This window comes from Acinetobacter sp. Tol 5 (assembly GCF_019702905.1).
Taxonomy (GTDB): domain Bacteria; phylum Pseudomonadota; class Gammaproteobacteria; order Pseudomonadales; family Moraxellaceae; genus Acinetobacter; species Acinetobacter bereziniae.
Genome location: NZ_AP024708.1, coordinates 2,479,683 through 2,595,025 on the forward strand (window position 1 = coordinate 2,479,683; position 115,343 = coordinate 2,595,025).

General features: G+C 37.3%; 114 protein-coding genes and 2 pseudogenes (1 of these 116 only partly in view). 41 read left to right on the plus strand and 75 right to left on the minus strand.

Going from position 1 to position 115,343, the window contains the following annotated elements; all coding sequences use genetic code 11:
* Positions 1 to 269, plus strand: the final stretch of a protein-coding gene (locus TOL5_RS11625) for an alpha/beta hydrolase (protein ID WP_199995706.1). 658 nt of this gene lie to the left of the window's left edge; the window shows 269 of its 927 coding nt (coding positions 659-927); the start codon falls outside the window, past its left edge; it ends in the stop codon at positions 267 to 269.
* Between the two features lie 55 nt (positions 270 to 324).
* Here the strand turns inward: TOL5_RS11625 and clpA are convergent, their stop codons facing one another.
* The 5 genes from clpA to TOL5_RS11650 form a co-directional block, all read right to left on the minus strand.
* Positions 325 to 2,601 (minus strand): ATP-dependent Clp protease ATP-binding subunit ClpA, encoded by a 2,277-nt coding sequence (gene clpA / locus TOL5_RS11630; protein ID WP_004830949.1) that lies wholly within the window; start codon positions 2,599 to 2,601, stop codon positions 325 to 327.
* Between the two features lie 9 nt (positions 2,602 to 2,610).
* A complete protein-coding gene (clpS, locus tag TOL5_RS11635) occupies positions 2,611 to 3,027 on the minus strand; it encodes an ATP-dependent Clp protease adapter ClpS (RefSeq protein ID WP_151780760.1) in 417 nt (138 codons plus the stop codon).
* A 21-nt stretch (positions 3,028 to 3,048) separates the two neighbouring features.
* The gene (locus TOL5_RS11640) at positions 3,049 to 3,792 is read right to left on the minus strand and encodes a DUF6776 family protein (protein ID WP_151780761.1); all 744 of its coding nucleotides are present in this window, start codon (positions 3,790 to 3,792) and stop codon (positions 3,049 to 3,051) included.
* An 80-nt stretch (positions 3,793 to 3,872) separates the two neighbouring features.
* Positions 3,873 to 4,922, minus strand: coding sequence for an N-acetyl-gamma-glutamyl-phosphate reductase (argC, locus tag TOL5_RS11645; RefSeq protein ID WP_004830953.1), 1,050 nt, complete (start codon positions 4,920 to 4,922; stop codon positions 3,873 to 3,875).
* 140 nt (positions 4,923 to 5,062) lie between these two features.
* Entirely contained in the window at positions 5,063 to 6,145 is a 1,083-nt protein-coding gene (locus tag TOL5_RS11650; protein ID WP_221260721.1) for a sensor domain-containing diguanylate cyclase, read from the minus strand.
* A gap of 451 nt (positions 6,146 to 6,596) precedes the next feature.
* Between TOL5_RS11650 and TOL5_RS11655 the strand changes: the two genes are divergently transcribed.
* Positions 6,597 to 7,349 (plus strand): hypothetical protein, encoded by a 753-nt coding sequence (locus TOL5_RS11655; protein ID WP_151780762.1) that lies wholly within the window; start codon positions 6,597 to 6,599, stop codon positions 7,347 to 7,349.
* Positions 7,350 to 7,353: 4 nt separating this feature from the next.
* Positions 7,354 to 8,175 carry an alpha/beta fold hydrolase gene (locus TOL5_RS11660; protein WP_042087192.1) on the plus strand — a complete coding sequence of 274 codons (822 nt, stop codon included), beginning with the start codon at positions 7,354 to 7,356 and terminating at the stop codon, positions 8,173 to 8,175.
* Here the strand turns inward: TOL5_RS11660 and TOL5_RS11665 are convergent.
* The 5 genes from TOL5_RS11665 to rpiA all read right to left on the minus strand — a co-directional run bounded on the left by TOL5_RS11665 (position 8,165) and on the right by rpiA (position 10,927).
* Entirely contained in the window at positions 8,165 to 8,599 is a 435-nt protein-coding gene (locus tag TOL5_RS11665; RefSeq protein ID WP_228288679.1) for a GNAT family N-acetyltransferase, read from the minus strand. The two genes, TOL5_RS11660 and TOL5_RS11665, sit on opposite strands and share 11 nt — an antisense overlap.
* A gap of 42 nt (positions 8,600 to 8,641) precedes the next feature.
* Entirely contained in the window at positions 8,642 to 9,055 is a 414-nt protein-coding gene (locus tag TOL5_RS11670; RefSeq protein WP_151780763.1) for a bleomycin resistance protein, read from the minus strand.
* Positions 9,056 to 9,086: 31 nt separating this feature from the next.
* Positions 9,087 to 9,443 carry a glyoxalase superfamily protein gene (locus tag TOL5_RS11675; RefSeq protein WP_009586657.1) on the minus strand — a complete coding sequence of 119 codons (357 nt, stop codon included), beginning with the start codon at positions 9,441 to 9,443 and terminating at the stop codon, positions 9,087 to 9,089.
* A gap of 52 nt (positions 9,444 to 9,495) precedes the next feature.
* On the minus strand, positions 9,496 to 10,170 hold the full coding sequence (locus TOL5_RS11680; protein ID WP_151780764.1) for a M48 family metallopeptidase: 675 nt from the start codon (positions 10,168 to 10,170) through the stop codon (positions 9,496 to 9,498).
* 85 nt (positions 10,171 to 10,255) lie between these two features.
* A complete protein-coding gene (rpiA, locus tag TOL5_RS11685) occupies positions 10,256 to 10,927 on the minus strand; it encodes a ribose-5-phosphate isomerase RpiA (RefSeq protein ID WP_004830961.1) in 672 nt (223 codons plus the stop codon).
* Positions 10,928 to 11,042: 115 nt separating this feature from the next.
* Between rpiA and ilvA the strand changes: the two genes are divergently transcribed.
* Positions 11,043 to 12,581, plus strand: coding sequence for a threonine ammonia-lyase, biosynthetic (ilvA, locus tag TOL5_RS11690; protein WP_004830962.1), 1,539 nt, complete (start codon positions 11,043 to 11,045; stop codon positions 12,579 to 12,581).
* 271 nt (positions 12,582 to 12,852) lie between these two features.
* On the opposite strand, the gene TOL5_RS11695 is transcribed toward ilvA, so the two are convergent.
* Both TOL5_RS11695 and TOL5_RS11700 read right to left on the minus strand, forming a co-directional pair.
* Positions 12,853 to 13,350 carry a hypothetical protein gene (locus TOL5_RS11695; protein WP_151780765.1) on the minus strand — a complete coding sequence of 166 codons (498 nt, stop codon included), beginning with the start codon at positions 13,348 to 13,350 and terminating at the stop codon, positions 12,853 to 12,855.
* 51 nt (positions 13,351 to 13,401) lie between these two features.
* Positions 13,402 to 13,947 (minus strand): hypothetical protein, encoded by a 546-nt coding sequence (locus TOL5_RS11700; RefSeq protein WP_004830964.1) that lies wholly within the window; start codon positions 13,945 to 13,947, stop codon positions 13,402 to 13,404.
* A 234-nt stretch (positions 13,948 to 14,181) separates the two neighbouring features.
* Here TOL5_RS11700 and TOL5_RS11705 point away from each other — a divergent pair, with 234 nt between their 5' ends.
* Positions 14,182 to 14,832 carry a potassium channel family protein gene (locus TOL5_RS11705; protein ID WP_004830966.1) on the plus strand — a complete coding sequence of 217 codons (651 nt, stop codon included), beginning with the start codon at positions 14,182 to 14,184 and terminating at the stop codon, positions 14,830 to 14,832.
* A gap of 8 nt (positions 14,833 to 14,840) precedes the next feature.
* Complete coding sequence (locus tag TOL5_RS11710; RefSeq protein WP_004830967.1) at positions 14,841 to 16,193, plus strand: TrkH family potassium uptake protein; 1,353 nt, start codon at positions 14,841 to 14,843, stop codon at positions 16,191 to 16,193.
* A gap of 484 nt (positions 16,194 to 16,677) precedes the next feature.
* Here the strand turns inward: TOL5_RS11710 and zapE are convergent, their stop codons facing one another.
* Both zapE and TOL5_RS11720 read right to left on the minus strand, forming a co-directional pair.
* Positions 16,678 to 17,832, minus strand: coding sequence for a cell division protein ZapE (gene zapE / locus TOL5_RS11715; protein ID WP_009586656.1), 1,155 nt, complete (start codon positions 17,830 to 17,832; stop codon positions 16,678 to 16,680).
* Positions 17,833 to 17,940: 108 nt separating this feature from the next.
* Entirely contained in the window at positions 17,941 to 18,951 is a 1,011-nt protein-coding gene (locus tag TOL5_RS11720; protein WP_005029229.1) for a helix-turn-helix domain-containing protein, read from the minus strand.
* 154 nt (positions 18,952 to 19,105) lie between these two features.
* Here TOL5_RS11720 and TOL5_RS11725 point away from each other — a divergent pair, with 154 nt between their 5' ends.
* Positions 19,106 to 20,623, plus strand: coding sequence for a flavin-containing monooxygenase (locus tag TOL5_RS11725; protein WP_151780766.1), 1,518 nt, complete (start codon positions 19,106 to 19,108; stop codon positions 20,621 to 20,623).
* 86 nt (positions 20,624 to 20,709) lie between these two features.
* Positions 20,710 to 21,618: a lysine exporter LysO family protein gene (locus TOL5_RS11730; protein ID WP_221260347.1), complete on the plus strand. Its 909-nt coding sequence runs from the start codon at positions 20,710 to 20,712 to the stop codon at positions 21,616 to 21,618.
* A 105-nt stretch (positions 21,619 to 21,723) separates the two neighbouring features.
* Here TOL5_RS11730 and pyrF read toward each other — a convergent pair whose 3' ends face one another.
* Both pyrF and TOL5_RS11740 read right to left on the minus strand, forming a co-directional pair.
* Positions 21,724 to 22,404, minus strand: coding sequence for an orotidine-5'-phosphate decarboxylase (gene pyrF, locus TOL5_RS11735; protein ID WP_221260348.1), 681 nt, complete (start codon positions 22,402 to 22,404; stop codon positions 21,724 to 21,726).
* A 103-nt stretch (positions 22,405 to 22,507) separates the two neighbouring features.
* A complete protein-coding gene (locus TOL5_RS11740; protein WP_004830974.1) occupies positions 22,508 to 23,056 on the minus strand; it encodes a helix-turn-helix domain-containing protein in 549 nt (182 codons plus the stop codon).
* A 117-nt stretch (positions 23,057 to 23,173) separates the two neighbouring features.
* Between TOL5_RS11740 and TOL5_RS11745 the strand changes: the two genes are divergently transcribed.
* The gene (locus TOL5_RS11745; protein ID WP_058971303.1) at positions 23,174 to 23,836 is read left to right on the plus strand and encodes an AzlC family ABC transporter permease; all 663 of its coding nucleotides are present in this window, start codon (positions 23,174 to 23,176) and stop codon (positions 23,834 to 23,836) included.
* Between the two features lies 1 nt (position 23,837).
* On the plus strand, positions 23,838 to 24,155 hold the full coding sequence (locus tag TOL5_RS11750) for an AzlD domain-containing protein (RefSeq protein ID WP_151780768.1): 318 nt from the start codon (positions 23,838 to 23,840) through the stop codon (positions 24,153 to 24,155).
* A gap of 85 nt (positions 24,156 to 24,240) precedes the next feature.
* Here TOL5_RS11750 and TOL5_RS11755 read toward each other — a convergent pair whose 3' ends face one another.
* The 27 genes from TOL5_RS11755 to TOL5_RS11885 form a co-directional block, all read right to left on the minus strand.
* Positions 24,241 to 24,606, minus strand: coding sequence for a lipopolysaccharide assembly protein LapA domain-containing protein (locus TOL5_RS11755; protein ID WP_004830977.1), 366 nt, complete (start codon positions 24,604 to 24,606; stop codon positions 24,241 to 24,243).
* Between the two features lie 21 nt (positions 24,607 to 24,627).
* Positions 24,628 to 24,930 carry an integration host factor subunit beta gene (locus TOL5_RS11760; RefSeq protein WP_004720793.1) on the minus strand — a complete coding sequence of 101 codons (303 nt, stop codon included), beginning with the start codon at positions 24,928 to 24,930 and terminating at the stop codon, positions 24,628 to 24,630.
* 159 nt (positions 24,931 to 25,089) lie between these two features.
* Complete coding sequence (gene rpsA / locus TOL5_RS11765) at positions 25,090 to 26,766, minus strand: 30S ribosomal protein S1 (protein WP_004830978.1); 1,677 nt, start codon at positions 26,764 to 26,766, stop codon at positions 25,090 to 25,092.
* Positions 26,767 to 26,884: 118 nt separating this feature from the next.
* Complete coding sequence (cmk, locus tag TOL5_RS11770) at positions 26,885 to 27,574, minus strand: (d)CMP kinase (protein ID WP_004830979.1); 690 nt, start codon at positions 27,572 to 27,574, stop codon at positions 26,885 to 26,887.
* An 11-nt stretch (positions 27,575 to 27,585) separates the two neighbouring features.
* The gene (locus TOL5_RS11775) at positions 27,586 to 28,020 is read right to left on the minus strand and encodes an SRPBCC family protein (RefSeq protein ID WP_004830980.1); all 435 of its coding nucleotides are present in this window, start codon (positions 28,018 to 28,020) and stop codon (positions 27,586 to 27,588) included.
* Positions 28,021 to 28,106: 86 nt separating this feature from the next.
* Positions 28,107 to 28,631, minus strand: coding sequence for a tRNA adenosine(34) deaminase TadA (gene tadA, locus TOL5_RS11780; RefSeq protein ID WP_009586640.1), 525 nt, complete (start codon positions 28,629 to 28,631; stop codon positions 28,107 to 28,109).
* Between the two features lie 6 nt (positions 28,632 to 28,637).
* On the minus strand, positions 28,638 to 29,759 hold the full coding sequence (locus TOL5_RS11785) for an enoyl-CoA hydratase/isomerase family protein (protein ID WP_221260349.1): 1,122 nt from the start codon (positions 29,757 to 29,759) through the stop codon (positions 28,638 to 28,640).
* Positions 29,756 to 30,469: a uracil-DNA glycosylase gene (gene ung / locus TOL5_RS11790; RefSeq protein WP_004830983.1), complete on the minus strand. Its 714-nt coding sequence runs from the start codon at positions 30,467 to 30,469 to the stop codon at positions 29,756 to 29,758. Before ung ends, TOL5_RS11785 begins: the two co-directional genes overlap by 4 nt.
* Positions 30,470 to 30,543: 74 nt before the next feature.
* Positions 30,544 to 31,140, minus strand: coding sequence for a 6-pyruvoyl trahydropterin synthase family protein (locus TOL5_RS11795; protein WP_005029250.1), 597 nt, complete (start codon positions 31,138 to 31,140; stop codon positions 30,544 to 30,546).
* 225 nt (positions 31,141 to 31,365) lie between these two features.
* Complete coding sequence (gene gspK, locus TOL5_RS11800) at positions 31,366 to 32,337, minus strand: type II secretion system minor pseudopilin GspK (protein WP_004830985.1); 972 nt, start codon at positions 32,335 to 32,337, stop codon at positions 31,366 to 31,368.
* Positions 32,330 to 32,983 carry a type II secretion system minor pseudopilin GspJ gene (gene gspJ / locus TOL5_RS11805; protein ID WP_005029252.1) on the minus strand — a complete coding sequence of 218 codons (654 nt, stop codon included), beginning with the start codon at positions 32,981 to 32,983 and terminating at the stop codon, positions 32,330 to 32,332. Before gspJ ends, gspK begins: the two co-directional genes overlap by 8 nt.
* A gap of 2 nt (positions 32,984 to 32,985) precedes the next feature.
* Positions 32,986 to 33,369, minus strand: a complete 384-nt coding sequence (gspI, locus tag TOL5_RS11810) for a type II secretion system minor pseudopilin GspI (RefSeq protein ID WP_009586653.1) — start codon at positions 33,367 to 33,369, stop codon at positions 32,986 to 32,988.
* On the minus strand, positions 33,356 to 33,922 hold the full coding sequence (locus tag TOL5_RS11815; protein WP_009586651.1) for a prepilin-type N-terminal cleavage/methylation domain-containing protein: 567 nt from the start codon (positions 33,920 to 33,922) through the stop codon (positions 33,356 to 33,358). The genes gspI and TOL5_RS11815 overlap by 14 nt, the downstream gene beginning before the upstream one ends.
* A 5-nt stretch (positions 33,923 to 33,927) precedes the next feature.
* Positions 33,928 to 34,542, minus strand: coding sequence for a TetR/AcrR family transcriptional regulator (locus TOL5_RS11820; protein WP_004830990.1), 615 nt, complete (start codon positions 34,540 to 34,542; stop codon positions 33,928 to 33,930).
* An 84-nt stretch (positions 34,543 to 34,626) separates the two neighbouring features.
* Positions 34,627 to 35,400, minus strand: coding sequence for a TatD family hydrolase (locus TOL5_RS11825; RefSeq protein WP_049044701.1), 774 nt, complete (start codon positions 35,398 to 35,400; stop codon positions 34,627 to 34,629).
* Between the two features lie 27 nt (positions 35,401 to 35,427).
* A complete protein-coding gene (locus tag TOL5_RS11830; protein WP_004830992.1) occupies positions 35,428 to 35,769 on the minus strand; it encodes a PilZ domain-containing protein in 342 nt (113 codons plus the stop codon).
* 26 nt (positions 35,770 to 35,795) lie between these two features.
* Entirely contained in the window at positions 35,796 to 36,776 is a 981-nt protein-coding gene (locus TOL5_RS11835; protein ID WP_151780769.1) for a DNA polymerase III subunit delta', read from the minus strand.
* A 37-nt stretch (positions 36,777 to 36,813) separates the two neighbouring features.
* Positions 36,814 to 37,575 (minus strand): 3-deoxy-manno-octulosonate cytidylyltransferase, encoded by a 762-nt coding sequence (gene kdsB / locus TOL5_RS11840; RefSeq protein ID WP_121775060.1) that lies wholly within the window; start codon positions 37,573 to 37,575, stop codon positions 36,814 to 36,816.
* A 4-nt stretch (positions 37,576 to 37,579) separates the two neighbouring features.
* Complete coding sequence (lpxK, locus tag TOL5_RS11845; RefSeq protein ID WP_121775061.1) at positions 37,580 to 38,596, minus strand: tetraacyldisaccharide 4'-kinase; 1,017 nt, start codon at positions 38,594 to 38,596, stop codon at positions 37,580 to 37,582.
* Between the two features lie 3 nt (positions 38,597 to 38,599).
* Complete coding sequence (gene msbA, locus TOL5_RS11850; protein ID WP_004830996.1) at positions 38,600 to 40,330, minus strand: lipid A export permease/ATP-binding protein MsbA; 1,731 nt, start codon at positions 40,328 to 40,330, stop codon at positions 38,600 to 38,602.
* A gap of 3 nt (positions 40,331 to 40,333) precedes the next feature.
* Positions 40,334 to 40,756, minus strand: coding sequence for an ExbD/TolR family protein (locus TOL5_RS11855; protein ID WP_151780770.1), 423 nt, complete (start codon positions 40,754 to 40,756; stop codon positions 40,334 to 40,336).
* Between the two features lie 20 nt (positions 40,757 to 40,776).
* Positions 40,777 to 41,409, minus strand: a complete 633-nt coding sequence (locus tag TOL5_RS11860) for a MotA/TolQ/ExbB proton channel family protein (RefSeq protein WP_151780771.1) — start codon at positions 41,407 to 41,409, stop codon at positions 40,777 to 40,779.
* 34 nt (positions 41,410 to 41,443) lie between these two features.
* Complete coding sequence (locus TOL5_RS11865; RefSeq protein ID WP_004831000.1) at positions 41,444 to 42,334, minus strand: ParB/RepB/Spo0J family partition protein; 891 nt, start codon at positions 42,332 to 42,334, stop codon at positions 41,444 to 41,446.
* On the minus strand, positions 42,331 to 43,113 hold the full coding sequence (locus tag TOL5_RS11870; RefSeq protein ID WP_004831001.1) for a ParA family protein: 783 nt from the start codon (positions 43,111 to 43,113) through the stop codon (positions 42,331 to 42,333). The genes TOL5_RS11865 and TOL5_RS11870 overlap by 4 nt, the downstream gene beginning before the upstream one ends.
* 24 nt (positions 43,114 to 43,137) lie before the next feature.
* Positions 43,138 to 43,770 (minus strand): 16S rRNA (guanine(527)-N(7))-methyltransferase RsmG, encoded by a 633-nt coding sequence (gene rsmG / locus TOL5_RS11875; RefSeq protein ID WP_004831002.1) that lies wholly within the window; start codon positions 43,768 to 43,770, stop codon positions 43,138 to 43,140.
* Between the two features lie 86 nt (positions 43,771 to 43,856).
* Positions 43,857 to 44,546 (minus strand): N-acetylmuramate alpha-1-phosphate uridylyltransferase MurU, encoded by a 690-nt coding sequence (murU, locus tag TOL5_RS11880; RefSeq protein WP_151780772.1) that lies wholly within the window; start codon positions 44,544 to 44,546, stop codon positions 43,857 to 43,859.
* Positions 44,543 to 45,559: an aminoglycoside phosphotransferase family protein gene (locus tag TOL5_RS11885; RefSeq protein ID WP_009586646.1), complete on the minus strand. Its 1,017-nt coding sequence runs from the start codon at positions 45,557 to 45,559 to the stop codon at positions 44,543 to 44,545. Before TOL5_RS11885 ends, murU begins: the two co-directional genes overlap by 4 nt.
* Before the next feature lie 119 nt (positions 45,560 to 45,678).
* On the opposite strand from TOL5_RS11885, the gene TOL5_RS11890 reads away from it, so the two are divergent.
* Positions 45,679 to 48,144, plus strand: a complete 2,466-nt coding sequence (locus TOL5_RS11890) for an LPS-assembly protein LptD (RefSeq protein ID WP_151780773.1) — start codon at positions 45,679 to 45,681, stop codon at positions 48,142 to 48,144.
* The gene (locus TOL5_RS11895; protein ID WP_009586658.1) at positions 48,144 to 49,460 is read left to right on the plus strand and encodes a peptidylprolyl isomerase; all 1,317 of its coding nucleotides are present in this window, start codon (positions 48,144 to 48,146) and stop codon (positions 49,458 to 49,460) included. Before TOL5_RS11890 ends, TOL5_RS11895 begins: the two co-directional genes overlap by 1 nt.
* Before the next feature lie 245 nt (positions 49,461 to 49,705).
* On the opposite strand, the gene TOL5_RS11900 is transcribed toward TOL5_RS11895, so the two are convergent.
* The 11 genes from TOL5_RS11900 to tsaE all read right to left on the minus strand — a co-directional run bounded on the left by TOL5_RS11900 (position 49,706) and on the right by tsaE (position 62,465).
* Positions 49,706 to 50,521: a hypothetical protein gene (locus tag TOL5_RS11900; RefSeq protein ID WP_198114594.1), complete on the minus strand. Its 816-nt coding sequence runs from the start codon at positions 50,519 to 50,521 to the stop codon at positions 49,706 to 49,708.
* Positions 50,521 to 51,288 (minus strand): hypothetical protein, encoded by a 768-nt coding sequence (locus TOL5_RS11905; RefSeq protein WP_198114595.1) that lies wholly within the window; start codon positions 51,286 to 51,288, stop codon positions 50,521 to 50,523. The genes TOL5_RS11900 and TOL5_RS11905 overlap by 1 nt, the downstream gene beginning before the upstream one ends.
* A complete protein-coding gene (locus TOL5_RS11910) occupies positions 51,288 to 51,572 on the minus strand; it encodes a hypothetical protein (RefSeq protein WP_227560634.1) in 285 nt (94 codons plus the stop codon). Before TOL5_RS11910 ends, TOL5_RS11905 begins: the two co-directional genes overlap by 1 nt.
* Positions 51,573 to 51,823: 251 nt before the next feature.
* Positions 51,824 to 52,072: a hypothetical protein gene (locus tag TOL5_RS11915; protein WP_198114596.1), complete on the minus strand. Its 249-nt coding sequence runs from the start codon at positions 52,070 to 52,072 to the stop codon at positions 51,824 to 51,826.
* A gap of 500 nt (positions 52,073 to 52,572) precedes the next feature.
* A complete protein-coding gene (locus TOL5_RS11920; RefSeq protein ID WP_198114597.1) occupies positions 52,573 to 53,034 on the minus strand; it encodes a hypothetical protein in 462 nt (153 codons plus the stop codon).
* Positions 53,021 to 55,171 (minus strand): M23 family metallopeptidase, encoded by a 2,151-nt coding sequence (locus TOL5_RS11925; RefSeq protein ID WP_198114598.1) that lies wholly within the window; start codon positions 55,169 to 55,171, stop codon positions 53,021 to 53,023. Before TOL5_RS11925 ends, TOL5_RS11920 begins: the two co-directional genes overlap by 14 nt.
* Positions 55,172 to 55,179: 8 nt before the next feature.
* Positions 55,180 to 57,783 carry a type VI secretion system Vgr family protein gene (locus TOL5_RS11930; RefSeq protein WP_228740280.1) on the minus strand — a complete coding sequence of 868 codons (2,604 nt, stop codon included), beginning with the start codon at positions 57,781 to 57,783 and terminating at the stop codon, positions 55,180 to 55,182.
* 560 nt (positions 57,784 to 58,343) lie between these two features.
* Positions 58,344 to 58,856 carry an RNA chaperone Hfq gene (gene hfq, locus TOL5_RS11935; protein WP_005029289.1) on the minus strand — a complete coding sequence of 171 codons (513 nt, stop codon included), beginning with the start codon at positions 58,854 to 58,856 and terminating at the stop codon, positions 58,344 to 58,346.
* A gap of 92 nt (positions 58,857 to 58,948) precedes the next feature.
* The gene (miaA, locus tag TOL5_RS11940) at positions 58,949 to 59,893 is read right to left on the minus strand and encodes a tRNA (adenosine(37)-N6)-dimethylallyltransferase MiaA (RefSeq protein WP_042087241.1); all 945 of its coding nucleotides are present in this window, start codon (positions 59,891 to 59,893) and stop codon (positions 58,949 to 58,951) included.
* A gap of 6 nt (positions 59,894 to 59,899) precedes the next feature.
* The gene (mutL, locus tag TOL5_RS11945; RefSeq protein WP_151781645.1) at positions 59,900 to 61,936 is read right to left on the minus strand and encodes a DNA mismatch repair endonuclease MutL; all 2,037 of its coding nucleotides are present in this window, start codon (positions 61,934 to 61,936) and stop codon (positions 59,900 to 59,902) included.
* A 64-nt stretch (positions 61,937 to 62,000) separates the two neighbouring features.
* Positions 62,001 to 62,465, minus strand: coding sequence for a tRNA (adenosine(37)-N6)-threonylcarbamoyltransferase complex ATPase subunit type 1 TsaE (tsaE, locus tag TOL5_RS11950; protein ID WP_042087244.1), 465 nt, complete (start codon positions 62,463 to 62,465; stop codon positions 62,001 to 62,003).
* Between the two features lie 126 nt (positions 62,466 to 62,591).
* On the opposite strand from tsaE, the gene TOL5_RS11955 reads away from it, so the two are divergent.
* The 3 genes from TOL5_RS11955 (at position 62,592) to TOL5_RS11965 (ending at position 64,486) form a co-directional block, all read left to right on the plus strand.
* Positions 62,592 to 63,527 (plus strand): pseudouridine synthase, encoded by a 936-nt coding sequence (locus TOL5_RS11955; protein WP_373866507.1) that lies wholly within the window; start codon positions 62,592 to 62,594, stop codon positions 63,525 to 63,527.
* Positions 63,528 to 63,634: 107 nt separating this feature from the next.
* A complete protein-coding gene (locus TOL5_RS11960) occupies positions 63,635 to 63,946 on the plus strand; it encodes a type II toxin-antitoxin system RelB/DinJ family antitoxin (RefSeq protein WP_004831022.1) in 312 nt (103 codons plus the stop codon).
* Between the two features lie 96 nt (positions 63,947 to 64,042).
* Complete coding sequence (locus tag TOL5_RS11965; protein WP_004831023.1) at positions 64,043 to 64,486, plus strand: GNAT family N-acetyltransferase; 444 nt, start codon at positions 64,043 to 64,045, stop codon at positions 64,484 to 64,486.
* A gap of 425 nt (positions 64,487 to 64,911) precedes the next feature.
* On the opposite strand, the gene TOL5_RS11970 is transcribed toward TOL5_RS11965, so the two are convergent.
* Positions 64,912 to 65,634, minus strand: a complete 723-nt coding sequence (locus TOL5_RS11970; RefSeq protein ID WP_199995764.1) for a pseudouridine synthase — start codon at positions 65,632 to 65,634, stop codon at positions 64,912 to 64,914.
* Between the two features lie 104 nt (positions 65,635 to 65,738).
* Positions 65,739 to 66,647: an NAD(P)/FAD-dependent oxidoreductase gene (locus tag TOL5_RS11975; protein WP_151781643.1), complete on the minus strand. Its 909-nt coding sequence runs from the start codon at positions 66,645 to 66,647 to the stop codon at positions 65,739 to 65,741.
* Between the two features lie 104 nt (positions 66,648 to 66,751).
* Between TOL5_RS11975 and TOL5_RS11980 the strand changes: the two genes are divergently transcribed.
* The 3 genes from TOL5_RS11980 to TOL5_RS11990 all read left to right on the plus strand — a co-directional run bounded on the left by TOL5_RS11980 (position 66,752) and on the right by TOL5_RS11990 (position 69,168).
* Positions 66,752 to 67,210: an Rrf2 family transcriptional regulator gene (locus TOL5_RS11980; protein WP_139422530.1), complete on the plus strand. Its 459-nt coding sequence runs from the start codon at positions 66,752 to 66,754 to the stop codon at positions 67,208 to 67,210.
* 109 nt (positions 67,211 to 67,319) lie between these two features.
* Positions 67,320 to 67,778 (plus strand): DUF441 domain-containing protein, encoded by a 459-nt coding sequence (locus TOL5_RS11985; protein ID WP_004831027.1) that lies wholly within the window; start codon positions 67,320 to 67,322, stop codon positions 67,776 to 67,778.
* Positions 67,779 to 68,259: 481 nt separating this feature from the next.
* Complete coding sequence (locus tag TOL5_RS11990; protein ID WP_151781753.1) at positions 68,260 to 69,168, plus strand: alpha/beta fold hydrolase; 909 nt, start codon at positions 68,260 to 68,262, stop codon at positions 69,166 to 69,168.
* Between the two features lie 40 nt (positions 69,169 to 69,208).
* On the opposite strand, the gene TOL5_RS11995 is transcribed toward TOL5_RS11990, so the two are convergent.
* From TOL5_RS11995 to TOL5_RS12010, 4 genes are all read right to left on the minus strand, one after another.
* Entirely contained in the window at positions 69,209 to 70,222 is a 1,014-nt protein-coding gene (locus TOL5_RS11995) for a sensor domain-containing diguanylate cyclase (protein ID WP_009586550.1), read from the minus strand.
* Positions 70,223 to 70,684: 462 nt separating this feature from the next.
* Entirely contained in the window at positions 70,685 to 71,371 is a 687-nt protein-coding gene (locus TOL5_RS12000; RefSeq protein WP_227561080.1) for a tetratricopeptide repeat protein, read from the minus strand.
* A 535-nt stretch (positions 71,372 to 71,906) separates the two neighbouring features.
* Entirely contained in the window at positions 71,907 to 72,938 is a 1,032-nt protein-coding gene (locus TOL5_RS12005; protein WP_009586547.1) for a hypothetical protein, read from the minus strand.
* A 74-nt stretch (positions 72,939 to 73,012) separates the two neighbouring features.
* On the minus strand, positions 73,013 to 73,996 hold the full coding sequence (locus tag TOL5_RS12010; protein ID WP_004831032.1) for an ion transporter: 984 nt from the start codon (positions 73,994 to 73,996) through the stop codon (positions 73,013 to 73,015).
* 461 nt (positions 73,997 to 74,457) lie between these two features.
* Here TOL5_RS12010 and TOL5_RS12015 point away from each other — a divergent pair, with 461 nt between their 5' ends.
* Positions 74,458 to 74,943, plus strand: coding sequence for an Lrp/AsnC family transcriptional regulator (locus tag TOL5_RS12015; RefSeq protein ID WP_004831033.1), 486 nt, complete (start codon positions 74,458 to 74,460; stop codon positions 74,941 to 74,943).
* Between the two features lie 320 nt (positions 74,944 to 75,263).
* Positions 75,264 to 76,907 (plus strand): malate dehydrogenase (quinone), encoded by a 1,644-nt coding sequence (gene mqo / locus TOL5_RS12020; protein WP_151751944.1) that lies wholly within the window; start codon positions 75,264 to 75,266, stop codon positions 76,905 to 76,907.
* Between the two features lie 338 nt (positions 76,908 to 77,245).
* Here mqo and TOL5_RS12025 read toward each other — a convergent pair whose 3' ends face one another.
* Positions 77,246 to 77,581, minus strand: a complete 336-nt coding sequence (locus TOL5_RS12025; RefSeq protein WP_004831035.1) for a helix-turn-helix domain-containing protein — start codon at positions 77,579 to 77,581, stop codon at positions 77,246 to 77,248.
* 41 nt (positions 77,582 to 77,622) lie between these two features.
* On the opposite strand from TOL5_RS12025, the gene TOL5_RS12030 reads away from it, so the two are divergent.
* Complete coding sequence (locus tag TOL5_RS12030; protein WP_227560623.1) at positions 77,623 to 78,138, plus strand: hypothetical protein; 516 nt, start codon at positions 77,623 to 77,625, stop codon at positions 78,136 to 78,138.
* 103 nt (positions 78,139 to 78,241) lie between these two features.
* On the opposite strand, the gene TOL5_RS12035 is transcribed toward TOL5_RS12030, so the two are convergent.
* From TOL5_RS12035 to TOL5_RS12060, 6 genes are all read right to left on the minus strand, one after another.
* Complete coding sequence (locus TOL5_RS12035) at positions 78,242 to 78,760, minus strand: hypothetical protein (RefSeq protein WP_151751943.1); 519 nt, start codon at positions 78,758 to 78,760, stop codon at positions 78,242 to 78,244.
* 163 nt (positions 78,761 to 78,923) lie between these two features.
* Entirely contained in the window at positions 78,924 to 81,563 is a 2,640-nt protein-coding gene (locus TOL5_RS12040) for a bifunctional aconitate hydratase 2/2-methylisocitrate dehydratase (protein WP_121774702.1), read from the minus strand.
* Between the two features lie 357 nt (positions 81,564 to 81,920).
* The gene (locus TOL5_RS12045; protein WP_004831040.1) at positions 81,921 to 82,190 is read right to left on the minus strand and encodes a hypothetical protein; all 270 of its coding nucleotides are present in this window, start codon (positions 82,188 to 82,190) and stop codon (positions 81,921 to 81,923) included.
* A 167-nt stretch (positions 82,191 to 82,357) separates the two neighbouring features.
* Complete coding sequence (locus TOL5_RS12050) at positions 82,358 to 83,578, minus strand: tetratricopeptide repeat protein (RefSeq protein WP_227543993.1); 1,221 nt, start codon at positions 83,576 to 83,578, stop codon at positions 82,358 to 82,360.
* Positions 83,579 to 83,647: 69 nt separating this feature from the next.
* On the minus strand, positions 83,648 to 84,022 hold the full coding sequence (locus TOL5_RS12055; RefSeq protein ID WP_004831043.1) for a hypothetical protein: 375 nt from the start codon (positions 84,020 to 84,022) through the stop codon (positions 83,648 to 83,650).
* A 69-nt stretch (positions 84,023 to 84,091) separates the two neighbouring features.
* The gene (locus TOL5_RS12060; RefSeq protein WP_009586566.1) at positions 84,092 to 84,856 is read right to left on the minus strand and encodes a glutathione S-transferase family protein; all 765 of its coding nucleotides are present in this window, start codon (positions 84,854 to 84,856) and stop codon (positions 84,092 to 84,094) included.
* A gap of 397 nt (positions 84,857 to 85,253) precedes the next feature.
* On the opposite strand from TOL5_RS12060, the gene TOL5_RS12065 reads away from it, so the two are divergent.
* The 8 genes from TOL5_RS12065 (at position 85,254) to ychF (ending at position 94,015) form a co-directional block, all read left to right on the plus strand.
* Positions 85,254 to 86,459: an SfnB family sulfur acquisition oxidoreductase gene (locus TOL5_RS12065; protein WP_005029327.1), complete on the plus strand. Its 1,206-nt coding sequence runs from the start codon at positions 85,254 to 85,256 to the stop codon at positions 86,457 to 86,459.
* Between the two features lie 34 nt (positions 86,460 to 86,493).
* A complete protein-coding gene (locus TOL5_RS12070) occupies positions 86,494 to 87,726 on the plus strand; it encodes an SfnB family sulfur acquisition oxidoreductase (RefSeq protein ID WP_151781557.1) in 1,233 nt (410 codons plus the stop codon).
* Positions 87,726 to 89,159 (plus strand): LLM class flavin-dependent oxidoreductase, encoded by a 1,434-nt coding sequence (locus tag TOL5_RS12075; RefSeq protein ID WP_151751942.1) that lies wholly within the window; start codon positions 87,726 to 87,728, stop codon positions 89,157 to 89,159. The genes TOL5_RS12070 and TOL5_RS12075 overlap by 1 nt, the downstream gene beginning before the upstream one ends.
* A gap of 39 nt (positions 89,160 to 89,198) precedes the next feature.
* Positions 89,199 to 90,080 carry a MetQ/NlpA family ABC transporter substrate-binding protein gene (locus tag TOL5_RS12080; RefSeq protein ID WP_004831048.1) on the plus strand — a complete coding sequence of 294 codons (882 nt, stop codon included), beginning with the start codon at positions 89,199 to 89,201 and terminating at the stop codon, positions 90,078 to 90,080.
* Between the two features lie 10 nt (positions 90,081 to 90,090).
* A complete protein-coding gene (locus TOL5_RS12085; RefSeq protein WP_151751940.1) occupies positions 90,091 to 90,927 on the plus strand; it encodes a MetQ/NlpA family ABC transporter substrate-binding protein in 837 nt (278 codons plus the stop codon).
* A gap of 11 nt (positions 90,928 to 90,938) precedes the next feature.
* Complete coding sequence (locus tag TOL5_RS12090; RefSeq protein WP_151751939.1) at positions 90,939 to 92,009, plus strand: methionine ABC transporter ATP-binding protein; 1,071 nt, start codon at positions 90,939 to 90,941, stop codon at positions 92,007 to 92,009.
* Positions 91,990 to 92,649 carry a methionine ABC transporter permease gene (locus TOL5_RS12095; protein ID WP_004831051.1) on the plus strand — a complete coding sequence of 220 codons (660 nt, stop codon included), beginning with the start codon at positions 91,990 to 91,992 and terminating at the stop codon, positions 92,647 to 92,649. The genes TOL5_RS12090 and TOL5_RS12095 overlap by 20 nt, the downstream gene beginning before the upstream one ends.
* 274 nt (positions 92,650 to 92,923) lie before the next feature.
* Positions 92,924 to 94,015: a redox-regulated ATPase YchF gene (gene ychF, locus TOL5_RS12100; protein WP_004831052.1), complete on the plus strand. Its 1,092-nt coding sequence runs from the start codon at positions 92,924 to 92,926 to the stop codon at positions 94,013 to 94,015.
* Positions 94,016 to 94,165: 150 nt separating this feature from the next.
* On the opposite strand, the gene TOL5_RS12105 is transcribed toward ychF, so the two are convergent.
* The 4 genes from TOL5_RS12105 to TOL5_RS12120 form a co-directional block, all read right to left on the minus strand.
* Entirely contained in the window at positions 94,166 to 95,908 is a 1,743-nt protein-coding gene (locus TOL5_RS12105) for an esterase/lipase family protein (RefSeq protein ID WP_151781556.1), read from the minus strand.
* Positions 95,901 to 96,950: a T6SS immunity protein Tli4 family protein gene (locus tag TOL5_RS12110; RefSeq protein WP_042087286.1), complete on the minus strand. Its 1,050-nt coding sequence runs from the start codon at positions 96,948 to 96,950 to the stop codon at positions 95,901 to 95,903. The genes TOL5_RS12105 and TOL5_RS12110 overlap by 8 nt, the downstream gene beginning before the upstream one ends.
* Positions 96,951 to 96,958: 8 nt before the next feature.
* Entirely contained in the window at positions 96,959 to 99,688 is a 2,730-nt protein-coding gene (locus TOL5_RS12115) for a type VI secretion system Vgr family protein (RefSeq protein ID WP_198114554.1), read from the minus strand.
* 316 nt (positions 99,689 to 100,004) lie between these two features.
* Positions 100,005 to 101,243 carry a hypothetical protein gene (locus TOL5_RS12120; protein WP_151781567.1) on the minus strand — a complete coding sequence of 413 codons (1,239 nt, stop codon included), beginning with the start codon at positions 101,241 to 101,243 and terminating at the stop codon, positions 100,005 to 100,007.
* 280 nt (positions 101,244 to 101,523) lie between these two features.
* Here TOL5_RS12120 and TOL5_RS12125 point away from each other — a divergent pair, with 280 nt between their 5' ends.
* Complete coding sequence (locus TOL5_RS12125; RefSeq protein ID WP_046759814.1) at positions 101,524 to 102,135, plus strand: superoxide dismutase; 612 nt, start codon at positions 101,524 to 101,526, stop codon at positions 102,133 to 102,135.
* Between the two features lie 198 nt (positions 102,136 to 102,333).
* Here TOL5_RS12125 and TOL5_RS12130 read toward each other — a convergent pair whose 3' ends face one another.
* On the minus strand, positions 102,334 to 102,876 hold the full coding sequence (locus tag TOL5_RS12130) for a DUF962 domain-containing protein (protein WP_121775545.1): 543 nt from the start codon (positions 102,874 to 102,876) through the stop codon (positions 102,334 to 102,336).
* A 329-nt stretch (positions 102,877 to 103,205) separates the two neighbouring features.
* Between TOL5_RS12130 and TOL5_RS12135 the strand changes: the two genes are divergently transcribed.
* Both TOL5_RS12135 and TOL5_RS12140 read left to right on the plus strand, forming a co-directional pair.
* Complete coding sequence (locus tag TOL5_RS12135; RefSeq protein WP_046759812.1) at positions 103,206 to 103,913, plus strand: Crp/Fnr family transcriptional regulator; 708 nt, start codon at positions 103,206 to 103,208, stop codon at positions 103,911 to 103,913.
* Positions 103,914 to 104,076: 163 nt separating this feature from the next.
* Positions 104,077 to 104,475, plus strand: coding sequence for a hypothetical protein (locus TOL5_RS12140; protein WP_121775544.1), 399 nt, complete (start codon positions 104,077 to 104,079; stop codon positions 104,473 to 104,475).
* A gap of 67 nt (positions 104,476 to 104,542) precedes the next feature.
* Here the strand turns inward: TOL5_RS12140 and TOL5_RS12145 are convergent, their stop codons facing one another.
* Positions 104,543 to 105,025: a hypothetical protein gene (locus TOL5_RS12145; RefSeq protein WP_121775543.1), complete on the minus strand. Its 483-nt coding sequence runs from the start codon at positions 105,023 to 105,025 to the stop codon at positions 104,543 to 104,545.
* 103 nt (positions 105,026 to 105,128) lie between these two features.
* Here TOL5_RS12145 and TOL5_RS12150 point away from each other — a divergent pair, with 103 nt between their 5' ends.
* The 6 genes from TOL5_RS12150 to dapC all read left to right on the plus strand — a co-directional run bounded on the left by TOL5_RS12150 (position 105,129) and on the right by dapC (position 112,495).
* Positions 105,129 to 105,866, plus strand: a complete 738-nt coding sequence (locus TOL5_RS12150) for an AzlC family ABC transporter permease (protein ID WP_058971890.1) — start codon at positions 105,129 to 105,131, stop codon at positions 105,864 to 105,866.
* Position 105,867: 1 nt separating this feature from the next.
* Positions 105,868 to 106,203 (plus strand): L-valine transporter subunit YgaH, encoded by a 336-nt coding sequence (gene ygaH / locus TOL5_RS12155; protein WP_004831065.1) that lies wholly within the window; start codon positions 105,868 to 105,870, stop codon positions 106,201 to 106,203.
* A 514-nt stretch (positions 106,204 to 106,717) separates the two neighbouring features.
* The gene (locus TOL5_RS12160; protein ID WP_009586611.1) at positions 106,718 to 107,233 is read left to right on the plus strand and encodes a metal-dependent hydrolase; all 516 of its coding nucleotides are present in this window, start codon (positions 106,718 to 106,720) and stop codon (positions 107,231 to 107,233) included.
* 162 nt (positions 107,234 to 107,395) lie between these two features.
* Complete coding sequence (gene purT, locus TOL5_RS12165; RefSeq protein WP_042087302.1) at positions 107,396 to 108,604, plus strand: formate-dependent phosphoribosylglycinamide formyltransferase; 1,209 nt, start codon at positions 107,396 to 107,398, stop codon at positions 108,602 to 108,604.
* Positions 108,605 to 108,630: 26 nt separating this feature from the next.
* Complete coding sequence (glnD, locus tag TOL5_RS12170) at positions 108,631 to 111,297, plus strand: [protein-PII] uridylyltransferase (protein WP_004831069.1); 2,667 nt, start codon at positions 108,631 to 108,633, stop codon at positions 111,295 to 111,297.
* Between the two features lie 28 nt (positions 111,298 to 111,325).
* Positions 111,326 to 112,495 (plus strand): succinyldiaminopimelate transaminase, encoded by a 1,170-nt coding sequence (dapC, locus tag TOL5_RS12175; RefSeq protein WP_121775542.1) that lies wholly within the window; start codon positions 111,326 to 111,328, stop codon positions 112,493 to 112,495.
* Between the two features lie 46 nt (positions 112,496 to 112,541).
* Here dapC and TOL5_RS12180 read toward each other — a convergent pair.
* Positions 112,542 to 112,769, minus strand: a pseudogene (locus TOL5_RS12180) (TonB-dependent siderophore receptor); the annotation flags it as partial.
* Here TOL5_RS12180 and TOL5_RS12185 point away from each other — a divergent pair.
* Positions 112,764 to 112,912: pseudogene (locus tag TOL5_RS12185) on the plus strand (IS5/IS1182 family transposase); the annotation flags it as partial. The pseudogenes TOL5_RS12180 and TOL5_RS12185 overlap by 6 nt on opposite strands.
* Positions 112,913 to 112,992: 80 nt before the next feature.
* On the opposite strand, the gene TOL5_RS12190 reads toward TOL5_RS12185, so the two are convergent.
* Positions 112,993 to 113,628, minus strand: a complete 636-nt coding sequence (locus TOL5_RS12190) for a LysE family translocator (protein WP_121775541.1) — start codon at positions 113,626 to 113,628, stop codon at positions 112,993 to 112,995.
* A gap of 531 nt (positions 113,629 to 114,159) precedes the next feature.
* Between TOL5_RS12190 and TOL5_RS12195 the strand changes: the two genes are divergently transcribed.
* Together TOL5_RS12195 and TOL5_RS12200 are read left to right on the plus strand one after the other, a co-directional pair.
* Positions 114,160 to 114,744 carry a cold shock domain-containing protein gene (locus TOL5_RS12195; RefSeq protein ID WP_200026472.1) on the plus strand — a complete coding sequence of 195 codons (585 nt, stop codon included), beginning with the start codon at positions 114,160 to 114,162 and terminating at the stop codon, positions 114,742 to 114,744.
* Between the two features lie 92 nt (positions 114,745 to 114,836).
* Positions 114,837 to 115,316: a GNAT family N-acetyltransferase gene (locus TOL5_RS12200; protein WP_004831073.1), complete on the plus strand. Its 480-nt coding sequence runs from the start codon at positions 114,837 to 114,839 to the stop codon at positions 115,314 to 115,316.
* Positions 115,317 to 115,343: the final 27 nt, after the last annotated feature.

The following is a 115,343-nucleotide window of genomic DNA, read 5'->3' on the forward strand; positions in this document are numbered from 1 at the left end:
CAGTCAATTTACAGGTGAATCAACATACTCCTCCAATATTTTTAGCACATGCGCTTGATGATCGCATTGCACCTGTTCAACATAGTTTAGATATGCAAATGGCTTTAGATAAAAACAAAATCCCTTATGAATTACATTTATTTAAAAATGGTGGACATGGCTGGGGTTTAGGAAAGGCAAAGACAGAAACAACGCAATGGCCAACATTATTCTTAACATGGCTGAAAAATATGAATATTGTAGAAACTGATTATTCAAATAAAAAATAACCCGCAATCAATGCGGGTTATCTTCTAGATCAATAACGATAAACATCATCTATCATTATGCTGGTTCAGCAGTTTGGTCTTCAAAAACCTCAAGTGTTAAGCCAACAGCTTTGCCATTCTCTTTTTTCACAGACACTGCGACATTACCGCCATGATCTGCTAGCTCACCGAAGAGGATCATTTCAGCAAGCGGTTTCTTCAGATGTTCTTGAATTAAACGTTGCATCGGACGAGCGCCCATCAAACGGTCATAACCATTTTCAGCCATCCAATCACGCGCAGATTGATCAACTTCAAGTACAACTTTCTTGTCATCAAGCTGTGCTTGAAGCTCAGTTAAGAACTTATCTACTACAGATTCAATCACGGTTGTTGGTAAAGCTTTAAACTGAATCACGCCATCTAAACGATTTCGGAATTCTGGAGCAAATGCACGCTTCATTGCTTCCTGATTGTCATTACTGTTGTCTTGCTCTGTAAATCCAATACTGGTACGAGAAATACTTTCGGCTCCAATATTGGTGGTAAGCACAATAATCACATTGCGGAAATCAGACTTACGCCCATTATTATCAGTTAAGGCCCCATGATCCATGACTTGTAATAACAAATTGAATACATCTGGATGCGCTTTTTCAATTTCATCCAATAACAATACGCAATGCGGATTTTTATGGATGGCATCCGTCAGCAAACCACCTTGGTCATAACCCACATAACCAGGAGGCGCACCGATCAATCGAGATACCGCATGACGTTCCATATATTCAGACATGTCGAAACGCACAAGTTCAACACCGAGTAATTTTGCCAATTGTTTGGTGACTTCGGTTTTACCCACACCTGTAGGACCAGCAAACACAAAACTACCGACTGGTTTATCTGGTGCTTTTAAACCAGCACGTGACAATTTAATCGCAGATGCTAATGCACTAATCGCTTCATCTTGACCAAATACAACACGCTTAAGATCACGCTCCAAATATTCCAATACAGATTTATCATCTTTAGAAACAGTTTTAGGCGGGATACGTGCAATCTTAGAAATAATATCTTCGATATTTTCAACCGTGATCAATGTATCATCTTGTTCTGCTTTCAAACGGCGTTGCGCACCTGCTTCATCAATCACATCAATCGCTTTGTCAGGTAAGAAACGATCATTGATAAATTTAGCAGAAAGCTCAACCGCTGACACTAAAGCTGAATCTTCATATTTGACATGATGAAAATCTTCAAATTTGCTTTTCAACCCACGTAGAATATCGATTGTCTCTGAGATAGAAGGCTCATTCACATCAATTTTTTGGAAACGACGTGATAAAGCATGATCTTTTTCAAAAACTTGACGATATTCTTGGAAAGTCGTTGAACCAATGCAACGTAAAGTCCCATTTGCCAATGCAGGTTTGATCAAATTGGATGCATCCATCGTGCTGCCCATACTTGAGCCAGCGCCAATAATCATATGTATTTCGTCAATAAACAAAATCGCATCGGGTTTCTTTTTCAAAGCGTTCAGTAGTTGTTTTAAACGTTTCTCAAAGTCACCACGATATTTAGTACCTGCAACTAAAGCCCCTATGTCTAGACTAAACACTTCAGCATTGGCAAGTGGTTTAGGCGCTTTACCATTCACGATTAACCAAGCAAGACCTTCAGCAATTGAAGTTTTACCCACACCAGGGTCACCGACCAATAAAGGGTTATTTTTCCGACGACGGCAAAGGATTTGAGCAGCACGCTCAATTTCTTTTTCACGACCAATTAAAGGATCAGTTTTACCTTTTTGCGCTTCAATATTCAAATTTAAGGTATATAGCTCAAGTGGACCAGCATTTGCTGAAGCGCTTGATTCACCTTCAAGATCATCAGATTCTTCTTCAACCTGAATCTCTTCTTTACGCGCACCATGCGATAAATATTGAGTCAGCGTTAAACGATTGATTTGATGACGTTTGAGCAAATACACAGCAAAAGAGTCACGTTCAGAGTACATTGCAACCAAAACATCCGCACCTTCTACAGTACGATCACCACCACTCGATTGAACATGGAAAATTGCACGTTGCAATATACGATCAAAACTTTCAGTTGGATGAGGGGCTTGGTCGTTGTTTTCTCCGAGTTTAGGCGTATGTTGCTCAACATACTCCTCTAATTCTTTACGCAAACTGATAATTTCAGCACCACATGCTTTCAAAGCATTTACCGCTGAGTCGTTATCGAGTAAAGCTAATAATAAATGTTCAACCGTAAGAAACTCATGTCTCTTTTGACGAGCCATGCTAACAGCCAAACGGAGTGAAACTTCTAATTGACGACTGAGCATGAAACCCCCTTATTCTTTTGGCTCAATCTGACAAAGTAATGGATGACCTTGAGATCGAGCGTAGTTATTTACTTGGTTGGCTTTTGTTTCCGCAATATCTCTCGGATATACGCCAGCTTCACCTTTGCCTTCATAATGTACTGTTAACATTACTTGAGTGGCTTGGTCAAGATTCAAAGCAAAGTATTGTTGTAAAATTTCAATAACAAAGTCCATTGGCGTATAGTCATCGTTTAGTAAAACGACTGAATACATCGGTGGTCTTTTTACTTCAGGGGGCGCTGTTTGGACAGCAACATCCCCCTGTTCGTGATGAGGATCTTCAGATTGGCTTGCACGAATATTCAAATGCCAATCTACATATCCTGAATCACGGAACGATGATTTCACTTCATTTAAACTCATTTGACGCTTATTAGTTCGCATATTTTCCAAAATACTTATGATTTATTGAGAATTGGCTTCTGCTTGAGGTACCTCAGCAGCAAATGCGGCTGCACTGTCCACAGCCTTTCCGCGTGACCAACTGAATCGCTTAATGACTGGCGTAGCACCATTTAAACGCACTTCGATAAATTGTGGGTTGAAACCTTTCGGCATCGTCCAGCGACCTGTTAAACGCTCATAATCCGTAAAATTGTAGTTCGCATCACTCATTGGCACAGTCAACACTTCTGTACCACTAATTAAGCGAATTTCCACTGTACCTGTTGCACGTCTTGGACTCACTTGAATCAAATCAAGTTGATATTCATAAGCATTTTCAGGCAAAGGTTTAACCGCAAGATTTTGAATCGTTAAACTTAAACCACCGCGTTGTTTTAACACTTCACGGTAAATTGCACTCATCACGTCGACTTGTGATTTTTCTGCATTGGCTTTATTCAATGCTTCTAATAAATCATTGGCATTAGAAACAGCCACATCACGTTCTTGTACAGTCGCATTTAAGTTTTTATTTAACGTAGCCAGTGTCGTTTTTTGTTGTTTAACCACTTCTACCAATTGTTCTGCGTCTGCATCAAAACCAACAACCGTCAGTCCTTGGCGGTGTCCAACTGTATAGCCTAAAAGTACACTACCCGCACATAATACGACACCCCCGATCACCAACGGCATATTGCCTTTTAGAAAAGCTTTTTTTGGTGTTTGAGCTGGTTGTGACGCGGTATTTGTTTCTGTGTTCTGCATCGTCATCTCTAAAGTATTGATCGCATCAAAACACACATTTAACCGCAAAGTTAAATGTGTGTGAAGTTATAAAGCGTTTTTTATGGTAATAATCCGATACCTTGTAAACCAGCATCTTCAGCAAAACCAAACATTAAATTCATATTTTGTACTGCCTGACCTGCAGCCCCTTTAACTAAATTATCTTGCACCGATAATACAATCAACTTTTTCGGTTGAGGTTTGTACAACGCAATTCTTAATTGGTTTGCACCACGTACTGAACGTGTTTCTGGTGAACTGTTGGCTGGCATTACATCTACAAAGGCTTCATCAGCATAAAACTGCTCATAAAGTGTTTGTAAATCAGCCTGCTCACCTTCATCAGTCAGATCAATATAAATTGTACTGAGCATACCACGAATCATCGGCACCAGATGAGGTACAAAGAGGATGTGATCAAATACACCTTGTTGACCTGAAATATTTTCAAGTGCTTCGACAATCTCCGGATGATGTCGATGTCCTGCAACCCCATAAGCCTTGAAGTTATCGGCATTTTCAGAATAGATCATGCCTAGACTGGCTTTACGTCCCGCACCAGAAACACCCGATTTTGCATCAATAATAATACTTTCAGGTTTAACCAATGTTGCAGCTTGTTTGAACAAAGGCGCTAAACCCAGTTGTACAGTTGTAGGATAACAACCCGGATTCCCAACCACCTTGGCTTGTTTAATTTGTTCACGATTAAGCTCAGACAAACCGTATACTGAATCTTTTAAAATGTCGGGGCAAGCATGCTGCATACCGTACCATTTTTCAAATTGAGCTAAATTCTGCAAACGAAAATCAGCTGCTAAATCAATAACTTTGGTGTTTGATGCTAATAACTCTTTGGCATGTTGCATTGCAACACCATGCGGTGTCGCGAAAAATACTACATCACATTTTTTTAGTTCATCAATTTTTAAATCTGAATAGTGAAGTGTCGTATGTCCACGTAAACTAGGAAACATATCATCTACTCGACGACCATCTTCAGTACGCGATGTCAGTACATTCACTTGAACATTTGGATGTCGCAGTAAAAGACGCAACAATTCAACGCCTGTATAACCCGTTCCACCGACAATACCCACTGAAATCACGTTTTTTACCTCGATTTAAAAGTATCCATTCTGTTGGACAGTAGTATGACAGGAAGTTTATGCTTTCTAAACTGTTTTACTTGGTTTTTATCATTTTTAATATCATTGCAAATCTTAATTTCTAATTATCCGTGCATTCATTAGCCCTGGATAATACAATTACGACCAGCACGTTTGGCGGCATATAAGCATTTATCTGCAGATTCTATACCGAGTGCTAAATTTCGATACTGTAACTGAACCAGCCCGAAACTGGCTGTTAATAAGATATTTTTAGAAGAAAAAACCTCCTTTTCAATACTTATACGTATTTTCTCAGCAATTTTATAGGCAAGTTCAGTATCGGCAGCCTGTAATAGAACAATGAATTCTTCTCCTCCAAAACGCCCGACCAAGTCTTCTTCTCCAACATTTTGACTGACCAAATCACTGACTCTCTGTAAAATTTGATCACCAATCAAATGCCCATGGGTGTCATTAATTTTTTTAAAATGATCAACATCACACATCAATACAAAATATTGTGTTTGAGATAAATCAATTAAGCTTGTTTTTGCAGCATCATAGAACCCACGGCGATTAAGCAAATGTGTCAGTGGATCTCTTGAACGATCATCATTCAATTTTAAAATGATATCCCGAACCAGTGTTCCAACAACAATAATCGCAAACCATAAGCTCAACAGAATACTTGCAGCTAACATCATGAGCCACCAAGCAGAATCTACAAGCATATTCGATTGAATATTACGCAGACAAAAGTAAACAATAACGCTACGGGAAAAAGTATATAAAACAATGAAAAGATAAGAATAATCTACTAATTTATTAAGCCAGTCACGATGCTGATAATCTTTAAAAAGTGAGGGCAAAACCAAAGACTCAATCGTCGCAATGGCTAGATTTAAAATCAGCATTCTAATCCAAAGCTGTTCATCAACATATGAAAAGTAAATCATGAACGGCAGTGTTAAAGCAATTAAAGCAAATGCCAATAGATTGTGAGCGTTTCCATCTTTGCGTAATGCCATGGCATAAGCACTTGCCCAAGCTCCGAGTAAATAGAAACAGCCTAAAAGTGGTGCTGTTAATGTCAACTGTTGGTTGGTCATAAAACTTTGTGAAGCCAAAGAAAATGACGGCACAATATAACCAATCCCCAACCAAAATAAATATGTAGGCGCTTTAAAAAAGAAGTGGCAAATCAGAAGTAAACTACCCATTAATATCAGGCAGATGGGTACAATTAAAATAAAGTAATGAGTATCTGCAAAATTCACGTCTGATATCTTTATGATAAGAAATAGGAAATATCGGAAAGTCGACAAGTTTAGAGTATTTTTTTATACACGCCCAATTAATGCTTAAAAATAGTCATATTATTTTGTAATTTGATTTGTTTTTAAGAGTTTCATTTACTTCATGTGATGAAAACCTAAATTTTATACTCTTTTTATCGCGCCTTTGATTCAATCCTATCCTATTCTAATCAGACAACTCATCTATTTTATATCATCAGCTATATTCAAAAACCATTAGAAGTTGCTTATCCACGCGAGGAACAAAGCTCAGCTTCACTCACTATTGATTTAAAGCTTCTTGTATTCCTCAATAAATTCAGAGAGAATAAATTAGAGCAATTACTCTAATTATTAACAATAGGAATAACTTGTTATGATCGGATCCCGAAAATGGATGGAAATCAACCAAGGAAGTCTAAGCTTTAAAGAAAAAATCAACCTGCTCAAACAGACTTTACTTCCAACCACGTATAAGTACGCCAAAACCTTTATACAGTCTCATGTTAATCATACTCATTTTGCATTACACGATGTTCAAATCCCTGATACACCTATGGTTAAAGAGGCAATGGCTGAGCTAGAAAACACACAAGATCGAGTAATTTTCCACCATTCCTGGCGTAGCTTTTTTTGGGGAGTCGGTATAGCACATAGCAAAGACTGGCATTTTGACCAAGAGAGTTTTGTCATTGCCTGCTTAATGCACGATTTAGGTTTAGTTGAGCATTTGGATCAATATTCATGTAACTGCTTTACTTATCAAAGCGCCTTACGTTCGGAAAATTTATGTCTAAAACATCAGTATGATGCATCAAGAACAAAGATTATTTCTGAAGCTATTTGTCTACATATGAATGGGTATTTAGATGAATCTAATCAAGATTTACCGATAGAGGCTCTCTTGCTACAACAAGCGACTTCATGCGATGTGATTGGCACTGATTATGCACGATTCTCAAAAACATATGCTGAAGATGTGTTGATACAGCATCCTCGAACTCAATTTAATTCGCATTTCAAAAAACTTTTACATAAGGAATCGCTTAATCATCCTCAATCCCGCACAGCTTTGGTTTCTAGATTAGGATTGCCCTATATGATTCAGCTCAATATTTTTAAGGAATAATCAAATGTTGAATAACACCTTAACAAAAAAAACGATATATTTTCAACAACATCCTATCCTTGTTGAGCTTTATTTTCACCCACAAAATAAACACACCATTATTATATTGGCTGCTTTAGGCGTAGCTATAAATAAATACGAAAAGTTAATTTCTTTGCTCACAAATCATGGTTTTAATCTCGTTGTTGCAGATTATCCATATTGTGGACGCAACACACCTCATGTATCTGCTCAAATTGACTATGGTTATGCCGATCTTATTCGTGATTTTATTCCACAACTTGAACAGGTTGCCTTAGACGCAAATCTTCAATCACCTATTTTATTGGGTCATAGTTTAGGTGGGCATTTGGCGACATTGTATGCCCAAAGCCATGACAATACAGTTATTGGTATAGCAACAGGCAATATCGGGCTAAAAAACTGGGACTTAAAAGGCAAAATCAATATTTTAAAAGCGGTTAGTGTTATCAATGCCATGATTTTAAAAGATGGTTATTTTGCTGGGTATAAAATTGCCTTTGGCAATCGAGAAGCCAAATCTTTAATGCGAGATTGGTCAAAAGTTGTCTTTACAGGAAATTATAAACACATCATCACTCAGCAAAAGATTGTTGAAAATGCAGCCTTATTTATTGCTCTAAAGGATGATGACTTTGCACCAATGTCATCGATGTTGGGTTTAAGTCATTATTTCAAACAGCCAATTGTCGAAACTTTAGATCTCACCCAAACCATCAAGGGAAATCAACATAGTGCTTGGATTAAGCAACCCGAACAAATAGTCAATAAAATTAAACAATGGGTGAATAGGACTACTTTATAATTTTTTCTTTAGACATCAATACATAAGCGCCATCATCACTTTCACCTGTACTGACTACTTTCCAATCATGGTGTTTATAAAAAGCCAGCGCAGTTTTATTCTCAGATAAACATTTGAGATAGCCTGTGTCATTAAACAGTTTTTCTGCCGACGCTAACAAAGTGCTGCCTACGCCTTGATTTTGTACACTTGGAGCAACAAAGAGATGGTGTAAAAAATTATCTTGAAGATAAATAGAAGCAAAGCCCAAATATTGTTGATTATTTTCAGCAACGAGAACTATTTCATTTTGCGTAGATACCTCAAAATCTCCAAGTTGCCATTTCGAAGAATCCAGCCATGACCAACTCTTCTTTCGACTCTCTAAAAAAAGTTCACTCAATGGCAGCATATCTTGTGGTTGAAAATATCGGATCTTCATCATCGTTCCAAGCATCTTTTTTATGGCATTTCACTCTTTATCAAGTTAAATTGGTCTTTCCCCAAGCACCTCAACAATACGTAATAAATAGCCATCTGGATCTTGGACTAAAAATTGTTTTTGACCATGCTCTACATCATCTGCACGATACCAGCATTCTTCCAACTCACTGAACAGTGACCATTGAGCCAAAGTTAAACGACTTAAAATCTCATCAAGCTGTTCAACTTCGATTTGAAAGTTTATCCCTCGTCCCAATGGATAATCTAACTGTGCTGTAAGCCATTGCCCTTCCTGTTGTTGTTCCAGCATAAACTGTACACCATCCAGATCAAGATAGATAAATTGTTCTTCTTTTCGCTGATACATAACAGTAAAGCCCAAAAGTTCCACCCAAAACTGATAACTTTTATGCAAATCTTTTACGATTAGTTCTGGGACCAATTTGTTCCATTGCATTGAACACCTATCCTATTATCATTTTATAAATCTAAGATTCAATATGTTGCAATATATTGATGATTTTTCCAAATGGGTCTTTGACATAAAAACGCTTTACGCCCCATTCTTCCTGAGTCAACGCGTACGTGATGATCAAATTCAACTCCACTGCCTGCTGATACAGTTCATCGACATTATCTACCTCGATTGAAAAATCAGGTACAACTGTTGAGTTTCCACCTTGTGATGCAATGCTAATTTGAGGGTGCATCATTTCATAATTGGCATAGGTTTTGATCCACCCATGATCCATGACTAAATCCATGCCTAGAAAGTCAGCATAAAATGTTTGTGCCAAGGTCAGGTCAAAAGCCTGAATATTACTGACGATTCTTTTTATTGCCATGTTATTTTCCAACGCTATTTTTTTAAAATTTACACTTTATTTTACGATTGGATCAGCTCCACCACCAAGGTAAAGTTCCATTTTTTAAAATTTGACGATGTTGCTTATAATTCGGATCATATTTCGAAACTTCTGACCAAAATGTAGGGCTGTGATCAAAATATCGAGTATGCGCTAATTCGTGTATGCATACATAGCGTGTGATCTGTAAATCACACAATACCAATGCGCTATTCAACATAATGTCATGTCGAGAAGTACAACTTCCCCAACGGGTTTTAGGTTGTCTAATTGTACACTGTTTATACTTTAAACCTGTTTGTTCACTGATTTGTTGTAAGTACTTGGGCAAATGCTGTTGAGCATAATGAATTACAAATTTTTTTAAATAAACTTCAGCTTGATGATCACTGATCAAAATGGTAAGTGATTGCTCATCAAAAACATAGGCTTGCCTTTGCTTTTGATAAATAATCTTGAGTGGTTGTTGCAGATTAAATAGTTTCAATGTAGATGGTAAACTTCGGTCAACAAGCGAAATATGTTGTTGCTGTTTTTGCCATGTTTCGATCACCCATTGTTCTGACTGTTTTAAAAAATCATCAATTTGACGTTGAGTACAAAACTTGGGCACAGTTAATCGAATTTGAGATGGTTCAACACGTAAACGTAAACGTGTGGCACGTGCATGATGAGTAATTTTAATTTCAGGAAGTGTGGCTGTCATATAACTCTAAATTTAATTTACCCCAATGCCCTAGAAGAAAGAAAACCCTTCTCCAAGAAGGGTTTAACAGGAATAGAACTAATATTTAGATCGCTGTACGCTCTTCAATACCATTATTGGTTGCAACGATGGCAACATCAGCTTTATTGATTGCAAAAATCCCGTTGCATACAACACCTGGAATATCGTTGATGGTCTTTTCCAATTCAAGCGCATTTAAAATATTCAAATTAAAAACATCTAAAATCACATTACCGTTATCAGTAACAACACCCTCACGATAAGTCGGATCACCCCCTAAAGAGACGATTTTGCGTGCAACTGCTGAGCGTGCCATAGGAATCACTTCAATTGGTAACGGAAATTCACGTCCTAATTGCTCAACCCATTTTGAATCATCGACAATACATACAAACTTTTTTGCAATTGAAGCAACAATTTTCTCGCGTGTCAGTGCAGCACCACCACCTTTGATCATATGCATATGACGATCAATTTCATCCGCACCATCCACATAGGCATCTAAACCACCGACATGGTTCATATCAACCACCTCAATTCCTAACTTTTTAAGGCGTTGCGCAGTCGCCTCAGAACTTGCTACCGCAGCTTCAAGTTGAAGTTGAGGCAAAAGCTCAATCAAAAAATTGACTGTACTTCCAGTTCCCACACCCAAAATGCCCCCTTTTGGTAAGTGTTTTAAAGCGGCTTGGGCTGCAGCTTGTTTTTTCTCATCCTGGGTTGCATAAAGGCTCATGACATCTCTCAATTAAATTTCAATTTCCTGCACATTTTGCATAATTTTAAAACGCAAAGGTGCAACGGTTTGTTACAATGGATGCTCATTTTAAACTGTTAGATGGAAAATTAACATGCTGTCTCGTTTGGTTCGACAAATATTACAGGCAACGGTCTATGACGTTGCAATCGAAACCCCACTCGAAGCAGCGCCACGAATTAGTGAAAAACTAAACAATAACATTCGCTTCAAACGCGAAGACTTACAACCTGTCTTTTCTTTCAAGCTGCGCGGTGCTTATAACCGTATCAGCCAATTACCGAAATCTCAGTTGGAACGTGGCGTTATTACTGCTTCTGCGGGTAACCATGCACAAGGCGTGGCTTTATCTGGTCAAAAGTTAGGTATTCGCGCCATTATTGTGATGCCCAAAACCACACCCGATATTAAAGTACAAGCCGTTAAACGTTTGGGTGGTGAAGTGGTTCTCCACGGCGATTCTTTTGATGTTGCCAATAAATATGCAATTCAACGTGCAGCAGATGAAGGAATGACCTTTATTCCACCTTATGATGATGAACTGGTGATGGCTGGGCAAGGAACGATAGCCAATGAAATTTTACGTCAATGGCGCGATGTTGAATATGTATTCGTTGCGGTTGGTGGTGGTGGTCTTATTGCAGGTGTAGCAGCGTATCTGGGAGATGTCGCACCACATGTCAAAGTCATCCCTGTAGAATATGATGAATCTGCCTGTCTAAAAGCCGCTTTAGAAGCTAAAGAACGCGTGATTTTACCTTCTGTTGGTTTATTCGCTGATGGCACAGCTGTGGCTCAAATTGGTGAGAAACCATTTGAAGTGATTCAATTACAAAAATCTGATCTTTCAGGACCAATTGTTGAGCCAGAGGTTGTTTTAGTCAACACCGATGAAATCTGTACAGCGATTAAAGATACTTATGACGAATGTCGCAGTATCGTAGAACCTTCTGGTGCAATGGCTTTGGCAGGTATCAAAAAATATGTAGAAATGCATGGGCTTGAAGGTAAGAACATGGTGTCAATTGTTTGTGGTGCAAACATGAACTTTGACCGCTTACGCTATATTGCTGAAAGAACTGAATTAGGTGAACGTAAAGAAGCGATTTTTGCAGTTACGATCCCTGAAGAAAAAGGTTCTTTCCTTAACTTCTGTCGTGCTTTACAAGGTCGTAATATCACTGAATTTAACTATCGCGCAAGTGATGCTTCAGCAGCTCAGGTTTTTGTCGGTATTAGTTTGAAATTTGGTGAAAAAGAACGCCATGACATCTATGAAGCATTGAAAGTTCATTATGATGTTGATGATCTATCTGATGATGAAGTCGCAAAACTGCATATTCGTTATTTGATTGGTGGTCATGCAGATATTGCCAATGAACGTTTATTCCGAGTTGAATTCCCTGAACGCCCAGGCGCATTATTGACTTTCCTTGAACGTTTGGGTCCTACACATAACATCAGCTTATTCCATTATCGTAATCATGGTGCAGCTGAAGGTCGTGTTCTGGTTGGCTTGGATGCAGAAGATGCCGTACAAAACCCAGATGGTTTAATTGAGACTTTGGAAAATATCAATTATCCATACCAAGAAATTACCAATAATCTCGGTTATCAACGTTTCTTGAAATAAATTTAATGAAACCTATAAATAGCCCGTAATACTTTACGGGCTATTTATATCCATTTTATAAAAATAATAGACTTGCTTGATTCATCACTCTTTCCCGAACCGTCATTCAGCAAAAATAGTTACTCAATCTCCTTCTTTTGCAATGCAAGATAGAACTATCAATATCGCTATAATTTCACGCAGTTCACTTTTTAATAGTCGAAAGGGTTTTAAGAAGTTAAAACGTATAGATCAAATATTTAAAACAATCATACAATAAAGCGACCTATACTCAATATACGACCATATTTAAATCACCATCATCATTAAATGCCTCATTAAAAGCATCTGCAATTTGAATTAATTGATGTTCATCTTGCGTAGGTAGCAACATCCAATATGGATTCTCTCGATAAACCACTAATAATGATAACTGGTGTTGGTTGGCTACTTTTTTAATCGCATCAAAAATAATTTCCTCTGTACGTTCCATCACATCCATTTGGTCTTCAAATGAAACATCATCAGCATCTTCAAATTGTTCAAAGAGTTCCCCAACGGCACTTTCAATTTCATTTTGCAATTGTTCAGTGTCAACATTATGCTTTTTAAAATAAAAGTTATCTTCAATTCCATTATCATAATAATCTTTTAATTCAAAATAATGTAGGAAATCATGCTGTTCATTGATCCATTCATCAAAAGAATCGAATTCATTGTCTACAGGAATGGGTTGTGTCTTTAATTCAGCAACAGTTGCTTGAAGAAGTGGGTATATTTTATGTGGCATTATAATCTCTCATCATATTATTGTTAGCGTAGTGAAAAGCAAATTTAAACCTCAAGTCGATCTAGAACAATCAAATAATGCATAGTGCTCTATACTGACATCTTCATCATGAAATTGTTTATTAAAATGTTTACAGAATTTTTCAATTTTATGCTCATGGTTGGGAACAATTAACCAATAATAATCTTCAGCGTAGATCAGAAGCAACTCATGCTGATGTTGTTTTGCTTCGGTTAATATTTCTTCAAATACAATATCATAGACTTGATCTTGCACATTATAATAACGTCCAATAACATCTTTATGCAATTCATAATGATCAAATAAAGGTTGAGCTCTTTGACGAATGGTACTTTGAATACCTAGACCATCAACGGCATATTCATGAAATACCGCACTTCGCTCAATCTGATTTTCATGAAATTCCATGCGATCTATTTTCATCAAATACGCACGAAAACGACCGCCGAATTTTTCAGCAGCCATCCAATTCAGAAACTCTTCAAAACTTTTACGATACTTCTTTTTTGGTATATCCCTTTGCTTCAATTCAGGGAACCAATGTTGGAGTATTTTATAAATTTTTTTATCGTCCATTTTCTTATACTTACTTAAAGAACTAAATCTTGATGAAGATCAATTTTGTATACCTTGACTGAGCATAGCTAACTCATTTGAAGGTTTTATGACATAATTCAGGTTTTATTTACATATATCAGTTTATATTCAAGGTTTCGAGATTGGCGATTGAATACTTTAAATATAAAATATATAAAAATTGAAGATGATAATGCTCACACAATTTCAGTGCTGAGATAAGGATTTTGTAGAATGGCGCAGTTCGCTGTTATCGGTTTAGGTAGTTTTGGTGAAGCTGTTGCGCTTGAACTCACCAACTTAAACCATGATGTGATTGGTATTGATACATTAAAGAAAAATGTAGAAAACATTGCAGATAAAATCAGTCATGCCGTCATTGCAGATGCAACAGATGAACATGTTTTAGATGAACTCAATATCAAAAATTGCGATGCTGTTGTAGTTGCAATTGGAGAAGATATTGAAGCCAGTATTTTGTGCGTGCTCCATCTCAAAAACCTGGGTATTGAAAAGATTTTTGTCAAAGCCAAATCTAAATCCCACCACATGATTTTATCGCATTTGGGAATCAGTAAAATCATTCACCCTGAAGAAGATATGGGAATCCGTGTTGCCCAGTCTTTAAGTTATCCGATGGTCAGACGCTATATGGCGCTCAATAATGATCGTTATATCGTAAAAATTGAAATTGGTGCGAACTTACAAGGCGCTCAGTTTCAAACTGTCATGGAAAATACCCCAGAACTCACCACTTTATTGTTACAACGTGGATCTCATGTTCTCTATGATATTGCACCTGGCACAATTTTACAGGAAAAAGACATTTTAATTCTTGAAGGACCTGTAGAAATGCTCAGACAATTTTCGATTCGCTTCTTATAGTTATAACTATGCGTTTATCTAAAAAAGAACTGATCAATAAGCAACACAACAGTATCAATCTCAGCCCTCCAAGCTTACTCGCTTTAGGTTTTCTGAGTTTTATTATTATTGGAACAGTGTTGCTCAAACTTCCTTTTGCCCATCAAGGTGATTTGACTTGGGTGGATGCCCTCTTTACTGCGACATCCGCAGTAACGATCACAGGGCTGTCAGTCGTGAATATCGGTGAATCACTGACCACTTTCGGTCAAGTGGTGGTTATGATCTTGATTCAATGTGGTGGTCTGGGATTTATGACCTTCGCAATCCTCGCTGCACTAAGTCTATCGTCCAAGATTGGGCTCAAACAGCAAATTATGGCGCAAGAAACCATTGGGCAAACCAGTTTAGCAAGAGCAACTTTTACTGTTAAAGGTGTTTTTCTCTATTCATTATTTTTTGAAGCGATTGGTACGGGTATTCTGACCATGGCATGGTCGCATCATTACGACTTAGAACACGCTTTCTTCTATGCACTATTTTATAGTATTTCTGCTTTTAACAATGGTGGATTCTCACTATTCCCCAACAGCTTAATGAGTTTCTCAGATCAGTACATGGTGACCTTTACCATCAGTATGTTATATATCATTGGTGGTATTGGTTTTGTTGTATTGATGGACATTAAGAAAGCCAAACGCTGGAAGAAACTTTCAACCAACAGCAAACTAATTTTGTCGACCATTGCTGGGCTCAATCTGTTTGCGTTTATCGTGATTTGGGCGATTGAAGCATCTAATCCACTCACACTTGCACCTATGTCTTTTGGTGACCAAGCACTTAACGCATGGTTTCATGCAACTGTTCCTCGTTCATCAGGCTTTAACAGTTTGGAAGTCAGCAGTATGAGCAATGCTTCTACCTTAATCACCATGGTGCTAATGTTTATTGGTGGTGGGTCGCTCAGTACTGCGGGTGGGATTAAAGTGGGTACATTTATCATTATGATTTTAAGTGTCATCACTTTTTTAAAACGTTCAGATGAAATTACAGTTTTTGGTCATTCTGTTTCTCATCAAGCTACATTTAAAGCCCTTGCAGTCATAGCCATCACTTCTCTTTTGATTTTGATTGGTTTTTTTACTTTATTGATCCTTGAACCAGATAAAAAGTTTTTAGATTTACTATTTGAAGCGGTCTCCGCAGCATGCACTGTTGGTTTATCGCGAGGAATAACTGAAAATCTGCATGCAGGCAGTCAAATTGCCTTAATTTGTCTCATGTTTGCTGGACGTCTAGGTCCTCTTACATTAGCTTATTTGATTGCAACCCCGAATAAAAGTCGTGTGCGCCACCCTACTACAGAAATTCAAGTGGGCTAACTTCTATCTTTGCAGACGAAGTGTCTAAAGAATCATTCAATACATTCCCATCAGCTTATGCGGATGGGAATGTATTGAGCTTGAAGTTTTATTTATATAGTCAATCTGTTGAAAAATTCATACAGTAGAATATCATTTCTCTTGATCAATAAAATTAAAACGATCAATATATTGTTTAATGATATCAAGCTAACACTGCCACGCTTTAGCTCTAAAGTTTAAATTGTTTTGCGTAGGCGATACTTTACTTTTCAGAGATGAAAAGTAATAAAAATCTTCCGTTGAGCGAGGGGTACATCCTAATACCCCCGCTCAACATGGCGACATCCATGTCGCCTCGTGATAGCAATACTGTTTATGATTCAAAAGTACAAAATAAACGAATCATCCAAATCACTTGTATGAATAATCAGGCGGTTTGACTATAGCTTGCATAAAAAAGCGATCTTGTTGACCAAGATCGCTTTTTACATACATAAATCAATTATTCAACTTCTAATTCACTGTTGCCTTTAATCAGACGATGTTCAGACTGTAAATATTCATCAGACTGCATTTCTAGCAAACGCGAACGTGTACGCTCAATTTCAAAGGCAAGCTTTTCACCTTGATAAATTTCAATAATTGAATCTTCAGAAGTTAATAATAATTTTACTCCACGATCATAAAACTCATCGACCAAATAAATAAAACGACGTGTTCCTTCTGAAAGCAAATCAGTCAAATGCGGTACATTACTCACAAGAACAGTATTATAAATATTTGCAATTTCAATAAAGTCAGATGGGCTACGCGGCTTCATACATAGCTCTCTGAAATCACACCATAATACATCTTCAGTATGTCCCAGAGTTTCAACAATACGATTATTAATCGTAATAGGTTCTTCCGACACCGTCTGTGAAGCTGTCAAAGCACTAAAACGTTTTGCCATCCACACTTTATGATCATCGGTCAGCGGCGCTTTAAACAATTGTGCTTGTTTCAATACCCGTAAACGATAATCTACCCCAGCATCTACATTTAAAACGACGCAATGGGTTTTCACCATTTCAATGGTTGGGATAAAACGATCTCGATGGATACCATTTTTGTATAAGCCATCTGGCGCAATATTTGAGGTTGCTACTAAAGTAATGCCACGAGTGAACAATTTCTGGAACAAGTCACTCAAAATCATTGCATCAGTCACATTGGACACAAAAAATTCATCAAAGCAAATAACAACCGCTTCTTTGTAAATCTGATCTGCCACAATATCCAAAGGATTACGCTGCCCAGATAATTTATTAAGTTCTTTATGAACAAATTGCATAAAGTGATGAAAATGCATGCGTGTTTTACGACGAAATGGGATGGAATCGTAGAATTGATCCATTAACCATGTTTTTCCTCGTCCAACGCCACCCCACATGTAAACCCCTTTTGGCGCTGTTTGGCGACGGAAACGACGAAAAGCCTTTTTTGAAGCTTTATAACGATTAATCAGCTCTTGCCATACACGTTCCAGCTCATGTACTGCTTGTGCTTGAGCGTCATCTGGTAAAAATTGCCCAGAGGATAATGCTTTAGCATAACGCTCAGCAGGTGAAACGGGAGTAAATGCTGTTGAGGAAGTTCTATTCTGATCTAATAACATATCGTATTGTTACTTTTAAAGGCTAAAGGAAGTATATCGAAGATTCATTTTTGATAAATAAAACTTTGGCATAATTTCGATACTGTATTTCATTTTAACACCACCTGTTTATTTACCGTACTGTCGCGGGCTTTGTCCAAACCAACGCTTAAACGCATGATTAAATGCCGCGGGTTCTGAATAGCCTAACAATTCGGCAATCACTTCAATCGAATACTCTTTATATTCAATCAAACGTAAAGCTTTATGTTTAATTAACTGCTCTCGAATCTGTTTATAGCTGGTATTCAATTGTTGCAACTGATGGCGCAAGGTACGCTCAGGAACATTTAAAGCCTGTGCAACCTCAGCCATCGATGGAATAACACCTTGTTGTAATTCCAAATAATCATTGACACGTTGAATCAGCGGAGCAACTTTCTGTTCCTCAGCATTTAAACGCTCAATTTCAGCAATACATTTTGCCTCATACACCCGATGGGTAATGGGATCAGCTGAAGGTATGGGCAATTGCATCACATCTTCATTAATCCAAAATGCAGCGTTATCACAATTAAAGTGTAAATCTGAACCATAATAATCATGGTATTGTTTTAAAATACTGGGATCTTGAGGTTGCTGAAACGGTAATTCAATTCTGACACTTGGTGCAGTTAATCCCATCATTTTATAAATATCGTCAAGAAATTTATAGGTCCCTGAAATTTCACATTGCGCCCGAAGTAAACCCATTTCGGTTTCCAAATCCACTGGTTGATAAGTCAGTGCAATTTGATGATGACCTTTTTCAAGCCCAAGTACTCCATACAGATAGGTCAAACCTTGATAACGAATCCCATTTTGAATTGCATCACCGACATTACTGCAAGTCACCAATAGCATCAATAAAGGACCATATCCTGCTAGAGAATAATGCTGACCAATGAATAAACCTGTTTCAGGCTGTACACCTTGACCGATAATTTTCTGAATATCCCACTCTAAACTGGGATGAATAATTGAACTCGGATCAAGTGCATCAGCTTTAATCCCGACACTTGCAAGACGTGAGTCAACATCAATTCCCGCATTACGCATACCGTGAATTAAATACATTAAACCGAGAATCGATCGCTTCATTTCATCATCATTTCATTTTCACCCAAACTTTTTACTACAAAGTCAACTTTTTGGAAATTGCCGAATATATCAATTTTCATGTCAGTGCAATCATATTTCAAATTCTACAATTTCTATATTCTATGCAAAACTGGAAAACTCAGAGTAAAGAAAAATGAGTACAACATCTGCGGTTAAAGCAAAATCAACACAAGTTGCAATTATTGGAGCAGGTTTTGGGGGATTAGCCATGGCAATTCGCTTAATACAAGCCAATTGCCATGACTTCATTATCCTTGAAAAAGCCAATGATGTGGGCGGTACTTGGCGTGAAAACCAGTACCCTGGTGCTGCTTGTGATGTTCAATCGCACATGTACTCACTTTCATTCGCCCCCAAAACTGATTGGTCAAAACGTTATGCGGAAGCACCTGAGATTTTTGATTATATCCAAGATTTGATTCAAGAATATGATTTAAAAAAATATATTCAATTTAACCAAGAAGTGATTTCTGCACAATATGACGAAGATCAGTTTAATTGGCATTTAGCATTAAAAAATGGTCAGCAAATTGATGCACAATTTGTTATTTTTGCATCTGGTCCTCTGCATGTTCCACAAATTCCACAGATTAAAGGCATTGAAAAATTTAAAGGTGAAGTGTTTCACTCCTCTCAATGGAACCATAAATATAATCTGAATCAAAAGAATGTTGCCTCCATTGGGACTGGAGGAAGTGCAATTCAGTACATTCCTGAAATCGCTGCCAAAGTCAAAAATCTCTATGTATTACAACGGACACCTGCTTGGGTAATCCCACGTGATGAGCGTGCCTACAATACGCTTGATAAAAAGCTATTTCAGCGCTTTGAATGGTTTAGAAAACTACATCGTGCCCGTTTATATTGGTCGAATGAGTCGCGTGTAGTACCTATTGTTAAACCACAAATCATGAAATACGGTCAAAAACTTGCTGAAGCCTTCATTAAATTCCAAGTCAAAGATCAACAAACAGCGAAAAAACTCATTCCTGATTATGTTATGGGCTGTAAACGCATCCTTATTTCAAATAAATATTTTCCAACTTTCAATCGTGACAATGTTGAACTGATTACTGATGCTATTCAAGAAATAACGGAAGACAGCATCATCACGAAAGATGGTAAAGCACGCCAAATTGATTGTTTAATCTATGGTACTGGTTTTATTACTGATCCACGCATTTACTTAAAATCTTTTGATTGTTATGGGGAAAATGGTCTTGAATTAAAACAAGCTTGGAAAGATGGCGCAGAAAGCTACTATGGTGTCATTACCAAAGGCTTTCCAAATCTATTCCAATTACTTGGACCGAATACTGTATTAGGGCATAACTCTGTTATTTTCATGATCGAATCCCAAGTCAATTATATTTTACAATTGATTCAAATGGTGCAAAAAACCCAAACGCAAGCTGTTGTCGTTAAAGCAGAAATTCAAGATCAATTTAATGAAAAAGTTCAAAAGCAACTTGAAGGTACCGTTTGGCAGTCAGGTTGTGTGAGTTGGTATCAACAGGATGGCGGTAAAAACTTTGCGCTTTGGCCTACATATACCTGGAAGTTTTGGTTAGAAACACGCAAGCTTAATCCGAGTGATTTTAGACTGTTAGGAAACAAACAAAAACTTCAAGCCAAATCTCAAGCCGCATAATTTTTTGATAATCAGGACATAATATTGCAAGCAGCTTTTAAAAGCTTCGCTATAATAGATAGGTTTTCACTGCCTATCTATTTTTTATGCAATCGCTTTGGTTAATTTTTCAACTATTATTTTGCTTGTTTTTAGGATTTATTCTCGCTCGAAGAATTCCTCAAATTATTGAAAAAATCGCGTTCAAGATATTACCTTATTTCACTTATATTTTACTGATTGCGATTGCCATCGAATTTTCTCAGACCATTCACAATATTGCCAGTCCTGCACAAATATTAACCAGCGCCCTGACGATCGCATTAACCACATCATTGGGTGCTTTTATCTGTTGCTACATCGTGTTTAAAGCGATTGGATTTAAACCCGCCCAAGGTAAAGTCTCTGCTGAATTATTGCTCGGTTCGTTATTAAATATTAGTTATGCCTTTATCGCTTTGGCAATCGGTTATGCACTGGCTGAATTTGCACATGCTGCTGATTTACCTTTACATATCAGTACATGGAACCTACTTTTAGTTTATATGCTATTGATCGGTTTGGATCTAGCTTATTCACCACTGGATCGTTCTTGGTTAAATTGGAAAATCATGCTGGTTCCTTTGGCATGTGTAATCGGTTCACTCTTTGGTGCAATTGCTTCATTTTTCTTGATACAAGGCATCAGTATGAGAGATTTAATCATGTTATCGCAAGGTTATGGTTTCTATTCTATGACGGGGATTGTAGTAACAGAATTAAAGAACGCTCACTTAGGTAGTGTGGTTTTAATGAATGATTTATTTAGAGAAATATTTGCAATTTTATTTATGTATCTGATTGGATGGCGTTACCCACGATCTGCAATTTCTTCAGCTGGTGCAACAGCAATGGATGTCACATTACCCATGGTAAAACAAGCCTGCGGCAATGATTTTATTCCACATGCGATGGTCAGTGGTTTTGTCCTGTCTGTACTTGCCCCAATTGCGGTCAGCATATTGGCAGCACTTTAAACGATTTATAATTTCGAATGTTTTTCATACATCGTTAGATTAAAATGTTCTTTATAATGCAACCAAAAATAACCCTCTTTTCAATATTGAAAGAGGGTTTACTTTTTAAAGCGTTGAGAGAATATCTTGAAGTGTTTGGCTTGGATTTTCCGATTGAGTAATCGGTCGACCAATGACTAAATGTGTCGAACCATCAAGCATCGCTTGTTTAGGTGTAACGATACGTTTTTGATCGTCTGCATTTGCACCTGCTGGGCGAATCCCAGGTGTAACAAGCGCAAATTCTGCACCTAGATCTTGGCGTAACATTTTTGCTTCTTGTGCAGAACAGACTACACCATTCAAACCACTGTTTTGAGTGAGTTTGGCAAGACGCTTCACTTGCTCAAAAGGTTCGATATCTAAACCAATATCTCGTAGATCTTCACGCCCCATTGAGGTCAAAACAGTTACAGCGATCAGTTGTGTAGAATAATTGCCTGCTTTTAAACGCTCTACACAGGTCTCCATCATCTTACGACCACCAGAAGCGTGCACATTCACCATCCATACCCCTAAGTCAGCCGCAGCACATACTGCCTGGGCAGTCGTGTTTGGAATATCATGAAATTTCAAGTCCAAAAATACTTCAAAGCCTTTATCATGCAATGCTTTAACGACACTTGGACCTTCATGAGTAAATAGTTCTTTACCCACTTTTAAACGGCATAGTGATGGATCGAGCTGATCAGCAATTTTTAGGGCGTCATATTGGCTTTTTGCATCTAAGGCAACAATAATACTCACGGATCTTCATTCCATCACATAAAATTTGGCACATTATAAAGTGATTAGGAGAAGCAGAAAACCGACTTCACTAAAAAACCCAGTTTTAACATTGCAAAATGCACTATCTCTGTTCAGAAATTAGAATTGCGCGTGTATCTTGCTCGAGTGCTTCAAAGATATGCGCTTGATCTGCTGGATAAGACATATAATCACCAGCTTTTAGAACTTCATAAGCATTGACCAAACCTACTTTCGCTGATCCTTGCATGATAATAATATGCTCCACACTCCCCACAGGATGCGGTTGACTACAACGAGGTTCTCCTGGTTGAGTCGTTAAAATATATACATCCCGTCTTGCATTCGGTGGACATGTTGCTAACAAGACTGCTTGATAATTCGATATTTCAGAAGTTACAGAAGCACCTTCTCCATAGCGAATAACTTGCGATGATTGTGTTTGTACTTCTACCAGTTTAGCAAAAGGAATATTTAAAGCCACACATAATGCCCATAATGTTTCCAGACTAGGATTACCCTGCCCAGACTCAAGCTGAGAGAGTGTAGATTTCGCGATGCCTGCACGTCTTGCAACCTCTCCTAAGGACAAGGCTGCACTTTTTCGTTCTCTTTGTAAATTGGTTGCAATGATTTCAATAGGTATCGTCATTATTTCACTCAAAAAATACGATCGTTCGATTTGACGAACAATTACAATCAAACTATTATAACAAATGACTGTTCATTATATCGAACAATCCTACACTCTAAATTCAGGCTGACTCTGATGAAGTATAAAGAAATTAAAAGCTTACCTAAACCTCTTGTCAAATCTATTGTGATTATTTGTATAGCCACAGGATTAATTGGTGTTTCCTTAGGCTCACTTGCCGTCAACTATCACCTGCCAATCTGGATTCCATTGCTTCTATCAAGTTGCGTACTGGCAGGCGCTGCTGAATTTACATTTATTGGCATGATCGCTTCTGGGAGCAGTCCAATTACTGCTGCAATTGCTGGGCTTTTAATCAATCTTCGCCACCTCCCATTTGGTTTAGCTGTACACCATTTTATTGAAAATAATAAGTTTAAGTTTTTTGCAAGCCATATCATGAATGATGAGAGTGTATTATTCGGGCTTACACAATCATCAGACACTCTAAAACGTAGTGCATATTGGCTTTGTGGGATGGGAATTTTGCTGACTTGGCCCTTAGGCGTATTGATAGGTTATCTTATGGGAAGCCACCTAGAGTATACAAAACTTTTAGGAATCGATACAATTTTTCCTGTAGTGCTGTTTGCACTTACATTCAAGGCATTAAAGCGAAAATCAACACGAAAATCCGCAATCACAGGTGCAATAATAAGTTTAGCAACAGTTCCTTTTCTTCCAACTGGAATCCCAATACTCATGTCCTTGTTGGGTCTAATTGCAGGAAGAAAATAACATGAATCAACAAATGATTATTTTAATTGGTATTATGATTCTTGCAGGTGGCACATACCTAATTCGCTACTCAGGCTTGGCATTTAATCATTATTTTTTGATCAGTAAACAGCAAGAACAATTGTTTAATGATGCAGCAACCACGTTACTTTTTTCGATTGCAATCTTGAGTACTTTTTTTGAAGGCAACGAATCGACTGATTTTGCTAAAATTATCGGTGTCGCTGTCGGTTTGTATTTAATTTGGAAAAATTATTCGCTGATCAGTATTATTCTCGTATCTACGCTTATTACTACTGTGTTTCGCTTGATCAAGTAGTGCGATTTTAACTAAAACAAATGGAATCAATGAGAAAGCAAAAAGCGCTTTACCGGTGAAATAAAGCGCTTTTTTAGCATAATGATTAAAGAGGATTAGAATTCTTGTTTTCAGGTTGAATATCTAATACCGTCTTTTCATGACGAGCATTTGCAGCAGCTTCAGCAGCAGCCAATTGCGCAGTCTGAATTTGTTCCTTTCTGAGATGATCAATATCTTTACGAAGACGCTTAACTTCCCAAGCATTTTGGAATACACGGAAAACCTGTACACCAAGCAACAATCCAAGAACAATTCCGAGGACTAAAGTCAATAATAGTAATAGCCCTAAACGCATTGCTGGAACCTGTGTAAACAACAAGTCTACTGGTAGCTCAGCAGGGTTTTGTAGGACTAATGCTAAAGCATAACCAAATACCACCAACAGTAATGCAACTAAGAAATAGCGCATAATCACCCCATTCGAATTTTATTAGTTAGCAGATTCGTTTACTGCATCACGCAATGCTTTACCAGGCTTAAAGTGCGGCACTGCTTTCGCTGCAACTTCTACAGACTTACCTGTTTTAGGATTACGACCTACACGCGGCTCACGGTGGTGCAGTGCAAAGCTACCAAAACCACGAATTTCAATACGATCATCTGAAGACAATGATGCAATCATTTGATCAATCATAATTTTTACTGCTTCTTCAACCAATGGCTCTGCCAAATGTGGGTTCTTGAGAGCAATTCTTTCTATTAAGTCAGACTTATTAAGTGCTTCAGTTGTCATTTAAGACCTCATTAATTTTAATGCTATTTGACATACACTAGATAATATCCTTTTTAAATACAAAAAGGTAGCGCAGTCATCATATACTACGCTACCTTTTACAGTATTTGAATAAAAAATATTAATTAATTACATTAAATAATACTTCTTAACAATAACTTAGTGGTTCATTTGCGCTTTGATCAAATCACCAATAGTCTTAGGACCATTGTCTTGACCATTTGCAGCTGTCTTCAAGTTAGCTACTGCTTCTTTCTCTTCAGCTTCGTCTTTCGCTTTAATCGACAAGTTGATAGAACGTGATTTACGATCTACATTGATGATTTTAGCTTCAACTTCTTGACCAACTTCTAAGAATTTAGTTGCATCTTCAACGCGATCGCGGTTGATTTCAGATGCTTTCAAAGAAGCTTCAACTTCGTCAGCTAACTTAACAGTAGCGCCTTTAGCGTCAACTGCAGTTACTGTACCTTTAACCAACGCACCGCGTTCGTTAGCAGCTAAGAAGTCATTGAACGGATCGCTGTTCATTTGCTTGATACCAAGGCTGATACGGTTACCTTCTGCATCTACAGACAAGATAACAGCTTCAACTGTATCACCTTTCTTGTAACGACGGATGGCATCTTCGCCTTGTTCGTTCCAAGAAATATCAGACAAGTGAACTAGACCATCGATACCGCCTGGTAAACCGATGAAGATACCGAAGTCAGTGATTGACTTGATCGTACCTGAAACTTTTTCACCTTTGTCGTGTGACTTAGAGAATTCTTCCCATGGGTTCGCACGAGTTTGCTTGATACCCAATGAAATGCGACGACGCTCTTCATCAACTTCAAGAACCATAACATCAACTTCATCACCAATCTGAACAACTTTAGATGGGTGGATGTTTTTGTTGGTGTGATCCATTTCAGAAACGTGAACTAAACCTTCAACGCCTTCAGCGATTTCAGCGAAACAACCGTAATCAGTTAAGTTCGTTACACGCGCTTTAACGATAGAACCTTTAGGATAACGGTTCATGATCGCTAACCAAGGATCTTCGCCTAATTGCTTAAGACCTAAAGATACACGGTTACGTTCTTTGTCAAATTTAAGTACTTTAACAGTAACTTCTTGACCCACTTCAACAACTTCTGAAGGGTGTTTGATACGTTTCCAAGCCATATCTGTGATATGAAGAAGACCATCAATACCACCAAGGTCAACGAATGCACCGTAATCAGTAAGGTTTTTGATTGTACCTGTAACTGTTTGACCTTCTTCCAATTGAGAAAGAAGCGCTTCACGGTCAGCTGAAGATTCAGCTTCCATAACAGCACGACGAGATACAACAACGTTGTTACGTTTAGCATCAAGTTTGATTACTTTGAATTCTAACTCTTTACCTTCAAGGTGAGTTGTGTCACGGATAGGACGAGTGTCTACCAATGAACCAGGTAAGAATGCACGAACTGGACCGATGTCAACAGTGAAACCGCCTTTAACCTTACCAGAGATAACACCAGTAACGATTTCGCCGTCTTCAAAGATTTTTTCAAGTTTAGTCCAAGTTTCAGCACGTTTCGCTTTTTCACGTGATAAAACTGTTTGACCCATACCGTTGTCAAGCGCTTCAACAACAACATCAACTTCGTCGCCAACTTGAACTTCAAGTTCACGTTGTTCGTTTAAGAATTCTGAGCGTGCAACAACACCTTCAGATTTAAGGCCAGTGTCAACAGTAACCCAGTCAGAGTCGATGCTAACAACGATACCTTTAATAACGGCACCTTTGTCGATATTAAGAGTTGATTCGCTTTCTTCAAAGAGGGCTGCAAAAGATTCGGTCATGATATACCTAGAAAAGTCAGCGGTCTTGGATCAGACAAGGCCGGTTTAGTTAAGCATCTACATAGTCCATATGAAACTGATCAAGCTATGCTTTTGCTAATATTTAATTAAATATTCGTTACTTAGCTAAATGAGTATCGACATAATCAGTCATCAGTTTAAATACTTCATCAATGTTCAATTCCGAACTATCGATGATATAAGCATCTACTGCTGGCTTGAGTGGAGCGACTGCGCGTTCCATATCTCGCTTATCTCGAGCTTGTATATTAGCTAAAATGTCGCTTATTTTAACATCCAGCCCCATTCCCTGCAACTGTTTTACACGACGTGCTGCACGGGACTCAGCCGATGCGGTGAGATATATTTTAGCTTGCGCTTGTGGAAAGATCGAAGTCGCCATATCTCGACCATCTGCAACCAAACCAGGCATTTGAGCAAATGCATGCTGACGTTCAACCAAAGCCGCCCTAAGCGCTGGAATTGCAGCAACTTTTGAAGCAAATTCCCCCACCCGTTCAGTACGGATGGTTTGGGTCACATCTTCCCCGTCGAGTAAAATAGTTGTACCCGTTTCAGTCGTCTTAAACACAATATCCAAATGCATTGCAATTGTAACGCTTTGTTGAAGTGTATCCACATCATCCAAAGTATCCAACAATGCTTTTTGATGTAACGACAACCCAAGCAAACGATAGAGCGCTCCAGAATCCAAGAGATGAAATTGATAATGATCTGCGAGTTTTGCTGCCAGTGTTCCCTTACCAGAACCACTCGGTCCATCAATCGTGATAATTTGAATTGTCATTGTATTTCCAATTAAGCTACAGACTTTGCAAGTTTCTTAAAGCCAAGTGTAATCGCTAGTTTAAGCTGTGCAAGTATTAATTTACTCACAAAAGGTGCACGTGCTTGTAATTCGATCGTATAGTTAACACGGGTTTTATTTGGTGAAAGCTCTTCAAACTCAATAATTCCAATATGGTGTTTGATGAGTGGATTCTTAATCAACTTATATTCGATACGTTTATTGACATCTAGATACGTGATTTGCTCTTGAATTGGTTTAATCGGACCAAATCCCATACGACGAATCGACCCTAATCCATCTGGACGTTCAGGATCAGCCGCATCTTTTACACGTACCACTTGTACAGGCGCAAATGCCACATTGTAGGTTGCATGTTTCGACAGTAAGTCAAATACCTGTTCAACTGGTGCATCAAACTCTTGTTTTACTTGAATAGAATTCATTATTGTACCCTTTTATGCTGGTCATATATTTTGTCGCACTTATTTTTGACAATATCAATTGTCATTAAAAACACCCGTATTCTAGATCATTTTAATGTGTCATTTAAGGTCTTTTGTTGTTGCTTTAATTGTTTTTTTTGTTCACGACGCATTTTAAAAAAATTAGACAATTGAAGTGAACATTGTTGCTGCAAACATCCACCTTGATATTCAAATATATGATTGTAGTAACCCGTCTCCAACAACCTTCGGCTACTGATGAGTGAACCAGCTTTGGGTTCTTCTGCACCAAATACAACCCGATGTACCCTAGCATGTATTAACGCACCTACACACATTGTGCAAGGTTCAAGTGTTACATATAAAGTGGTATCTTCAGGAAGTCGGTAGTTTTGAATATTGAGACAAGCATGCCGGAGTGCTTGAATCTCGGCATGTGCAGTAGGATCATGTTGTGCAATCGGTTGGTTAAAGCCCATGCCAATTAATTGACCTTGACTCACCAAGACTGCACCTACAGGTATTTCACCAAGGGAAGCTGCGAATGCAGCTTGCTCTAAAGCAAGTTGCATCCATTTTTCATCAACATTTTGCTGCGGCAATTCAGTCATTTTAGACTAGATAATGCCATATTGAGTCAATAGTACATTCCAACTTTCAATAGTCGTTTTCGGCGGATTGTGTCCAAGAATGCCTTTTAACGTTCTTGATTCAACCTTTTCCCACTCTGGAGACAGATCTTTGTCAACTAAACGCGCACGTACACCTTCAACAAAATCTGGATGACGAATTTTCCAGTCAGAAATTTGCTTTTCCAATTCAAATACTTCAGCCCAAGAATGAACTTGGCGTCCCCATTGCCATGATAACCATGTAATTGCAGCAGTACTTGGAGAACCTTTTTGTAAGTTCTCACTGGCTTGGCGCAACCAGTCACTGCGTGCATCGCTTAAACCAATGATCGCTTCATAATCTTGTTCAAAGTTTACACCACGACAAACACTATGGATTACATCCAATGAGTTTTGTAGAGGACCCGGTGAAACCGGGCGATGTAAACTATTTAGCGTGTCATCCAAAGCACGGAAATCACCAGCAGGATAATGATCCCAATCAATATCGAGTAGTTTTTGCAACACTACATCACGTTGCGCATCACAAATGTGGGTTGCCCAACCGATTCCATAACCACCTGCAGCAGTCATGATGGATCCTGTTAAACCAGTAAATAATCCGATAGGACCACGATCTGCCAAGAATCGCGTCGCACCAACATCTGGATAAAGTCCAATATTCACTTCTGGCATCGCCAAACGAGAGTAAGGCGTCACCAAACGGAATGGTGCAGCCATAAATAAGCCTAAACCACCACCCATAACATAACCTTCACCCCAAACAACAATAGGTTTGGCATAGTTATGTAGCAATAAATCTAAAGCGTATTCAGTTTCAAAGAATTGATTGGCAGTTTCGACTTCATTGTTAATCACCAATTGACGAAGCTTACGCACATCACCACCGGCACAAAATGCCTTAGGTGTAGTTGAATCTAACCAAATTGCCTTGACTGCATCATCATCATGAAAATCTTCAAACAGCTTCAATAGTGCTGCAACGATGGATTCATCCAGCGCATGAAGCGATTTAGGGCGATTTAACCGAATAATGCGCCAACCATTTTGCGCTTCTTCGATAATCAAATCAGGGTGATAGTTATTTATTTCGGGAGAATTTGTCATGCGTCCAGCTGCCAGTCGATTGGCTCAATGCCATGTTGTTTCAGGTAATTATTTGTTTTAGAGAAAACCTTACAACCAAAAAAACCACCACGATTTGCTGCCAATGGAGATGGATGAGCAGCCTTTAATACGAGGTGTTTGTTCTGATCGATACGTTGTCCTTTTTTCTGAGCATATGCACCCCATAGGATAAACACAATATGCTCTCTTCGCTCATTGAGTACATCAATGACATGATCGGTAAAATTTTCCCAACCACGTTTCTGATGTGATGTAGGTTGCCCAGCCTCTACGGTCAATACACTATTAAGCAGTAATACGCCTTGTTGCGCCCATTTACTCAAATCACCATGTCGTGAGACTGGAACACCTAAATCGGTATTCAGTTCATGAAAAATATTGCGTAAAGACGGAGGTAATGCGACCCCTTTTTGTACAGAAAAACTCAAGCCATGCGCTTGATCAGGACCATGATAAGGGTCTTGTCCAAGAATCACCACTTTTACATTTGGAAGAGGCGTCGTGTCTAAGGCATTGAAAATGAGCGAGCTTGGTGGATAAATGGTTTTGTTTGCATTTTTTTCAGCCACTAAAAAAGAACGCAAATCATCCATTTGCTGACTTAATAGGAAATCAGCCAAGCCTTCTTTCCAACTTTGATCTAACCGAACTTGATTTAGTTTTGTTTGTTCGAGTTCAGACAATTGCATCAACTTTCATCCTAAATTTTAATTTCCTAAAAACGTATCTATATCTCAATGGATTTCTTGATTGAAACCGCAATTTATATTTTAACCTGTAAATCCACTTCAGGGTTTTGAAATTGAACACCTTGTTTCAATTTTTCATACATTTCAGGGTCTGTCCACTCAACTTGAACTTGTTCAGAAAAAATAATTTTATCCAAACTTAGCAGTCCCATTTGTGTGTTTTCAATATCTTCCTGAAAGCTTTGCGCATATCCTGTATCTGTTTCATGCACGATAACAGAATAAACCTCAACATCACCTTCACCATTCTGGGTAATGGTTGATTTTAGAACCTGTTGCGCAAGAAAGAAAAATACACGTGAAAACTGCTCAGCTGAAGGTGAAACAGGTAATGCCACCCAACGCGCACTAAATGTTTTACACGCTTGAATATACTCAGGACTATCTTCTTGCCAAAAACAAATCGCATGATCAAAGCTATCAAAAATTTCTTTGATTATTCCTTTCAGCAATCCAAAATCATATACCATTTGACCATGATCAAGTTTTGAAGCTTTCAGTAATAACTCAACTTTATAGCTATGCCCATGTATAGATCGCTTACAACGATCTGATGTGCAATTACGCACAATATGTGCATTTTCAAACTTAAATAACTTACGAATTAACATGAGCCAAATTTTATAAACAAAGCGGTTAAGAAACTCGATTATAAAGCAAAACTCGAACCCTGAGCATTAATTTTCTCGTTCATTACAATTAGCTAAAAGGATAATCCCCTTTTTTGGCTTGGATTGAGCTTATCCAATTCAATAAAATATCTCAACCAACCTTTTTACAACCTTAAAAATCCTTTTAGAATAATAAACTTACAGATAATTCTTTTAATCTTTTAATTAAAAAGGTGCCAAACTTCGTGAGTATACAAACACTTGCGACTGATCATTTCGTAACAAATGACTGGTAAATTGACGCTTACGGTTGCTTAATAAGACTTCGATTTTTGCTTTAAAATAATTCGATCTCACGCCAAAAATTTTGTCTGCTTCTGTTTTTTCCGTTGCATCCAAACTATCAAAGGGTGATATTTTCATCAAATCACCCACATTGGCAAAATACTCAAGTTTTTCTTGGCGTGCATTTAATGCAGTTTGTATGCTATTGACATCTAATTTTTCATTGATTGCTGCCAAAACCATGGCAGGTGCTGTATTGACATTAATTCGCGTATTGATGTCTGGTAAAGCTGATATGTAAGGCGCAATCAAATCATATTTGGTACCTTCAAAACCACGCACCAACTTTAACTCTTCAATACTGGCAAATTTACGATTTGCAGCAGAATAAGGTTTAGGGAGACCTTGATAGTAGCTTGTTTCTGCTCCCATTGCGCCGATCGTTTCATTATCAGGATCTTGCCAATCAATAACCGCCTGAACGTTATCCGCGGGTAAACCAACACGCACCAACAATTTAGAGAAATATTTCTGTGCTGCCTCATTCGGCTTAGCTTCAGTGTTTAATAAACTATTGAGATTGAATTTACCCGATTCATCTTCCAAAACACCTGAGACATAACCATCTTCCACTGGAAAGGCTGGCATGGGTTTTGCCCATGTTTCTTGAAGGTAGTCAGCCTCTTTCCCATTCTCACTATCCTGAACCAATATCTCAGAATAAAAAGCTTCTGCACTTTTGGCATAGAACAAGGCTTGGCTTTGACGTTTTAAAAAGCCTGTGCTTTCATTGGTATAGCTTTGATGTTTTGCAATTGATGCAGCAATAATAGTTGCCAAAGCCACCATTACTAAAATAGTAATTAAGGCAATCCCTTGCTGTGGTTTGAATTGTATAAATGATTTATCCATTTTGATTATTCTTTATCAAAAAATCAGTATTCAATAAACTAAAAATCCACTCATATTCTACTTCATGAATCGTGATTTTCATTTTAATTCCACGCGGTAATTGGCTATCATTTTTAGTTAAGTCATTTGGCCAACGATCTGACTCATTTGGATTGAGTATTTCAATTTGATAGGCATCTACATCCGTCAGCATGACACTCGACAATGGTTGTTCCGAGCTATTTCTATTCAGATTGGAATACTTTAATCGATATAGTTTCTTCTCTTGCTGGTCATAACCGTATTCTATTCGCTCATAAGGTGAGAGACCTTGCTTTAAAGGATCTGTAACACCAGCTTTACTAAATGATAGTTTTTGTCGATCTAAGCGCAATGCAGGTTCAACTTGTTCACCACTTCGGGCTGAAATTGGCACGATTTGCAATGTATCACGCTGAATTTGTTGATATGCACCTTGGAGTTGCCCTAAATTCTCTTCGTGCATCACATTACGATCTTTGACCTTAATCAAATAATCAAATATCTTCCAACCCAAGGCAGAAAGCACCGCAAAAATAGCAATTGCGACAAGTAACTCAATCAAAGTAAAACCTGATCTCTTCTGCATTTTGACAGTATTATTGTTTTTATTTTGGACGACGTTCATGACTATTTTTCTTTGATTGGATAATTATAAAACACCATATTGGTGATTCCTGCTTCCACTTTACCTGTATCAGTATTAAATAAACTGACCTGCACATCGATTTTTTGCACATCAGGACTCAGTGTAGACTCTGCTTTTTTATCCACTTGCCATGTTTCACCTTGAGCCGTGATCTGTTTTGAAGCTGTTCCAGTTAACCACTCTCGGTTAATCATCATCATTGAAATTTCATTTTGTGCAACAAATTGTGCTTTGGTCCGTAAAATGGCATTGGCTGTAGATTGGGTATATTGCATCGCAACTTTAGTCAAAGCTATTGCTGCAACAGCAAAGATCGCCAATGCCACGACCACTTCGATAAGGGTAAAGCCTTTATTTTTCTTCATCGACTTTACCTAAATAGTCTACGCGAATCACACCACCTACAGGTTTTTGTTGATAATACATTTGAATCATGACAGGTTTTGCTTCTCCATTGCCAAACCAAATCAATTTAGGTGCATTATTTCCCAGTAAATCCGCATTATTGGCATCTCGAAACTGATGCTCTTGAGGCTGAATTGAAAATGAAACCTGATCTGGCAAATTTCGGCGGGTAAAATCTGTAACATCTTTCCAAGGTTTGTTATCAATCACACGTACACGCTGTACTGGATCTTGCTGCATGGGAATATATTCGACCAATCCATATTGTGCGGTAGCGACATCGGTTGCAGCATGAAAATCCAAAGCATAAATACGGGATTGATCATTGGCTTCACGATTGATTTGCTTTAAATCAAGCAATAGCATCTCACGTGCTTGCATCGCCTTACGCTGATCAACACCGTCAATATTTAAAACAATCAATGAAGCGATAATGCTGATAATCACAATGACAACCATCACCTCAATCAAGGTAAAACCTTTATTGTTGAGAGATGTAGGCATACGCTTCATAACCGTTAAGCCACTTGTTCTGAAGCTTGTGGGTGTTTGGGAATCGCTAATGCTTGATCAATCAAAGCCACACGCAAAGTATCTCGACAACCCAAATAACGTTGATAAAAACTTGAATTCAGTATTGCAGCACCGCCATGTGTTATTGACCAAATCGAAGCCAAATAATCACGTACTGACATCAAACTATGTATGGACTCCAAATAACTTTCCGTCATCCGAATAATCAGACGAAGGCGTTGTTTGCGAACCTGATAAAGCTCATTAAACAAGTGATAAATCCCTTGTCCTGTAGTCGATAAACGTTCTTCAATTTGATGAAATAACACCGCTCTTTCAGGATGATGTAAATGGTGCAGCATAAAAAAAGCCAAATGCTCAGGAAAAGCTTTTTCAGTGTCTCGCACCATCTCTAATAACATGCGTTCATTACGAATAATCAGCAGCATGTAAAGTTCATCTTTACTCTGAAAATGTTTATAAAGTGTTCCCTTCGCTAGATCTAGTTCCGCAGCGAGTGCATCTAATGTCATCCCCGCTTCACCGTTTTCTAAAAGCAATTGTTCAGCAACCTGAAAAATTAAAGCTTCTCTTGCTCTAAATTGAGCCTGTCGATCCATCTTCACCCGATAAACTCTCTTGTTAATTCTATCCGTTAATAAATTGACGCACTTCTAGTCATGATTTTATCAATCAGTGGCGCTTTACTTTTGTCGAAGAAGATTTTCAAAATTTTGTGTGGTAATGAAAGCCATCTCCTCAAGTGTTTTATCATATACATCACTTAAGGCTTTGGCTACATAGGGAACGTATTTAGGTTCGTTAGACTTTCCTCTATAAGGCATCGGCGCTAAATAAGGACTATCTGTTTCAATTAGAACACGATCAAGTGGTACTTGTTTAGCCACATCTCTTAAATCCTGTGCATTTTTAAAGGATACAATCCCAGAAAATGAAATGTAATAGCCACAATCCAAAACAGCTTTAGCAGTTTCCCAGTCCTCAGTAAAACAGTGCAAAATACCATGCGTTGACTTTTCAGCGCGTATAATATCGACAGTTTCATGCTTTGCAGAACGGGTATGTACCACTACGGGTTTGTTGACGATTTGCGATGCATGGATATGTCGTGCGAAACATTGTTTTTGTTCTTCTATAAATTCGGTGCTGTGAAAGTAATCTAACCCTGTTTCACCCAGTGCCCAAACTTTTTCAGTTTGTGAAAGTTCTACAAGTTTTTCTACAGTTGCGCGCTGCATCATCTCTGGATCTTCACAAGGATGCACCCCAACACTATAACCAACATCGGCATGACGTGCGGCGATATCAGCAAGCACAATATGGTCATCTAAATCAACAGAAATCCCCATAAATTTAGAGACCCCTGCATCCCGTGCCTGCTGTAATGCTAGATCCAAATCGCCTGCATAAGGTTCAAGATTTAACATGGTTAAATGACAATGCGTATCAACAAACACAGGCTTTCCTAAATATTCTAAATTGGCTTACATTGTAAAGCTTGGACGATCCAAAGACATACTCCCGGCGAGTAGTTTTTCTGCTTCCATTTTGTAATAGACGCCTTTTTCACCAGTTAACTGAATTGCAAAACCTTGAGGCTTCATACCATTTTGTTTTTGCGTGATCCAAATCACCTTACCCGTTAAAGGAATTTTTTGTGATTGATCCGGTAAGCCCGCAAGTACAAAAACTTCATCACCCATTTTGACTGGGGTTTTTGAAGGTACAAACAAACCACCACCTAAAATATATGGCATATAGCTTGCCTGCAAAGTTGCTCGATCAGCGATGTTCACTTGAATCAAACCGCCCATACGTGGTTGCATGATTATTCCCCTTAAATATTCAAATTTTATGTCACATTCATTAACTGAATGGTGAGTTGATCAATAATTAGATTTGTTTGTACATTTTGATCAACTTTGAGTTTCGCTTGTTGTAAGTTTTCATAAATCGAGAACAGTGTTTGTAAATCATATTGTGTCGCAATCTCTGAAAACACTAAATCTGAATTTTTGACAACTTGATTCAGCTTGACACAAATTATATCCGACAACAAGTATTCAAACATTTGAATCAGATCATAAAAACTCAGTTCTTTATTCCATTTTGAAGCAAACTGCATTGGCATGCTTTTTTGACTGACCAGTTTGAACCAATCTTGCAAAAATTCCCCACGCCGATTCAGCCAATCCAATTCTGCAAGGGACTGTGCTTGTAAAGGCATATTGTTAGATAAGTTCATCAACAACTGAATTTGAGCATGTTTTTCTACAGGAAGTTGTTGCTGTAAATACTGCTCTGTTTGTATAGGAGTAATTCGATCCATCGCAAAATGCTGTAATCGACTACGAATTGTTGCTGGAAGCTTTAGATAATGATCCGCCAACAAAATAATCAAAACCCGTTCACCAGGCTCTTCGAGTGTTTTTAATAATGCATTTGCTGAAGCAATATTTAATGCTTCAGCGGGTTCAATCACAATAACGCGCCAACCATCTACTGTCTGTTGCACAAATGGTAGTAAATCACGGATCTTCTCGATCTTAATTTTCGCGTTTTGTTTCTTATTCTCTTCATCGGTCGTGATATTGACATAATTAGGATGGGTATCCGATTTTAACCACTGACAACTGCTACACTCACCACAAGCACCTTGTGGTGTCTTATTTAAACATAAAACCCATGACAAAAAATGCTGTGCAAAAGCATCTTTGCCACAGCCCTTTTTACCATAAAATAGCAGACCGTGTCCTAATTTGGGAAAACGTGTAGTCAGTGTATCCCATGTTTGTTGTTGCCAAGGGTAAACCTGAGAACTTGATGCATCCATAAATTAAAGACCTAAAAATAAATAGCTTAAATATAAATTATTTAAAAACAGAAACATCTAAGGCATTTAAACGATCTAAATCTGCTTGTGTATCCACACCTGGCGGTAAATTGACTTGTGCAATATCTATGGCAATACGATGTCCATTCTCTAAAACACGTAATTGTTCAAGGCTCTCTAAACGCTCCAAAGTGCCCATATCCCAAGTCACATATTCTTGTAACAATTTCACCCGATACGCATACAAACCTAAATGTCGATATGCAGATTGATGTAATGTTTGATCATTCAGTTGTTCAGTTTTACGTTCATACGGAATCGGTGAACGACTGAAATAAAGCGCTTCGTTAAACTTTGACATGACCACTTTAACAATACTTTCACGCTGGAACTCTTCAAGCTGATGAATGGGTTCGCATAGTGTTGACATTGAACATTGTGGATTTTCGGCAAGCAGTGTTGCGACTTGAATGACCAATGGTGCAGGGAGTAAAGGTTCATCGCCTTGCACATTGACAATGATATCATCTGCATCCCAACCTTTGATTCGAGCAACCTCACTCAGACGATCAGTACCCGATGGATGATTAGGATCTGTAATCACCACATCCACACCCTCCTGACGACAAATCTCGGCAATACGTGGATCATCTGTTGCTACACACAGATCATCAAACCCCTGAACTTTTTTTGCTTGATCAACGACACGCAGAATCATTGCACGACCATGAATTTCTAAAAGTGGCTTTCCAGGTAAACGTGTACTCGAAAAACGTGCAGGAATAACAATATGTTTCATCAAATTAACCTTGTATTAGATCAATACCAAGCTGAGAGAGTTGTTGATTAAGGAGCAAATAACATTCTTCTGAGAGTACTGCACCGACAGGAACCACCCAAATTTCGCGATTAAATTCAGGATGATCTTTTAATAAAGCCAGTAATTTCACCGCATCTTTTTCAGTCGTAATCATTGGATTTGCATCTTCAAATTGTAAATCATCAATTTCATAATCATGATGGTCTGGGAACTCATGACATTGAAATTGGCTCACACCAATACTTTCCAGAGTATTGTAGAATCGCTGTGGGAACCCAATACCCACCACCGCATAATAATCGAGCGTAGGGTCAAAAGCTTCAGCTTGATCAAAAAAAGGATTTAACAGATAAGGTTCGGCAACCTCTAAATGCATGTTTAATGGTGAATGCGGCTGTTGCGCATGCTCAATCACTGTACTTTGCTTTAAACGACTGATTGGTTCTCGCAGATAACCTTCGGGAAGCATTTTTTTATTCCCTAAGCCTCGATTATTATCTAAAACAATCCATTCAATCTGTCGTTGCAATGCCCAATGCTGCAAACCATCATCACTAATAATCAAATCCAAATCATAACGCTGAAGCAAGAGCTCAATGCTTGCACGGCGATTTGCGCCAACCACCATAGGCACATCAGTCGATTGCACAATCAAACAAGGCTCATCACCGACCACTTCAGGTAAGGAATCTAATGTTACCAGTGCAGGAAATGGACCCTTACCCCCATAACCACGACTAATTACACCAACACGAACCTGATTAAGTTGTAAATATTTGACCAACTGAATCAAAAGTGGAGTTTTCCCACTTCCACCTACAGTGATGTTTCCAATGATCATCACCGGGACTGGAGCTTTATACGTTTCTTTGAGTCCAAATTGATACAACTGTTTATTGAGAACAAAACCAGATTGATATAGCCATGACAACGGACGCAGTACAATCAACCACTTGGATTGTTTATTCCAAGCATCTTGAATGATTTGCGCGAGAGACATCCGTTATTCCTCAAAATTGCGTTCATGTAACTGATAGTAAGCGCCGTGTTTTGCCAACAATTCAGCATGGCTACCTTGTTCTATAATACGCCCTTTATCCATAACCACAATCTTATCTGCATTTTCAATAGTCGAAAGACGGTGCGCAATTACAATCGTTGTTCGATTTTTATCTAAAATTGCTTCATCAAAGGCTTTCTGAATGAAATGCTCAGATTCATTGTCTAAAGCACTGGTCGCTTCATCCAGAATAAGAATAGGCGCATTCTTAAGAAGTGCACGTGCAATCGCAATTCGTTGACGTTGCCCACCTGATAGGCTAAGCCCCTGCGCACCCAATGGCGTATCATAGCCTTTTGGCAATGCCATGATAAAATCATGTGCATAAGCCGCTTTTGCAGCAGCAATCACTTGCTCTTCTGTGGCTGCTTCCAACTGACCATAGGCAATATTTTCACGAACAGTTCGATCAAACAAAACCACTTGTTGGTTGACCATCGCAACTTGCGAACGTAAACATGTCAATTCAATATCACAAATCGGTAAATCATCTAAATAGATTTCACCTGCGCTTTTTTCTTGGAAACGCACCAACATATTAACAAGTGATGATTTTCCAGCCCCAGAACGACCAACCAGTGCGACAGTTTGTCCTGATTGTATATCTAATGATAAATTATCAATTGCTTTGACATTATTTTTATAAGTTAAATCGACATGCTCAAATTTAATATTGCCTTGTAGCTCAGGAGTCTTTGTACCCGTGTTTTCTTCTTGTGGTAAATCTAAAACTTCAAACACTGAATATGCAGCAGCCATACCTCGCTGTAATTTCTCATTGATATCTGTTAAGTTTTTAATTGGTTTTGCCAACAAACCTGCTGCAGTGATATAAGCGACAAACTCGCCCGCTGAAGTATCACCCAAAATTTGCGGACGTAATGCCAACCAAATAATAATCCCCAATGCAAACGACATCACCAATTGCACAAGTGGGCTATTTAAATTCTGCACCACGACCATTTTCAAGCCGCGTCTTAAATTCTCTTGGGATGACTTGTAAAAACGAGCTTGTTCACTATCCTCACCAGCAAAGCTTTTAACAACAGCATTACCGCTTACTGTTTCGTGCACAATATGGTTAACATCACCCATGGTATTTTGCACTTGAATCGATAGTTTACGCATACGCTTAGATGCTTTACGTACCAGCAGACCAATAATCGGCATAAAGATAAAAATACACAGTGTTAAACGCCAATTGGTATAAAGTAAATAGCCCAATAAACCGAGTGTAATCGTACCGTCTCGAACCAATGTTTTCAGTGATTCTGATGAAGCTGCCGTTAACTGCTCAACGTTATACATAATCTTTGCAGTAATATGACCTGATGAGTTATCAAGATAATATTGTGCAGGCAGTTTGAGCAGTTTGGCATAAATTTCTTGGCGTATACTAAACACCAAACTTCTGGAAATCACAGCGGTGAAATACCCACCCATGAATAAACCTAAACCGCGAAAGAAAATAAGCAAAATAATTAATGCAGGAAACCAATCGAGATCACTACGGCTACCGCTTTGAATCGCATCAATAATATATTTGAGTAACTTAGCAACTGAGACTTCAGTGGCTGCATTTATTCCAAATCCGACAATAACGAGTAAGGCTGCCCCCCAATATGGCTTCAAATATGCCAATAGGCGAATATAAACCTTAAAATCTTGATTCACGAATTAATAACCTCGAGATGGAACTTTAGTACTGATATTGATATTGACGAAACCCAGTTGTCCTGCGACATCCATTACTCGAATAACATCTTGATGAGTGGCTTTCGCATCAGCGGCAATGACAAACATTAAATCACGTTTATCATTGGCTGCCTGTTTGATCGCAGTACTTAAATCAGCAGACTCTTTACTGGAAAGTGCCTGACCGTTTACCGCATAATGACCTGTCGAGTCTACCATGACTTCAATCTTGTTTTTGTATTCTTTTGGCAGAACACCTTGCGCATCAGGTAAGGACAGATTGATACGACTCTGTTGATTAAACGTGGTAGTCAATAACAAAATCACCAAGATAAACAACAAACAATCGATCAATGGGGTAAGGTTGATATGAATATCTTCAACCGTTCTTCGTTTAAATTTCATAAAACACCTCCAGCTCAGCCTTAACCTGCTTTTCGTTGTGGACTTTCAAGGTGTTTTTGAAAAAATAATGCTGCATGAAATAATGTTGATTGTTGCTCTAATTCAGCCACATATTCCTGCACCAAACGCTGAAAATAACGATAAGCAAATAGAGCAGGAATTGCGATCAACATCCCAGCGGCTGTTGTGATCAACGCTTTTGATATACCTGGAATCATCATGGTTGGATTTGCAGTTGAACCCAAATCAATCACTAAAAATGACTCGATAATCCCAATTACTGTACCTAACAAACCCAACAAAGGTGCAACAGCACTTAAAGTCCCCAAGAAATTGATGTTTTTTTCTAAATATCCGATTTCACGTGAAGCTGTAACTTCCATTTGCGCGCGCGCGTATTCTTCACCTTGCGAATAAGCATCCACGGCATCTTTAAAAATATACCCCAATGCTGATTGGCGCGCAGATTGATCCTGTTCCAAAACATCTAGAACCTCATCAATATCTCGTCCTTTATACAGCATCAATGATTTAGGCAGAACTAAAGATCGTTTTAGTCGTATAAATCTCTCGATCGAAATTGCAACTGTAAAAATCGAACATAAAACCAATGGCAGCATTAACCAACCGCCGGCTTTAACAAGTTCCCACATCTTTAGTTCCCCAAATTAATCAATCATGAAAAAATTATTGTTCTGCTAAACAGATATTTAAAATACCATCCAACTCATCAAGCGAGTTATAACTGATGACCAACTTCCCTTTGCCTTGCTTGTTATAATCTAATTTTACACTGGCGCTGAAACGTTCCGAAAGCTTTTGCGTCAATTGTTGCACATCAGGTGCAAGTGGGTCTTTAGATTTTTCCTGTTTAGGCGTATTCCAATCACGTACCAGCTGTTCAGTTTGACGAACTGATAAGTTGCGATCAATTACCATTTTGGCAATTTGTAATTGATCTTTGGCTTTCAAGGTCAATATGGCACGCGCATGCCCCATATCCAATAAGCCTTGTTGCATCAGATTTTTAATTTCATCATCGAGACTTAATAGGCGTAATAAATTACTCACGGTTGTACGTGCCTTACCTACTGTATCCGCAATTTCTTGATGGCTTAGACCAAATTCATCATGGAAACGCTGTAAAGCCAAAGCTTGATCTACAGGATTAAGATCTTGACGTTGAATGTTTTCGATCAATGCCAATGCAATCGCAACTTGATCAGTCAAATCACGAACAATTGCGGGGATTTCTGTTAAACCCGCTAACTGTGCAGCTCGCCAACGTCGCTCACCCGCAATAATTTCGTAAGGTGTTTCAGCACTCTCAATTGGACGAATCACTATCGGCTGCATAACACCGTGTTTTTTAATCGAAGCTGCAAGCTCTTGCAGGTCTTGCTCATCAATAAAGCGACGCGGCTGATATGCACCACGTTTTAATTGATTGACATCAATCTGTTTTAACTGACCATGATCCAAAGCTTGAACTTCAAGCTGTAATTTTTCTTTTTGGATTGAACCTAATAATGCATCTAAGCCACGACCTTTAGCCAAGCCTCTTTTTTTAACGGTCATGCTTTATTTCCTTTTTTCACTTTACTCTTTTTCAACATTTCAGCTGCTAAATTTAAATATGCAATTGCACCTTTAGAGCTTTTCTCAAAATAAATAATCGGCAAACCATGTGCTGGCGCTTCAGCCAAACGCACATTACGCGGGATCACTGTATCATAAAGTTTTTTGCCAAAATACTGTTCAAGTTCGGCAGAAACATCACGAGTCAATGCATTACGTGCATCATACATGGTTCGAAGCACCCCAATAATTTCCAACTCAGGGTTCAGCGCTTGTTGAATTTTATCGATGGTTTGTGTCAAATCTGCAAGACCTTCCAGTGCATAATACTCACATTGCATTGGAATAATGACAGCATCAACTGCAGCCAGTGCATTTACTGTAATCAAACTGAGACTTGGAGCGCAATCGACAATAATGTAATCAAAGTCTTTTTCAATCTGTTGCAAAGCATTACGTAAAATAAATTCACGCCCTTCTTGTTCTGCAATTGCCAGCTCTACACCAGCCAAATCACGATTTGAACCTAAAACTTTATAACCGACTTCAGCTTTAGTAATCGCTGTTTCAATTGGAACTTCACTCAGCAACACATCAGTAACTGAATACAATAAATCATTTTTTTGAATTCCAGACCCCATTGTGGCATTGCCTTGAGAGTCCATATCGACCAATAAAACACGCTTTTTCAATACTGCCAAAGAGGCAGCCAAATTTACGGCTGTTGTGGTTTTACCGACGCCACCTTTTTGGTTTGCGATAGCAATAATTTGAGCCATGGTAACCCCAATCCTTTGTCTGTTTTAGATCTGTTTTAATAAAAGTAAATGACGTTGTTCATCCAGTCGCGGCACATGCAGTTCTACAATATCACATTGCCAATGATCTTTCAGTGCATCCACTTCTTCTGTAGGCACTAATCCTTTCATTGAAGCAATAATGCTTTTCTCATGCATATAAGGTTTTGAGGCAGCGACAAAATCAGTCAATGAAGCAAATGCACGACTGGTAATCACATCAAACTGCCCAAGGTCATTGATACTGTCTTCATTTTCTACGCGCGTCTGCACCGCAACAACATTTTTTAATTTTAAATCTGCAATAAACTGTTTCAGAAAACGAATTTTCTTACCATTCGAATCAAGCAACACGCACTGACGCGCTGGCTGACACAATGCAATAATCATCCCAGGCATGCCGCCACCTGTTCCGATATCTAACAAACGACCTTGAGGTAAATCATTTAAAATACTTAAACTATCCAACAAGTGTTTAACCAACATTTCTTTGGGATCACGAATTGCGGTTAAGTTATATGCTTTGTTCCACAGGACGAGTGCATCTTGATAACGCAACAACAATTCTAAAGCTTCATCAGTCAGTTCTAAGCCAAGCTTTAAGCTACCTTGCTTTAACTCTTGAAAAAATGGATGCATAATCGAATAACATCTCTAAAAAATTAGCTGAAAGTATACCGATTTCTAGCCCGTGGAACAGTAGTTAACGATGAGTTAATATGCAGTTAAGCATATACACCCTGTCTAATTTGCAAATCTAAGGCGGTTAAACGCTCAGGAGTCCCTACATCAACCCATGCCGCTTGCATCTTTTCTGCAGAAATCTTGCCATCCAACATGCCTTGTTTGAGCAATGGAGCCAATGATCGTTTACCATGTTCCAAACCATCAAACATTTTAGGATTGATGATAGCGACACCACTATAGGTTAAATTTTCACCAAGCTGTTCTTGATCAAAAGTATAAGCTCGACCATTTAACAAAGTGAAATCACCCTCAGGATGCTGTTCAGGATTTGTAACAAAAACCAAATGTGCTAAATCTTTATCAAGTTTCACATCAAGTAAGGCAGAGAAATCAAATGTGGTCCAAACATCACCATTGATTAAAATAAAAGGCTCGTCGCCCAACAAAGGCAAAGCATTGATAATGCCTCCTGCGGTTTCCAAACCCTCATCCTCTCTGGTCCAGCGAATTGTCACACCAAACTGAGCACCATCTCCTAATGTACCAATCAAAATATCTGCCAACCATGCAGAGTTAATGATAATTTCAGTCACACCTATTTTTTTTAATTTTTCAATATGCCAAACAATAAGTGCTTTGCCTCCTACCTCCAATAAAGGTTTTGGCTTATATAAGGTTAAAGGACGCATTCTATTGCCTAACCCTGCAGCTAAAATCATTGCTTTCATGCTGCAACCACCTCATATTTGCCATATTTGTCTTCAAATTTAGGCAAAACTCTTGTATGTATAAAGTTCATAAACGGTTGCAATTCCGCATACGGTTTAGACTCTTCCAGTAAATACCACATTACGCGTGGTAAATCTTTGAGATAACCTGATTTTCCATCACGCTCAAATAAACGCACAAAAATACCTAAAATTTTGATATGACGCTGAATTGCCATCAAATCGGCATCTTGTTTAAACTGCTCAAAACTACGCTCATGTTTCGCTGATTCAGGTAAAAGCGCATAGAACATTTTAAACCATGAATACACACGTTCAGGATTCCATTGCACATAAGCATCACGGGTAATTGAAATCAAATCATAGGTATCCGCACCAATCACAGCATCTTGAAAATCGATGATACCCTGTTCAACTTCACCTTCAAGAATCATCAAGTTGCGACTATGAAAGTCTCGGTGAACGATCACTTGTGGCTGTGCCAAAGCAGCATTTGCCAATATTGCAAAAGTTCGTTTGATTAAAGCTTGCTCTTCTTGACTCACTTGAATGTTTAAAGCAGGCAATAACCAGTCCGTTAACAACTCCATTTCTGAAATTAACTTTTCATATGCATATGCGGGTAGATGCGCTTTACCTTCAATTGATTGCAATTGCACCAACTGTTTAAAACTTTGCGCATAATGTGCGTCTACTGTTTGTTCATTTAATTGTGTAGACAGCAGAACATCACCAAAATCTTCAAGCAATAACAGACCTTGTTGTAGATCTTTTGCAACAATATGCGGAACTCTGACACCATTTGAGTCAAAGAATTCATCAATCGCAACAAAAGGACGACAATCTTCCTTCTCAGGAGGTGCATCCATCAGCATAAATGTTTTATTATTCAAAGTAATTCGTGCATAACGACGGAAACTCGCATCGCCTGCTAAAAAATTGATTTCAAATTGATCTGAACTGAGTACAGATGTTATCCATGTTTGTATCAAGTGTTCACGTTGTGTATTCATTTGCAATTTAATCTAATTCAGGCTGAATTTTTGAAGTGCTAAGTGTAGCTACTTATCAACTTTTTCTCTATGATGCGACAATAATTAATTGCGATTAGCATATTTGGTTAATGAGACAAATGAAGCATCAGTTTAAATTTAATCCTTTAGCGACTGCTATTTTGACACTTCTTTGTGGAAGTTCAGTATCCAGCTATGCTGAATCGACAACCTCTGTTTCTGAAGCAGTTGTCTCCAAAGTGAATAACAAGCAATTAAATGCTACGATTAAAGAGAGTTACCCTGGTCAAAACTTTTTTGAACAATACTATGTAGACAAAAACGCGCCTGAAGCCCAAGTACGTGATGAAAACAATGCAAGTAATCGCTACTGTGAAGGGGTTTGGGTTACTCCATTTAGCACTCAGGCAAAAACAGTTGACCCTCAAGAAGCTTCATCTGTCATTACTGCTGATCAAGCCTACTACAATCCAAATGGCGACTCTGTGTTGTCTGGAGATGTCATGATTGATCAATCTGGGCGAATGATTCGCGCAGATGAAGTAACCATTGATAAAACACAAACTTTTGCAAAAGCAAAAGGCAATGTACAAATGGCGCAAGGCGGTATCATTGCGCAAAGCGATCAGATTGATTACAACCTAAAAGATGAAACTGGGCAATTAAACAATAGTTTTTATATTGCTGAAATAACACATGCGCATGGTCATGCAGCAAAAATTGAAAGAACATCACCAACAAATATCGTACTAGAAAATGCCAGTTATAGTACATGCCCACCTGACCAGAAACCAACTTGGAAAATCCAAGCCAATAAGATTGAGCTCGATCAAGAAACTGGGCGCGGTGTAACGCGTGGTACCAAATTATATGTAAAAGATGTTCCTGTACTTGCTGTTCCTTACTTCAATTTCCCAATTGATGATCGTCGTACCACGGGGATCATTAGTCCAAACTTCGGGTTTACCAACGACGGTGGCTTTGAACTTGCGGTTCCAGTTTATTTAAACTTAGCGCCGAATTATGATGCGACCATCACTCCTCGACTCATTACAGACCGTGGTCTAATGGCTCAAGGCGAATTCCGTTATTTAACCGAGAATTTTGGTGCGGGTAGTATTTGGGGGAGTTACTTGCCTTCAGATCGTGGCTACGATGATGAAGATCGTAAGGACTTACATTTTCTACATAGATGGAATATCGATAAACAATGGTCGACCAATCTAGAATATAACTATGTGTCTGATAAAGACTTCTTTTCGGACTTAGACAGCAATCCAAACTCGCGTACCGAACTGAATCAACGACGCGCTTGGGAACTCAACTACAACCACGGTATTCCTGGTTTAAAAGCTCAATTAAAAGTTGAAGATTTCCAAACCTTAGATAAAACAGTCAAAGATGTAGACAGACCTTATGCTCGTCTACCGCAGTTTCTACTCAATTATGTAGGTGGCGATTATCAAGGCTGGGAATACGAATTTAACAACGATACTGCATATTTCAAAAAAGATATTAATGATGCTGATTACAGCAACCAACCTAGCGGTACACGTTTGTATAATCAGTTTGCGACACGTTATAACTTCCGTAATCCGTGGTCATTCGTCATTCCAGAAGTTTCTGTCCGTAGTTTAAATACATTCTATGACCAAACCACAGTGGATCAATTGAATCTCAACAACCAAAGTCAAGATTCAAAAAATAAATCTGTGGTTGTTCCTCAGTTTACTTTGGACACTGGGCTAACCTTTGAAAAAGATGGTAAGTTCCTTCAAACCATTACTCCTCGCGCATTCTATGCTTATGCACCGTATAAAAATCAAACGGGTTATCCAAACTTTGATTCGACTAGTGCATCAATCAGTTATGATCAATTGTTTAGCCCTTACCGTTTTTACGGTCATGACCGCCTAGAAGATAACAACTTCTTGTCACTCGGGGTAAGTTATAGTCTATTTGATACGGTTGGTTTAGAACGCTTAAGAGCCAGTATTGGACAAAGTTATTATTTTGATGATCGTAAAGTTACTTTACTCAACAATACAGATGAGTTGGATAAAGAAAAACACACTGGTCCTGTGATCAGCATTTCGAGTCAGCTTTCGCAAAAATTTACTGTAAGCACCAATTCAGCTTGGATGTCCAATGGCGATAGCGCACAACATGACTTCCAAATGTATTACACAGGTGAAAAAGGAAATTTATACAACGTTGGATATTTTTATAGAAACAACCTTCCTGATCGCCAACGAGAATACGATCAAGCAGTTGCATCATTTATACAACCAGTAAAAGATAACTGGCGTATTATGGGTCATGTTCAATATGACCTTGACAACCATGTTGCACGCGAATATCTATTAGGTGTGAATTATGAATCTTGTTGTTGGGGAATTTCGGTCTATGGTCGTTCTTACTTCAATGATCTAGATGATGTTTCTCTCCCAGATACCAAGCCAAAACGCGCAGTTATGGCTGAAATCACACTCAAAGGACTAGGTGGTTTGAACAACAAGTTAAGTTCATTACTTCAAAATCGTATTTTAGGTTTTGATAAAGCTAATCAATCTTGGACTCATTAATGAAGACGCAAAAATTTAAAGAACTATTTAAAGCATCAACCTTAGCTTTACTCATCTCTACATCGTTATCGGTTTATGCAGCACCTAAAGATCAAATCATTGCCATTGTTGGTTCTACAGCAATTTTAAAAAGCGATTTAGACCAAGGCGTTGCTGAAGCTGCACATAAGTTCCAAGCACAAAAAAAAGAACTCCCGCCGCAAATTATTTTGCAACAGCAAGTGCTCAATCAGCTCATCACCCATGACGCACAACTTGAGCAAGTGAAAAAATATGGTTTAAAAGCTGATGAAAAAAGCTTAAATGAAGCTGTTCTTAAAGTCGCTCAGCAGTCTGGTTCTAATTCTTTAGAAGCTTTCCAACAAAAGCTAGATAGCGTTGCGCCCGGAACATATGAATTATTACGTGATCGTGTTTCCGAAGATTTATTGATTCAGCGTCTCAGTCAACAACAAGTCATGTCTCGTATTAAAATTACCGATCTTGATGTTGAAAACTTTTTAAAATCACCTGAAGGTCAAGCTGCTGTTGGAAGCCAAGCACATGTCCTACATATGCGTATATCAGGTAATGCCCCTGCGGATGAACTGGAGGCAGTTGCCAAATCTGTTCGTACTGATTTAAAAGGCACAGATGATGTAAAAAGTTTAGAGAAAAAATTCAGCACTGCTCAAATCAAAGTAGATGGTGCGGACATGGGCTTTCGTCCACTTTCAGAAATCCCAACTGAACTTGCTGCCCGAGTAAGCTCTCTTGAACCAGGACAAACCACTGAGTTGGTCCAAGCGAAAGATGGTATTCATGTTTTAAAACTACTTGAAAAGAAATCAAATGAGCAAAAAGCACTTGTTCCACAGTTTGAAACTCGTCATATTCTCATTAAAACTTCCGAAGTAGTTAGCCCTGAAAACGCTAAACAAATGATTGAGAGTATCTATAACCGTCTCAAAGCGGGTGAAGATTTTGCAACACTTGCATCAACATATTCGAATGACCCCGGTTCAGCACGTGATGGTGGTAGCTTAGGATGGGTCAGCCCAGGCATGATGGTTCCTGAATTTGATAAAATGATGCAAAGTGCGACAGTCAACGAAATCAGCAAGCCATTCGAAACCCAATTTGGTTGGCATATCCTGCAAGTCACTGGCAAACGTCAACAAGATATGACTTCTGAATATCAAAAACGTATGGCTCGTCAAATTTTAGGGGAACGCCAATTTGAATCAGAATATGACAGTTGGTTAAGAGAGTTGCGTGCCAATACTTATATTGAAATTAAAGATCCAAGTTTAGATCCAAAGAAAAATCAAAATTAAGTATCAAATAAAAACCAGTGCTTTGCACTGGTTTTTTTATGCCCTAAGAAAAATCAATATTTTGAACTGAGGCTTGACAATAGTGGCTAAAACAAACCCGTTACTGAATCATGAAATCTAATTCTTTGGATAACCACCAATCATGGTTAAAGGTAAAATCTTGAAATCATAGCGCTGATTTTTTCTATCGTACCATACCCATATAAATGCCAATGTGAACGCCTTAAATAGCGGCTTCTTTTCCTTTATTTTGTCTGTTGTTTCTTTTCATCGTCTAATTCTTCTTGCGTACAATATCTCGGAACAATTTTCATTTTTGGTATGTCAAAATATTCATCACAAATTTCTCGTCCATTTTCATCCGTTCTACGGTATAACTTTTTCTTTTGTTCTTCAGTCATGATGTCTAAATGATTATAAAAATACATATGATCAATCACTTCTGGTTCATTAAAACTTGTACTTAATTCAATGCCAAAAGACTCGCCTTTTTGGTTGTCATTACAGTACGCTGTATAGTTATAACTCACGCTTGTTCCTGCACGAAACTTATCCCTGACCTCATCATGCATTGGATAAGCACCCACGAGTACACTATCCACCTCAATCGCGTCTCTAAATATCGTTCTCACTTGTTTTGTATCTGGTTTTTTTAACTCTTCTTCGATTTCTGCATCTGTTTCTTTACGAATATCATGTGCAGGACGCTCTAAACGAAATCTAAAACTATCGATTTTTTTATCCGCTATTCTTTCAACCAAACGAACACCGATATCATCATATATATAAATATTAATTCGATTGACACCATCTACACTTTCAACTTTACGATAATTTTTCCCTAATGCTTTAAGCCATGGATCAACGCCTGAACTCATATATAAATCCGTACCATTATAATTAATCGCACAACCATGAACCTTAAACTGACGTTGTGGATTTATTTTCTTTATAAAACCTTCTGTTTCAGTGTCTTGCTTTGTCGTAGACTGACCATTACTACAACTGATACACAGTAAAAGAGGTAGAAATAGCGCAAGTTTTTTTTGAAATATATGCATTATTTTTTTAAAGGATAATTTTCACATCCTCCCCCAATAATAGGATCATCTCTATCCGGACCTTCACAAAACTCTTTCCGCTGTCTTTCTTTTTCTTCATCACTAATTATGTCAAAATAATTATAAAAATATATATGATCAATCACTTCAGGATCATTAAAACTGGTACTTAACTCAATATAAAAATATTTACCTTGTTGGTTGTCATTACAGTCCGCTGTAAAGTTATAACTCACCCCTGTTTCTGCACGAAACTTATCCCTGATCTCATCATGCATTGGATAAGCACCCACGAGTACACCATCCACCTCGATGGCATCTTTAAATATACTTCTAACTTGCTCAGTATCTGGTTTTTTTAACTCTTCTTCGATTTCTGCATCTGTTTCTTTACGGATATCATGTATAGGGCGCTCTAAACGAAATCTAAAGCTGTCTATTTTTTTATCGTTTTTCCGTTCAACTAAACGAACACCGATATCATCATATATATAAATATTAATTCGATTAATTGGATCTACAGTTTCGACAACCCGATAGTTTTTCCCTAACGCTTTAAGCCAAGGTTCAACAGCTGAATTCATATATAAATCTGTACCATTATAATTAATCGCACAGCCGTGGACCTTAAACTGATGTTGTGGATTTATTTTCTTTATAAAACCTTCTGTTTCAGTATCTTGCTTTGTGGTAGACTGACCATTACTACAACTAATACACAGTAAAAGGGGCAGAAATAACGCTAGTTTTTTTTGAAATATATGCATTATTTTTTTCCACCCTTCATCATATCTAAACCTTTTTGGACCGATTCTGCTGCTTCATCAATTTTTTCTTGCGCCGCTTTAGCACCTTTATACGCACCCTGTCGGGTCGTATCCCAACCTTTTTGCAGCGTGCCATCACTAGCCTGATTGACTTTGTCCTTATTTTGTCTTGCCCATTGCTTAACACTTTCATCCATCCAATTACAACGGCTTGGATGTCTAAAATAACTTTTTGCCGTATCTAATACCACTTGTTTATTTGTCGCAGTTGGCTTTAATTTCATTTTCTCTTTGTCTGGTCTTGGCTTTATTATTGAGCAGAAGCTTTTTCACATGGTTGATACATTTTTAAAATCACTTCTATATAAAAAAGCTTTATAAATTTATAGACTTACTCGAAATCCATTTTTTCACAGAGTTTTTGTAGTTAATGAAAAGCCATAATTCATTTTTTTTAAACGAATAATCAATAACCTTAACTCGATCATTTTTAACTAAATAAGACGTTCTCATTTTAAAATCATTCCCTAATTTATCATATAAAAAACCTTTTGATTAATTGATATAAAGCCATCATCAATATTGCATATTCTTTCCAAGACATTTTTTTGTTAACAAGATATTTAACTAAATTTTGATTACTATTTTTAGTTAATGGCACACAAGTAGATAATAAATATGAAAGTTTTTTATCATCATAAAATTTATTATTAATATTTTTAATGGTTCTAATATATCTTTGATCAGTTTGAGGAGTGGCAGATAACAATAATTCTGATATCAAATAAGTTCCTTGTGAAAATTTAACATCATAAGTTGATATAATTTTGTTACATGGAAAGAAAAAATATGTTTTTTCCTCAACTCCAGCTAACAGAGTTTTTTGATTATTGTCTATAAATGAACATTGTCTTTTATCTTTTTCATGAACGTACTTTACATTAGCAAAGCTAAATTGTATGGAAGTAAAAGCTATTATTAAAAGGACAAACAGTAGTTTTTCTCATTTAATAAATATCCTATGGCAGTTTAGCAGGGTTATTTTTAAATACGTCATACGCTTTTTTCATTTTCGTATCATAAGAATTTTATAATATTTACTACCATTGTATCTTTTTTTAAAAAATTTATCATAGCCAAGTATTTTTTCCATGAGTAATGAAATTATTTTCAAGCATAAAATTTCACTATAGAGATCTCCTGATAAAGTTTTAATGAAAATTAAAAATTCATTAGCAAACATTCTAATTTTACATTGAATAGATGCTACTTTATGAAAAAATATTAATCATATAGATTGTCGCAATTTATTTCTTTTGCTTTTTCACTATCAAATTCTGCTTTACACTTTACAAGTTCATAATAACCATTCCTATTTAATTTATATTCCAATATTTTTTTTGGATTACCTAGTGATTTTGTAATTATTGTATTTGGTAACTTTCTATTTTTTTCACTAAAATTCATACTAAAAGATAATGGAGCGTCTAATATTTCACAATACAGACTGCTTCTTTTTTCCACAATAAAATGCTCTGGTGAATTATTTGCTGTTTTATCTTTAATAAATATTAGGTTTGAATTTTTAGTACTTTTTACTAAAATATTTTCATCTTCATTAAAGTTATCACCAAATTTATGTGTCAAATATATATTAATATTTTTAAAACATTTATTTTCATCTGCATGTGCGTTTGCAAATGAAAATAATAATAAAAAGCATAATAAATATCTAAATAAAATCATAGTTAACTTTTCCACTCATTGTTAATTTTATAGAAGTATTTAGAGGCCAACGTTTGAGTTCAGCACTCATGGCAGGATATTTATAATTTTCTTCACCTGTTTTTAGCTCATCATCTAATAATATATTTTTTAAATATTTGGCGTATTCTTGTCTTTCCTTATAACCATTGCTACCACCATTTAATAGCCAACAATTAAATCCAATAGATATTTCATCATAATCGCAATCTGCAACTCGATTCATGTTGGAAGTACCTCTAAATGTTTTTGACACCCAAAAATATCCACTAGCTTCAGATGCATGATTAAAATCAGTTTCTATAATATTAGGGTCAAATCTAGGAAACCATTTTTCACTTTCTCCAGTATCAGCATTTTTATGTACAGAAGTTTTGGTTATTCTGCTATCATGATAATTTCCATTATGCAGTGGAAGTGCTTTAAATTTACCATACCCACTATAATTTGGAAAAGCCCAAGTTAATTGATGAAAGCCTCGACCATAAAATGCCCCATAAACATTAGCACGCCCTTTACCATATTCAGTTAGGGTTTGAAACAAATCAATTTCAATAAAAGTTTGAGTTAAATTATGTGCATATCTTTTATGTGACCCACATGAGTATTTATTAATAAAATGGTTATAAAAGATGTAATATTTTTTTACTCTATTAATTGCTTCGTTAAATGAAATATTACCCTTGGATTGTGTTTTTCGAGGAATACATCTAGCAAACTCTTCATTTGATAAAAAAGTACATTTTCTAAAATGCTTAATAAACTCTCTAGGATGAAAATGCCAAACTTTATCTTTTGCTGGTAACTCAGGAACCTGATCCCAAAAACTTAAAGCTTTTACATATTGCTTAAACTTTATGAAATCATCTTGAGTGAGTGGATTTGTGTTTTCAGCACTTTTTGTAGTTACCCAACTATATTGACTATCTACAAGTGACTCGCTCCACTCCGTAGGAAATTGACAAATAGCCTTACTAAGTCGAGCTTTGACTTCTCCATTTCCAAGCATTGATTTTAATTCAGCGTTTGTATTTATCCTATCATGATTATCATCAAGCCAACTTTTTAATTTTTCCGAATTACATTGGCTATCGGGAGTAGGGTCATCGTTAAATAAACGCCATCCAACCCAATGAGGAAAGTCACCATCACTAAACTTTTTAATTGCTGATGTATTTAAATTAACATAACCTTCTTTATTATCAGGTAAAGGAATTCTATGCCAATGTGCTATAGACGATACGTTACTTGGCTCAATTGCTATATCCAATATACGACCAAATCTAAATAATTCAAAAATTGCACTATGAGATGTAGTAGTTGTCACAAAATTTTTGGAATATTTATATAAATCATATTCATACTCTTCACGTTCATTTTTATCCTTATCAGTTAGTTTGTACTTTACCAACAATGGTTGTGTTCTTTGTTTTTGAAAAATCCCATTTCCAAGCTCCTTATAAGTTTGCGTATAAGCTTTACCATTTCTAAAACTTAAACACATAAATAAAGCCATATTTGACGTATAAACTTCATTTATTGCATTAGCTTCTTTGTAAAATTTAGTACCTGACGGTAAATAAAAATGTATATCTCCATAAACTACATCCTTGCGACCATCAGAACTTATATTTAATTCAGGAGTGCTTCGCCCTATTATTTTTTCTAAATTGGATTGATCACAAACAATCTCAAAATGCATTTTATTTTCATTTTGGTGTTGCCCAACTAAACCAATTTTTTGTTTCCGATATATTTTTCTTCCTTTATCTAGGCTAACTTCAATCTGCCTTAGGTGCATATAAATCGAAAAATATTTTACTTTAACATTGTTCCCAATCTCAGTTTCATGTTCTATAACAACACAGCCTTTATTTGATTTAGCCCCATCATAATCAACCAGATCAGTATCCTTTCTAGCATAAATCACTTTTCCATCTGCGATGGCTCTGGCAACATTATTATTACCATTTGCTATTTGATGATAGCCACCATGCCAAGCCAAAGTATCCAGAACTGGATACTCATTTGCAGATGATTCTACGGGCATTATCGAGTTTATCCAATCTTCATCAGATTGATTCGTATTAGGTTTTAAAATAGGAGGACTAATAATCATTTTTAATCTCAAGAAAATTTCTTTTTTGTTGTTACTTTTGGTTCAGATGGCAAGTTTGGTGTATTTGCTTTAACTTTAGCGCCACTAGTAAACTTATGCTGCCCAGACTTTACTTCAAACAAACCACCTGTGGTTGCAAACACCCCCGAACCATTGAGTTTTAATTCCGTGCCATCACTGATCAATTTAATTTCTTTAGGACTAATGATATAAATCGTATCTTCAGTCGAAATAATTTGAATACCTTTACGCGCAATCAAATCTGCACCATCACTATGCGCTTTTATTTCAACCTTGCCTTTTGCAGCATAAAGTCTTGCACCTTCTTGCGCAGCAAATAAACTGATCTTGTTTTTTGCATGTGCTATAAGATTCTTTTGGCTACTCAGATTTATACTGTTGCCTGCGCTCTGGCTAATTTGCCCATCTGCTGAAAGATGAAGGTCGCTATTGGTCGACATTGCTATAGAGTTTGGTGAAGCCAGTAGCATTAAAGCTTGTTTAAATGCATCTGCTTTGTCTTTTTCACCTTTTTCTATTTGATTAAGGAAGTATTTTAAATTATTTAAAACTTCCAAAGGATCAGTTTGTTGATGCTTAGCAACTTCACTTAAAGCTTTGGAATTATTGAGACTATTTTCTAACTGACTTTTGGCTTCGCTTGTATCTAGATGATTACCTAATGCCTCATCTTGTGCATGGGTACACAGCAGTAAGCCTTGTCCTGCGCGTACCGCACCCCATTGATCCGTTCTTAGCTCAAAGCCTTCTCCTCGACCTTCGCTGCTATCTGTCTCTTTTGGGTGACTGAGGTTGCCAAGATTGAGTTGAGTTGCTCCATGACTGCTGTGTAACTGACTACTGATCTGGTTGGTAGTGTCGTCAAATCTCAGTTGGTTATAGCCATTGCCTTGGTATTCTCGACTTTTAATCCCTGCCAACTTCTTGGTATCGGGTAACTTGCCTTTGTCATCAAACTTGGTTGGATAAAGGTATCCTTCATGAATACGTCCCACCACAAAAGGTCTATCAATATCCCCCGCAAAGAAGTCAACTACGACCAACTCTCCAATACGCGGTAAGAAGCGTGCTCCATAGTCTTCACCTGCCCACGGCGTGAGTACATCGACCCAAGCTGAGTCGGTATCATTGTCGTTCGCGCCTGCACCACCATCATGGCTGTGGTCTTCATTGCGGGTAAAGAGGAAGCGAACCTTGATACGTCCCCATTCATCCACATGGATTTCTTCTCCACTTGGACCAACCACTCTCGCTCGCATTGGATGGGCTGCGGGTCTTTGGGTTAAGGGATTATACTCAGGAACAACCGTAATATTACGCCGTTGTAGAATGAGCTGATTGGCTTGGCGTTCTTCGCTATTGTTTGTGGTGATATTGCTGATTTGCCAATGGCTTTGTTTTAACAAAGTGTCGACTTGATTGCTCAGATCTTTGGGTAAATTATTTTGGTGATAAAAGGTTTTGGATAAAATCAGAAATTGCCGATCGGCAGAATCTTTTTGATCGATTTGAGGATGCCCTTTTAGCTCAAAGTGATAACCCACCTGCGCATCTCGTACGGTCGATATTGCCGTGAATTGTTTGGCTTGGGCATCGTAGTAGTTGCTGAGGTTTTGGTTAAAGCGTTCGATCTGACTGTTGCTTGATGGCGTTGCGCCATCTTCTCCATTTAAATCTTGAGTCCATGCAGGGCTAAAGTGCCATACTTGTTCTAAGCCTAGACTGGCGTTATCGTACTGGTCACTGTGCTGATATTTGCTTTGTACATTGCCTGCACCTTCTTCGGTTTCAAGAATATCTGCTTGCCAACGGTGGATATGTACCGATGTCGGTTGAAGTGAACGTTGTCCTGTAAAATTGATAATCGAATCGCGAGTCTCTACAGCCGAACTTCGATGAAAGCGGATCGTGCGTCGTTCTAAACTTTTATATTGAGTATTGTCATCAATCAATCGAAGCTTTTGAGGCTGGATGGGTTCATTAAAATGAGACACTTTAAGCTGTGCTTCATCAATTAAACTCGTCACACCTTCCGATGCTAGAAGCCTTTGAATAAGGTCTATATCTCGTTCATTATTCTGCATAATGAAGGGTCGAATATCGTAATCTTTAGTTAGACCGCTTTTATCCAAAGTCAAACTAGAGGCAAACAGTGGAGATCTGTCTCGCCATTCATTAAATATAACTTCGACTACCTGTAAAGCAGACATATTCATAAATACGCGCGAGTTTCTACGCTGTTTCCATAGTGCGGTTGGATCTTCAACCGTGAGGCGATAAATCGTCAAAGCACCATCTGAGGCACCCACCTCAGCTTTGGAGACAATTCCTGAAATACGATTGATTTCGGAGCGATCATTGACCACATCAATGGCTACACGACAGCCAATAAAGCGTTTTAATGCAATATCGTTCAGCGTAGATAGACAAATCAGTTGTAAGTTCATCCCATCATTGATGGCATGTATCCCATCAACACGTTGTAAAAATACCCGTTGATGAAGATCAGTATTTGAAAAAGACACATGGATAGCACGCTTTTGAGCAGTAAGACCCAATTTTTCCAAAGCAAAATAAATATTATTAAACATGAGTTATTGTGTAGTTGTTCTAAATTAAACATACTCTACAAAAAAGATCATATTTTGTCCATATTTAATTTTATCTAAATAATTTTCTATATCACCTTGTGTTTCAGGTTTTTTTATAAGTTTATAAGAATAGTACACTTGAAAGTAATTAAACTGCATTCTTTCACAGCAAATAAAGCAACACTTTATTTTTACTCATATATCTTCGCTCAACATGATGACTTTCATGCCGCTTCACGATAAAAAAGATGATCAATCATTTAAAAGTGCAAATAAATAAATGACCAAAATCTTCTAATACTTTATATAAAAAATATAAAGTTCATAGGCTATTAAGGATCAGAATATTTAACTATTTCTAAATTTATTATGATGAAATGATTATTAAAATCTACATTTTAGTACAATCATGAGCCAAAATTTAATTTACGGCCCCTAATAGTAATCGCTAAATAAAAAACCGCAAAATGATTAATATTCAATCATATTGCGGTTTTTTTAATGCATCAAGAGACTGTTAAAACAGTCTCTTTTTCACAATCAATTTCTACATTTAGAAATTAACGATTGTTTTCATCTTCTTGTGAATCTTCAAATTTACCTTCGCCACCAAAGTCAGAACCTTGACCACCGAAGCCACCTTGACCGCCGAAGCCACCTTGACCACCGAAGCCACCTTGTTGACCACCGAAGCCACCTTGACCGCCGAAGCCACCTTGACCGCCGAAGCCACCTTGACCACCGAAGCCACCTTGACCACCGAAGCCACCTTGGCTACCAAAACCACCAGCTTGACCACCGAAGCCACCAGCTTGACCACCGAAGCCACCAGCAGCGCCTTGAGCACCAGCAGGAGCACCAGCAGGACGTGGATTACGTGCAGGTACAACAGTAGAAATCGCATGCTTATAAACCATTTGGCTTACAGTGTTTTTCAACAAAACAACATACTGGTCAAAAGATTCAATGTGACCTTGTAATTTGATACCGTTTACAAGAAAGATAGAAACCGGAATACGTTCTTTACGGAGAGAATTTAAGAACGGATCTTGTAAAGTTTGACCTTTAGACATTTTATACTCCAAAAAAAAATTTAAAATCAGCGCAAAAACTGCCTTTATTTTTCAATTAAAATTTATAAAAAAGGCAGTTGTTAAATTTTGCTTTATCCGTATAAGTTTCGCAAGTCTTCTTGAGCTTGCTTTATCGTGAAATAAGTTTGAAAAGAGTGTAATTCTTGCAAAGAACGTAACCAAGTGTATTGACGTTTGGCTAATTGTCGTGTCGCAAATAGCGCTTTATCCTTCATTTCTTGCATTTTTTCTTGACTCAAATCACTGTTTTTTAAAAAATCTATCGCTTGACGGTAACCAACCGAGCGTGCTGAGGGTAAATTTTCATCGAGATCGTATTTTTTCATAAGGTATTCGACTTCATTCAAAAAACCGATTTCCCACATTTTTTCCAATCGCAACTCGATCCGTTTATGTAATTCTACTCTGTCAGGGACTAAAGCATAATTATGAAAATTGTAACGATAAGGTTGCTTTTTAGGCTGTTCTGCCTGTAATTGTGTAATTGGACGACCTGTGATTTTGTAAACTTCTAAAGCACGAATAATTCGTTGTTTATCACTGACCTTAAACTTTTCACCTGCCAGCGTATCTACTGATTTTAATTCATCATAGACTGCCTGCCAGCCCTCAGTTTCGCCTTTTAACTCAATCGCAGCGCGAATCTCATAATCAGCACTCGGTAGGTTATTGGAAAGACCTTCAAGCAATGCCTTGAAGTAAAGCATTGTTCCGCCCACCAAGATGGGTGTTTTTCCTTTTGCATGAATATCATCAATCAAACGACTTGCATCTTCAACAAACTCTGCCGCAGAATAAACTTCTAATGGTGTAATAATATCAATTAAATGATGCGGATAACGCTCCTGTTCCGCTTTTGTTGGCTTAGCTGTTCCAATATCCATCTCTTGATAAACCAGTGCAGAATCCACAGAAATTAACTCATAATTCCCCTGTTCATATAATTCACATGCCAAAGCGGTTTTTCCACTTGCAGTTGGTCCCATTAAATTGATGACGGGCAATTGATTCGACATGTAAAACTACTCTCCTCGAGCAAATAATTTATCCAGTTGTGAAAGTGGAAATGCACGCCATGTTGGTCGACCATGATTACATTGGCTGGCAAATTCTGTTTGTTCCATCTGACGCAATAAAGCATTCATTTCAGACAGGCTTAGCATGCGGTGTGCTCTTACTGCACCATGACAAGCCATACCTGCCAAAATTTGATCTCGCTTTTGTTGAAGTGCTTGTGCTTCATCGTTCGGGTCAAGATCATTCAGCAATTCAGGAACTAAAGCACCAAAGTCAGCTTTATGTAAAATTGCAGGTACGCCACGGACAATGACCTGATCATCCCCATACTGATCTATTTCCAAACCTAAACGCTCAAGTTGAGGTTTTAAATCATCAACACGTGTGGCCTGCATACGTGTAATTGAGATCACTTTAGGAATAAGCAATTGTTGAGAAGTCCAAAACTCAGGTTTGTCCCATGCAGATTTCATCTGTTGTAAAAGAATACGTTCATGCGCAGCATGCATATCCACAATAATCAATCCTTCAGTATTTTGCGCAAGGATATAAATACCGTGCAATTGTGCAATAGCAATACCTAAAGGATATTCATCAACCTGTGGTTGATTAGACTTATTGACAATTTGCTGTACAGACTGATCATAAGAGGCTTGATCTGTGAGTGGTTGATCCAATTCGGCAATATCACTATTTTCACGGAGCGGTGCCAAATAGCTCTTTAAGGCATTATTGAGCTGCTGTGACCCATGATACTGCTGTTGGGGCTGATTTGCAGCATAATGTACAGTTTGCGGTTGTGTATGGCTAAAATCTGTTAAACCATCATTGTACATGACCTGAGCATGGCTATTGCTTAGGCTATTTTCATGCTCTTGCTGTTGATTGACATTCTCTGATACTGAGCGATCACGATGAAGTTGAAACTGCTCTTGATAACGCGGTTGAGGTTGTTGCCAATGATTTTGTTGAGATTCCTCTTGTTTCATTGCCGAAGCTAATTCTGCTGTCGCTGTTTGAAATTTTGACAGGGTTTCTTTAGCAAAATGGCGTACAAACTCGTGCACTTCACGCTGATTTAAAAAACGAATTTCATGTTTCGTAGGATGGACATTGACATCGATATTTTCAGGGTCAACTTCTAAAAAAAGCAAATATGCAGCATGTTGATGTCCGTGGAGAATACCATCGTATGCCATGCGTAACGCGTGTGAAATGGTTTTATCTTTAACAATGCGTCCATTCACATAAACATATTGCAAATCCGCTTGGGCACGAGCATCTGATGGATGTCCCAACCAACCTGATAAACGCATACTAATACTATCAGCATCAATCCAATAAGCATTTTCAGTAAATTGACGCCCCAATAATTGCTGTACACGTTGGAATCGTAACTCGCCACTGTCAGCAATAGGTAAATTCAAACGAATATTATCGTTATGTTCCAACACAAAACGTATATCAAAATGAGTCAATGCCATACGGCGGACAATTTCTTCGATATGTCCAAATTCAGTTCCTGGCTTTTTTAAGAATTTGCGGCGTGCCGGTACATTAAAAAATAAATCCTGAATACGAATATGTGTGCCTTGTTGCGCTGCAACTGCCTGTATATCCTGATGATCAAACGCCGTACCATTTACTTCAAGCTGATAGCCAACACCTGAATCATCTTGGCTGCTGGTTAAGGTTAACCGAGAAACAGCAGCAATCGATGCCAGCGCTTCACCACGAAAACCTAAACTTACTATTGCGTGTAAATCTTCAGCAGACTGAATTTTACTGGTTGCGTGTCGTGTTACGGAAAGCGCCAAATCCTCAGGATGAATGCCTCGCCCATTGTCAATAATTTCAATGAGCGTACTCCCTCCATTAGCAACACGAACAATCAATTCAGTCGCACCGGCATCAATTGAGTTTTCAACTAACTCTTTAACCACAGAAGATGGGCGTTCGATTACCTCGCCTGCTGCAATTTGGTTCGCCAATGCTGGATTTAAAGTTTGGATACGTCTTAAACTGATATCTTCATGTTGCATTCAATTCACCTGATCATTAAATGAATCTAAAAACGAAATTTTTTATAGTTAGAATTTAACTGAATTAAAAGTGCATTAATTCTTGAACTAACTGAGAAGATGTACTTTCTATGCTCACTTCACGCACAGTTTCATCTGCTCCTTTTAAGATCGTAATGACATGATCAGCTTTTGGAATTTCATCTCCGCCTTTCGAAGGCCACTCAAATAAGAATAATGCATCTGTTTGGTCTAAATAATCACGTATTCCCATTAATTCTAATTCATAAGGATCATTTAAACGATACAAGTCAAAATGAAATACATCCTTAGCTTGAATGCTATAAGGCTCCACCAATGTATAGGTTGGACTTTTAACTGCACCTTGATGCCCTAAGCTTTGCAACCAATAGCGCGTTAATGTTGTTTTACCCGCGCCAAGATCACCGATGAGATAAATTACGCCTTTTGCAATATGTTGCGCCAGTTTTTGCGCTAACTTTTGAGTGTCTTGTTCATTGCTTAGACTTAATTTAGAGGAATACTGCATAACGCTCACAACATGATTCAAACCAGACAATATGATAGCATTGCACGACTTTAAAACCTATGTTGCATTGTTGAGAAATCATGTTTTGACCTATTCAAGCTGACTTCAATAGCAATTGCAATCTTAATGACATCCAGTATCACCATGAAACAATATACTTCTCTTTCTGACTTTCAACCACCAATGAGGGATGGTGTAACAGCATCTAAAGTATATTTACCTCAATTAGAAAAATCCCCGCAAAGTCTATTTGTATTTTTGTGCGAGCACTTTCCACATATTACTGCCAATGCATGGAGGCAGCGTTTTGATGATCATTTAATTTTGGATATGCAAGGTCAAACCCTCAGTATAGAGCACCCTTATATCGAACATACTCATATTTATTATTATCGTTTTCTCAACCACGAAATTCAGGTGCCATTTCAGGAAAAAATTCTTTATGAAAATGATGATCTACTGGTGGTTGATAAACCCCACTTTCTAACCATTAGCCCATCAGGACAATATATTCAAGAGACCCTTTTAGTTCGCTTAAAAAAAACCACCAATAATGCAGACTTGACACCTATACATCGTTTAGACCGTGAAACAGCTGGAGTCGTGTTATTCTCCAAGCGTCCACAAACTCGTGGTATTTACCAGCAAATGTTTGCTGATCGTCAGGTAAAAAAGACCTACCATGCCATTGCCGCTTATAACCCAAACCTCAGCTTCCCATGTCAGGTTGCATTAAGAATGGAGAAAGGTGAACCTTTCTATACCATGAAAGTAACCGAAGGCATAACCAACTCACAAACTGAAATTCATCTTATTGAACATGATCAGGTATGGGCTAAATATTTATTAAAACCAATTACAGGAAAGCAGCACCAACTACGTGTACATCTCAATTGGCTGAATTTGCCCATCAAAAATGATCCATTTTATCCAACTGTATTGCATAAAGATCCTCATGATTTCTCACAACCTTTACAACTTTTAGCCCAGAAAATTGAGTTTATTGATCCGATTACAATGCAAGCGTTATGTTTTTGTTCTGCCTATGAATTGACACTGTAATGTTGACGTAATGACAAATATAGGACTTTTTGATGATTAGAGATTGAAATTACGCAAGCTTTGATTAAAATAGGCATTCAAACTTAAATTTTGTTTGGTTAACATTCATGAGAAAAACCGAAGTTTATCAAGTACGCCTTGATTCACAAGAAAAAAAACTTGCTTTTGCCGTTTTTAAACAATTAGGCATCACCCCTGCTCAAGCAGTTCGACTTTTTTTTAAACAAGTCGTAATCACCAAATCTATTCCATTTGCAATTGAAAACCAAAATATCAATATGGACCAGATATTAAAATTAAGAAAACTCAAGCAAGAACAACAGAATGGACAAACAAGTACTGCTGTTGACTTAAGTGATGATGACGAAGATTTGTTTGCAGAGTTAAATGCGATCTTGGGGGAAAGTGACAAAAATTAACAGTGTCGCAATTTTAAACAATTCATTTACTTTAATTTTCTATTTTTTAGTTATGCTCTTTTGCAAAGATAAAAAATCATTGCAAGGAGTATATAAATGATCGTGAGACGCGCGACCAAAGAAGATTTAGATCAACTTGCTGTTTTATTTGATGAATATCGCCAATTTTATGGTGCATCTTCCAATCTTAAACAATCTCTTGATTTTCTTAAACAACGTTTTGAGAATAAGGAAAGTGTTATCTTTATTCATGTAAAAGATGATGTTTTTACAGGTTTTGTTCTACTTTATCAGGGTTTTACATCTGTATCCTGTTCTAAATACTATATTTTAGATGATGTATATGTCACTCCGGTTTATCGCAGACAAGGTTCTGCCAAACAGCTGATTGATACAGCCATTCTATTTGCAAGACATGAAGATGCACAGCGTATTAGTTTAGAAACACAAAAAAACAATTACCATTCCCATCAATTGTACGAACAAATGGGTTTTGTCAAAGATAACGAGTTTCAAACCTATCATTGTTTCTTGAAGTAATTCTATTTCTTGCAGGCGTTTTAGTTTTAACACTAAAAGGTGAATTTTGGATTATTAATGCTGTTAGATTGTCAGATGAAGTGCAATAAAGCTTTCATTGCCACAGTTTATATCTCAAAAGTTTAAATAGATTTGTTTAGGCAATACTGTACTCTTATGCTGTAAATAAAGCAGTGCTTTGTTTATGCTCATATACCCCGCTCAACATGGCGACATCCATGTCGCCTCACGATACACAGAATATTGATGATTCAAAAGTGCAAAATAAATGAATCACCAAATTTTCTAGTAAATTATATAAAAATCATAAAGTTCATTAGGTATGCATGATTAAAATCCAGTCACTTGTATGAATAATCAGGCGGTTTGACCATAGTCTATCTAAAACTAATCATCAGTGAAGCCTCAGACTTTGCTAACTATGATTAAACTTCAGATAAATCCTCTGATTTATTTTTTGCAGCCACCACTTGAGCTTCATTTAGATATAGCCATTCTCCTTCAGGCAAATCATTCAGTACCAATTGTCCTACTTGGGCACGATGTAAACGCTCAACTTTGTTGCCTACCGCAGCAAGCATTCGTTTCACTTGATGATAAACACCTTGATGTACAGTTATTTTTAACGCATGTTCAGCAAGACGTTGTACATCTGTTGCTGCAAAAAGCCCTTTTTCATTACGCAGTTCAACGCCTTGTTCAAGTTGTTGAATTTGCTCATCCGTGATCGGATCAACAGTTTGTATTTGATAAACTTTAGGCACATGCTTTTTAGGATGCGTCAAGGCTTGTAAAAACTGACCATCATCAGTGAATAGTAATAAACCTGTGGTATCCTGATCTAAGCGCCCTACACTTTGTAGACCACGATTCATCAATACATCATCAAACAGATCAAAAACACTGAAATGATGAGTAGATTGATGTGAACATTCATAATTCTGCGGTTTATTTAAAGCGATATAAACGTGTTCTCGATATTGAAATGTTTGCTGATACACCGAAAATTCTAAATGATCTAAATCAAGTTTAAACTTTGGATCAGTAATAACCTCGTTTTGAATTTGAATTGCACCATTCTTGATTAATTGCTGGCAATGCTTTCTAGAACCAAAACCTTGTGATTGCAACATTTTTTCCAAAAACATAAATTAATACCTTAAAAATTCACGACACAGTTTAAAGTATCGTGAATCGAAACCCAATCGAGATTCGTATTTTATCAGCATGATCACTTCATCATGCATAGACACTAGCCACCAAATACAAATGATTTATGTACTGCTACCCCAGCCATTGCACCATCAGCAACAGAGAATGCAACAGAACCACCTGAACGTGTGATGTCCCCACATGCGTAAATGTTTTTTAAATTGGTCTGCTTTGTAGCATTGGTTAAAATTGCTTCACTATATTCATTACGATCTATATCCAAACCTAGTTTTCTAATCCAAGGTGAATTAATTCGCATAAAAGTAGAGACAAATAATCCATTCAATTGAGTTTGGTCACCATTTTCAAATTTCAAATCACAGTGATTTTCGATCTTGGCGATTTTACGAGTATCTAACTTCACATGGCGTTGATTTAATTGCTCCAAAATTGCAGGCTCGATTATATCAATTGAAACTGCAGCATTGAGGAATAATGTTGTATTGCCCCAATCAGGTAGCATTAAAGCCATATGAAGAGAATGCGAACCAGAATATAACATCCCGAGTTGACCAAGATTTAATTCATAGCCGTCACAGTATGGACAATGGAATACACTCTTTCCCCAACGCTCAGTCAAGCCTTCTATTTCAGGTAAATCATCTTTCACACCTGCTGCAATAATCAATTTTTCAGCTTGAATCATGTCGCGCTTATTATTTTCATCTTCTGTAAAAACCTCATAATCATCATTCATTGCCTGTACGTCGATCACAGATGCATTCAACCAAGTAATGCTTGAATATTTTTCTAACTGTTGCTTTGCTTCCGCAATGATTGCTGAAGGCTCCTGTCCATCTCGGGTCAGAAAATTATGCGAATGCGCCGCAAACCGATTTCTACGTAAACCCGCATCTACCACCAATACTTTTTTTCTAGCTCTTGCTAAAGGTAAAGCCGCAGATAAACCTGCAAAACTTCCACCAATGATCATCACGTCATATTTCATTTTTAAACCCATATATGTAACTTTTAAAGTTACTATATTGCCTTATTTTTAAAATTGCAACTTTTGATGTTACAATTAATACTAAATTAAGGAGTGTGTATATCATGCGCAAAGACAGTAAACTTTCCCGGATGTTGCATGTGCTATTACATATGGCACGTGAAAAAAAACCATTCACATCCGAACAGATTGCAGTAATGCTCGACACCAATCCTGTTGTGATTAGACGTACTATGTCGGGTTTAAAAAAAGCGGGATTTGTACATGCAGATAAAGGACCCGGCGGTGGTTGGACATTAATCCAAAATTTAAATGAAATTTCGTTATATGATATTTATCAGGCTGTCGGCGAACCCACCATTTTTGCCATGGGGAATGAGCAAGAAACGCCCAACTGTCTTGTTGAACGTGTGGTAAACACTGCTTTAAATCAAGCAATGCTAGAAGCGCAAAACATTTTAATACAGCAACTTAAATCTACAAATTTAGCAAAACTTGCGCAAGATTTTGAGTACCAATGGAACTTATTGGAGAATAAACCTTTCAATATTTCAGCGCACTGATTTGCTTTTATTGAGAATTTTAATTCGAATAAATAGATCTCTTCACGCCCTACCTGTGTTGTTTTTAGTATAATGCGCCGCTGGAATGAATTGTAAATGATGAATATTAATGAGCCTTTCTAGTCTAGATCTAAATTTAATCGTGCTTCTTGTTTTATTGGCTTGTGGTATTTTCAGTCACAATACAGCAGTGACGATCGCTGCTGGCGTATTAATTGTCTTTCGAATCACACCATTAAGTGAGTTTTTTCCTTTATTACAAACTCACGGTCTGGAGGTCGGAATTATCATTTTAACAATTGGTGTTCTTACCCCGATTGCCAGTGGAAAAATTCCAGGCGATGTCATCCTAAAATCATTTATGCACTGGAAATCTCTGACTGCAATTGCAATTGGACTATTGGTCGCATGGTTAGGTGGTCGCGGAGTTTCCTTAATGACCAGCCAACCCAATGTCGTAGCAGGTTTATTGATCGGTACAGTAGCTGGAGTAGCATTACTGAGAGGTGTTCCTGTGGGTCCACTGATTGCAGCTGGCATCTTATCGTTATTGATTGGTAAATCTTAAAAATCTTCAAACAAAAAATTCTGAAAAATTTAAGCACATCCCATCATTGCCAGATATAGCTTAAAAATCATGCTGATGGGTAACTGTGTAATGTAGAGTAATCAATAGAACTGATTTTTTGCTACAAAGCATGTTCAATTGGTCAAGTTTTAACTTTTACTTCATTAATAAAATAATGACCCTCTGATTTTACTTGGATAAATCATAAAAATAAAATCTAACAAACCGCAAAAAATAATAAAAATATTAAATAAAATTAATAACATAATCAAATATCATACATTATCAACAGTACAAAAATTCATTCTAATCGTTGAATTTTCTTCCACCAAATCATGCTTTTTATTCGGTAATATTAAATAAATTATCGATCTCTCTAGCTAAACCTATTTAGAGCGGAAAAATTATTCTTAAATAACGAGATTCTTTTACCTTAAAAAATTTTTAAGTAATTTAAACTCAAGGCAGGGCTGTATTGAACATGACAAAAATTACAAAAGAAACCTTAGAACAACCTTCAAATACCCAGATTGTAAAAATACATAAGTATTTAGAATCAAGTATCCTTGATTATCGTGGTGATACTTTATTTAGCCGTATCTATCCCCTACTTGGAAAAGAAAGCATTATCTTATTGCATGGCGGACCGGGTTTTCCAAGTGACCTTACAGAAGTTATAGAATATTTCAAGCACCAGTTTCAAATCATTGTATTTCATCAAAGAGGTACAAAAAAATCCCCGTGTATAAGCGGAGATTACTCATTAGAGGCATATCTCAATGATATTGAAACGGTACGTAAATTTTATAAAATTGATAAGTTTCACTTATGGGGACATTCTTGGGGTGGACTTTACGCTCAAGTCTATACAGAAAAATATCCCGATCATTTACTCAGTCTGTTTTTATGTAACCCGGGATCTGGAACAAACACACAGTGGCAGCAAACTGAAAACGAAGTGATTCAATTCAATAAATCCAAGGTCAGTTCTTGGCAATGGACAAAAATGGGAATATATAGTTTTTTAGGAATGCTCGGTTTTGATAAAGCTTATCAACATCTCTTTAGACAAGTCATGAAAAACTATCATGCAGAATTTATCTCCACAGAAAATATTGAACAGACCGAAGATTTTTCTTTATTAAAAGCAAAAGCCATCAATAAAACCAGAGCTGAAATTATTAAATACCCACTGCTTAAAGGCTTAACCCAAGTTGATTTTAAAATTACCATCCTATATGGTGATCAGGACATATACACCAACAGCAAACATTTTGTAATTGATCGTTACCCGACAGCAACTGTCTTTAATGTTGTAAATTCTGGTCATTTACCTTGGTTACATCATTCCCAAGCCTATAAAGATATTTTGAGTAGTCACTATCAATAATCTCATGGAAACCCTCAGAGATTAAAATAGGGATTTACATTTATACATTCAAATTGATCACTTTACGAGCACGTTTATGTTCGTACATTTTAAGATCAGCGAACTCGATCAACTTATTCAGTTCCAATGCATCTTCAGGAAAAAATGCTAATCCGACGCTTGCCCCCATATTCAGTCTAACATTTTCAAATACAAACGGTAGTCCACATGCCTCTACAATACGATTCATCACTTTCTTTGCTAAATCTTGATCACCTAAGCTACTTAAGATTACCGCAAATTCATCACCACCTAAACGTGCCACTAAATCATCTTGCCGAGTAATACTTACAATACGCTTCCCTATTTCCTTTAACGCTTCATCACCTAAACGATGACCATATTGATCATTGATTGGCTTTAATCCATCCATATCAATCATCAATATTCCCAAAAGTTTTTGAGTACGTTTTGCTTTTTCTACCCCTTGTCTTAAACAGTCCAGAAACAAAGCACGATTAGCCAACCCAGTTAAAGTATCTTGCGTTGCTAATTTATATAATTCTTGCGCCCCAAATTTCGAAGCATGATACATTGCCGCGGCAATCAACTCCGACATCAGTGTCAATAAATTGATATCGGCGTCTTTAAATGCATTTACACGTTCTGAATAGATTTTTAAAACACCTATCGGTTCATCAGAATGAATCAATGGAACGACAGCCATTGAACGTAAACCAACTCGTCTACATGCCTCTCGATCAACACGCTCATCTACTTCACTGTCTTTACAATAAAGTGTGCGATTTTGAGCTATACACAACCCAGAAAGGCTAGAATCCATTTTTAAACGTAGACCCAGAAATGCAGTTGCACCATTCGATACAGCACGGTAAACCATATCCCCATGCTCAGCGAGTTCTACAATTGCCCCTTTGGCTTGAGTAATCAGTTGAACTTGTTCAGCCACCAATGTCATTACTGCATTGATGTCTAAACCCAATTTAGCAATTGCCGTCTGTGTTTGAATGACTGAAAGCAATTGCTTGGCTGTTGGTTGTTTCGTTTTAGACATACATCATCCTAGACGAGTTATACAATACAAGAAGAAATACACAGTGATCGCAATACTTCATCAATCATATTTTTCATTTTTGATTAACTGTAAAATATGAACGAAATACAATGAAGATGCATTAAAACTTCGAAACACATCTTATGATGATTCATATTTAAAGTATATTACTATGCTCACTAAATTCATGATGAAATACTCAATTTAACCTGTGCTATTGAGCTGTGTCAGCGTTTGATTGGCAATCATCCGTTACATCAACGTATAATTTAAAATAATGTGATTTCCTTAATATCATCTGAATACTTTTTAATCAAAAGCACCAATAAATACTCAATCTGTGCCAGATCATTCAGGATAAACCGTCAAATTTCTTTTAAGATGAAATAAGTTTTAAATATTCAAAGAATAATAAACAAAATGATTGAGCAAGAGGATGCCATCATCATCCAAAGCATTGAGCTATTGCTTGTACATTAAATCGAGATATTCTGAGGCTTTAGTTTGACCTTGCTTTGCTGCCGCTTTAAGCCAGTAAATTGCTGTCTGTTTATCTTCAGAAATTCCGAAATTCCCCATAAGCATCATGCCAGTTAAATATTGTCCATCTCTATCACCATTCTCTGCACTTTTTTTGAACCATTTATAAGCTTCTGCATAATTGCGCTTATCACCATCACCTTTGAAGTAAATAGAACCCAGCCGATTGAAAACCTTTGTATTTCCTTTTTCTGCGAGTATTAAATAATAAGGTTCTGCAGAAGCAATATCTTCTCGTTCGAAATAGTAATATTGCGCTAATGCATAAATATCTTCATCATTTCCCTTATTGGCAAGTTGCTTGAGTAACTGCTCGATATATTTTTCATCGCGCGGAATAAGATGACGATAATACAACTTGAGTAGATTTCTTTGAGCGTCAGTAACATCTCTTTCGGCAGCAATTTTGAACCATTTTGCGGATTCAAGATAATCTTGTTTGACACCTTTTCCATAAAAATAAATTAAACCTAAATTATGGTTCGCCGAACGATGACCCAAGGCTGAAGCCTTTTTATATAGTTCTATTGCCTTTGGTAGGTCCTGTTCAACACCTTGACCAGTCTGCGTTAAATATCCCAAATCAAAAAGTGCTTGTTTTTGGTTCAATGCCGCTTTCTGTTGTATCTCTGTCACATTGATTTCAAGATCAGCTGAATATACAACATTGCTCAATAACATCAGTTTTAAAATCGAAATATATATAAATTTTCTTATTTCCACTCGTACAAACGCATCTCTATGTAAGAGTAAAATATGTTAAACAAAAATAAGCGATATTCAAATACTATGAATTGCCTTTTTCCCAAAGTGCAGTTTTACAAACATTCATACTATAAGCACAACGATAGATATCGCCGCAATCCACTGCAATATGAACTGTCTCTGATCATTTTATAAAAAAGTCCCTCAAAGCCGACACTTATCAATTCAATAAAACAAGTTAAAAACAATCTTTGAATCAAAAATTTGCATTGTATCTCGTTCTGTTGATCCCTTTATCTTTCTGGTTGAAATAGTGCAATCTGAGATTGTTAAGTGTCTATCAAACTATTTTATGTTTCCCACATACCATTATTTGATTTTGCTTCTACAGCTCCAGAGGTTGAAGCGTCATATCGTCAATGAATAAGCTTGAATCCTATTACTCAGGACAGCTGTTCACCATTGTATTCTTTAAGGATTCAGGTATTTGTTCAATTCCAAATGCACTATATAGGCGGTTTATACGCGCTCGATTGCCCTTAAAAGAGCACATTAGCTCAGCAACCTGAGTGATTCGGCTAAATGAAGGATAACGTTCTAACGCAAGTATTGAACCACGTTCAACTCGATCCCAGTCAATGCTGTTACGCTCTAGATTAAATGGGTTTCCTCGATCAATAGCCGTAAAAACGATTAGATAATAATACATATCCTGATTTGGACCAGAATTTAAACGCTGGATGTCACCGATCACCTCATTAATCATTCCAGGATAGCCACCGAGCCATTTCTGATCATTAATCGCGATATAGGTATTATAAATCGGACGATATGAAGGAAATTTTGCAATACCTTCTTTATATGTTGCATAAGCCTCTTTGGCTGCATCAAAATTTTGGTATGATTTTAATAAAGCAACATAATAAAAAGGATCTTTGGAGGCAATCTCTTTATGTTCTTGTAAAAAAGAGATTCGTTGCATTTGTAATTTTATAAAAATTTCAAGGTCATCTTGAGAGACTTCATGGATATAATTTCCACCTCTATAGACCCATGATTTCGCACCCAATAGATAGGCTTTAAACAGATATGGTACTGGTGATTTAGGCGTTGCCTTTAGCCACTCATCAGCAAGTTGCTGTTGTTGTTCCCAAACTGACTCATCCCGTGTTCTATATCTTTCTGTTATTTCAGCAAGTTTCTCTAAATATATGGTATGTCTATTCTTACCATTTAAAAAAATTGCTTCCGACTTTAATTCTTTGGAAATAAGACGATCAAGCGCTTTAAAGTCTTTTTTCGCAAGCAACAACATTATTTCTTCTTTAATAGCCAATGCTTCACTATAACTATCACCACGAATAATGGTCATTTTTCCAAGTTTTTTATAATCTTGTTCAGTTACATCTGCATAAACAGAACTATTAAAATGGACCACAGCAAGTGCAGCTAATAAAATTTTTTTAATCATTGGTAAAATTAATAAGAATCAAGTATAAAAATTTTACCGATATAAATCATATTTTACAACAGCTTGACTCAACATTACTCAGGTAACTTATGTCCGCAATGTGGGCAAAAACAGTATTTATTCTTTTCTCTTTCCGCCTCTTCTTCTTTTCTTTCACGAATGAGTTGTAAAACAATGTCACGGGTTTGATCAATAGATAGACCAACTTCTCGGCGAATATTGTCTATTTTTTCTTCATCATGGATAATATCAATCTCACAACTTTGCAATAAATCTCTGAATTTTAATTCTAATTGCTGTTTTCTTAACTCAAGTTCATTGGCTAAACCATTTGCCAAAATACCTGCTGGTAAAGCCGCTAAACCAACGCCAAGAATCGTGATCATTGCGCCCAAAAAACGTCCCAGTGGCGTAATAGGTGTGACATCACCATAACCCACTGTTGTTAATGTTACGACTGCCCACCACATTGAGGCAGGAATAGAACTAAATACTTCTGGCTGTGCTCGTCCTTCCACAACATAGATGCCTGCTGCCGCCATCACGATCATGATCACTAAAATAAAAATGACGGCTTGAAAAGAGCCTTTTTCACGTTCAATTACACGCAACAGAATTTGTAGTGAAATAAAATAACGAGTGAGTTTTAACAAACGCAATAAACGTAAAATCCGCAGGAATCTCAAGTCGATATGTACAAAGAAATTGATATATGCAGGCAAGATTGCCAGCAAATCAATAATTGCGGCCCCACTTGTTACGTAATTCCAGCGAGCTTTCCATTCAGATTCAAAAGGTTCTTTTTCGGCAATACTCCAAAAACGTAAAACATATTCAACCGTAAAAACCACTATGGATATATCTTCAAAAGTATCAAAATAAAGTTGGTACGCTTTATACACATCGTTAATGGACTCTAAAAGTACAGCAATCACATTTCCAATAATCAGAAAAATGAGCGAAAAATTGATCGCACGACTAAACCATGTTTCATAATCTTCATTGTGTAGATTGTCATAAACAAATTTTCTGAGGGTGTACCAAGCTGTGAAGCGCATCAATTGTTCTTTATTTTAAAGATGACTCATTTTAATACGGATTGGCTGAATTGCACATCATCATGCCCTGAGCTTTACAAATTTACAGCTTGAACTCAGCAATAAAGCTTTATTAAAGACATAAATATATTTTCATTATTTCATAAATTTTTATTATATAATCACAGAAATTGACGCACTAGATTCAATATAGCGACATAAATATATAATCTTTGAGAAGTCTATAAAGTCTTTTTTAAGCTGACAAATAAGCAGCGGACAGTATCGTTAAAGGCACCCTTCCTCTAAAGATACTATCCGCCAAATCAAAGCCAGTCTCCCAAATGTCTTTGATTTAATAAGTTTATTTTAGCGCTATGTTGAATAGAATGTTTTCCGTATTTTATATAAATCTTTAATTTTTTCGGAATGATTTTTCAAATATCTTTATTTTTTCGAAAATATTTTCTGTGGTACAGCTTATGAATGATAGCCAATACACCTTAGACCGAATTGATCGCAAAATTTTATCGGCACTTCGTCAAGATGGGCGTTTAACTATCGCTCAACTGTCCGAACTTGTAGGACTTTCCTCTTCTCCATGTTGGACACGCGTTAAACGTCTTGAGTCTTTAAATGTGATTGAAGGCTATACTGCAACAATCAATGCCAAGGCAATTGGGATTAACGAACTCTTTTTTATCGAAATCACCTTAGAACGTCATGATGATGAAATTTTAGAACAATTTAGTGATGCGCTCAGTCAAATGCCAGAAGTGGTTGAAGCACATTTGGTGACAGGAGATTATGATTATTTGGTCAAAGTCGCGGTCAAGAATGCCGAACATTACGAACGTTTTTTACGTAAAAATTTATACTCAATGAAAGGCATTCGTCATACCCGATCTATTTTTGCTTTACGTCCATTAAAATTAGAAAATAAAGCAGACCTGATGCTGATTGAATAGCGAAATTTTAAAGAAGAGTTTTAAAAAATGAGCGATCAAAAACTCTTCTTTGTTCGCTTATTTTTCACACTATTTTAATGAATAAAAAGACTAACACCTACAAAAAATAATACTTTAGTCTAAGGATTTTTCGTATAAATATCACACAAATTTACTATTCAAAATTTAATCTGTTTATTTTTTACTCACATCTTTACAAATTTAAAAGCAAATTATTTCATATATTTAAATCGTTTACGCAAAAAAACATTACACAAACTAACATTTATGTAACTTTTCTACATTACAATATTATTAAAACTTGATGAAACAGGAAATATATGAAGAGATTTTTTAAATACCTACTGATTGTCATCGGAGTTGTATTTGTTATTGGACTGATCTTTTTATTCAGACCAATTAGCTCTAAAAAAGTGACTACAGCAGCTGATGAACCTGTTGTTGATGTGGTACTTGTCGGTGGCGGTATTATGAGTGCGACATTGGGGACATACCTCAATGAAGTTGAACCTGATTGGACAGTCCAAATGTATGAAAGATTGGATCAAGTGGGTCAAGAAAGTTCTGCAGGATTTAATAATGCAGGTACTGGACACTCAGGCTTTATGGAAATGAACTATACCCCTGAAAAAGACGGTAAAGTTGACATTAAAAAAGCCATTGATACTGCATCACAATTTGAAGTAAGTAAGCAATTCTGGTCATATCAAGTCAAAAATGGTGTCTTGGGTCAACCATCTAGCTTCATTAATCCTGTTCCTCATATTGCCTTTGTTTGGGGCGATAGCGTGAACTACATGAAGAAGCGCTACGATGCAATGCGTCAAAGTCCAATGTTTGAAGGATTAAAATATACTGAGAATCCTGATGAAATCAAACAATGGGCGCCCTTAGTCATGCAAGGTCGTGATGCAAATCAAAAAGTTGCAGCGACACGTATGGATGTGGGTTCAGATGTCAACTATGGTTCAATTACCACACAATTAGTTGATCATTTGAAGAAGCAACCAAACTTCAAGCTTGAAACATCAACTGAAGTAACTGGCATCAGTCAAAATGAAGACAAGACTTGGACTGTATCGTTTAAGAACCTAAAAACCAATCAAGCAAGCCATGTTAAAACTCGCCATGTATTTATTGGTGCGGGTGGTGCTGCAATCAGATTATTGCAGATGACAGGTCTTGAAGAAACCAAGCAATATGCTGGCTTCCCGATCGGTGGTATCTTCTTAATGACAGATAATCCTGCTGTTACTGCACAACATACTGCAAAAGTATATGGTAAGCCTGAGTTAGGTGCACCGCCAATGTCTGTTCCACACATTGATACTCGTTATGTTGATGGTAAAAAATATGTGTTGTTTGGTCCATTTGCCACATATTCAAACAAGTTCCTTAAAAATGGTTCTCAGTTTGATTTGATTGATGCGACCAACAAAAACAATGTCATTCCAATGGCAACCATTGGTATTGAAAATCTAGACTTAGTGAAGTACTTGGTGAGTCAAGTTGCGATGTCTAAGCAAGATCAGTTCAATGAATTGAAAAAGTATTACCCTGATGCAAAAATTGAAGATTGGAACCTAAGCCAAGCAGGTCAACGTGTTCAAATCATCAAAAAAGCACCGGGCAAACCAGCTACCCTTCAGTTTGGTACTGAAATCTTTAGCTCTAAAGATGGTTCAATCACTGCGTTACTTGGTGCTTCTCCAGGTGCATCAACTTCACCATATATTATGTTGAGTTTGATGGAAAAAGCTTTCCCTGAGCAAGTAAAAGGTAAATGGAATCCTAAGTTGCATGAGATTGTAAAATCTTATCAACAGGATTTAAACAGCAACCCTGCTCTACTGGATCAAGTACGTACTTATACCAGCGCTACTTTGGGTTTAAATTATACACCTACACGTAAAGCTGCTAATGATGCGACCACAGCAACTCCTGCTGTTGCAAATGCACATTAATTTGCGTTGATTTAAAAGATGAGCTTAGGCTCATCTTTTTTTATGGCTGAATGACTGATTTTGTGCTTTAATATATATAGTATGAGATGAGCCTTATATGAGTATAGCGTGAGCTATACGAGGAGCCCCTGAATAAGGGGCTTTTTAATGCCTACTCAAAAAACTTTCTGATTAAGCAAATGGTTATTAAAGAAAATTAAGCTTTACCCAATTGATTAATTTATAAAAGATGAGCAAAAACTTTATTTATTTTCACTGAATCAAATTGATTTAAAACAGATCATTATAATTTTAGAATAATAAAAATTTGAATGTAATAATTTACTTATAAAAATAGATTACGATGATTTATTTTGAATCAAACTATATATCAGTTGTTTTAAGTTATCTTGAATATCTTTGGGTAATTGTATAAATAAAGCATCGATAGGCATCTTATCCCAATTTTCTGAGACATTCTCTTGCTCATCTAAACTTTCAGCCAATAAGAATAGTTGTGCGACAGAACAATTAAAAGCTTCCGCAAGGTATTGGAGTATTGCAGGACTGTACCCTTGATTGCCATTCTCAAGATTGGAAATGTTACTTTTTGAAGTATTGGAAAAATCGGCTAATTGCTGTTGAGTCCAGCCCTTCCGTTTTCGCAAATAACGTATTGCATGACCTATATCCATTCCTTGATATTAGCTTAACAAAGTATCCTAAACGTATTGCAATGCAATATATTGTGCATCAAAAGTATTGTTTTACAAAACAAGAGTTTTGCAATACAATACCCACTCATTCACTAAAATTTAGAAAAATGATGAAGCATTCAAATATTGTTAAAAATATTTCTACAGATTTAGCCGATGTTATTATTATCATTCAAACAGCACTTGAAAATTATTTAATTGATTTAAGTATAAAAGTAGTGAATAAAGAAGAGCTTGATTATTTTTGTACAGCATTATTATTTACCATTTGTTCAAATAGTATCAGTGATACGAATAAGCAATTTGTATTAACTCAATTTGAAAATCCAGAATATGCAGATATTAAGATTGATTATTATTCTCAATATTTTAATCAAAATACAACCTTATTTATAGATGATCAACAGATCTACCCTATGCTATTAGCATTTTTTGACTCTATCAATACGGATTTTAACCCACTGAATATTAATTCGATTATTGTTATTTTGAATTTTAAAAAGATGATGATGAATATTATAAAAAAGTATAGTTAACGATTTTCATTCGAATCGATGAAACTGATTATTTCATATTTGAAATAGAATATTTGATATCTCAAATAGTTATAGATTAATTATAATAAGGTACATTTTACACTTAATATTTTAAAAAAATTTTATACCCAAAATGTAAAACATATAATTGTCCATTTGAATCAATGACTTTTTTAAAACATTCAGCTATTTTTTTAAATTGATCGATAATATCATCTCGTTGATAGGTTAATTTTTCTTGTTTTAAACTATTTCTGACAATTCGACATTCCTTACTTTCACTAAACGGATCTTCATCATCTGCAAGTTGATAAGAATAACCACCATTTAGTTTTAAAGTTTCTGGTGAGAGTTTAAGAATATCCACGATATGTACAAATAAATCATATGCTTGTTGAGCCCCATCAATGTCAATAATAGTTACACCATAAAGATTTAATCCCATATGTCTTATTTCCATCGATGGATTATAAGCAGGTATCCATTGTAAAAAATCATAAAAATACAGAATAAGATCATCATGAATTGAAACATCATAAGGTACTTTATTTATTACATTCATATAATCTTGATATGTATATATTTCTTTATTTGAAACAACAAAATCGTGAACTAGAGCCATTTTTCACCTTTTTATACAAGATTTATGCAATTTTTTTAATCTCATTGTCTAAACTGTTCTTCTCATTCTATTTAAGTCAATCATATCTATAAGCGCTTATATAAACTAAGGGCTGATTAATCAGCCCTTAGTTTTAACTCAATTTAATTTATTTTTCAATAGATTAGCTTAATTGAGCAGCAGCAATTTTCTTAGTATCAATGTCTTTAGCAGCATCTGTATACTCGCCCATCTTATCGAAGTTCAAGTATTGATAGATGTCAGCAGACATGCTGTCGATTTGAGCAGCATATTGTTGATACTCTTCTGGAGAAGGTAATTTACCCAATACCGCAGCAACAGATGCAAGCTCAGCAGAAGCTAAGTAAACATTTGCACCTTGACCTAAACGGTTCGGGAAGTTACGTGTAGAAGTCGATACACAAGTCGTGTTCGGAGCTACACGTGCTTGGTTACCCATACATAATGAACAGCCAGGCATTTCAGTACGCGCGCCAGCTTTACCATAGATGTTATAGAAACCTTCTTCCATCAATTGATGCTCGTCCATACGTGTTGGTGGAGCCAACCATAAACGAGTAGACAATGAACCACCAGGTACTTTATCAAGTAATTTACCAGCAGCACGGAAGTGACCAATATTAGTCATACACGAACCAACGAATACTTCGTCAATCTTAACGCCTTGAACGTCAGAAAGAAGTTTAGCGTCATCTGGATCGTTCGGGCAGCAAAGAACAGGTTCTTTAATGTCAGCAAGATCAATTTCATACACTTTCGTATATTCAGCATCGGCATCAGCTTTAAGAAGTGATGGATTCGCTAACCATTTTTCCATGTTCTCAACACGGCGCGCCATAGTACGTGCATCGCCATAACCTTGAGAAATCATCCACTTCAACATTGTGATGTTAGAGTTCAAGTATTCAGCAACTTTCGCTTCAGAAAGCGTGATTGAACAACCAGCAGCAGAACGTTCAGCAGAAGCATCAGAAAGTTCGAATGCTTGTTCTACAGTTAAGTCAGTTTCCATTTCTGTTAAGTCGATTTCTAAGATACGACCAGAGAAAATGTTTTTCTTACCTTTTTTCTCTACAGTTAAGTCACCAGCTTGGATTGCATAGTAAGGAATCGCATGTACAAGGTCACGTAGCGTGATACCAGGTTGCATTTTACCTTTGAACTTAACAAGCACTGATTCAGGCATATCAAGTGGCATAACACCCGTTGCAGCAGCGAAAGCGACTAGACCAGAACCTGCAGGGAAAGAAATACCGATTGGGAAACGAGTATGTGAGTCACCACCAGTACCAACAGTATCTGGAAGAAGCATACGGTTTAACCAAGAGTGAATAATACCGTCACCTGGACGTAAAGAAACACCACCACGGTTCATGATGAAATCAGGAAGCGTGTGTTGCATTTGAACGTCAACTGGTTTTGGATATGCCGCAGTGTGACAGAAAGATTGCATTACGAGGTCAGCAGAGAAACCTAGGCAAGCCAAGTCTTTCAATTCGTCACGTGTCATCGGACCTGTTGTATCTTGAGAACCAACAGTAGTCATCTTAGGTTCACAGTAAGTACCTGGACGAACACCTTGACCTTCAGGAAGACCACAAGCGCGACCAACCATTTTTTGCGCTTGAGTAAAGCCTTTACCCGTATTCTCAGGTTGAACTGGAGCACGGAATAAAGTTGAAGGAGCAAGACCGAGAGCTTCACGTGCTTTCGCAGTCAAACCACGACCCACGATCAAGTTGATACGACCACCAGCACGTACTTCGTCTAGAAGAACTGGCGTTTTCAACTCAGATTCAGCAATTTGCTCACCCGCTTTGAACGCAGTAACTTTTGCAGCAGCATGATCAATCTTAAGAACGATTTCATCGCCCATGTTCATGTTAGCAACATCAATTTCTACAGGTAATGCACCAGCATCTTCCATAGTGTTGAAGAAAATTGGTGCAATTTTAGAACCTAAGCAGTAACCACCGTCTTTTTTGTTCGGGATGTGAGCAATCTCATCACCAAAGAACCAAAGCACAGAGTTTGTAGCAGACTTACGAGAAGAACCTGTACCGACAACATCACCAACATAAGCAACTTGATTGCCTTTCGCAATAAGTTCTTTAATTTGGTTGAGTGGACCAACTTCACCTGGAACTTCTGGGTTAATACCATCACGAACGTTTTTCAACATTGCATTGGCATGTAATGGAATATCTGGACGGCTCCAAGCATCTTGCGCTGGAGACAAATCATCAGTATTTGTTTCGCCAGTAACTTTGAAAACAGTCAGTTTGATTTCTTCAGGAACATCTTTACGGCTAGTGAACCACTCAGCATCAGCCCAAGATTGCATCACTGCTTTCGCATTTACGTTACCCGCTTTCGCTTTATCAGCAACATCATGGAATGCATCAAATACAAGAAGTGTTTTCTTCAATGCTTCTGCAGCTAATTCAGCAAGTGCTGCATCATCAAGCAATTCAACCAAAGGAGCTACGTTGTAACCACCAAGCATAGTACCTAGTAAGTAAACCGCGCGTTCTTTAGAAACTAATGGAGAAGTCGTTTCACCTTTAGCCACAGCAGTTAAGAATGCTGCTTTTACATAGGCTGCTTGGTCAACACCTGCTGGAACACGGTTTTCAAGCAAATCTACTAAAAATGCTTCTTCGCCTGCTGGTGGATTTTTTAATAATTCAACCAAGTCAGCAGTTTGAGCATCGTCAAGTGGCTTCGGTGGGACTCCGAGTGCGGCACGTTCTGCAACGTGTTGGCGGTAAGCTTCTAGCACGGTGTTATTCCTCTTTTTAAAAATTTACCTGTGAATTCCTGCTTATAAAAGCTTCACAGGCAATATGGACTGTCAAATTTTACTAAAAATCAAGCCAAAAGTTAATGCAAAGAGCGTATTAATTCGTGATGCCCATTATTTTATAAATAAATACTCATCACTTTTCTGCGCAGTTGAGTCTGTATTCGCATCGATTTTGTATTTAACTCTATTTTATAGAACAGGCACAAAAAATCATAAAAAAATAATTTTGTAAAATACTGACTTGAAAAAGTCTTTTACATTCACTTGAGCTTGTTTCATACATAAAAAAGGCAACTGATGTTGCCTTTTTTTGCAGCTTAAGTACATTCCACCTTAGTGGACTGTTGTACTGTTTGTATATTTTTGAAATTCTGTTCGACAGCCTTCGAATTTCATCTGAACCTCATCCTCATGCAACATGACATGATCAGCACAAGCAAAAGAAATTTTGACTTGATATAGTTTTGCTTGTTCATCGATAAGGTCTTGGAAAAAAACTTGATCGCCTAAACTCAGTACATAATGGCTTCCACTAATCACCGCCACACCCTGTTCGTCTTCTAAGAGCAAATCGGCATTATGTAAATATGCAACAACTTCCATGGCACACTCCTCGACTTTTTTTGTTTTCTATTTCTATATTTTATATATGCTTTTCAATTTTTATGCTAATCATTTTTTGTGACGAGCTGTGTGAAATACAACCATATTTCTGATAACTCAAGCTAAAAAAGACCGTCATTAGACGGTCTATATAAAGTCTGGCTAAATTAAGATATAGGACACTCAAAAGCATGCATATATTGACCATTCACCATCCGTGATTCTAATTTACACAAGTCATATTCTTTCATGGTATCTAGATCCAGCATATAACCCGCTTTTTGAGCTTTGAGCATCGCTTCTAATGCTTTGTTTTCATCTCTTTTTACACCTTTACCACGATAGTAAGCATCGCCCAAAAATAAATTAGCGCTCATATCTCCAGCTTGTTCAGCTTTGGAAAAATAATCAAAGGCTTTTTTAGCATCTTTTTTGACATATTCGCCTTTAGCATAAATCAGTCCCAAATTAATCGCCGACTGCACGCTACCACGTTCACTTGCTTGATCCAACATTTGGATACCCTTTTGAACGTCTCTTTTAGTACCTACAGCTTGATAATACATCCAACCAAGATTACCCAATGCGTCCACATCGTTACGTTGTGCAGCTCGCTCAGTCCATTTAAAAGCCAATTCAGGGTTTTGTTCAACATATTCATTCTCGGAGCCATATAAACCACCAAGAATAGCTTGTGCTTTAACATTGCCCTGTTCTGCGGAAAGTGTCAGAAAATTAATACCTGCTTTAATATTTTGTGGAACAACATCTCCCTTATATAGCATTTCTCCGTACATTTGTTGGGCAATCGCCAATCCACCTTCCGCAGATTTTTTTAAATACACGATTGCCTTATCTGTATCTTGTTGTACCCCTATACCTTGTGCATAGGCTGAAGCTAAATTAAAAGCACCAGTAGTGTCACCATGGTCAGCAGCATAAGTCAATAATTCTGCAGCTTTCTTCTCATCTTTAGCAACAGCATCACCACGCGCATATAATGTAGCAAGATTGACATAAGCAAATATTTCACCTTTATCCTTAGCTTTATTTAAAAACGCTACTGCTTTTTGGTTGTCTTGAGTTACACCATCACCTTTGTAATATAACCAGCCCATCGCATTCAAAGCCAAAGGATAATCCTGTTGAACAGCTTGATTGAGATAGCGTAGTGCTAGGGCTGGATCTTGGTTTTTATAAAACAAAAAAAGTTGGTATTGCGCCTTGGCTTGCCCCTTGTCTGCTTGCGTTTTTAGTTGTGCAATATCAGGCTTGATTGCTTGAACTTGTTTTGTCACGGTTTTGCTTTCTTCAGCTTGACTCATGACTGAAAAAGCCAAGAAAAATGAAAGTAAAGAAATTTTTGATATAGATCGTTTATTAGACATGATTAAACTCAGTGTTCATTGACTATAATTATTAGAAAGGATGTAATTTAAATGATAAAAAACCGTTCCTTAGAACGGTTTATAATCTGGCATTTTTTTCGGGTCATGTGGTGTATTGACACATTGTTCATACGCTTCATTTTTAAATTTTGCTTGGATTGCATCTTTATCTGCTTTTAATTCAGCATCAGGCAATGCATAAACTTTTTCCAAATACTCTAGTACAAAACCTTTCGTGGTTGGATCAGTCACTTTATTGGCATATTCAAGTGCTTCTTTCTTGGTGATACCATTTTGACGATCTAAAGTAATTGAACGTGCTGCATTACCAATACTGGTGCAATAACCTTTCCAAATTTCTTCAGGCGTTGCAGGTTTTTTTTCAGCACAACCGACCATCAATAAAACAGTGCTTAGCGCACCCAAAATTATGAATTTCTGCATTAAAAAATCTCCAATTCATGACTATGATACTGAATTTTTCAATAAATTGGAGGCTTTATTCATTTGAAATTACATTCCACGCCAATCTACACGTGCATTGCGTTCAGTGGCATAAATTCTTTTCACATACTGCCCAAGCGGTAATTCAAGTAAATATTGGCTAAATTCTACAAACTCTTGAGAAATATGCTCAGCATACTCCTTTTCCCATGGTGTTGAATCGAGCTCTAATAACGGTGCTAACATGGCACATACTGAAATATCTGCCAAACTAAAACGGTCACCAACAAAATAGCGACAACCATTTTCAATCAAAGTTTTATTTAAACTGGCTATGGTCAAGTCAAGATTATATTTAGACTCTTCAACCTTTTCTTGATCAAGTTGATAACTTTTAGATACCAAGGTTTTGAGTATAGGTTTAGAAATCTTTTCAAACTGACGTAAGTAGCCTTTTTCTCCAATCATAATTTCTAAAGGCTCATCACCTTCTGCCAATGCATGAGCCAATCCCCAACGGCGCACGTGTATACCCAATTCATTGGCAATTTGATCAATTTCAAGTGTTTCAGCCCGCCATTTAGGGTCAATACGAATTAAGCGATGTTCAGGGTACATTTCATCAAGATACAAGGCGATTTGCGTAGAGCCAGCAATAAACTGTTCACCATCTTTTAAAATGGGTAATTTATTTTGTCCGGTTTTTAACTGTGCAAAAGCACGATGTACGCCTGGTATTAAATTCTGCGCAACAAAATCCAATTCTTTATGATCGAGCAACCAACGTGCTTTTTCACAGTAATGTGAGAGTGGGAATTGGTACAACGTACGCATGTAATCTCCAAATTATTTTTTTAATTAAAGGCTTAGCCAACCTAAAACAATAGGATTTAATCCTGAGTAATTCTCTGTACTTTAGACACTCATTGCTTGAATTACAATGTACTTTTTACATCAATCGCTCGTCATCTGACCCAATGCTTATTCAACGGTTATATCTGTTTCTTTAGTCTTTATTCAGCTTTTGAATAAAGACACAGGAATAGATTAAAAAACAATCTTACAAATCACAGATTAAATTTTCTATTTCAATGACTTATATTATCTTATTTTTTAAAATACTATGCTATTTTTCTATTTAAGATAATTTTTCATAAATTAAGCAGAATACTTCGTTTAATTTTTCTCACAATATTGCTTAGCGTTTTGGTATCTATAGAAAGGTGCCGATATGTCTAGTTTGAATTCTTCTACCTCAGCCACAGTGATCCAAAATGATCAACAGGCGATTAATGCAGCTTACCAAGTTGCTGATTTTGCTTTGGTAGAACGAAATATACGTGATCAACAACGAATTTTACCTGTTGATGTCATCCAAGAATTAAGCCACAAAGGATTAGGTGGTATCCGTATTGCAAAAAAATACGGTGGTGCTCAAGTTTCCAATAAAACGCTGGCACATGTTTTCCGCATTTTATCTAAGGCAGATGCCAGTGTTGGTCAGATTCCCCAGAACCAATTTGGTTTGTTAAATGCTATCGAAAACATTGCCAGTGAATCACAAAAACAATTTATTTATGCTGAGATTTTAAAAGGTAAACGTCTTGCCAACGGTGGTCCTGAACGCAACAGCAAAGATACCAAAACGATAGAAACGCGCTTAGATCAGGTAAATGGTCAATATATTTTGAATGGCGAGAAATTTTATTCAACAGGTTCATCATTTGCAGATTGGCTCGCAATACGTGCAATCCATCCATTGGGACATACTGTTCTCACCATTATCAATGCCCAAGCTCAAGGTGTCGAAATAGCAAATGATTGGGATGGTTTTGGTCAACGCACCACTGCCAGTGGTACTGTCCGTTTAAAAAATGTGGTGGTCAGCCCTGAACTAATCATGGACGAAAAGCCACTTGCGGATGCCTCAAAGTATCGTGGTGCTTACTCTCAACTGATTCAAGTCGCCATAGATGTGGGAATTGCTGAAGCAGCTTTTGCCGATACATTGTCTGCAATCCATAAAGCTCGTCCAATCGTAGATGCAAATGTCGAAAAAGCCAGTTTTGAAACTTATACATTACAAGAAGTCGGCAAGCTCAATATTTTACTGGATGCGGCCATTTTACTCTTAGACGAAGCTGCCGAATATTTAGATCAGTTAGATGCCCAAGACATCGTCACACCAGAACAAGCCAGTAAAGCATCCATTATTGTGGCTGAGGCAAAAGTATATGCCAATGATGCTGCATTACAGATTTCTGAAAAACTTCTTGAATTGGGCGGTAGCCGTTCTAGTTTATCTATTCATAACCTTGATCAACATTGGCGAAATGCTCGTGTACATACCTTACATGACCCTGTTCGTTGGAAATTACATGCCATCGGCAACTACTACTTAAATGGCACACAAGATCAACGGCATGCTTGGATTTAAGTGGTAATTCAAAACATTCATTCAGGGGAAATATATGAGCACTTATCAAAATATCAGTAAAACATTAGATCATCCAAATCACTCATTCGCCAAAGCACATATCATTAAAAGTGATGCAGAAGCCTTAGAGATTGCAGAAAAACTAAGCCAACAATTTAAGCAAGATGCGATTTTACGTGACGCTGAACGCCTCTTACCTTTTGAAGAAATTGAGGCTTTCAGTCAGTCAGGATTGTGGGCAATCACTGTGCCAAAACAATATGGGGGTGCTGAGGTATCCAGCCATACTGTTGCCAAAGTCATTGCTTTGTTCAGTGGTGTGGATGGCTCTATCGGTCAAATTCCACAAAACCATTTTTATGCTTTAGAAGTATTACGCAATACAGGTACAGCACAACAACAACAAAAGCTTTATCAGGAAGTGCTTGAAGGTGCTCGCTTTGGTAATGCTTTGGCAGAATTTAAAACCAAAACGGCAGCACAAAAGCATACCCAAATCAGTCAAACTGAACATGGCTATGTGGTCAATGGTGAAAAATTTTATTGCACTGGTAGCCTTTTTGCACATCGTATCCCGACATTGGTAAGAGATGCTGAGGATCGAGAATATCTGGCATTTATTTCAGCAGATGCTCAAGGTTTACAACGAATCAATGATTGGTCTGGTTTTGGGCAAAAAACAACGGGCAGTGGTACGGTCAAATTTAATCAAGTTTTTGTTGAATCTGAAAATGTTATTAGTTTTGACACTGCCTTCTCAGAACCAACCTTAGTTGGTCCATTTGCGCAAATCATGCATGCAGCGATAGAGACTGGGATTGCTCGTGCAGCATTTGAAGAAACCATTGAGCGTATAAAAAAAGCACGTGCGTGGATTGATGCCAATGTAGAACGTGCCGATCAAGATCCTCTAACGATTTTCGAATTAGGACGTATAGCTGCTGATGTACGTGCAAGTGAAGTTTTATTGAAACAAGCTGCTCAATCAATTGACCAAGCCAAGCCTCATCCCACAGAAGAAAACATTGCCAAAGCATCGATTGATGTTGCAAAAGTCCGAGCACATAGTACTGAAACCGCTTTAAAAGCATCCTCAAAATTAATTGAACTTGCAGGAAGTCGTGGAAGCCAACGTGCAGATGGTTTAGATCGATACTGGCGCAATGCACGCGTACACACTTTACATGATGCATCACGTTGGAAATATTTCTTTATTGGAAACTATGTACTCAACAACATCCTTCCACCACGCAGAGGGACATTGTAATGACAAATACATCTCAAAAAGCAGCCAATAAAAAGAAAATCTTACTGAATGCCTTCGATATGAACAGTGTTGGTCATATTAATCATGGATTGTGGACGCATCCTCGTGATGAATCACATCGTTTTAATGAGCTGAATTACTGGACAGACCTAGCCAAAACATTAGAACAAGGTTTATTTGATGGCTTATTTATTGCTGATATTACAGGGGTCTATGATGTGTATCAGAATGGAATAGATTTAACCTTAAAAGAATCTATCCAATTGCCAAGTCATGATCCCTCTACCCTGATTTCTGCAATGGCAGCAGTGACTCAAAATCTAGGTTTTGGCGTCACCGTGAATTTAAGTTATGAAACGCCTTACCAATTTGCACGGCGTTTCGCGAGTTTAGATCATCTCACACAAGGTCGTATTGGCTGGAATATTGTGACCGGTTATTTAGACAGTGCTGAGCGTTTAATTGGGCAAAAAGGTCTAAAAGATCATGACTTACGTTATGAACAAGCTGAAGAGTTTTTAGAGCTGTGCTATAAGTTTTGGGAAGGCTCTTGGGAAAATGATGCCATACAGAAAGACAGGCAAAAGCGTATTTTTACCGATCCCCAAAAAGTACATCAGATCAATCATCATGGTCGCTTTTATCAAAGTCAGGGCGTATTTCAAGTTTCACCTTCTCCACAACGTACTCCTGTCCTGTTCCAAGCGGGTGCTTCTCCGCGTGGGCTAGCGTTCTCGACTCGACATGCTGAATGTGTATTTATTGGTGGTGATCAACCTGCAAAGATCAAACAGCAAGTGGATAAAATTCGTGAATTGGCAATACAACAAGGGCGTGATCCGCAAGACATTAAAATCTTTGTCGGCATAACTGTTGTCACTGCGGAGACAGATCAACTGGCACAACAAAAGTTAGCTGAATATGCCAGTTATGCAAGCCCCGAAGCAGGTCTAGCACATTACTCCAGCTCAGTCGGCCTTGACCTTTCACAATATGCAGATGATGAAGCCATTCCTTATCGTCAAACCAACAGTATTGCTTCAGTCAACAATAAGTTTAAAGAAAATAAGATCACACCAAATGATCTTAAAGCACAACACCAATTGGGTGGACGTTATCCATTGATTGTCGGAAGTGGCGAAACCATTGCAGAAAAACTGATTCAACTCCTAGATGAAACAGGAATTGATGGTTTTAATCTCACCCGTACTGTTGCACCAGAATCCCATCAAGACTTTATCAAATGGGTCATTCCACAACTACAACAACGTGGTCGGTTTAAAACACAATATGAGAATGGCACTTTACGCAACAAAATCTTTAAACAGGGTGATTATTTAAATCAACAACACCCTGCTTCTGCTTTTCGATGTCAAAACTCTAAACAAAACAACAGCATCGAAACAGACAGCCTACAAGCACAAACTGTCTAAACACCATTGATTTAAATTATTGACTTTAAGGGGTGTCACATGACACAAACAAACTTGCCAACCAATGGCAATCCATCTCCAAGAAACACGACCAAGAATAAATTTATTTTACTCGGCGTGATTGTTATTGCGGTGATTGCAGGACTTTTTTATTGGAACCAACATAAAAAAACAGGTTCAGCAGAAATCACGATCGGTATTAGTCCACCATTCGCTAAGCCCTTGCTCGTTGCAGCAGAAGAAGCAAAGAAACAAGGTATTCGCATTAAGCTGGTTGAATTTTCTGACTGGAATACACCCAATATTACCTTGAATCATGGTGATATAGATGCAAACTACTTCCAGCATCAGCCATTTCTAAGCAATGCGTTAAAAGAAACAGGCTTTAAACTCAAGCCGATTGCAACAGGTGTGGCAACGCATGTTGGTTTATATTCTAAAAAATATGATTCCTTGGCGGCAGTACCTAACAATGCACGTGTGGTTATCCCCAATGACCCTGTAAACCAAGGTCGTGCCCTATTACTTTTACAACAAGCCAAGCTGATTAGCTTAAAAGATCCAAATAATCATTTATCCAACTTACAGGACATTACGGCGAATCCAAAGAATTTTAAATTTATTGAAGTTGAAGGACCGCAAACTGCGCGTGCGGTAGATGATGCAGATTTGGTATTTAGTTATCCGCTCTATTTACGTTTGGCAAAAACCATCGATCCCAATAAAGCATTATTACTTGATGATAATACCAATACTCGTTATGCGATTTTGTTTGTGGTCAAAGATGACTATGAACAACAACATCCTGACAAGGCAAAACAACTCAAAGAATTCATTAAGATTTATCAAACTTCTGACAAAGTCAAACAAGCTTTAAACGATGATATTGGTGAAAACTTATGGTTCGCAGGTTGGAAATAAGGAAACGTTCATGTCTCAAATTTCCAAACTTAGTCATAAAAATCTATGGATTGGTCTTGCTGTTGTGGTCATTATATTCGGGCTATTTGGCTATCGATATGTACAAAATCAGCAAAAAGAAAATGTTTTAACCATTGGTATCAGTCCTCCCTATGCAGAACTACTCCAAACAGTTGCCAATGAGGTCGCGAAAGATGGCATTCATGTCAAACTGGTTGAATTCTCAGATTGGCAAGCGCCCAATGTTGCGGTTCAAAACCGTGACATTGATGCTAACTTTTTTCAGCAAAGCGTCTTTTTAAAAAATGCGATTAAACAAACCAACTATGACTTACATGCTTTTGGTACTGGAAGCGGGAGTCATGTTGGTCTGTACTCGAAACAGTACAAGTCTTTAGATGCCTTGCCACAGCATGCGCGTGTAGTGATTCCTAGTGATCCCGTAAATTCTGCACGTGCCTTAATTCTGCTCCATCGTGCTGGGCTGATTCAGATCAAAGATATCAATAACGAACTTTCAACTTTACAGGATATTGTTTCAAACCCTAAGCAATTGAAGTTTATAGAAGTTGAAGGTCCTCAAACGGCGTTAGCATACGATGATGCGGACCTCATCTTTGGTTTTCCCCATTACCTCAATATGGCAAAAAAAGCAGACCCACATAGCGCACTGTTTTTAGATCCGATTGATAAAAAATACGCCATCCTTTTTGTCACACGTCGTGACTATCAAGATAAAAACCAAAAGTTAGAGAAATTTATTCAAGCTTTTCAAAACTCACAACAGGTTCGAAATATTTTAGATAAAGATTTCGGCAAAGATATGTGGTTTGCAGGCTGGAAATAAGGAGCATAGAAATGGTGAGTTTCGGTTCACAGGTTGACTTTTCAGTCCCTCATATCAAAATCCGTGATTTAAATAAGTTTTATGCAGGGCAAGACCAAAAAATTCATGCACTGAAAAATATCAATCTAGATATTCCTCAAGGCAAAATTTTCGGCATCATCGGCAAAAGTGGTGCAGGTAAGTCTTCTTTACTTCGAACATTGAATGGTCTGGAAAGTATTTCTGAAGGAAGCATCCATATCCATCAACAGAATTTGGCTGAATTGAGCCATGCAGAATTGATTCAAACACGTCAAAGAATTGGCATGATCTTTCAACATTTTAATTTAATGTCCGCGAAGACTGTTTGGGACAATGTGGCATTGCCCTTGAAAATCGCCCAAGTTAATAAAGCCGAAATCGAAACACGCGTCAACGAAGTTTTAGCGCTGGTTGGATTAAGCAATAAAGCCTATAACTACCCTTCACAATTATCTGGTGGTCAAAAACAACGTGTTGGTATCGCTCGTGCATTGGTGCATCATCCTGAAATTTTACTTTGTGATGAAGCAACATCCGCACTTGACCCTGAAAGCACTTCAGTTGTGCTGTCTTTATTGAAAAAAATCAATCGTGAATTGGGTATCACCATTGTTTTAATTACCCATGAAATGCAAGTGATTCGTGAAATTTGCGATCAAGTGGTGGTAATTGAACATGGAGAAATCGTTGAATCAGGTCAAGTCTGGTCTGTGTTCTCTAAGCCTGAGCAAAAAATTACCCAAGAATTGTTAAACTTAGAGCAACTTGATTTACCTTTTGGTCTTGTTGATGAACCTCAATCCGATTCAACACATAGTATTTTAAAACTACGCTACGAAACAGATCCTAAAAACTCTCCAGATCTAGTACAGGTTTTTCAAGCATTTGAAGCGTCTGTTCATTTATATCAAAGCCATATTGACAGTATCCAAAATCGCTTGATTGGTACATTGATTGTAGGTACTGCGCAAATCGATCTAGACCTTGCCGCATTGCAAGAAAAACTAAAACTTCATATTGCACAAATAGAGGTACTGGGCTATGCAAGACCAACTCATTGATTTATTGATCACAGGGACAATTGACACCCTACTAATGGTGGGTGTTTCTGCTTTTATTGCCTTTTTAATTGGATTGCCTCTCGCAGTTGTGTTAGTCAATACATCGGAGCAAGGGATTTATCCCTCTAAAAAGATCAACCATGCTTTAGGCACAGTGATCAATATTACTCGATCTGTTCCCTTTCTTATTTTGATGGTTGCACTTATTCCTTTAACCCGTTGGATTGTTGGAACAAGTTATGGGGTATGGGCTGCTGTTGTTCCATTGACGTTAGCGGCAACTCCATTTTTTGCCCGTATCGCTGAAGTAAGTTTACGTGAAGTCGATCAAGGCTTAATCGAAGCAGCACAAGCCATGGGTTGTAATCGTAAACAGATCGTTTGGCATGTGCTTTTACCTGAAGCATTACCTGGAATCGTAGCAGGCTTTACGGTTACGATTGTCACCATGATTAACTCGTCAGCCATTGCAGGTGCAATTGGTGCAGGTGGTTTGGGTGATATTGCATACCGCTATGGTTATCAGCGTTTTGATATGCAAATGATGTTTGCTGTGATCGTGGTTTTAGTTGCCTTGGTGATGCTTGTTCAGGCATTTGGTGACAGTCTGGCAAATCAATTGGATAAACGGAAAATTTAAACGAATGATTGATCATTTTTGAAACTATGCTGGTTGTATATGGCGTGTAGAGGTACAACTGTACCTCTGATTCGATTGAACATAAATTCATTGCATCTATACGTTGATAAGCTGATTGTTTTGCTCAATAAAAACTCGATTTATAATTAAAAAACGACCACAGCTATAAATAGACATGATCTGTTTAAAAACTTATAGCGCGTAGACCTGACTTTGTCATGGCTTTCATGTAAAATCACTGGCAATTTTTATATTACACTTTGTGAGTCTTTTCATGGGTTTTAATTGCGGTATTGTCGGCTTGCCGAACGTGGGTAAATCTACTCTTTTCAATGCATTGACTAAAGCTGCTATTGCTGCGGAAAACTTCCCATTTTGTACGATTGAACCGAATACAGGTATTGTTCCAGTACCAGATCCACGTTTAGACAAATTAACTGCGATTGTAAAACCGCAACGTGTCATTCCAACAACAATGGAATTCGTTGATATTGCAGGCTTGGTTGCAGGTGCATCTAAGGGTGAAGGTTTAGGTAACCAATTTCTTGCAAACATCCGTGAAACTGATGCGATTGCACACGTTGTTCGTTGTTTTGAAGATGAAAACGTCATCCATGTAAATGGTAAAATTGATCCATTAGATGATATTGCAACGATCAATACTGAACTTGCTCTTGCTGACTTGGAAACCGTCACTAAAGCAGTTACTCGTTTAGCAAAATCAGCAAAAGGTGGCGACAAAGAAGCCGTTGCAACTAAAGCGGTGCTCGACAAAATCTTACCATTGCTTGATGAAGGTAAACCTGCACGTGCTGCTGATTTAGATGATGATGAGCGTAAGCTTGTTCGTGGTTTTGGTTTAATGACTTTAAAACCAACCATGTATATTGCAAACGTTGCAGAAGATGGGTTTGAAAACAATCCACATCTTGAAGCTGTGAAAAAGTTAGCTGCTGAAGAAAATGCAATTGTTGTTCCACTTTGCAACCAAATCGAAGCTGAAATTTCACTTTTAGATGATGAAGATCGTGCAGAGTTTCTTGAAGCCTTAGGCATGGAAGAACCAGGTCTTAACGTGGTGATCCGTGCAGGTTATAGCTTATTGGGCTTACAAACTTACTTCACCGCTGGTGTACAAGAAGTTCGTGCTTGGACTGTAAAAGTGGGTGCAACTGCTCCTCAAGCTGCTGGTGTAATTCACACTGACTTTGAAAAAGGCTTCATCCGTGCAGAATGTATTGCTTATGATGACTTCATTCAATTCAATGGTGAAAATGGTGCAAAAGAAGCAGGTAAATGGCGTCTAGAAGGTAAAACATACATCGTTCAAGATGGCGATGTATTGCACTTCCGTTTTAATGTTTAAAACACTTTAATACCTTCATCAAACAGGTTGAAGCTATCTTCAACCTGTTTTTTATTGCTTCAACTTTCATCAAGTTCTGTGATGATCATTTCAAAATGCATATAAAGATATTCAATCTTTCTTTATCGTGATTCAGACCTATAAGAATATTCATCGATTTCTAGGTTGAATATTGTTGTCTTTAATAATCTTAACAATTGAATATAAGACACTTCTTCTCACATGGAGGTCACCATAACTACCTTGATGATCAAAGCCTTCCATTTGAAATACTTGTTTGATCCCATTGTGTTTAGTTGGTGATATTGGAGCAACACCTGAAAAAAATGGAACCGTTCCATCCCCATATAAATTCTTATTGGAAATCGTAAATTTTCCATATTTTCCACTGGCTAAGCGAATATATCTAAACCCATTGTTTGGAATAAAATTTTTATCTAAGTACTCTTTCCTTTCCTTTTTGTCTTTGATCTGCTTCATCTGTGCAAGCACTTGGTTATTTTTATTTTCAATTTCCTGACCATTCACACGTGGTAAGGTTTGTAGTTGGCTTTGGTTTAAACCTGTTAAAGGTCGATCTAGACTCCAGTGTAGTGTACCGTAAGTCAAGTTTTTGGGGTCAGCACCAAAATGCACATAGGTATGGGGATGGTAATGTGTTGCAATAGATTTATGAAATTTTTGTACTCCATCAATTAAGAATTCAAAATTCTCTCTCGCTGTTTTCCTAGGATATTTTCTATCAAGTGGATTAATCAGTTCATCTTTGACCATTTCCCACCAGACATTGTGGGCTTTATAGATTTCTTTATAAGGATCAGCTTTGGGCAAATTGACAACATGGATGGTGCCTTTTTCATCGGTACCCCGTAAACTCAACCAAAATGGCGTTGTTGTTTTGTCTTTTTTGATAATACGATAGTCTTTACTGGGTAAAAGCTCTAAGCCACCTTGAGAGTTCGATAAAACAGCAGTTACATGTTCTGTATTTTTCCCTAAAACCAATCCTGCTAAGACATCTTTTACGCCACTTCCTTCAATCGAACCTGCAACCAAGCGACGATAAACAGCAGGTGCACCCACACTAGGCATCACCCCATGGATAATCCCTGCAATATCTTCCCCCATTTTTGTGGATAAGCTTCGCCCTACTAAACCGCCCATCGAATGGGTGATGACAATAAATTTATGAAAATTCTTACCATATTTGGCTTTTATACTTTTCATTGTCTTTACAAGGTCATCTGCTGACAGTGCATTGGACTGAAGCCAATTGTAGCCCAGTGCATAAACAGGAAAATTAAATTTTTTGAGCTTTTCAATATCAGTCTTATCTATACTTTCAAATCTAGTTTGCGGGTGCCATGTCTGTTTCTCATTTGCACCTAATAAACTCAACCAATCAGGCGTGTATTTATCATCTTGAGTCACTAGTTGGTAAGCACGTCGACTTTCCAGCCAATTTTTTTCAGTTGCCTCAAAACGTATATTGGCAAGCGCCCCTTCAAAAAACATCAAGGTAGGTCCATAACTTTCCCAATGTACTGTTCCCCATAGTCTCTTTTTCGCTTCTTCAGTGGTGACTTTTGCTCTTGGGTCGATATATAAATCACCTGTTGGATCCACTTCGGTTTCTTCTGCATCCAATTCTCTTTGCAATTGGGCTGGAAGCTTTTGAGATTGGTTATAGACTGTTTTCGCTGCACCAGCATAATTACCTATACGCCAAACAGGCTCTTTGCTTTTTTTATTTCTTAAATTTGACCCCATAATTCCTGGAATAAAGATAATAGGAATGGTATCTAGCTTGGGAATTTCTACCAATGTTCCTGTTTTATTGCTACTTGGACTGGTTGCTGAAGTCGCCAGAATGTTATTGTTTTTTTCAATCATCTGATTTTCCTTGATTAAATGGCGAAATTTTTATGTTATTTAAAACAAAATCATTCAGTTGAAGGATTTGTTTCTGGCTTATTGATGAGTTTTCTTTATCGATAGAGTCCCTCACTCCTTTTAATCCGACATAAATATAAGAATCTTTAGGATTATCTAAAGTTCCTAAATATTGCCATACACCAGATTCAAAGCCTCGACCAAAGCTTAAACTTGGCTGATAATGAGTAAGAACTTCTTCACCTTTTAGTCCATTAATTTCTCTGGATCCAGATCGAATATCACTGACTTTAAATACTCTTTTAAGTTCTTCTGGTATTTGTTCCCTATTTTTCTGAATCATTTGTATAATTGGTGTGTCAGACTCATCTCTTGCCCTGTTTTCAATATTCATCATCACTTCTGGATAAGAAGGAAAAAATAAAAAAGCTTCGCTTAAAAAGAAGCGATTTTCAGTCATATCATCTGCAATAAAGTAATCTTTCCAGCATAAGCCTGCCTGATTTGGACCTTTGGATGGTTTTAATTTAAAGTTTTTAATGATGTTTTCAGCACTTATCAAGCCATCATCTAACTTCTTATTTCCCGCCTGACTTTTGATTTTAATTAATTTTCGATTTAAATAAATATACGCATCTATATTAAATAAAACATCAGTGTACTCAGTAGGTCTATAAACAATAATATGGCTAATTGATCTTTGATTAAGCTTTAAACTGCCCATTTTTTCAAACTTAAGCAAGCTTCCTTCAGTTTCATGCTGTTGTTTCTTTAAGTTTTCAATTTTATCTTTGATAAATTGATCATACTGATCAAGGGTTGTTACATCTTCGACAATTTCAAAATCACTTCCATCAAATGAAAATGTACCGAATTTAACATCAGTTTCTTTCGGGACGGTAAATTCAATACGACCCAAACAAATATTTTTTGTATCTTTGAAATTAATCATGTTATTTTTTTCATCTTCACCTTGAAATTTTGAACAAGATATTCCAAGTAACGTTAAAGACAGCAGCAGTAAAATCTTGGTTTTTTTCATTCGAAATCTCATTCTTCTGTAAATATTTCAATTTTTAAATTTTTCATTGAGTCCGAGTTGTACATTTTTGTTTTTCCATTTTCATCTGAAGTACCTTGAAATATTTGACCATTTTCAGTAGTAATTTTATATTTTAAATTTTTTGCAGGTTCACCATCAGGATAATGCAAAATAAAATGTTCATCATACTGTGCTTTTAATTCAGGCATTGCAGGGAGTTGCATAGAAAGTGTTGCACCACTATTGGTCTTAATCTGACCTGCTTTAAACTCAAGTAATCCCGGGCAGGTAATTTCAATATTTCCATCTTGCATTTTGATATAAGCACCACCTGTAGTAATCAATATGCCTTTACCACTTTCCACCCTGACAAAATCATTGAGTGAATAAATTTGCATTTGTTGTTTTGAGGATAAAGTCATTTTGCCTTTTTGCGCAGAGACATCTATATCACCTTCGCCTGATTTAATTTTAATACCTGAATGTTTTGCAAAAATCGTGATTTTATCTAAGGCTTGGGCAATCCAGCTTTTCCCCGTAAAAAATTGCAAATTTCGAGGTGTACTGATATCAATATTATCTTTTGATTCAAGATGCATATTGGCTTTACTGTCTAAAAGCATTCCTGATTGACTGTGTAAAGTTAGCAGAGCATCCTGACTTTCATCCCATGTTTCGAGCTTATCATTTAGAGATTGTTGTGACGCTAAATCTGGCTCATCGACTTGATGTGCTGTTGCAAGTTCTTTAAAATATTGATTACTATCGACATGATACTTTATATTTTCCAATAGTTTAGTGCGTGACAATTGAGCACCTTGTGCTTGATGAGATGATTCAGATGTGAGCAATATACCTTGAGCTGCTCTAATCGCACCCCACTGATCTGTCCTTAACTCAAAACCCTCTCCACGACCTTCACTTTCTGCGCTTTCTTTAGGGTGACTTAAATTACCTAAATTCAGTTGACTCGCGCCATGACTCGATTGTAATTGTGTGCTTATTTGTGTAGTCGTATCATCAAACCTGAGTTGCCCAAAGCCCTCCCCAGCGACCTCTTTTGAACGAATACCACTGAGCTTTTTGGTGTCAGGTAGTTTGCCTTTGATATCGAACTGGGTTGGATTTCGAGGTCCTTCATGAATCCGTCCAGTAATAAACGGTCGATCAAGGTTTCCCTCAAAGAAATCTACCGCGACAATCTCTCCGACACGCGGGAGAAATCTTGCGCCATAACCTTCACCCGCCCAAGGGGTAAGCACATCCACCCATGCAGAGTCCGTGTCATTATCATTAGCTCCTGCACCGCCATCATGGGCATGGTCTTCTGTTCGGGTAAACAAGAAACGAATTTTTATTCGTCCCCATTCATCGACATAGATTTCTTCACCATCCCCCACCACAATGGCACGTAGAACATATGCGGTGGGGCGATGTGTTAATGGATGATATTCAGGTACAACACTTACATGCCGTCGTACCAAAGTTAATTCGTTGCCTTGACGCTCTTGTTGAAGGTCTTTAGTCGTTTGCCAATGACTCAGGCTGAGGAGTTTTTCAATTTGATCTTGAATGTCTTTGGGAAAATTGTTCTGATTATAAAAATGCTTACTTAATATCAACATCTCATTGTTTTCGATATGATTTCTATCCAGCTCTGGATGACCTGTTAACTTAAACCAATAGCCGACCTGTATATCACGCACACTACTCTGTGCCTTAAAATATTTGGCTTGCAAAGCTTGGTATTGATTTAGTTGGGTACTCAACTTCTCTAGTTGATGATTGCCTGATGTTGTGGCTTGATCTTGACCTTTAAGATCACGAATCCAAGCAGGAGATATACTCCACGCTTGTTCTAAACTTAAACTTTCATTGTCTCTATTTGCACTGTGTTTATGTGCACTCAGAATAGAACCACTGCCATCTTCCTGCGCTAAACTGTCTGCTTGCCAACGTTGTACATGGATTGCTGTTGATTGTAAATTGCGTTCAGCAATCAAACTGGTGATACTGTCATAAGCTTCAGTCGCATTTGATCGATGATAGCGAATGTTGCGACGTTCAAGTGCCTTAAACTGATCATTGTGATCAATTAATCTAAGTTTTTGTGGTTCAATACTTTGATTGTTGTTTAAAGCAATAAAATCAGATTCATCAATCAGCCAATTGATTGATTCCTCACGTAAAATCCGAGTCAAATATGTGTGATCAGATTCGTTAAGTTGCATAGAAAACGGTCGTACATCATAGCTCTTGCTGAGACCACTCAGGTCCAGTTTTAAACTGGATGCAAATAAAGCGCTTTTGGCTCTCCATTCATTGAAAATTATTTCACAAATTTCAGGAACACTTTTATCTAAAAACACCCGACTATTATGACGCTTATGCCATAAGCTTGTTGCGTCTTGCAGGGTCAAACGATAAAGCGTAAAAGCCCCATCTGATTGTCCCTGACTCGCCCCAGTAATCATCCCTGTAGTTCTAAAAAGCTTGCCTGAATCTGTGACTTGATCTACAGAGACTTGGCAACCGATAAACGCTTTAAGTTCAATAAATGGATTGAGAGACAGGCAAATCAGTTCTGCTGACAATCCTTCATTGATGGCATGAAAACCATCAATTCGTTGTAACATCACTTGTGCACTGAGTTCCAAGTTTGAAAATTGAACACTAATTGCGCGTTTTTGTGTCCCATATCCCATTTTATCTAGAATAGTAAAAATATTATTCAACATTATTATGACCTTATTTTTAATGTAGAAAAACTTAACACAAAATTTAAATATACTCAAATAATAATGATAGTTATTATTGATTATCGTTGTTGGCGCACAAACATACCCTTTTAAGCTATTGATTTAAATAATAAAAAACCACAAAAAACAAAATTTTATGTTTTAAACATATGTACTTAATTATTATAATTAAGTACATAGTGGTCGCTGCTTTGCAGCCACTTTAGAGAATATAAAAACGATCTATCAAAAATTGGAAATCATTTGTGGTACAAGCCCTAGCGTTGTTTGACTAAGCCCCTAATTGTCTCTCATTTTATTTTAGTTCGATTAAAAGTTTTCGATACTTTTGAATTCTATGTTTCCCAATGCCATATTTTTTTTGAAGTTGATCCACCGTTAAATTTTCTAAATCATTTTGGTGCTCTAGCACCCATGCTTTTATTTGATCCTTGAGTGAAATATTGAGACATTTTCGAAGAATCTCTCTATTTCTGACAATATATCCTTCTTTCCGATTCAGTATTTTAGCAATTTCAGAAATCGACAAATGCAAAGAAAGTAATACCTCTTGATTCTCTAAACGCCAAGCCTGAACTAGATCGTTATGATGTGGGATATTGAGCAGTTTTTTCAGCTTTCCTCTTCTTCTATAAACCTGACTAGTTTCGATGCTTAATCTTTTTGCAGTTTCTTCTTTGCTTAGTTTTGAATGAAATAAAATCTCTTGATTTGCCAGCAACCATTCTCGATTTTGATCTTGTACTTTTTGTATTTTTAAAATTTCTCTTAGTCTGGCTTTCGCTCTTAAAATTTGCCCATTGGTCTTTTGAAATTGCTCAGCCAGTTCTGCAACTGTTTTGCCCGAATTTAATAATTCGTCTTGGTGATCTAACAACCATTGATATTTATCCTTCTTGTTTTGCTGAAATTGTGCTGAAAAAGTTAACTCTCCAAGTTCTTGACGAATACGATTATAGGTTTTTGTTGCGATAAAAGGACTAACATTAAACTTTAAAGTTATCTCTTCTATATCCATTTCTGTCATTTGCGCTTTATGCTTTTGGAACCATTGTTCTTGCAGATCATCTGCTGAAGTTTTTCTCATTTTTTTGTTTTTAGGTATATCAATTAACTCTGACAACCATTCTTTATGTTGGTAAACTTGATTCCGATTTAAACCATACTTCTCTTTGAGTGTTTGATGACTGTCATATAAAAGCTCATCTTTATGCTCAAGGATCCATTGATCATTTCGATATATAAACTTGTTTTGAATAGCAAGCTTTCTTCTGAATTTAGCAACAATACCGTTATTTAAACCAAGTTGCTGTTCACTCTCCGTAATCGAATGTACTTTAAGAAATTCTGCAATTTCAGGGCTTAGAATATGTGAAAACACACCACCAATGCCATCTCTAGGTGTCAACGAGTATGGCCAGCCTCGGTAAATCATAATACCTGAAAGAGACTTCCGCTCTTCATACACATCCCAATCTTCATTTTCCCAATCTTTTATGGTTTTTATTGGATAAAGTTTATACTTTTTAGCCATCTCTGCTATCGTTACAATATGGATTTAATCACTCTTTTATCAATATTTACTTAACAATAAAAGCCTTTTATTTAAAAAAAATTTAAACTTGTAGCAACTTTCACACTTTTCATGATTATAACTCCCCATTCCACTTTTTGAATTTTTCGCCTATTGCTTTGTTCGTATTTTGAAAATAAGCCCGCAATAATCGAGTATTGCTGGTTGCACTTTTTTAAATCCTATATAATAATGATAATTATTAACATTCGCATTATATTTAACTAAACAGGATTGTTTCATGGCTTACTCTCTTCCACAACTGCCTTACGCTTATGATGCACTTGAACCCAATATTGATACTCAAACAATGGAAATCCACCATACCAAGCATCATCAAACCTATATCAATAATATTAATGCAGCGATCGAAGGCACAGAATGGGAAAAGTTATCTGTTGAAGTATTGGTTTCAAAAGTAAATGAAGTTCCTGCTGAGTTAAAAAACAATGTCATTAATAATGCAGGTGGTCATGCCAATCATTCATTATTCTGGACAGTGATGAGCCCACAAGGTGGTGGTGAACCGATCAAAGAAATTGCTGAGGCGATTGAAAAAGATATTGGTGGTTTTGAAAAATTCAAAGAAGCATTTACCAAAGCAGCGTTAACACGATTTGGTAGTGGTTGGGCATGGTTAAGCGTCACGCCTGAAAAAAAAGTGATTGTTGAAAGCAGTGCGAACCAAGACTCTCCACTGATGAATGGCAATATTCCAGTGTTAGGGCTTGATGTGTGGGAGCATGCCTACTATTTAAAATACCAGAATCGGCGTCCTGAATATATTGCAGCATTTTTCAATGTCGTCAATTGGGAAGAAGTGAATCGTCGTTATTTAGAAGCGATTAAATGAAATATTATATAGATCCAATGCTCATGCCAATGCCTCATAATTCAGTAATTAAAAAAATAAAATTCTATATTGGCTGCGCCATACTTTTTTTTGGTTTGGTGATCTTAATCAAAGATTATCTTGTATAAAAATTTATCTACTTCCCTCTTTCAGTGAATCACTCACTCAAAGAGGGTTGATTTAACTCACATGCTGAGTTTATTTTGCATGAAGTGTCTGTAATGATTTTTGATCCATTGCACTCCGTTGTTTTCTCGCTTCTGCCAATATTTTGGTTTGCAGGTCTTTACGAAAACCAAGCAAAAACACAAATTCAGCAAGTACAAATAATGGACCAGTCGCTAAACCTACAAGATCATCCACAAAAGCTGGTTTTTTCTTTTCATAAAAATGCCCGATGAACTGGAACACCCATCCCACCACAAAGCTACCAATACTAATCACAAGCCATGTACTCATATTCAATTGAGCAATTTTATAGGCAAATGGATAGGCAATCGCGTAAATCAGTAACATCAAAAAGCCCAAAGACTTATCTAGCCTTAAATAATAGATCACACTTAAGATCAACAGCACTAAAGCCAATGTGATTTCAAAACCAGATAACATCACACCTGCTCTTGCAGTTAAACACATGATGGAAAATACGATCATTGGAATACCAATAAAATGAGTTAACACATTTTTTTGATCCAAATGATAGGCTGCATATTGGCTAAGCAATTGTTCTAATCGAGTCATTTTCAGCGTCCTTGTTTATTACTTTTATCCACTATATAAAATCTTGCAAATAAAAGTTGTCGGCTAGCTGACAAATGAATATTTTTTAGTATGATGGCAAAACAACGATGCGTAAGCGTTGCGATTTAATATCTCCATCTAGAACAGAGCAAATGGATTGGAATTTTTACGATGCTGATATATGCAAAATCATGTGATTGAGTCATAGCAATGACCATGATGCACGATATGACTGACTTGATCACTAAAACTGTGATGATTGGTCCAATATGGTGTGATACAACTGAAATATCATATAAACGCGTAGCAGAATAAAAAAAGGAACTTTTGTGCTGAACTTAACAGATCTTGAATTATTAAATAAAAATATCTGGTACGCTCAATTACCTGCACCATTCCAGCAATTTATCCAACAACATTCAAATTATCAAACATTTGAACGAGATCAGGCAATTTTTAGATCTGGTGATACGTTTAATGGTATTTATGCTGTTTTAGATGGTCGGGTGCGCTTAGGTTATATCGATATTGAAGGCAATGAATCTGTTGCTGCAATCGTAGAACCAATCATGTGGTTTGGAGAAATATCTTTAGTAGACCAGCAGCCACGTTCGCATGATGCAATTGCTGTTGGTAAATGTGTGATTTTGCATATCCCTAGCTTGATTATGAACGACTTTCTAGCTCAACATCCCCAATACTGGTTCCATATCGCGCAACTCACCAGTCAAAAACTTCGTTTTGCTTTCTTAGAACTGATTTCGATTCAAACACAGCATATACAACAGCGTTTAGCGCAACGCTTAATGTTTATTTTGAATGGTTATGGAAACCATGCATACATTGAAAAGAACACCATTCATTTGTCTCAAGATCAATTGGCTCTCATGTTGAAATGTTCAAGACAAACCATCAATCAAGAATTACACTTACTGGAACAACAAGGTATTCTAAAAATTGCTTTTAAAAAAATAGAAATTTTAGATATCAATCAGTTACACGCTATTGCCCATTCAATCAATGAATCTTCACATTAAAATAACTGCGCGGTATTTTTCAGTTAAGATTAAAACAAGCTTAAATAGCTGGAATATATAATCATTTTATAAATAAAATATACAATTTGTGTATTCTACTTATGAAAAAATAGATTTATATTTTATTCAGGCGCTAATGCCATCTCAATAAAAGTTGAAATAAATGAAAAAAATCACAACTCTTCTCACGGCGGGTCTATTCACAGTGCTTAGTGCTTCTGCTTTTGCATGTCCTAAAGGTACAACATTAGTCGGTGGGACTGGTCCGAATCATAAAGGCGGAAAATGTGTAGCTGCCAATCCTGCGGCGCAAACAGCATCTAAAGCATCGACTACTGCAACGAAAGCAAAAGCAGATACCACCAAAGCAGTTGAAGCAAAACCAAAAGATGCCAAAGCTGTGGTAAAAACTGAAACTGCTGCAACCAAGGCAAAAGCAGAAACTGCTACAAAAGTGAAGACTGATGCAGCAGCGAAGGCAAAAACTGATACAGCTGCAAAAGCGGCAATGACTAAAGACAAAGCGGTTAAAACAGCGTCAACCAATCCTTTAAAACCTTGATTGTCGCAACACAATCAAGTTAAACCATAAAAATGGCGCTTCATCTGCGCCATTTTTACATACTTGATTAGAAAATATTATTATTCGCCTTAGTATTTCCTAAACTAGGGTTATCAATTGCATCTTTACACTGTGCTTTATCACGCTCATATTGCGCCTGATTTTTCTGCATTTCACCATCTTTCTCAAGCGTCGAACGCGCCCAATTGTCTAAGCTGTTCATGGCTTTACGACATAAAGCATATTTTCCTTCAGTCACAGAGTCAGTCATTTTGACATTGATTCGCCAATCCGTACTCAACTTACGAATCGGTTTTCGCACATTGTCTTCTATTAGATTTAATTGTTTTCGATAAACATAAGGTTCAACTTGGTTAATTAACGCCCAAGCTGCATGAGCATATGTGGTTGCGTCATTGGTAAGTTTTGGCGCAGCTTTGATTTCGACCTTTTGCTGAGGTTCAGAAGATGAATTACCACATGCTTGTAAACCTAAAACACCTAAAATCAAGGTCATACTCAATAATAATTTCGACTGATTTGCGAACATAAAGTCACGCCTAAATAAACATTTCACTCCTATGCTAGTAAATTCAGGTAGAATACTCAATCTTGATTTTACCTTTTGTTTTACTCTGGTTTTTAGGTGTCCTGTGTCCGAGCACAATCCTCCAGTCCAAATCGCTGGCTTTTGGCAAGGCGCGAAAGATAGCCAAGCCATTATTTTTACCTACCTTCCTGTTTCTTTTGCCTTTGGCGTATCGGCAACTCAATTCGGGTTTAGTGCGTGGGAAGCACTCTTTTTGTCATGCTCCATGTATGCTGGTGCAAGTCAGTTTCTGGTGGTGGCATTATTAGGGAGTGGTACATCCATATGGATGACCGCACTCACCGTAATTGCCTTAGATATTCGTCATGTGCTTTATGGTCCAGCCTTACAAAACCTCATTCAAGATCGTTTAAACTTAAAAAAGACCGCAGTTTGGGCTTGGGGACTAACGGATGAAGTATTTGCCGCAGGTATGATCAAACTGTCGCAACGTCGTCAAGAGTGGTCAGAATCATGGATGTTAGGACTCAGCCTATTTAGCTGGATGTCATGGGCACTTGGTTCATTTTTAGGTGGATTATTTGCTGATCAAGTCACGCATTTGCCTCAGTTCTTACAAGCGGCATTAGATTTCCTACTTCCTGCTTTGTTCTTGAGCTTTTTATTAGCCGCTTTTGAAAGAAAGCATACTTTTGTGGTTTTTGTCTCTTTAGTCGTTTCGGCTATGGCGTGTTATTTTATCAATATGTCAGCAGCAATTTTTATCGGTATTGCATCAGGTATTTTGGCGGGATTATTTAAATATTACATTTTAAAACAAAAAGATGAAGTGAGCATTTAACATGGACTTACATATTATTCTGGTCGGTATTTTGGTGGGTATTGCAAACTTTGCCTCTCGCTTTGGTCCCTTTTATTTATTGCAAAAAAGCCAGCAACACCAACAGTCACGTGGCTCAACATGGCTAAAAATAGCATTGGGCAGTATTGGTATTGCAGCGATCAGCTCAATGTTGATTGTTGCAACTCTTCCCCCGTTAATTGAAACGCCCAATAAGAGTTTTGCGATGTTCGTCGGTTTTGTGGTACTGACAGGGTTGTACTTTAAATTTAAACGAATCGTTTTAGCGACGCTTATTGCAGCACTCGCCTATGGTTTGGTCTATACCTATGTTTAACATTCATCATGCTAAACCTCCTTCAAAAATCACCATTTAAATGATGAAATCATTTCATTGAATGGAGAGGTGTTTTTAAAATAAAGAATCTTTTTGACCAACAATTTGGGAATTCTTAATTTTCATCACATTGTTTAAAGCACATTATAAAAACACATTAGGCTTCCTGCTGTAGTCAAAAAATGAGCATTCAATACTTTTAAATATTGATAAAATATAAATGTGGTCTTTATACGGTAACACGAGATGGATGTTGCGATTGTCGAATGGAGGATATGAACAAAAACAAGGAACTACGTTATTTTCAGTGTAAGAATACGGTTAAAAAATGAGGTGAGCAAAGTGAAGCATCGCCTCAGTAAAACAAATAATTTAAACTTAAGATGTTAAGCGTGGCATTGCAAACTTGATCTTTGTACATATCATTTCTATGTTATGCTAAATGTTTCATGATTGATAAAACTTAACCACATTTAAAAAATCATCCTAAAGCTTATTTCGCAAGATTTCTATTATGTTCATTGCACACTTACCTTCGGGTTATATTCTTGCCCGACTTCTTCATCAAAAATTCAAACAAACTAAAATCAGCCACAAAGCATTCTTTAGCATCATTATGCTTGGCGCTATCTTCCCAGATATAGATCTATTTTATTTTTATTTGTTTGACCACCGTTCTGTGCATCACCACAAATATTTTTTACATTGGTTTTCTTTTTGGATTCCAATTTTTGTTATTGCTTTAATTTATTTAGTGAAAACAAAATACAACTCTAAAATCGCATGGATGTTCAGCCTTTTTGCATCTGCCGCACTATTACATATTTTCTTAGATACTTTTGTCGGTGATGTTTGGCTATTTGCCCCTTTTATTGACCAGCCCTACGTCTTCTTTGAAGTTAGCGCACGTTATCAACCGTGGTGGCTCAACTTTATTTTTCATTGGTCTTTTTTTGTTGAAATTCTCATTTGTATCATTGCATTGATACTTTTTATTCAAAAAAGGAAAAAATTAAAAAAATCAATTTAGCCATTTTTTTTATGCGAAGCCTTGGAACACTTAAAAAAGTAGCGGCTTAACTTATATAAAAAAATCTGTTAGACAATATCATTATTTTATGTGAATCAACCCTGAACAGATGCCTGACTTCTGCTATGCTAACAATCCATAAGACAAGCATGGAAGAATCGCATGAGCGTGACTATTGGTACCCCACTTCAATCATCTGCGTATAAAGTTTTATTGTTGGGTTCAGGTGAACTGGGTAAAGAGGTGGTGATTTCATTACAACGACTTGGTGTAGAAGTCCATGCGGCAGACCGCTACGAAAATGCACCTGCCATGCAAGTTGCTCATTTTTCTTATGCCTTAAATATGGCAGATGCAAATGAACTTAAAGCTTTAATCGAAAAAGTTAAACCTCATCTGATTGTTCCAGAAATTGAAGCGATTGCCACGCAAGTCTTGGTGGAAATTGAACAACAAAATATTGCCACTGTCATTCCTTCTGCTCAAGCAGTAAATCTGACCATGAATCGTGAAGGAATTCGACGTTTGGCTGCGGAAGAATTAGGCTTACCTACTTCTGCTTATCGTTTTGCAAATACTTTAGAAAGTTTCCGTTCTGCTTGTGATGATATTGGTTATCCGAACTTTGTAAAACCAGTGATGTCTTCTTCTGGTAAAGGACAATCTCGAGTAAAAGAATATGCTGAAGTCGATGCTGCTTGGGAATATGCACAAACAGGTGGTCGTGTAAACCAGGGCACAGTGATTGTCGAATCTCAAATTGACTTTGATTTTGAAATTACTTTACTTACTGTACGTGCGAAAAACCCTGAAACGGGTGAAATTGAGACCTCCTTTTGCGACCCGATTGGGCATCGTCAAGATGCAGGAGACTATGTAGAAAGCTGGCAACCTCAAATCATGACTGAAGCCGCTTTAAATGAAGCAAAACGTATTGCCAATAAAGTCACTGTAGCCTTAGGCGGTTGTGGTATTTTTGGGGTAGAACTGTTTGTAAAAGGCGATAAAGTATGGTTTAGTGAGGTGTCACCTCGCCCACACGATACTGGTTTAGTTACACTTGCATCTCAATTCCAAAGTGAATTTGAATTGCATGCTCGTGCTATTTTAGGTTTGCCTGTCAATACCGAACGCCATAGTGTTGCCGCAAGTGCTGTGATCTATGCAGGTACCGATGCGAATAATCTTTCATTCTCTGGCTTAAATCTTGCTTTGCAAAACCCTGCTACAGATCTACGTCTTTTTGGTAAACCTGAAGGATTTAAACGTCGTCGTATGGGCGTTGCAACTGCCCGTGCCGAAACGACAGACCAAGCACGTGAACTTGCACAAGAAGCAGCATCAAAAGTGACTGTTCATTTAAACAAATAGCCTATAAATTTGCGGACAAAATATCCATGATCAACACCTCTCCTCTGTTGGAATATGTAAGCGACAACAACGACATTAAAGCAATCAATCAATGGCGTAGTGATGTCGAACAACAGTTAAATGAGGCTTATGATCATGGAACAACCATACGTGAAATCGTTCGTGCTCGTTCAAATGTCGTAGATGAAGCCCTGATGTTTTTATGGAAACATTCGGGTTTAGATCAAACAGATTTAGGTTTGTTTGCTGTAGGTGGATATGGTCGACGTGAGATGTTGCCCTACTCTGATGTAGACATCATGATTTTGTCGGAGGAAGACCTTTCCCCTGAACAAGAGCAGATCGTCACACAGTTTATTTCAACATTATGGGATGTGGGCAATTTCAAACCAGGTATCAGTGTACGTACCATCCGCAGTTGCTTTGAACAAGCCACGACTGATCTGACTGTAGCCACTTCTCTTATTGAAGCGCGCTTAATTATTGGTAATCAGCATTTAGCAAGATGGCCACGTCGAGTTGTTTCTCAGACTTGGACTGACAAAACGTTCTTTGATGCAAAAATGGCTGAACAAGCGCACCGCTATGCACAGCACAACAACACAGAAAGTAACTTAGAACCCGATATCAAAAATGCGCCGGGTGGTATTCGAGACATCAATCAAATTGGGTGGATTGCAAAACGTCATTTTCGCGTAAATCGTATTTACGATTTGGTTCATTTAGGTTTTATTTCTGAATTTGAGTTAGGCGTACTTGAAGAGGCTGAAAATTTTCTATGGGAAATTCGCCACCACTTGCACCGTTTAACCAAGCGTGATGAAAACCGTTTATTGTTTGATTATCAGCGTGATATTGCGGCTAAATTTGGCTATACACGAGAGGATGCCCATCATCCAAACTATCCGATTGAACAGTTCATGAAACGTTACTATCGGACAGCTCAACAGGTTTCCACGTTAAATGAAATGTTATTGGCATATTTCAATGAGTCAGTAATTACACCACGCTTACCAGACTATGAGCGTAAAATTGAAAATATTAACGAACACTTCAAGCTGGTGGATGGCAAACTTGCGGTCCAACAACACAAAACATTCTCAGAAAATCCAAGTGCTATTTTAGAAATTTTCTATATCTTGGCAAATCGTCCTGAAATTGAAGGCATTCGTGCACGTACTTTACGTCTGTTGACTTTAGCCGCAAAACGAATTGATCAGGCTTTCCGAGATAATCCAAATCATCAAGCTTTGTTCATGGCAATTATTCGCTCACCGTATCGTTTATATGAAACGATGGTCGCGATGAAACGTTATGGAGTATTGGGCAACTATATTCCTGCATTTGGGCAAATTATGGGGCTAATGCAATATGACTTATTCCATATCTATACCGTCGATGCACATACGTTACTGTTAATCCGCAATTTAAATCGCTTTAAAGAGCCAGAGTTTGCCAAAGATTACCCTGTTGTAAGTTCAGTTTTTCAGCGTTTAGTCCGCCGTGATATCGTTTTCCTTGCTGCAATATTCCATGATATTGCCAAAGGACGTGGCGGTGACCACAGTGAACTGGGTGCTGAAGATGCGATTGAATTCTGTTTGGCACATGGATTTACCGAGCGTGAATGTAATTTGGTGGCTTGGCTGATCCAAAATCATTTATTGATGTCGATGACTGCACAGAAAAAAGATATCTCTGACCCCGATGTAGTTAAAGAGTTTGCAGAAAAACTCGGGGATATGGAGCATTTAGATTATCTATACACACTGACTGTTGCAGATATCAATGCAACCAATCCAAAACTTTGGAACACTTGGCGCTCTTCTTTAATGCGTCAACTGTATACACATGCACGTGATGTGATTCGTTCAGGCTTAGGTCGTCCAGTGGACTACCAAATGCTGATTGAGGATACTAAATTTTCAGCAAGTGAAGTATTGGTAGATGAATTCCCACTCGATCAAGTGGAAAAAGTTTGGCAAGAGTTGGGAGACGAGTACTTTCTCAAAGAATCAGCAGATGAAATTGCATGGCATACCCGCGCCATTTTGCAGCACGGCGACAACCCTGCACCATTAGTGCTCATGCGTGCGCATCGAAAAGCAGCACAGGATGCTGTTCAGATCTTTATTTACACTCAAGATCAACCTAACTTGTTTGCAACCACTGTTGCTATTTTAGATCGTATGAATCTTGACGTTCAAGATGCGCGTATTATCACTGCAACCAAAGCATTTAGTTTAGATACATATGTCGTTCTAGATCGTTTTGGTACTTTATTAACTGATCCAGAACGTGAAAACACGGTCAAACAGGCTTTAATTAAAGCCTTATCTGAATCAGATAAATACCCTGGTCTAATGCAGCGTCGCATTCCACGCCAACTTCGTCATTTTGATATTGAAAATACGGTTGATGTAACACTCAATGAAGCGTTACAGCAAAACATGGTTGAAATTTCAACTCTCGACCAACCCGGTTTACTTGCACGTGTTGGTGGTTTATTTATGATGCAAGGTTTAGATATCCATTCAGCTCGAATTGCTACACTTGGCGAAAAAGCAGAAGATATTTTCTTCGTCACTAAAAAAGATGGCACTCCTCTTACAGAAACAGAAGCAGAAGTCTTTACCGCAAAATTAAAAGCGGCACTGGATGAAGCATCAAATCAAATCTGTGGGCAACATTAATCTTTAATTCTATTGTGGTAATTGTTTCATGAACGCTAGTTTGTCTTTATTACATCCCTATCCATTTGAAAAGTTAGCGCAACTTTTTCAGGATGTAAAACCCGCAGATTTACCTTTGATTCCACTTTCTATTGGTGAGCCGAAGCATCCTGCACCTGAGTTTGTGAAGCAAGCGATCATTGATAATTTTCAGCATCTTTCAACTTATCCCAATAGTAAAGGTTTAGTTGAACTACGTGAAAGTATTGCACAATGGTTGAGTCGTCGCTTTCATCTCAACAGTATCAGTGCTGAAGATCATGTAATTCCTGTAACAGGCACCCGTGAAGGGATTTTTTCCTTTGTCCAAGCATTGATTAATCGTGATGATGCACCTTATGTGGTGATGCCGAATCCGTTTTATCAAATTTATGAAGGTGCAACACTTTTAGCAGGTGCTCAGCCCTACTTTATCAACTGTACCGAAGAAAATGGTTATCTCGGTGATTTCGATGCTGTCCCTGCTGAAGTTTGGGAAAAAACCGCACTCTTGTTTGTTTGCACACCCGGCAATCCTACTGGTGCAGTCCTTTCAAAAGAGCAACTTAAAAAGCTGATTGCGCTTTCTGATCAATATGGTTTTGTGATTGCCTCTGATGAATGTTATTCAGAGTTGTGGTTTGATCAAGCTCCTACTGGCTTACTCGAAGTCTGTGCAGAATTAGGACGCGATGATTATAAAAACTGTATTGTATTCCATTCGCTCTCTAAGCGTTCTAATTTACCGGGTATGCGTTCAGGCTTTGTGGCTGGCGATGCGGCATTACTCAAACCTTATTTAAAATTCCGTACTTATCACGGCGCTGCGATGCCTGTTCAACATCAATTGGCTTCGATTGTTGCTTGGAACGATGAGTCACATGTTGAAGAAAACCGTCAGTTATATCGGGCAAAATTTGAGTTGTTTCAAAATGAATTAGGTCATCTTTTACCTTTACAAAAACCAGACGCTGGTTTTTATTACTGGTTAAAAGTCGATCATGATGAAAACTTTGCCAAGATGCTCATGGAAAAAGCCAATATTAAAGTTTTACCTGGTCGCTACCTCTCGCGTGATACTGCACAAGGTAATCCGGGTGAAGGTCATGTCCGTATGGCACTGGTTGCAGATATTGCACAATGTGAACAAGTGATACAACGTCTAAAAGCAATTTTGTAAACCACAATAAAAATGCCCCAATCAAGGGGCATTTTTATGACTGCTATTAGAAATCAAAAGCAGCACTTAGCATGAATGTTCGAGGTTGCCCTGCAACCAAATATCCATTGTTGGTATTTGACGTACTCTTGATGTTGTCATATAAGCCAACAGATGACCAATCATTTTTATCAAACACATTATTCACACGGAAGTTAAACGTAGTCGGAGTTTGACTCAGTTTAGTTTTATATGTTGCACCAAGATCAAGCGTTGTCCAATCACCTACTGGTATTTATATAAAATCAAGCACTTTGTAGAAAATATGTTTGTAGATTAAAGCAATATAGAGGAATAGCCACTCGATATGAGAAGTTTAAACGGAACTATAAAATTTCTGTTGTATTCGCCTGTATATTGATGGCTCTTGTAGGTTAAGTTATCAATACTAAATATCAACAGATCCTAAGCTACATTTAGCTTATTCATTCAATATTGTTAAAAAAAAGATTTGACGGCTATGCATTTTTTTTACTCAATAAAAGTGCAAATCCTGCTATTCCAAGCATCCCACTACAAATTTTATTAAACATTTTTTTTGCAGTCCTGGTTGAAAGTAACTTTTGGAGATTTAATCCTAAAAATGCATAAATACTTATCGCTACTATTTCTAAAATAATAAAAACAACTCCAAGTATTAAAAACTGTTCACCAACAGGCTCACTAGAAGATACAAATTGAGGTAAAAATGCTGTAAAAATTAAAATTGCCTTTGGATTACCACCAGCAACAATAAACTCATGTCGCATAAGTGAAAGCTTACTAGGCTTTTTCACTAAAGATTTTTCACCATGTATAACCTGTTCTTCAGGTTCAATACGCCACAATTGGATAGCTAAATATATTAAGTACAATGCACCTAATACTTTAATAAAAAGAAATAAGATCTTTGATGTTGTAATAATTGTCGCCAAGCCTGCAGATGCTAAAAATATCATTATCACGAATGCAAATAAACGACCGATTCCTCCGACGAAGGAAGAGCTAAACCCATAATGAACAGCATTATGAACTGATAACATATTGTTAGAGCCTGGGATCATATTTAAAGCAAAACATGCTGGAATAAAAACTAATAAAGTTGTCCACGTCATTTTAAATTACCAAACCTCACCCCAATCTCTAAATTCAAATTTTTAATAGAGATAGGAAATACCATATTTAACATAAAATCTTTTATATCACCCTTCAAAAAACGAACTTTATACTAAAAGCTGAGCTATTGAAAATAATGAGTGTTTTACAGAATTTAGATTTTAGAATTCATTAAAATAGTTAGCTTAAGCATCTAGCCAGATATAATATTTCTTGGCTTTTATAAAATCAAGCAATAAACGCCACTGTAAGATAGTTTGATTTTCTTAAATTACTAAGTAAAAAACCTCTTTACATATAAAGTGCTCCTCTAATTAGGTACTCTTCATTTAAATCAAAGGGTTAATTAAGTTGTATAAAAGTGTTGATTAAAACAGTACTTATCTTAATTAAACTTTCGATATAGTTGAATTTAAAAGTTTATATGAGGCTTATTTTATTTCGATTATAAACTCAGACATTCAATTTTTCATTTAAAAATGATATCTTTGCTCACCATATTTACCTAAAAATCAATGTTGCAGAATCATATGTTTAAAGAGGGACAAATTAAGGTTTACAATGAAAATAAAGGTTATGGCTTCATCCAACGTGAAGATCATGAGAAAGATTTATTTTTTCATATCAGTGATTTTCCTTATAAGCAATTCCCTCCAAGAATCGGAGAAAAATTAAAATTTCGAATTGTGAGTGAAAACGGAAGAATAAAAGCTGAAAATATTATTCGTTTAGATTTTAAGATCGAAGATAAACAAAGTCCAAGTTATAGTAAGCGCCAAATTCGGTCGCAATATAAGAAGAGAAAACCACAGGAAAAGAGCCTCAATTTACTTGAATTTTTTATTGGTGTATTTATATTCTTGGTATTTCTAGCTGTCTTAATTCCATTTTTATCAGGGATATATAAAAGAGAGTCTTTAAAAAGACAAGCTGTTGTTCCTGTTGAAAAAATTTCATCTACCGCAACTAATTCAGTTCCACAATATCGTTGTGATGGACGTGTTTACTGTAGTGAGATGAAATCATATGACGAAGCAGTATTTTTTATAAATAATTGCTCAGGAACAAAAATGGACGGTGATGGAGATGGGGTGCCATGCGAAAGTCAATTCTGATACTTCTCCGTAAATTTAATTATAGTTTGGTTTTAAAAGCTTTCTAAAGGGCTTTCATGTATATACCCACACTCTCAATAAAGGAAAATAAATTGAATATTAAGTTTGATCGTTTAAAAAATATTAGCAACCAAGATATTATTGAGCTGAATACAAATGAACGTGTACTCAAACAGATGCCTTTAGCAAATGGGGTTATTTTTGATGAAGAAAAATGTATTGCTTGGGTTAAAGAAAAAGAACAGCAATGGATTGAATATGGTTATGGTCCATGGGCTTTTATTGTAGATGGAAAATTTGCTGGTTGGGGCGGTATGCAGTATGAAGACGGCGATGCAGACTTAGCTTTAGTACTACATCCTCAGTATTGGGGATTAGGTAAACAAATTTTTAATGAAATTATTAAAAGAGCTTTTACTGAAATGGGTTTTGAGTCAATCACAATTCTATTACCTCCAACAAGGACAAAGTTGAAAGGAATTTTTTTACTAGGCTTTGTGATTGATAGAGAAATTATCATAAGTGGTAAACGTTTTATAAGATACAGACTACATAAATCAGTCACCCTTTAATGTAATGGATCTTACATAAATTAGCAC

Coding starts and splice junctions, on each gene's coding strand:
- clpA (WP_004830949.1), bottom strand. CDS start 2,601: ATGCTCAGTCGTCAATTAGAAGTTTCACTCCGTTTGGCTGTTAGCATG.
- clpS (WP_151780760.1), bottom strand. CDS start 3,027: ATGCGAACTAATAAGCGTCAAATGAGTTTAAATGAAGTGAAATCATCG.
- TOL5_RS11640 (WP_151780761.1), bottom strand. CDS start 3,792: ATGCAGAACACAGAAACAAATACCGCGTCACAACCAGCTCAAACACCA.
- TOL5_RS11650 (WP_221260721.1), bottom strand. CDS start 6,145: ATGGGTAGTTTACTTCTGATTTGCCACTTCTTTTTTAAAGCGCCTACA.
- TOL5_RS11655 (WP_151780762.1), top strand. CDS start 6,597: ATGATCGGATCCCGAAAATGGATGGAAATCAACCAAGGAAGTCTAAGC.
- TOL5_RS11660 (WP_042087192.1), top strand. CDS start 7,354: ATGTTGAATAACACCTTAACAAAAAAAACGATATATTTTCAACAACAT.
- TOL5_RS11665 (WP_228288679.1), bottom strand. CDS start 8,599: ATGATGAAGATCCGATATTTTCAACCACAAGATATGCTGCCATTGAGT.
- TOL5_RS11670 (WP_151780763.1), bottom strand. CDS start 9,055: ATGCAATGGAACAAATTGGTCCCAGAACTAATCGTAAAAGATTTGCAT.
- TOL5_RS11675 (WP_009586657.1), bottom strand. CDS start 9,443: ATGGCAATAAAAAGAATCGTCAGTAATATTCAGGCTTTTGACCTGACC.
- TOL5_RS11680 (WP_151780764.1), bottom strand. CDS start 10,170: ATGACAGCCACACTTCCTGAAATTAAAATTACTCATCATGCACGTGCC.
- rpiA (WP_004830961.1), bottom strand. CDS start 10,927: ATGAGCCTTTATGCAACCCAGGATGAGAAAAAACAAGCTGCAGCCCAA.
- ilvA (WP_004830962.1), top strand. CDS start 11,043: ATGCTGTCTCGTTTGGTTCGACAAATATTACAGGCAACGGTCTATGAC.
- TOL5_RS11695 (WP_151780765.1), bottom strand. CDS start 13,350: ATGCCACATAAAATATACCCACTTCTTCAAGCAACTGTTGCTGAATTA.
- TOL5_RS11700 (WP_004830964.1), bottom strand. CDS start 13,947: ATGGACGATAAAAAAATTTATAAAATACTCCAACATTGGTTCCCTGAA.
- TOL5_RS11705 (WP_004830966.1), top strand. CDS start 14,182: ATGGCGCAGTTCGCTGTTATCGGTTTAGGTAGTTTTGGTGAAGCTGTT.
- TOL5_RS11710 (WP_004830967.1), top strand. CDS start 14,841: ATGCGTTTATCTAAAAAAGAACTGATCAATAAGCAACACAACAGTATC.
- zapE (WP_009586656.1), bottom strand. CDS start 17,832: ATGTTATTAGATCAGAATAGAACTTCCTCAACAGCATTTACTCCCGTT.
- TOL5_RS11720 (WP_005029229.1), bottom strand. CDS start 18,951: ATGAAGCGATCGATTCTCGGTTTAATGTATTTAATTCACGGTATGCGT.
- TOL5_RS11725 (WP_151780766.1), top strand. CDS start 19,106: ATGAGTACAACATCTGCGGTTAAAGCAAAATCAACACAAGTTGCAATT.
- TOL5_RS11730 (WP_221260347.1), top strand. CDS start 20,710: ATGCAATCGCTTTGGTTAATTTTTCAACTATTATTTTGCTTGTTTTTA.
- TOL5_RS11740 (WP_004830974.1), bottom strand. CDS start 23,056: ATGACGATACCTATTGAAATCATTGCAACCAATTTACAAAGAGAACGA.
- TOL5_RS11745 (WP_058971303.1), top strand. CDS start 23,174: ATGAAGTATAAAGAAATTAAAAGCTTACCTAAACCTCTTGTCAAATCT.
- TOL5_RS11750 (WP_151780768.1), top strand. CDS start 23,838: ATGAATCAACAAATGATTATTTTAATTGGTATTATGATTCTTGCAGGT.
- TOL5_RS11755 (WP_004830977.1), bottom strand. CDS start 24,606: ATGCGCTATTTCTTAGTTGCATTACTGTTGGTGGTATTTGGTTATGCT.
- TOL5_RS11760 (WP_004720793.1), bottom strand. CDS start 24,930: ATGACAACTGAAGCACTTAATAAGTCTGACTTAATAGAAAGAATTGCT.
- rpsA (WP_004830978.1), bottom strand. CDS start 26,766: ATGACCGAATCTTTTGCAGCCCTCTTTGAAGAAAGCGAATCAACTCTT.
- cmk (WP_004830979.1), bottom strand. CDS start 27,574: ATGACAATTCAAATTATCACGATTGATGGACCGAGTGGTTCTGGTAAG.
- TOL5_RS11775 (WP_004830980.1), bottom strand. CDS start 28,020: ATGAATTCTATTCAAGTAAAACAAGAGTTTGATGCACCAGTTGAACAG.
- tadA (WP_009586640.1), bottom strand. CDS start 28,631: ATGACTGAATTGCCGCAGCAAAATGTTGATGAAAAATGGATGCAACTT.
- TOL5_RS11785 (WP_221260349.1), bottom strand. CDS start 29,759: ATGACAAATTCTCCCGAAATAAATAACTATCACCCTGATTTGATTATC.
- ung (WP_004830983.1), bottom strand. CDS start 30,469: ATGCAATTGTCTGAACTCGAACAAACAAAACTAAATCAAGTTCGGTTA.
- TOL5_RS11795 (WP_005029250.1), bottom strand. CDS start 31,140: ATGTTAATTCGTAAGTTATTTAAGTTTGAAAATGCACATATTGTGCGT.
- gspK (WP_004830985.1), bottom strand. CDS start 32,337: ATGGATAAATCATTTATACAATTCAAACCACAGCAAGGGATTGCCTTA.
- gspJ (WP_005029252.1), bottom strand. CDS start 32,983: ATGAACGTCGTCCAAAATAAAAACAATAATACTGTCAAAATGCAGAAG.
- gspI (WP_009586653.1), bottom strand. CDS start 33,369: ATGAAGAAAAATAAAGGCTTTACCCTTATCGAAGTGGTCGTGGCATTG.
- TOL5_RS11815 (WP_009586651.1), bottom strand. CDS start 33,922: ATGAAGCGTATGCCTACATCTCTCAACAATAAAGGTTTTACCTTGATT.
- TOL5_RS11820 (WP_004830990.1), bottom strand. CDS start 34,542: ATGGATCGACAGGCTCAATTTAGAGCAAGAGAAGCTTTAATTTTTCAG.
- TOL5_RS11830 (WP_004830992.1), bottom strand. CDS start 35,769: ATGCAACCACGTATGGGCGGTTTGATTCAAGTGAACATCGCTGATCGA.
- TOL5_RS11835 (WP_151780769.1), bottom strand. CDS start 36,776: ATGGATGCATCAAGTTCTCAGGTTTACCCTTGGCAACAACAAACATGG.
- kdsB (WP_121775060.1), bottom strand. CDS start 37,575: ATGAAACATATTGTTATTCCTGCACGTTTTTCGAGTACACGTTTACCT.
- lpxK (WP_121775061.1), bottom strand. CDS start 38,596: ATGTCTCTCGCGCAAATCATTCAAGATGCTTGGAATAAACAATCCAAG.
- TOL5_RS11855 (WP_151780770.1), bottom strand. CDS start 40,756: ATGAAATTTAAACGAAGAACGGTTGAAGATATTCATATCAACCTTACC.
- TOL5_RS11860 (WP_151780771.1), bottom strand. CDS start 41,409: ATGTGGGAACTTGTTAAAGCCGGCGGTTGGTTAATGCTGCCATTGGTT.
- TOL5_RS11865 (WP_004831000.1), bottom strand. CDS start 42,334: ATGACCGTTAAAAAAAGAGGCTTGGCTAAAGGTCGTGGCTTAGATGCA.
- TOL5_RS11870 (WP_004831001.1), bottom strand. CDS start 43,113: ATGGCTCAAATTATTGCTATCGCAAACCAAAAAGGTGGCGTCGGTAAA.
- rsmG (WP_004831002.1), bottom strand. CDS start 43,770: ATGCATCCATTTTTTCAAGAGTTAAAGCAAGGTAGCTTAAAGCTTGGC.
- murU (WP_151780772.1), bottom strand. CDS start 44,546: ATGAAAGCAATGATTTTAGCTGCAGGGTTAGGCAATAGAATGCGTCCT.
- TOL5_RS11885 (WP_009586646.1), bottom strand. CDS start 45,559: ATGAATACACAACGTGAACACTTGATACAAACATGGATAACATCTGTA.
- TOL5_RS11890 (WP_151780773.1), top strand. CDS start 45,679: ATGAAGCATCAGTTTAAATTTAATCCTTTAGCGACTGCTATTTTGACA.
- TOL5_RS11895 (WP_009586658.1), top strand. CDS start 48,144: ATGAAGACGCAAAAATTTAAAGAACTATTTAAAGCATCAACCTTAGCT.
- TOL5_RS11900 (WP_198114594.1), bottom strand. CDS start 50,521: ATGCATATATTTCAAAAAAAACTTGCGCTATTTCTACCTCTTTTACTG.
- TOL5_RS11905 (WP_198114595.1), bottom strand. CDS start 51,288: ATGCATATATTTCAAAAAAAACTAGCGTTATTTCTGCCCCTTTTACTG.
- TOL5_RS11910 (WP_227560634.1), bottom strand. CDS start 51,572: ATGAAATTAAAGCCAACTGCGACAAATAAACAAGTGGTATTAGATACG.
- TOL5_RS11920 (WP_198114597.1), bottom strand. CDS start 53,034: ATGATTTTATTTAGATATTTATTATGCTTTTTATTATTATTTTCATTT.
- TOL5_RS11925 (WP_198114598.1), bottom strand. CDS start 55,171: ATGATTATTAGTCCTCCTATTTTAAAACCTAATACGAATCAATCTGAT.
- TOL5_RS11930 (WP_228740280.1), bottom strand. CDS start 57,783: ATGTTTAATAATATTTATTTTGCTTTGGAAAAATTGGGTCTTACTGCT.
- hfq (WP_005029289.1), bottom strand. CDS start 58,856: ATGTCTAAAGGTCAAACTTTACAAGATCCGTTCTTAAATTCTCTCCGT.
- miaA (WP_042087241.1), bottom strand. CDS start 59,893: ATGTCGAATCAATTGCCCGTCATCAATTTAATGGGACCAACTGCAAGT.
- mutL (WP_151781645.1), bottom strand. CDS start 61,936: ATGCAACATGAAGATATCAGTTTAAGACGTATCCAAACTTTAAATCCA.
- tsaE (WP_042087244.1), bottom strand. CDS start 62,465: ATGCAGTATTCCTCTAAATTAAGTCTAAGCAATGAACAAGACACTCAA.
- TOL5_RS11955 (WP_373866507.1), top strand. CDS start 62,592: ATGACATCCAGTATCACCATGAAACAATATACTTCTCTTTCTGACTTT.
- TOL5_RS11960 (WP_004831022.1), top strand. CDS start 63,635: ATGAGAAAAACCGAAGTTTATCAAGTACGCCTTGATTCACAAGAAAAA.
- TOL5_RS11965 (WP_004831023.1), top strand. CDS start 64,043: ATGATCGTGAGACGCGCGACCAAAGAAGATTTAGATCAACTTGCTGTT.
- TOL5_RS11970 (WP_199995764.1), bottom strand. CDS start 65,634: ATGTTTTTGGAAAAAATGTTGCAATCACAAGGTTTTGGTTCTAGAAAG.
- TOL5_RS11975 (WP_151781643.1), bottom strand. CDS start 66,647: ATGAAATATGACGTGATGATCATTGGTGGAAGTTTTGCAGGTTTATCT.
- TOL5_RS11980 (WP_139422530.1), top strand. CDS start 66,752: ATGCGCAAAGACAGTAAACTTTCCCGGATGTTGCATGTGCTATTACAT.
- TOL5_RS11985 (WP_004831027.1), top strand. CDS start 67,320: ATGAGCCTTTCTAGTCTAGATCTAAATTTAATCGTGCTTCTTGTTTTA.
- TOL5_RS11990 (WP_151781753.1), top strand. CDS start 68,260: ATGACAAAAATTACAAAAGAAACCTTAGAACAACCTTCAAATACCCAG.
- TOL5_RS11995 (WP_009586550.1), bottom strand. CDS start 70,222: ATGTCTAAAACGAAACAACCAACAGCCAAGCAATTGCTTTCAGTCATT.
- TOL5_RS12005 (WP_009586547.1), bottom strand. CDS start 72,938: ATGATTAAAAAAATTTTATTAGCTGCACTTGCTGTGGTCCATTTTAAT.
- TOL5_RS12010 (WP_004831032.1), bottom strand. CDS start 73,996: ATGCGCTTCACAGCTTGGTACACCCTCAGAAAATTTGTTTATGACAAT.
- TOL5_RS12015 (WP_004831033.1), top strand. CDS start 74,458: ATGAATGATAGCCAATACACCTTAGACCGAATTGATCGCAAAATTTTA.
- mqo (WP_151751944.1), top strand. CDS start 75,264: ATGAAGAGATTTTTTAAATACCTACTGATTGTCATCGGAGTTGTATTT.
- TOL5_RS12025 (WP_004831035.1), bottom strand. CDS start 77,581: ATGGATATAGGTCATGCAATACGTTATTTGCGAAAACGGAAGGGCTGG.
- TOL5_RS12030 (WP_227560623.1), top strand. CDS start 77,623: ATGCAATATATTGTGCATCAAAAGTATTGTTTTACAAAACAAGAGTTT.
- TOL5_RS12035 (WP_151751943.1), bottom strand. CDS start 78,760: ATGGCTCTAGTTCACGATTTTGTTGTTTCAAATAAAGAAATATATACA.
- TOL5_RS12045 (WP_004831040.1), bottom strand. CDS start 82,190: ATGGAAGTTGTTGCATATTTACATAATGCCGATTTGCTCTTAGAAGAC.
- TOL5_RS12050 (WP_227543993.1), bottom strand. CDS start 83,578: ATGTCTAATAAACGATCTATATCAAAAATTTCTTTACTTTCATTTTTC.
- TOL5_RS12055 (WP_004831043.1), bottom strand. CDS start 84,022: ATGCAGAAATTCATAATTTTGGGTGCGCTAAGCACTGTTTTATTGATG.
- TOL5_RS12060 (WP_009586566.1), bottom strand. CDS start 84,856: ATGCGTACGTTGTACCAATTCCCACTCTCACATTACTGTGAAAAAGCA.
- TOL5_RS12065 (WP_005029327.1), top strand. CDS start 85,254: ATGTCTAGTTTGAATTCTTCTACCTCAGCCACAGTGATCCAAAATGAT.
- TOL5_RS12070 (WP_151781557.1), top strand. CDS start 86,494: ATGAGCACTTATCAAAATATCAGTAAAACATTAGATCATCCAAATCAC.
- TOL5_RS12075 (WP_151751942.1), top strand. CDS start 87,726: ATGACAAATACATCTCAAAAAGCAGCCAATAAAAAGAAAATCTTACTG.
- TOL5_RS12080 (WP_004831048.1), top strand. CDS start 89,199: ATGACACAAACAAACTTGCCAACCAATGGCAATCCATCTCCAAGAAAC.
- TOL5_RS12085 (WP_151751940.1), top strand. CDS start 90,091: ATGTCTCAAATTTCCAAACTTAGTCATAAAAATCTATGGATTGGTCTT.
- TOL5_RS12090 (WP_151751939.1), top strand. CDS start 90,939: ATGGTGAGTTTCGGTTCACAGGTTGACTTTTCAGTCCCTCATATCAAA.
- TOL5_RS12095 (WP_004831051.1), top strand. CDS start 91,990: ATGCAAGACCAACTCATTGATTTATTGATCACAGGGACAATTGACACC.
- ychF (WP_004831052.1), top strand. CDS start 92,924: ATGGGTTTTAATTGCGGTATTGTCGGCTTGCCGAACGTGGGTAAATCT.
- TOL5_RS12105 (WP_151781556.1), bottom strand. CDS start 95,908: ATGATTGAAAAAAACAATAACATTCTGGCGACTTCAGCAACCAGTCCA.
- TOL5_RS12110 (WP_042087286.1), bottom strand. CDS start 96,950: ATGAAAAAAACCAAGATTTTACTGCTGCTGTCTTTAACGTTACTTGGA.
- TOL5_RS12115 (WP_198114554.1), bottom strand. CDS start 99,688: ATGTTGAATAATATTTTTACTATTCTAGATAAAATGGGATATGGGACA.
- TOL5_RS12120 (WP_151781567.1), bottom strand. CDS start 101,243: ATGGCTAAAAAGTATAAACTTTATCCAATAAAAACCATAAAAGATTGG.
- TOL5_RS12125 (WP_046759814.1), top strand. CDS start 101,524: ATGGCTTACTCTCTTCCACAACTGCCTTACGCTTATGATGCACTTGAA.
- TOL5_RS12130 (WP_121775545.1), bottom strand. CDS start 102,876: ATGACTCGATTAGAACAATTGCTTAGCCAATATGCAGCCTATCATTTG.
- TOL5_RS12140 (WP_121775544.1), top strand. CDS start 104,077: ATGAAAAAAATCACAACTCTTCTCACGGCGGGTCTATTCACAGTGCTT.
- TOL5_RS12145 (WP_121775543.1), bottom strand. CDS start 105,025: ATGTTCGCAAATCAGTCGAAATTATTATTGAGTATGACCTTGATTTTA.
- ygaH (WP_004831065.1), top strand. CDS start 105,868: ATGGACTTACATATTATTCTGGTCGGTATTTTGGTGGGTATTGCAAAC.
- TOL5_RS12160 (WP_009586611.1), top strand. CDS start 106,718: ATGTTCATTGCACACTTACCTTCGGGTTATATTCTTGCCCGACTTCTT.
- purT (WP_042087302.1), top strand. CDS start 107,396: ATGAGCGTGACTATTGGTACCCCACTTCAATCATCTGCGTATAAAGTT.
- glnD (WP_004831069.1), top strand. CDS start 108,631: ATGATCAACACCTCTCCTCTGTTGGAATATGTAAGCGACAACAACGAC.
- dapC (WP_121775542.1), top strand. CDS start 111,326: ATGAACGCTAGTTTGTCTTTATTACATCCCTATCCATTTGAAAAGTTA.
- TOL5_RS12190 (WP_121775541.1), bottom strand. CDS start 113,628: ATGACGTGGACAACTTTATTAGTTTTTATTCCAGCATGTTTTGCTTTA.
- TOL5_RS12195 (WP_200026472.1), top strand. CDS start 114,160: ATGTTTAAAGAGGGACAAATTAAGGTTTACAATGAAAATAAAGGTTAT.